Origin of the sequence: Kitasatospora sp. NPDC091276 (assembly GCF_040684355.1) — a bacterium.
GTDB lineage: Bacteria > Actinomycetota > Actinomycetes > Streptomycetales > Streptomycetaceae > Kitasatospora.
The window spans coordinates 1-115343 of the sequence record NZ_JBFBFU010000012.1; the positions used below are offsets into that span (position 1 = coordinate 1).

The window sequence follows — 115343 nt, forward strand, 5'->3', positions numbered from 1 at the left end:
GATGGTACTGCAGGGGGGACCCTGTGGGAGAGTAGGACGCCGCCGAACAATTATTCCGAAAAGACCCCCTCCCGTCCGGGAGGGGGTCTTTTTGCATTTCCCGGAGACAGGGCAGAAGGCTTTCGCGCCGGCCCGGCCGAGGGGGGCGGGCGCCGTCAATATGTCGCTAAAACCGCATGATCAGTCCACTGATCAGCGGAAAAACGCCGCTCACGCCGTAGTCTCGAAGGGAAGGGGAACAGGTGTCCGGGGGTGGCCCCGGGGCAGAGCCGGATCAAGAATGGTGCTCATGGGACGAGGCAGGCTGCGCATCTACCTTGGGGCGGCCCCCGGGGTCGGCAAGACGTACGCCATGCTCGCCGAGGCGCACCGGCGACAGCAGCGTGGCACGGACGTCGTGGTGGCGTTCGTGGAGGATCACGGCCGGCGGCTCACCGCGGAGCTCGTCGACGGGCTGGAGGTCGTGCCGCGCCGGCAGCTGGTGCACCGGGAGGCCGCGTTCACCGAGATGGACGTGGACGCCGTCCTCGCCCGCCGCCCGCAGGTGGCGCTGGTGGACGAGCTGCCGCACACCAACATCCCCGGCTGCCGCAACGCCAAGCGCTGGCAGGACGTCGAGGAGCTGCTTGCGGCCGGGATCGACGTGATCTCTACCGTCAACATCCAGCACCTGGAGTCGCTCGGCGACGCCGTCGAGGGCATCACGGGGGTGCGCCAGCGCGAGACCGTGCCGGACGCGGTGGTGCGCCGGGCCGACCAGATCGAGCTGGTCGACATGTCGCCGCAGGCGCTGCGGCGGCGGCTGGCGCACGGCAACGTGTACGCGCCGGAGAAGATAGACGCGGCCCTGGCCAACTACTTCCGCCCGGGCAACCTGACCGCGCTGCGCGAGCTGGCGCTGTTGTGGACCGCCGACCGGGTCGACGAGTACCTGCAGAAGTACCGGGCCGAGCAGGGCATCGAGGGCACCTGGCAGGCCCGGGAGCGGATCGTGGTGGGCCTGACCGGCGGCCCCGAGGGGGCGACGCTGATCCGGCGGGCGGCCCGGATCGCGGCCCGTGTCTCGGGCGGCGAGCTCCTCGCCGTCCACATCTCCCGTTCGGACGGGCTCTCGGGCACCGGCTCCCCGCAGACGCTGATCGAGCAGCGGGCCCTGGTGGAGAGCCTCGGCGGCTCCTTCCACGCCGTCCTCGGCGACGACCCGGCCGCCGGGCTGCTGGACTTCGCCCGGGGCGTGAACGCGACCCAGATCGTGCTGGGCACCAGCCGCCGGCCGGCCTGGCAGTACCTCTACGGGCCGGGCGTCGGCACCACGGTGACCCGGGAGGCCGGCGACATCGACATCCACATGGTCACCCACGAGCACGCCGGGCACGGGCGCGGGCGGGTGCCGGTGCGCCGGATCACCGACCTGGGCCGCCCCCGCACCATCGCGGGCTGGCTGATCGGGATGGCGGGTCCGCCGGTGCTGGCGCTGGTGCTGACCGCGATCGGCGGGCTGGGCCTGTCCACCGACATGCTGCTGTTCCTGTCGCTGACGGTGTGCGCGGCGCTGGTCGGCGGGCTGCTGCCGGCGATCGGGTCGGCGCTGGTCGCCTCGTCGGTGCTGAACTACTACTTCACGCCGCCGATCCACACCTTCACGATCAACGAGCCGCAGAACATCATGGCGGTGGCGATATTCACCGTGGTCGGCATCTCGGTCGCCTCCGTGGTCGACCTGGCGGCCCGGCGCACCCACCAGGCGGCCCGCAGCCAGACGGAGGCGCAGACGCTCAGCGCGCTGGCCGGCACCGTGCTGCGCGGCGCGCCGAACGGGGACGGGGTGCTGACCGCGCTGATGGAGCAGGTCCGGGAGACCTTCGGGCAGGAGAGCGCCGCGCTGCTGGAGCGTCCGGAGCCGCTCGGTGCCTGGGTGCCGGTCGCCACCGCCGGGCCGCGCCCGCCGGAGCGGCCGGAGGAGGCCGACGTGGACGTCCCGGTCGGCGACAGCCTGGCGCTGGTGCTGCGCGGCCGGGTGCTGCCGGGGGCGGACCGGCGCCTGCTCGGGGCGTTCGCCGCGCAGGCGGCCGTGGTGCTGGAGCGCCGCCGGCTGGCCCGGGAGGCCGCGGCGGCCCGCCGGGAGGCGGAGGGCAACCGGATCCGCACCGCGCTGCTGGCGGCGGTCTCGCACGACCTGCGCACCCCGCTGGCGGGGATCAAGGCGTCCGTCACCTCGTTGCGGGCGGCCGACGTCGAGTGGGCGCCGGAGGACGAGGCGGAGCTGCTGGCCGGCATCGAGGCCGGGGCCGACCGGCTCGACCACCTGATCAACAACCTGCTGGACATGAGCCGGTTGCAGACCGGTACCGTCACCCCGCTGATCCAGGAGACCGACCTGGACGAGGTGGTGCCGTTCGCCCTCGGCGGGGTGCCGCCGGAGTCGGTGCGCCTCGACGTCCCGGAGACGCTGCCGATGATCCGGGCCGACGGCGGTCTGCTGGAGCGTTCGCTGGCCAACCTGGTCGAGAACGCCGTCAAGTACAGCCCGGACGGCGTCAAGGTGCTGGTCAAGGCCGACGCGCTGCGTCAGCCGGGCGGTTCCGGGCGGGTCGAGCTGCGGATCGTGGACCGCGGCCCGGGCGTGCCCGAGGACGCCAAGGAGCGGATCTTCGCGCCGTTCCAGCGCTACGGGGACGCGCCGCGCGGCGCCGGGGTGGGGCTCGGGCTCGCGGTGGCGCGCGGCTTCGTCGAGGCGATGGACGGTACCGTCACGGCCGAGGACACCCCCGGTGGCGGCCTCACCATGGTCGTCAGCCTGCCCGCCGCCGAGCGGCCGCCGGAACCGGGGGAGGCGGCCGGCGACGGGCACGATCCGCTGTCGAGGCTGATCACGTGACGGCCGGTGGCCTGCCGCTCCGGCCTGTCGTTCCCCGCTTCCGCACGTCGTATGTTCAGCAAGTCCCACAGTCCGTAAGTCCGACAGCCCTGAAAGGCGGAGCCCGTAAATGACCCGGGTCCTCGTCGTGGACGACGAACCGCAGATCGTCCGCGCGCTGGTGATCAACCTCAAGGCCCGCAAGTACGAGGTCGACGCGGCCCATGACGGCGCGAGCGCCCTGGAACTGGCCGCCGCCCGCCATCCCGACGTCGTCGTCCTCGACCTGGGCCTGCCCGACATGGACGGCGTCGAGGTGATCCGCGGCCTGCGCGGCTGGACCAGGGTGCCGATCATCGTGCTGTCGGCCCGGCACGCCTCCGACGAGAAGGTCGAGGCCCTGGACGCCGGTGCCGACGACTACGTCACCAAGCCGTTCGGCATGGACGAGCTGCTCGCCCGGATGCGCGCCGCCGTACGCCGCGCCGAGCCGGTCGCGGGCGAGGACGACTCGCTGGTCGTCACCGAGAGCTTCACCGTCGACCTCGCCGCCAAGAAGGTCAACCGGGACGGCACCGACGTCCGCCTCACCCCGACCGAGTGGCACCTGCTGGAAGTGCTGGTCCGCAACGCCGGCCGACTGGTCAGCCAGACCCAGCTGCTCCAGGAGGTGTGGGGCCCCGCCTACCGCACCGAGACCAACTACCTGCGGGTCTACCTCGCCCAACTGCGCCGCAAGCTGGAGCGCGACCCCTCGCACCCGCGCCACTTCATCACCGAACCGGGCATGGGCTACCGCTTCGAGAGCTGACCCCCGGGGCGCCCCCGGTGGCCGTACGGCCTGCCGCCGGGGGTGCGGAAACCGGTACCCTTCCGGCATGAGTGGTGACAACAGCAGCGACCAGCCGCAGGGGCGATTCCGCCGCATGCTCAGCCGGCTGACCTCCTCGGCCGAGGAGCTGCAGGCCGAGGAGCTGCGCCAGGAGAGCGCGGCGGAGTCGGGCTGCACGCCGATCGCCGGCTGCGCGGACCGCGAGCTGGTCACCGTCGCGGGCACGCTGCGCACGGTGACGCTCCGCCCGCGGGCCGGGGTGCCGGCCCTGGAGGCCGAACTCTTCGACGGCACCGAGGCGCTGGACGTGGTCTGGCTCGGCCGCCGCTCGATCGCGGGCATAGAGCCGGGCCGCCGGCTCGTCGCCAGCGGCCGGATCAGCCACGCACGCGGGCGCCGCGTGCTGTTCAACCCCCGCTATGAGCTGCGTCCGGTCGGACACGGGAGCGAATGAGCGTGAGCAACCAGCCCGGCGGCGAGTCCGCCGCCCAGCTTGACCTGGCCGCGAACCACCACGCGCCGCCCGGCCCGCACGGACCCGGGGCCGCGGCCGACGCGGCCGTCCGCGAGGCCGTCGTCGCCAAGGAGGCCGCCGACAGCGCGGCCGAGGAGGCAGCCCGCAAGGCCGCCGCCTCCAAGGAAGCGGCCGACACCATTCTGCAGGCCTTCGGCGGCGTGCGCGGCATGATCGACATGACGCTGCCCGGCCTGGTCTTCATCGTCACCTTCAACATCACCCACCAGGTCAGCTCCGCCGCCTGGGCCGCGCTGGGCCTGTGCGCGGTGTTCGTGGTGACCAGGCTGGCCCGGCGGGAGACCGTCCAGCACGCCTTCAGCGGGGTGTTCGGCGTCGCCCTCGGCGCCTGGATCTCGATGAAGAGCGGCCGCGCCGAGGACTTCTACCTGCCCGGCCTGCTGTGGAACGTCGGCTACTGCATCGCCCTGGCGGTCTCCGCCCTGGTGCGCTGGCCGATGATCGGCGTGATGCTCGGCCCGGTCACCGGCGAGATGTTCACCTGGCGCAAGGAGAACCCGGGACGGTTCGCCGCCTACACCAAGGCGACCTGGGCCTGGGTGGTGATCATGGGCCTCAAGCCGGTGATCCTCTTCCCGCTGTACTTCACCCACAACGTCAACCTGCTCGGCTGGCTCAAGGTCGCCCTCGGCATCCCGCCGATGCTGCTGGCGATGTACGTCACCTGGCAGATCCTGCTCAAGGCGCCGCCACCGATCAAGGCGCAGTTCGACGACGACGAGGAGCCGGCCCGCTAGCCGGAGCCCCGGCAGGCCGGTCCGAACGCGACGGGCGAGGGCCCGCACCCACCAGGGGTGCGGGCCCTCGCCCGTGTCCGGTCCGCGCCTTCGGCCCTACTGGGCGCCGGAGGACGCCGACAGCAGGTCCTCCAGCTCCTCCTCGCGCTCCTGCGCGGCCACGAAGAGCAGCTCGTCGCCGCCCTCCAGGGTGTCGTCCTTGCCCGGCACCAGCACCCGGCCCTCGCGGATGATCGTCACCAGCGCGGTGTCCTGCGGCCAGGCCACGTCGCCCACCCGGGTGCCGACCAGCTCGGTGTCGGCGGCCAGGGTCAGCTCGACCAGGTTGGCGTTGCCCTGGCTGAAGCGCATCAGCCGGACCAGGTCGCCGACGCTGACCGCCTCCTCGACCAGGGCGGACATCAGACGCGGGGTGGACACGGCCACGTCCACGCCCCAGGACTCGTTGAAGAGCCACTCGTTCTTCGGGTTGTTCACCCGGGCGACCACCCGCGGCACCGCGTACTCGGTCTTGGCGAGCAGCGAGACGACCAGGTTCACCTTGTCGTCGCCGGTCGCGGCGATCACCACGTGGCAGCGCTGCAGGGCCGCCTCGTCCAGCGAGGTGATCTCGCAGGCGTCGGCCAGCAGCCACTCCGCCATGGGCACCCGCTCCACCGAGATGGAGTTGGGGTTCTTGTCTATCAGCAGGACCTCGTGCCCGTTCTCCAGCAGCTCGCCCGCGATCGAGCGACCCACGGCACCGGCCCCGGCAATGGCGACCCGCATCAGTGACCCTCCTCCTTCGGCCCCTGCGCGAACGCGGCCTCGACCGCCGTCAGGTCGCCCCGGCGCAGCATCACGTGCACCAGGTCGCCCTCCTGCACCACCATCTGGGGCGAGGGCAGCACGCCCTCGCCGAGCCGGGTGACGAACGCCACCCGGGCGCCGGAGGACTCCTCCAGCACGCTGATGCGGTGGCCGACCCAGCCCGGGGCGTAGGCGACCTCGGCCAGCTGGACGCCGCCGCTCGGGTCCTGCCACAGCGGCTCGGCGCCGCTCGGCAGCAGCCGGCGCAGCATCTGGTCGGCGGTCCACCGGACCGTCGCCACGGTCGGGATGCCCAGGCGCTGGTAGACCTCGGCGCGGCGGGGGTCGTAGATCCGGGCCGCGACGTTCTCCACGCCGAAGTTCTCCCGGGCCACCCGCGCGGCGATGATGTTGGAGTTGTCGCCGCTGGAGACCGCGGCGAACGCGCCGGCCTCCTCGATGCCCGCCTCGCGCAGGGTGTCCTGGTCGAAGCCGACGCCGGTCACCCGGCGCCCGTTGAACCCGGCGCCCAGCCGACGGAACGCGGTCGGGTCCTGGTCGACCACGGCCACCGAGTGGCCCTGTTTCTCCAGGGCTCTGGCGAGGGCCGAGCCCACGCGGCCGCAGCCCATGATGACGATGTGCACCGGCGCTACCTCACCCGTCCCGTAGGGTTCTTGACCTGCGCAAACACCGTTCATCTCCCTTTCCCGCCCGGCTTCCCTGGGCGAGCGTTCTCGTGGGGCGCCGACTCACAACGTGAGTGTTGCCCGCCGACTCGTATCCGACACGCTAGCCGGTCCATAGAACGCAGTCGCGACGAAGGGGGGGACAAACGGCGGAGCCCGGCCCGGGAAGCCCCTACGATTCCTTAACGTGCCTATGCCGACTGACCTACCGAAACGCATCCTGATCGGGCGCGCCCTGCGCAGCGACAAATTGGGCGAAACACTTCTGCCCAAGCGGATCGCGCTGCCCGTCTTCGCCTCGGACGCGCTCTCCTCGGTCGCGTACGCCCCCGAGGAAATCCTGCTGACGCTCTCCGTGGCGGGTGCCTCGGCGATCCACTTCTCCTGGCAGATCGGCGTCGTCGTCGCGATCGTGATGCTCGCGGTGGTCGCCTCCTACCGGCAGAACGTGCACGCCTACCCGAGCGGCGGCGGCGACTACGAGGTCGCGACCGTCAACCACGGGCCCAAGTCGGGGCTCGTCGTCGCCAGCGCCCTGATGGTCGACTACGTGCTCACCGTGGCCGTCTCGACGACCTCGGGCGTCGCCAACGTCGTCTCCGCCGTCCCCGCGCTGCGCGGCCACGAACTGACCCTGTCGGTCATCGTCGTGGTGGTGCTGATGGGCATGAACCTGCGCGGCGTCCGCGAATCCGGCACCGCTTTCGCCGTCCCGACGTACGCCTTCATGATCGGCGTCATCGGCATGGTCGGCTACGGCTTCGTCCGGCACTTCCTGCTCGGCCAGGACATGCCCGCCGAGAGCTCCGGATTCCACCTCGCCGCCACCCCCGGCAACGAATCGCTGGCCGGGTTCGCCATGGTGTTCCTGCTGCTCAAGTCGTTCTCCTCCGGCTGCGCCGCGCTCACCGGCGTGGAGGCCATCTCCAACGGCGTGCCGGCCTTCCGCAAGCCCAAGAGCAAGAACGCCGCCACCACCCTGCTGATGATGGCCAGCATCGCCGTGGTGATGTTCATGGGCATCATCTGGCTGGCCCGCCTCACCGGCGTTCAGATGGCCGAGAACCCGGCCGAGCAGCTCGTCGGCTCCTCGCCCGGCTACCACCAGAAGACCGCGCTCGCCCAGATCAGCGAAGCCGTCTTCAACAACTTCACGCCCGGCTTCTACTTCGTCGCCGCCGTCACCGGCCTGATCCTGGTGCTCGCCGCGAACACCGCCTTCAACGGCTTCCCGGTGCTCGGCTCGATCCTCGCCCAGGACCGCTACCTGCCGCGCCAGCTGCACACCCGCGGCGACCGGCTGGCCTTCTCCAACGGCATCATCCTGCTGGCGATCGCCGCGATCCTGTTCGTCATCGCCTTCGACGCGGACCCCAACCGGCTGATCCAGCTCTACATCGTCGGCGTCTTCGTCTCCTTCAACATGAGCCAGTCCGGCATGATCCGGCACTGGACCCGGCTGCTGCGCACCGAGACCGACCCGGCCAAGCGCCGCCACATGCAGCGCAGCCGGGCGATCAACACCTTCGGCCTGGTGATGACCATGGCCGTGCTGATCGTCGTCCTGGTCACCAAGATCAGCCACGCCTGGATCGCGATCGCCGCGATGGTCGTGCTCTTCGTGATGATGAAGGGCATCCGCCGCCACTACGACCGGGTCTCCGAGGAGCTCACCGCCGCCGAGGAGCCGGACGACGTGGTGCTGCCCACCCGGGTGCACGCCATCGTGCTGGTCTCCAAGCTGCACAAGCCCGCGCTGCGCGCCCTCGCCTACGCCAGGCTCGCCCGCGCCCACACCCTGGAGGCCGTGACCGTCAACGTCGACCCGGCCGACACGGCGGCGCTGCGCCGGGAATGGGACGAGCGCGGCATCGAGGTGCCGCTCAAGGTGCTGGACTCGCCGTTCCGCGAGATCACCGGGCCCGTCCTCGACTACGTGAAGAACCTGCGCCGCAGCAGCCCGCGCGAGGTGGTGTCGGTCTACATCCCCGAGTACGTGGTCGGCCACTGGTACGAGCACCTGCTGCACAACCAGAGCGCGCTGCGGCTCAAGGGGCGGCTGCTGTTCAAGCCCGGGGTGATGGTCACCTCGGTGCCGTGGCAGCTGGAGTCCTCCGAGCGGCGCAAGCCGCAGAAGGCCTGGTCGGCGCCGGGTGCCGTCCGGCGTGGCGAGCCTCGGGCGCCGAAGGCCGTAAAGTCGAAGGTCCCCGTTATGCCAGACGCCACCGCTGACAGCAGCAAGGACTCCGCCCAGTGACCCGCAACACCCCGTCCCGCTCCTCCGGATCCTCGGGCAAGGGCGCCCGCAAGGGCGCCGCCAAGCCCGGCAAGGTCGCCCGGCCGCGCTGGGGCAAGCCCGTGCGCCCGGCCGCCACCGACCGCGACGGCTTCACCGCGCAGACCGCGCCGCTCGCGCCGGGCGAGCCTGCTCCCGCGCGTCCGGCGGAAGCCGACACGGGGAAGCCGAAGGCCGCCCGTACGCAGAAGACCGACGGTGCGCAGAAGGCCGAGCGCACGCAGAAGGCCGAGCGCTCCAAGGACGGTGCGCCGAAGGGCGACCGTGCGCAGGGATCCCGCGCGCAGGCGTCCCGCACGCCGGGGGAGCGGCCGCGCAAGCAGGCGGTGCGGCCGCCGAAGGCGCTGCGCACCGCGCCGCGGGCCGCGCGGCCCGAGACGCCGTCCGGCGATCCGCTGGCCGGCCAGCGCTACGAGGTCGAGGTCGGCCCGGTCGCGCACGGCGGCGGGCACTGCGTGGCCCGGCACGAGGGCCGGGTGCTGTTCGTCCGGCACGCGCTGCCCGGCGAGAAGGTGGTCGCACTGGTCACCGAGGGCACCTCCACCTCCCGGTTCCTGCGGGCCGACGCGGTCGAGATCCTGGAGCCCGCCAAGGAGCGGATCGCGCCGCCGTGCCCGTTCTCCGGGCCCGGCAAGTGCGGCGGCTGCGACTGGCAGCACGTCACTCCGGGCGGGCAGCGCAAGCTCAAGGGGCAGGTGCTGACCGAGCAGCTGGCCAAGCTGGCCGGTCTCACCCCGGCCGAGGCGGGTTGGGACGGCAGCGTCGAGCCGGTCGGCGGCAAGCTGCCGGCCGGGCAGGTGCCGACCTGGCGCACCCGCGTGCAGTACGCCGTGGACCAGGAGACCGGGAAGGTCGGTCTGCGCAAGCACCGCTCGCACGAGGTGCAGCCGGTGGACCGCTGCTTGATCGCCGCCGAGGGCGTCACCGAACTCGGCATCGAGGCCCGCGACTGGCCGGGCATCGCCTCGGTCGAGGTGATCGCCGCGAGCGGATCCTCGGACCGCCAGGTGGTGCTCACCCCGCGCCCCGGCGCCCAGCTGCCGCTGGTCGAGCTGGACAAGCCGGTGTCGATCGCCCGGGTGGACGACCAGGGCGACATCCACCGCGTGCACGGCCGCAGCTTCGTGCGCGAGCGGGCGACCGGGCGGACCTGGCGGGTCAGCAACGGCGGCTTCTGGCAGATCCACCCCGAGGCGCCGGACACCCTGGTGGACGCCGTCCTGGACGGCCTGGACCCGCAGTGGGGTGAGAACGCGCTCGACCTGTACTGCGGCGTCGGCCTGTTCGCGGGCGCGCTGGCCGACCGGGTCGGCGAGGAGGGCGCGGTGCTCGGCATCGAGTCCTCCAAGCAGGCCGTGGCCGACGCCCGGCACAACCTGGCCGCGCTGGACAACGTGCGGATCGAGTGCGACCGCGTCGAGACGCTGCTGCCGCGCACCGGCATCACCGCCACCGACCTGATCGTCCTGGACCCGCCGCGCTCGGGCGCCGGGCGCGAGACCGTCGCGCACCTGGTCGGCCTGGAGGCGCGCCGGATCGCGTACGTCGCCTGCGACCCGGCGGCGCTCGCCCGGGACCTGGCGTTCTTCCGGGAGGGCGGCTACCGGCCGGTCTCGCTGCGGGCCTTCGACCTGTTCCCGATGACGCACCACTTCGAGTGCGTGGCGGTCCTGGAGCCGATCGGGAAGTGACCCGGCGGCCCTCTGGGGTGCCGGCCGGCTTCGACGGGCGCTGATCGCGTTCGAGGCGGTCCGGGGACTCCGGGGACTCCGAGGGCTCCGGGTAGTTCGGCGGAGGAGACGGCAGAGGAGGCGGCACCCGTTCACGCGGGTGCCGCCTCCTCGCCGTTCCGGTGCGGGACGGTCAGGGCCGGTTGTGCTCCTCTTCGTCGGCGCTGTGCGGAAGGTCGATCCCGTGCTGGGCGGCGAGCCGGAGCAGTCCGGCGATCCGGCCCTCGTACGCCTGGACGCCGTCGGCGTCCCCTTCGGCCCGGGCCGCTGCGAGGTCCCGGCGGGCCTGGGTGAGCTGCTCGCGCAGCTCCTGGTCGAACATGGCTGTCATTGCCGGCCTCCAGACCGGTCGGTGCCGCTCCGCGGAACGCTCAGGAGAGTTCAGAGTCCCGGAAGGTGAAGAACTCTTCAAGTCTCGCTCGCCCCGGCGGGGCGGCGTCGGGCGGGGTGGCCGCGGAGGGGCCACGGAGGATCCTCGGAGGATCCTCGGAGGATCTTCGGAGGGGCTTCGGAGGGGCTTCGGAGGGGCTTCGGAGGGGCTTCGCGGGGGCCGGCGTCGGGCGGGGTGGCGGGTGCCGGGCCGGACGGTCGCCGGGGTGCGGGTCAGGGAGCGGTCAGGGGGACGCAATGCGCCGGTAAAGGCCGCTGCCGGCGCCGCCGTTCGGCTCCCGGAGGGGGCTTGACGAGGTGATTCGCGCGGGGCGAAGGTGAGCGGCCGACATGTCATGTGTGCTGTTGCACAGCCACCGCCGGGGCCGCACCCTCCCGCCCGGAGCGGTCGGCCGGGAGGGTGCGGCCCTTGCGTGAGGGGGAGGGTCATGGAGCTGGAACTGCGGCACCTTCGCGTGCTGTGCGCCATCGCCGACACCGGGAGCGTCGGCAGGGCCGCCGTCCTGCTCGGCGCCTCGCAGCCCGCGACCAGTACGCAACTGCGCCGGATCGAACGCCACCTGGGCGCGCCGCTGTTCGAGCGCACGGCCGTGGGCGTCGCGCCGACCTGCTTCGGCGTCGAGGTGGTGGCCGCCGCGCGCGACCTCCTCACCCGCGCCGACTGCCTCGGCCGCCGCCCGGCGGCCCCCGGCGAGCCGGTCCGCCAGGAGCTGCGCCTGGCCGCGACCATCTCGCCGATCCTGCCCGGACTGGTCACCAGGGCCCGGCACCAGCGGCCCGACCAGCGCTTCACGGTGACCTCCGTCTACCGCTCGTCGGACATCGTCGACCTGCTGGAGCAGGGTGACGCGGAGGCCGCCGTGGCCGTCGACTACCCGGGCCGGGAACTGCGCCACTCGCCGGCCGTCGCGCACCGCGGCATCGTCACCGAGCCCGCCTTCGTCGCACTCCCGGCGGGCCACCGGCTCCGGCACCGCACCGAGATCGCCCTGGTGGACCTGGCCGAGGAGGACTGGTTCCTCACCCCCGACGACGGGGCCGGCTGGCACGGCGTGTTCTACGGGGCCTGCGCCGCGGCGGGCTTCACCCCGGCGACCGTCCACGAGTTCCTCGGCGGGCGGCTGGAGTTGCAGGAGATGATCTCCGCCGGGCTCGGGATCTCCGTCGTCCAGGCGACCACCAGGCCGCTGGCCGAAGTGGTGGTCAAGCCGCTCGCCGGGACGCCGATCTGGGTCCGCCACCTGCTGGCCTGGCAGGCCGCCGGGGTGAGCGGCGAGGTGGTGGAGACGCTGTTCGGCGCGGCGGCCGCGGCCTACCGGGACCTGATCGCCAGTTCGCCGACCTTCCAGGCGTGGGCGGCGCGGACGTACCGGCCGGTCCGGCCGTAGGGAGGCCGGGTCCGGAGGTGGGGGGCCGGGTCCGGCCGCGGGGCCGGGGCGGGCGGCCGGTCCCGGTGGGGCGGTGTTATGCCCGCCGCAGTCGATGTCATATGACCTGTGACATTGTTCTGATGGGTCGCCCGATGGCAGGATCACGTCGACTTCCCCCAAGCCTCGGCAGTCGTCCAGTCACCTCCCCCACAGGAGAAGGACCCCGTAGTGCGCCTTCGCATACCCCTCCCCACGCTCATGGCCGGCGTCGTCGCCGGCTGTGCCACCGCCGCCACCCTGCTGCCCGTCCCCGCGCTCGCCGCGTCCGGGCCGGCCGCCCAGCCGCCGGCCGGCGCCCGGTCGTCCGCCGCCGCCCCGGCGACGGCCGACGCCGCGTCGGCCGTCCCGAAGCCGCTGGGGGCCTTCCTCGCGGCCGATCCCTCCGAGGCCGCCGCCCCCGCCGCCAAGCCGCTGCCGCCGGCGCTGCTGGGCCAGGTCGTGATGGGCCAGCCGGCCGGCACCGCCGTGCAGACCGCGCCCCGCCCGGCCCAGCCGCACGCGCCCGCGGCCAAGCCGGGCAACTCCGCGGCCAAGCCGGGCAGTTCGGCCCGTGCCGCCGCTGGTACGGCCGGTGCCGCCGCGCCGAGCTGCACCCCCGCCGACTTCGGCGGGCGCAGCGGCGCCGACCTGGTCTCCTTCCTCGAAGGCTCGACCACGGACTGCGTGACCACGCTGTTCAACGTCACCGGCACCGACGCGGGCAGGATCTTCAAGGAATCCCAGATGCTCACCGTCGCCAACGCCTACCAGGGCCTGGCGGCGAACTACACCGGGGACAACTCCACCGGCATCCTGCAGCTCGTGCTCTTCCTGCGGGCCGGGTACTACGTCCAGTCCAACAACGCGGACGCGGTCGGCCCCTACGACGCGGCGCTCACCACTGCCTCCAAGGCCGGGCTCGACGCCTTCTTCGCCGGCCGGCACTGGACCGACGTCACCGACAACAACGGCACCGTGCTCAACGAGGTGCTGGTCCTGACCGACAGCGCCAACGTGCAGGGCAGCTACCTGGGCGTCTACAAGCAGGTGCTGACCAGCTACAACAACTCGTACAACGCCTTCCCGAAGATGCTCAAGGCGGTCAACGCCGTGCTGTCCGCGCCGCTGTGGCGGGGCAACTGGAACAGCGACTTCGTCAGCGCGGTCGGCGCCGACCCGAGCATCGGCACCGTCCTGGGCGACTTCGCGCTCAACCACAAGGACCTGCTCGGCACCGCCAACGCCTACCTCGACGTCAACGCGGGCAACGACCTCGGCCGGATGGCCGGCGACGGCCCCGTCGTCGAGGCCGCGGTCAAGGGGAAGGTCAAGGCGGTGCTCGACGGCGCCCAGATCACCGGCGTCACCGGCCCGTTGTACGTCCACACCGCCTACCAGGCCAACGCCTTCGACCCCGGCCAGTGCTCGTACTACGGCACCTGCGACCTGTCGGCGAAGCTGACCGCGGCGGTGCTGCCGAACCAGCTGGTCTGCGACAACCGCACCATCCAGACCGAGTCGCTGTCGCCCGCCGACCTGGCGGCCGTCTGCACCAGCCTGCGCGGCGAGGACACCTTCTTCCACAACCTGGTGAAGGACAACGGCCCGGTCAACCCGTACGACAAGAACATGACCCTCGCGGTCTTCGCCAACCAGGCCGACTACCTGAACTACTCCTGGGCGATCTTCGGGAACTCCACCGACAACGGCGGCCAGACCGTCATGGACCCGACCGACCCGAACAACCGTGCCGTGTGCGTGATGTACCAGAAGTCGTGGAACGACGGCTTCACCGCCAACGTGTGGAACCTCAACCACGAGTACACGCACTACCTCGACGGCATCTACGACATGAAGGGCAACTTCTCCACCGAGATCTCCGTGCCCGACATCTGGTGGATCGAGGGCGTCGCCGAGTACGAGTCCTACGCCTACCGCGGGACCACCGACACCCAGGCGATGGCCGAGGCCGCCAAGCACACCTACAAGCTCAGCACCGTCTTCCAGAACACGTACGGAAACTCGGACTCGGTGCGCACCTACCCGTGGGGCTATCTCGCCGTCCGGTACATGTTCGAGAAGCACCCGGCCGACGTCTACGCCATGCTCGGCCACTTCCGCACCGGTGACTACCAGGGCGGCTACGCGGTCTACAACGGCATCGGCACCGGCTACGACGCCGACTTCGACGCCTGGCTCGACGGCTGCGCCGGCGGCGCCTGCTACGCGGACGGCCCGACCGCGCTGTTCGCCCAGGCCGTCAACGGCGCCACCGTCACGCTGACCGACAAGTCCGTCCAGACCGGCCCCGGCCAGATCACCGCCTGGCACTGGACCTTCGGCGACGGGACCTCCTCCGACCAGCGGAACCCGAGCCACGGCTACGCCGCCGCGGGCACGTACACCGTCGCCCTGACCGTCACCGACGCCACCGGCAGGACCGCCAGCACCCCGGCCTCGGTCACCGTCACCACCGGCACCGGCGGCGGCACCACCCTGCCGACCTGCACCGACCCGCGCACCGACGCGCTCGGCCAGAACTGCTCCCGGTCCAACCTCACCGCCACCGCCGGCAACCTCGACTACCTGTACGTCTACCTGCCGGCCGGCGTCAGCACCCTGAAGATCAGCACCTCCGGCGGCACCGGCACCGCGTACCTGTACTACAACGCGGACACCTGGGCCTCGCCGAACGCCTTCACCGCCTCCTCCACCAACGCCGGCAGCACGCAGAGCATCACCGTCACCAACCCGACGGCCGGCTACCGCTACATCAGCCTCTACGCCAACACCGACTTCAGCGGGGTGACGGTCAGCACCCAGTTCTGATCCGGTCCCACGTTCGCTCCTGGGCGGCCAGGCCTGCGGCACCCTGCCGCGGGCCTGGCCGCCCGGCGTCCGTGGGGGCGTCCGCCCGGTGTGCGCGCGCCCGGCGTGCGCGCGCCCGGCGTGCGTGCGCCCTTGTTGTGCTAGCACTTCAGCGCTAGCTTGAGATTCATGGGTAAGAAACAGCTGAACGTCCGGGTGGACGCCACGACCGCGGAGATGGCCCGGGAACGGGCGGAGCAGCAGGGGATCAGCATGAACCAGTACATCGAGCGCCTGGTCCAGCAGGACATGGGTGAGGCGGGGCGGGCCTTCGTCGACGCCGCCGCCCAGTTCATGAAGGAGTACGAGACGGCCTTCCTGGCCGAGTTCGCGGAGCCGGGCGACCTGAAGGACGTGCGCCGTTGAAGCTGGAGGTCGACCTCTCGTGGCTGCTCATGACCGCCGAGCAGTACACGCCCGGTGACCCGCAGGTCACCGACTACGGGTCGTTGCTCGCGGCCGTCTCCCGGCACCAGGCCGAGATCTTCGACATCGACGTCTACCCCGAACCGCAGGACCGCGCAGCCGCCCTGATGCACCAGCTGATCCGGGTGCCGGCCCTGGAGAAGACCAACGAGCTCTACGCCACCGCCGTCGCCTACGCCTACCTCGTCGCCAGCGGCTGCACCGTCGCCACCACCGCCCGCGAGGTGCGCAGCCTCGCCCGGGCCATCCGGGAGGGGCGGCTCGGCGTGTCCGGGGTCGCCGAACGGCTGGCGGGGTGGGTCGTCGACGAGGCCGAGGGGGAGGGCGTCAGCGGGGCGGAGGACGAGGACGACGACTGACCGGGTGGGCCCCTGCCCGGTCGCGTCGTCCTCGTCGTCCGTTCCGCAGAGCTCTGGTCGGTGCGCCCGGCGGGTCAGTCGCCGGGCCGGTCCGGGGCCGGCTCGGCGATCAGGGCCGTCGCGAACGGGCGGAAGCCCGCCCGGCGGTAGATCCGGGCGACCTCCTCGTCGGCGGCGGACAGGAACACCGTCCGCGCGCCGTTCGCCCGCGCGTGCGCGACCAGGGCCGCGGTGACCGCCAGGCCCAGCCCGCGCCGCCGCGCGGCCGGCAGCGTCCCGACCCCGGCCACCTCGGTGACCGCGCCCACCGGATTGTGCTGGCCCGCGCACAGCGCGGAACCGTCCTCCAGCGCGGCGGCCAGCACGGTGGCGCCGTCGGTGATCCGCCGTGCGATCCGCTCCACCGCGCCCTCCGCCACCAACCGCCCTGCGGCCTCGGCCAGTTCGGCCGCACCCACGGCGCCCACGCCGGTGCCGGGCTCGGCGAACGCCAGGTGCGGAACGGCGACCGCCGACGCCAGCTCCGGCGCGTCCGCGCCCAGCACCTCCACCCGCACCTCCTCCGGCAGCTCGGGCGCCGGGGCCGGCTCGTCCTGCGGGCCCAGCACCAGCAGCGGGTGCTCGTGCACCGCGAGCCCGGCCGCCTCCACCGCGGCCCGCAGCTCCGGACTCCGCTCGGCCACCCACTCGAAGGCCTCCGGCTCGCCCAGCTCCCGCTGGCGGGCCAGCACCCGCAGGACGTCCTCGGCGGTGGTGGCGGGGCCGTCGTGGTCGAGCGTGGGGCGGGCGTAGTAGGGCCAGCCCGCGCTCTCGCGGACGAACAGGGTCAGCGGGCCGAAGTCCTCGGCCCGTGCGGCGTTGCGCGGCACCGAGTCGTAGTAGCGCTCGATCGCGTCGAGGAGGGAAGGGTCGGGAGCATGATCAACAGAAGTCACGGCGTGCATCCAAGCAGGGGCGTCGGCGGCCCGCCACCGCTTTGTTCCCGGGCTTCGCGCCGGGGGTGCCGGGGGCGGTGACGGGCGGCGCGGCGCGGGCGCGGGCGCCTGATTGTTGCTGAACGCTTACCGGCTCGCAGTGATCTTGTGCGTATACCGCGTGGCATGCTGATGCCTTGACAGCTCTGCCGAAGGGGGACGGCGGACGTCCGCACTCGGCTCGGCAAGGGGGGAAGACAGGCCCATGAGGCTCTGCTTTCTGGTGGAGGAGCACTACCGGCACGACGGCATGCCGCTCGACGTGGCACGCCGGCTCACCGCGTGGGGGCACCGGGTGGACGTGCTGCGCCCCGGGGACTCGCTGATGGCGATCTCCGAGGCGATCCGGGCCGGCAGCCACGACGCCTGGGTGCTCAAGACCGTCTCCGGCGGGCCCGGACTCACCCTGCTGGACGCTGCCGCCGCCGTCGGCCTCACCACCGTCAACGACGTCCGCTCCATCCGCGGCGTCCGCGACAAGGCGCTCGCCTCCGTCATCGCCAGCACCCGCGGCCTGCCCGTCCCCGTCACCTACGCCACCGCCCGCTGGGAACGGCTCGCCGAGATCCCGGCCGCCGAGTACCCGCTCGTCGTCAAGCCCGCCGACGGCAGCTCCGGACGCGCCGTCCGGCTCGTGCCCAGCCCCGACCACCTCCTCGACCTCGGCGCCGAACTCGCCGACGAGGGGCTGTTGATCGCCCAGCCCTACGTGCCCAACTCCGGCACCGACCTCAAGGTGTACTGCGTCGACGGCGAGCTCTTCGCGACGGAACGTTCCTCCCCGCTCCACCCCGGGCAGGGCGTGCGCGAACGGCAGGTCCCGTTGCCCGGGGAGGTCGCGCGGATCGCGGCGCAGGTCGGTGAGGTGTTCGGGCTCGACCTGTACGGCGTCGACGTGCTGTTCGGGCCGGACGGGCCGGTGGTCGTCGACATCAACGACTTCCCGAGCTTCCGCCAGGTGCCGGACGCGGTCGCCAGGGTCGCCCGGGCGGTGCTGCGGCTCGCGCGCAGCGGGACGGCCGTGTCGGCGCCCGCGCCCGCACTGGTGCCGGCGGGTGGTGGCGCGGGGTACGGGCAACTGGGCTTCGGTCGTGGAGAGTTCGACGGATCCGGCCTTGACGGGGGCGGCTTGGGTGGGGCCGGCTTTGGCGGAGCCGGCTTGGGTGGGGCGATATGAGGATCGGCCTGATCACCGCCGACCCCGGACACCCGGTGCTCGCGGCGACCGCCGCCCTGCTGGCGGACCGGCACGAGGTGACGATCGTCGACCCTGCCGGCCCGGCGGGGCCGGCGCTCGCCGACGTCTATCTGCTCAAGGCCCACACCCGTCGATCCCTTTCACTCGCACGAGAGTTGGAGCGGGGCGGGGCGCCTGTCATCAACTCGGCCGCGGCCACCGAACTCTGTCAGGACCGGGTGCGGATGGCCGAACTCGCGCGCGCGGCCGACCTGCCCTTCGCGGCCACCCGCGACGCCGGGCGGATCGCCGAACTCGCCGTTCCCGACTACCCGTTCGTCGTCAAGAGCCGGCACAGTCGGCGCCACGACCTGGTCGCCCGGGTCGACGGCCCGGCCCGGTTGCGCGAACTCGTCGCGCGCTGGCCCGACGAGCCCGTCGTCACCCAGCCGTTCGTCCCGGGGACCGGCTGGGACCAGAAGCTGTGGGTGATCGACCGGCAGGTGTTCGCCGCCCGGCGGCGGTCCGAACTCGCCGGCGGCCAGGGGGAATCGGGGCAGGGGCAGAACTGGGAGCCGCCTGCCGAGCGGGCTGCGCTGGCTCTGCGCGTCGGCGAGGTGTTCGGGCTCGACGTCTACGGCGTCGACCTGCTCGACGGGCCCGCCGAACCCGTCATCGTCGACGTCAACGCCTTCCCCGGCATCCGTGGCCGGCTGGGCGCGCCCGAGGCGCTCGCCGCCCTCGCCCTGCGCGTCGCGGCGGAGCGCGGGCGCGGGCACGTCGCGCAGGGGCGGGGCCGGTAGGCCGGGCAGCGGGGCCGTCGGACCGGGGCGGATTCGGCGGGCCGTCGGGGGCGAGCGGGGTCGTTAGGCTGGTCACTCAGGGCCACCGGGCACCCGGGCCGAACGGCGAGAGAAGACGGAACGTTGCTGCAGGACATCGAGCGCTACCTGGCCTGCCCCCACTGCGCGCAGGCCCTCACCCGGCACGAGCGCGCCCTGCGCTGCCCCGCCGACCACAGCTTCGACCTCGCCAAGCAGGGCTACGTCAGCCTCCTCGCCGGCGACGCCCACACCGGCACCGGCGACACCGCCGAGATGGTCGCCGCCCGTGCCGGCTTCCTCGCCGCCGGCCACTACCGGCCCATCGCCGACGCCCTCGCCGAGGCCGCCGCGGACGCCGACCCCGAAGGCCTCGTCGCCGACCTCGGCGCCGGCACCGGCCACTACCTGGCCCATGTCCTCGACGCCCTGCCCGGCCGCGCCGGGGCCGCCCTCGACATCTCCAAGTTCGCGCTGCGCCGCGCCGCCAAGGCCCACCCCCGGATCGGCGCCGTGGTCTGCGACGCCTGGCGGCCGCTGCCGCTGCGCGACGCCTCCGCCGGGCTGATGCTCAACGTCTTCGCCCCGCGCAACGGGCCCGAGATCCGCCGCGTGCTGCGCCCCGGCGCCACCCTGCTGCTGGTCTCGCCCACCGCCCGCCACCTGCGTGAACTCGTCGGCGCACTAGGCCTGTTGTCGGTCGACGAGGAGAAGCAGCGGCGGATCGACGAGAAGCTCGGACCCTACCTGACCTCCGCCGGCCGGCGGCAGGTCGAGTTCACCCTGCGGCTCGGCCCGGACGACGTGCGCACCGTCGTCGGCATGGGCCCCAGTGCCTGGCACACCGACCCGGACCGCCTGGCCGCCGCGCTCGCGGACCTGCCGGACCCGGTCGAGGTGACCGCCTCCGTGACGGTGGCCGCCTACCGGCGCTGAACGTCGGGCGCGCGCGGGGTGCGGCCGCCACGTTGGGATGAATCTGCTGAGCAGGCACGTTTCTGCCGACCGGCCTGCGGCTAACGTCCGATGGGTGAACCGCGACGCCACCCGGCCCGCCGCGCCGGCCCACCCCCGACCGAGCGCCCCGGGGCCCGATCGGCCATCCGTAACACGTCCCACCGTCGAGGAGCTCCGGCTCACCTCGTTCAAGTCCTACCGGCGCGCGGTCCTGCCGCTCGCGCCCCTCACCGTCCTGCACGGGCCCGCCGGCGTCGGCAAGTCCAACGCCCTCGACGCACTGGCCGTGCTCTCCCGGCTGGCCCTCGGGGAGGAGATCGCCGACTCCTTCGACGGGCTGCCCGACCGCACCGGCCCCCTGGCCAAACCCGTCCGCGGCGGCCTGACCGGGTGCGTCCCGCACGGGCGCGACGCCGTCATCCTCGGCTGCACCGTCCGCTCCCCGCACGGCCGCATCCGGCTCGACGTCGTCGTCCGCACCGACGGCCCGGTGCGGATCGCCCGCGAATCGCTCACCCTGGACGGCCGCACCCTCGTCGACACCGGCGAACAGGACGTCCGCAAGCGGCGCGTCAACGTCTGCTGGCACAACGACACCCGCCAGGGAGACATCCGGGCGCCCTTCCCCAGCGGCACCATGATCACCGCGCAACTGCCGCTCCGGGTGGCCGGCTCCTCCCGGGGCGAACGGCAGGTCCTCGCCGCCACCGAGGACCTGCTCACCGCCCTGCGCGAGGTCTTCCCCGTCCACCCCGTCCCCGCCCTCATGCGCGGCTGGGCCCGACCCGACCCGCAGGCCCGGCTGCGCAGCAACGCCGCCAACATCTCCGCCGTCCTCGCCCGGCTCGGCAACGAGTGCCCGCGCCGCTACGGACAGCTCCTGCGTGCCGTCCAGTCCGCCGCCCCGCACCCGCTGCTCGGACTCTCCCTCGCCCACCGCGGCAGCGGGCCCGACCAGCGCGTCCTCGCGGTCTTCGACGAAGGCGTCCTCGGACGAACCGGGGCCGACCAGGCCTCCGACGGCATGCTGCGCCACCTCGCGTTCGCCGCGGTGCTGCTCACCGGGGCCGGGGTGCTCGACCTCGACGTGGCCGCCGAGGTGCCGTGGGCGCACCGGCAGCTCACCGTGCTCGCCGAGGACCTCGGCGCCGGGCTCGCCACCGAACAGACCGCCTCACTGCTACGGCTGGCCCGGGACATGTCCGGGCGCAACCAGCTGCGCGTCCTCGCCGCGCTTCAGGAGCCCGCCGCGGCGCGGGAGGCGCTCGGCGTGGCCGAACCGCGGTCGGGCGCGGCCGTGCTGGTCGAGTGCCGGCGCGACCCGGACTCGGGGCACACCGTGCTGCGGCCCGAGACGACCCGGGTGCCGGCCCAGTGCGGGCGCGGGGACGGCGCCGACCCGGGGGCGGACGACGTGGACGGGTGAGGTAGACCTGGACGGGTGAACGAACGAGAGACGACGCCGGGGGAACCGGCCGGGCCCACCGGGCCGACCTTGGAGGCCCTGCGGCAGCGGCTGGCGGACTTCGCGGCGGCCCGGCGCTGGGAGCCCTTCCACACGCCGAAGAACCTGGCGGCCGCGCTGAGCGTGGAGGCCGGCGAACTGCTGGAGATCTTCCAGTGGTCGACGCCCGAGCAGGCGGCCGCGGTGATGTCCGATCCGGAGCGGGCCCACCGGGTGCGGGACGAGGTCGCGGACGTCCTCGCGTACCTGGTGCAGTTCTGCACGGTGGTCGGGGTGGATCCGCTGGAGGCCCTCGCGGCCAAGATCGAGCGGAACGAGCTCCGCTTCCCGGTGCCGGACGGACCGGCGGACGTCGACCAGGGCGGGGCGGGTGTCAACCCGGACGTGGACGAATAATCCTTGTGAGGGACGGGAGTTATCCACAGCCCCGGACTTGTCCACAGCTTTCCCGATGACGGATGCGGCCTCGCCGACTTCGCCGCACGCTTTCGCCGTGACCACCTGACCGCCCCACCGGCGGTGGTGGTCCCACGGCGACAGCGAGCGAAAGGAGTGGCGGCCATGGAGGCGCTGCGACTGATCAAGAGGGCCCGGCACGCCCTGGCCGAGGCCAGACACGTACCGGATGTGCTGGCCGAGGCGCGGCAGGCCGCGCTGCTCACCGAGGCGGTGGGGGCCAGGCTGGCGGAGCTGGACGACGACCAGCTCGCCGGGCTGGGGCAGCAACTGGCCGAGGCCGCGGCGCACGCGGCGGTCTGCCTGGAACGCTCGGTCGTCAGGGCCGCCGTGCTGAGCGGCGGCCGGGCCGGGCGGCTCACCGAACTCGGAGAGCTGGCACCGACCTTGGGTGCGCTGGACGGGCTGCTGCGGGACGTCGGGGAGACGCTGGTGGTGCTGGCCTGCGGGGCCGACACCGAGAGCCTCTACTGGACGTGCATCGACGGTGTGGACGCGGTGTCGGAGTGCAAGGACCTGGCCGGGCGGCTGCGGAAGGCGGCGGGCAGGCTGGAGGGAGAGGAAGGCGCGGTGCTCGGCGGGGCGCCGGCCGAGCGGGGCTCGCCCTTACTCGTGGTCCGGCTCGACCCGCCGGACGAGGGCGGGCCGACGGGGGAGGAGCAGGCGCCGGACTATCGGGTGCCTGGCGTGGCCGGAGCGTCGGAGGAGGAGGTGTCCGTACCGGTGGGATAGGTGGCAGGGCCGTCCTCCCGGATGCCGGGGGACTGCAACTCGGCGAGATCCGCGGACACCGAGGCGAGCAGTTCGTGCAGTTGTTCCAGCAGGCTCTTCTGCGCGGCGGGCCCGGACGAGGTACCGGCGGCCGAGCCCGCCGGGCTGCTCGGGAGCTGCGGCGTGGCAGTTGGTTCGGTCATGACGGGACCTCTTCGGATCGGTAGTGCGGCGTGAAGCGGCCGGCGGTGGCTCGGCCCGCGCAGCGGGGGTGCCTGATGCCTGGCCACCGAGGTACACGCCCCCGCCGCAGCAACCAACGAACCGCTCCGGCGGCCGGTCACCGCGCGCCACCCGATGTGGTCCAACTCCGTTACGCCGTAAGCCTCCCGGGTGATCCCGGCTTGCCGCCGCGAAGCGGCCTGGGCTAGGCGCGCGACGAGACACTCCCGGCTTGCTCGGCGCCGAGCAAGCCGGGTGCCCGAGCAAGCCGGGTGCCCGACCAAGCCGGGACCGGGCCAAGGCTTCGGGCGAGGGGAAGGAGGAGAGGGCGGAGGGGAGGGAGGGGGAGGGGGAGGGGGAGGGGGCCCGCACGCCCGCCGAAAGCCGCAGAACGCACTCGGGGTTCGGAGCCCGAGTCGGCTCCGAACCCCGATGGTGTGGTCCCGCAGGTCAGTTGTGGGCGTGCAGGTCGGCGTTGAGGCCGCCCCAGGAGCCGGAGCGGGCGATGACCTCGACGGCGCCGGTCTGCGAGTTGCGGCGGAACAGCAGGTTGTCCTGGCCGGACAGCTCGACGGCCTTGGCCACGGTGCCGTCCGGGGTGGTGACCCGGGTGCCGGCGGTGACGTAGAGGCCGGCCTCGATGACGCAGTCGCTGCCGAGCGAGATGCCGATGCCTGCGTTGGCACCGAGCAGGCAGCGCTCGCCGACCGAGACGACCTGCTTGCCGCCGCCGGAGAGGGTGCCCATGATCGAGGCGCCGCCGCCGATGTCGCTGTGGTCGCCGACGACGACGCCCGCGCTGATCCGGCCCTCGACCATGGAGGTGCCGAGGGTGCCGGCGTTGAAGTTGACGAAGCCCTCGTGCATCACGGTGGTGCCGGCGGCCAGGTGGGCGCCGAGGCGGACGCGGTCGGCGTGGGCGATGCGCACACCGGACGGGGCGACGTAGTCGGTCATCCGCGGGAACTTGTCGATGCCGTACACGGCGAGCTGGCCGCCCTGGGCGCGGACCGCGAGGCGGGCCTGCTCGACCGCGTCCACCGGGACGGGGCCGATGCTGGTCCACGCGACATTGGCGAGCAGCCCGAAGACGCCGTCCAGGTTCTGGCCGTGCGGCTTGACCAGGCGGTGGCTGAGCAGGTGCAGGCGCAGGTACACGTCGTGGGTGTCGAGCGGCTTCTCGTCGAGCGAGGCGATGGTGGTGCGCACGGCGACCACCTCGACGCCGCGGCGCGGGTCGGCGCGCAGCGCCTCGGCCGCGCCTGCGCCGAGTTCGGCCTCGGCCTGCTCGGCGGTCAGGCGGACGGTGCCGGCCGGGCCGGGCTCGGCGGCCAGGGCGGGGGCGGGGAACCAGGTGTCGAGGACGGTGCCGTCGGCGGCGATGGTGGCCAGGCCGGCGGCCACGGCCCCGTTCGGGAGGGAGGTCGATTCAGCAGTCACACCGTGCACGTTAACCAATGCGGGGCCCTGCTGCCGAACACGCCCGTCGTACGGACGCGGCCGCCGCTCGGCACGCCCCCGCCGTGCGTACACGGTCACCGGCGGGCTGCGGCGGACGGCCGCCGAGCCGGAAAACCCGGTGTTCAGCGAAGGTTTGCTCGGCGATACTCGGGCGGGTGTTCATGTCGATCTCCACCACCGGCAGCGTCGAGGGCCCGGCCACCGATCTCGGCTTCCTGCTGCACAAGCACCCGGGCAAGGTCCAGCGGTTCGCGACGTCGCACGGCGAGGCGCACGTCTTCTACCCCGAGGCGGGCGACGACGTCTGCACGGCGGCGCTGCTGCTGGACGTCGACCCGATCGCGCTGGTCCGCAAGGGCCGGGGCAAGGGGCGCGGCGGTTCGCCGGACTTCGCGCTCGCCCAGTACGTCAACGACCGCCCGTACGCGGCGTCCTCGCTGCTCGCGGTGGCGCTGCGGACGGTGTTCCGGTCCGCGATGAAGGGCGCCTGCCCGGCCCGGCCCGGGCTGGCGGACCGGCCGCGCCCGCTGCGGATCACGTTGCCCGCGGTGCCCGCGAACGGCGCGGGCGAGGGCGGTGGCCCGGCGATGGCGGTCCGGCTGTTCGAGCCGCTGGGCTGGCGGGTCGAGGCGGTGGCGCTCCCGTTGGACGAGGCGTTCCCGGAGTGGGGCGAGTCCCGGTACGTGCGGCTCACACTGGTCTCGGACGCCGTGCGGCTCGCCGACGCGCTCCAGCAGCTGTACGTGCTGCTGCCGGTGCTGGACGGTGCCAAGCACTACTGGGTCGCCCCGGACGAGGTGGACAAGCTGCTCGCCGCCGGCGAGGGCTGGCTGGCCGCCCACCCGGAGCGCGCCCTGATCACCCGCCGCTACCTGTCCCGGAGCCGGGCGCTGACCCGGGTGGCGATGGAGCGTCTGGAGCTGGCCCGGCTGGCGGAGGCGGACGACCGGGAGCCCGAGGAGGTCGACAACGCGGTCGACGAGCGGCCGGACGAGCCGGAGGAGGCCGCCGGGGCGGCATCGGAGCCCAGGCCGCCGTCCCTCGCCGGGCAGCGCCGCGCCGCGATCCTCGCCGCCCTGCGGGAGGTGGGCGCGGCCCGCGTCGCCGATCTCGGCTGCGGCCGGGGCGAGTTGATCGGCGAACTGCTGAAGGACGCCCGGTTCACCGAGGTGCTCGGCGTGGACGTGTCGGCGCGGGCCTTGCAGGCGGCGGCCCGCGGACTGCGCCTGGACCGGATGCCGGAGCGGCAGGCGGCCCGGGTGACGCTGGCGCAGGGCGCGCTGACGTACACGGACGCCCGGTTGAAGGGCTTCGACGCGGCGGTGCTGTGCGAGGTGGTCGAGCACCTGGACCTGCCCAGGCTGCCCGCCCTGGAGTACGCGGTGTTCGGCGCGGCCCGGCCGGGGGCGGTGGTCGTCACCACGCCGAACGCCGAGTACAACGTCCGCTGGGAGAGCCTGCCGGCGGGCGCTGTCCGGCACGCCGACCACCGCTTCGAGTGGTCGCGCGCCGAGTTCCGCGCGTGGGCCGAGCGGGTCGCGGCGGTGTTCGGTTACACGGTGGTGCTGCGCCCGGTGGGGCCGGAGGACGGGGAGGTCGGCGCGCCGACCCAGCTGGCCCTGTTCCGCCTCGGCACCAGCCCTGCCGAGCAGACCCCGACCGAGCAGACCCCGACCGAGCAGACCCCTGCCGAGCGGACCCCGACCGGCACCACCCGGACCGACCCGGCCGCGACCGAGCAGGCCCCGACCGAGCACACCCCGGCCGACCCGGCGCCCGAAGGAGGCGAATCCCGATGACCGACGAAGCGACCCCGACGTCCGAGCAGCACCAGCACCAGCACCAGGAGCACGACCAGGGTCAGCCCCAGGACCACCCCGCCCCCCGCCGTCTCCCCGTCACCGACGTCTCCCTCGTCGTCCTGATCGGCACCAGCGGCGCCGGCAAGTCGACCTTCGCCCGCCGCCACTTCCTGCCCACCCAGGTTGTCTCCTCCGACTTCTGCCGCGGCCTGGTCGCCGACGACGAGAACGACCAGTCGGCCTCCGCCGAGGCCTTCGACGTCCTGCACTACATCGTCGGCAAGCGCCTCGCGGCCGGCCGGCTGACCGTCGTGGACGCCACCAACGTCCAGCCCGAGGCACGCCGCCAGCTGGTGCGGATCGCCCGCGAGCACGACGTGCTGCCGATCGCGATCGTGCTGGACGTCCCGCCGGGCGTGTGCGCCGAGCGCAACCGCTCCCGCCCGGACCGCCAGCTGCCGGCCCACGTCGTCCCGCGCCAGCACCGCGAGCTGCGCCGTTCCCTGCGCGGCCTGGAGCGCGAGGGCTTCCGCAAGGTGCACGTGCTGCGCGGCGCGGCCGAGGTGGCGGCGGCCGAGGTGGAGCTGGAGAAGCGCTACAACGACCTGCGTCACCTGACCGGCCCGTTCGACATCGTCGGCGACATCCACGGCTGCCGCTCCGAGCTGGAGACCCTGCTGACCCGCCTCGGCTACACGCTGACCCGGGACGCCGGGGGCCGGCCGGTGGACGCGGTGCCGCCGGCGGGCCGTACCGCCGTGTTCGTCGGGGACCTGGTCGACCGCGGCCCGGACACACCGGGCGTGCTGCGCCTGGTGATGGGCATGGTCGCGGCCGGGCACGCGCTGTGCGTGCCGGGCAACCACGAGAACAAGCTGGGCCGGGCGCTGGACGGCAAGAAGGTCAACGTCGCCTACGGTCTGCAGGAGTCGCTGGATCAGCTGGCCGGCGAGTCCGAGGAGTTCCGGGCCGAGGCGCGGGAGTTCATGCGCGGCCTGGTGAGCCACTACCTGCTGGACGGCGGCGCGCTGGTGGTCTGCCACGCCGGTCTGCCGGAGCGGTACCACGGCCGCAACTCGGGCCGGGTGCGCTCGCACGCGCTGTACGGGGAGACCACCGGCGAGACCGACGAGTACGGCCTGCCGGTGCGCTACCCGTGGGCGGAGGAGTACCGGGGCAAGGCGCTGGTGGTGTACGGCCACACGCCGGTGCCGTCGGCGAGCTTCGTCAACAACACCGTCTGCCTGGACACCGGTTGCGTGTTCGGCGGCACCCTGACGGCGCTGCGCTACCCGGAGCGGGAGCTGGTGAGCGTGCCGGCCGAGCGGGAGTGGTACGCGCCGGTTCGCCCGCTGTCCACGGACGCGCCGGGCGCCCGCGAGGGCCGTCCGCTGGATCTCGCCGACGTGGCGGGCCGCCGGGTCGTCGAGACCGGGCTGCACGGGCGGGTCGCCGTCCGGGAGGAGAACGCGGCGGCGGCGCTGGAGGTGATGAGCCGCTTCGCGCTGGACCCGCGGCTGCTGGCGTACCTGCCGCCGACGATGGCGCCGAGCGCCGCCTCCCGCCGGGACGGCTTCCTGGAGCACCCGCAGGAGGCGTTCGCCGCCTACCGCGCGGACGGCGTGCGGCACCTGGTGTGCGAGGAGAAGCACATGGGGTCCCGCGCGGTGGTGCTGGTCGCCCGGGACGACGCGGCGCTGGAGCGGCGCTTCGGCGTGGCCGGTCCGGGCGCGATCTGGACCAGGACGGGCCGGGCGTTCCTCGCCGACGACGGCCTGACCGCGGCCGTGCTGGGCCGGGTGCGGGCGGCCGCCGAGCGCTCGGGGCTGTTCGACGAGCTGGGCACCGGCTGGCTGCTGCTGGACGCCGAGCTGATGCCCTGGTCGCTGAAGGCCGTGGAACTGCTGCGCCGCCAGTACGCGGCGGTCGGCGCGGCGGCGGGCGCCGCCCTGCCGGAGGCGCTGGCGGCCCTGGAGCGGGCGGCCGGTCGCGGGTTGGACCTGGCGGAGCTGACCGCCAAGCAGCGGCGGCGCGCGGCCGACGCGCAGGCGTTCACCGAGGCGTACCGGCGGTACTGCTGGCCGACCGAGGGGCTGTCGGGCGTGCGGCTGGCGCCGTTCCAGGTGCTGGCCGCCGAGGGTGTGAACCTCGCCGTACGCCCGCACGACGAGCACCTGGCCTGGATCGACCGCCTGGTCGCGGCCGACGAAGCGGCGGCCGAAGCGGCGGCCGAAGCGCGGGCCGAAGCCGCGCTCGCAACGGCGTCCGTGACGGCGTCCGAGGCGGCGTCCGAAACGGACGGTGACCGGGCACCGGTCCTGCACCGCACCGGCCGTCTCCTGGTGGACACCGAGGACGAGGCCTCGGTGGCGGCCGCCACGGCCTGGTGGGAGGAGCTGACGGCGGCGGGCGGCGAGGGCATGGTGGTCAAACCGCTGGCCTCGGTGGTGCGCACGAAGCGGGGCGGGGGCCGTCCGGGCGGGCTGGTGCAGCCGGGGGTGAAGGTGCGCGGCCGGGAGTACCTGCGGATCGTCTACGGCCCGGACTACACCGAGTACCTGGACCGGCTGCGCGAGCGGTCGCTGGGCCACAAGCGCTCGCTGGCGCTGCGCGAGTACGCGTTGGGCCTGGAGGCGCTGGACCGGCTGGCGGCCGGCGAGCCGCTGTGGCGGGTGCACGAGCCGGTGTTCGCGGTGCTCGCGCTGGAGTCCGAGCCGGTCGATCCGCGCCTGTAGGCCGACCGGGCGCCGAGGAGGCCCGCGCCTGTAGGCCGACCGGGCGTCGAGGGGGTCCGCGCCTGTAGGCCGACCGGGCGTTGAGGGGGAGTCCGCGGCGGGGCTCCCCCTCTCCCATCCCCGGCGTGTATAGAAATTCCGAGCATCGTATAGACTTGCTACTTTCCCGTACGTCCCGTCATCCCAGGAGCCCGGTATGGCCTTCAACCTCCGGAACAGGCACTTCCTCAAGGAGCTCGACTTCACGCCCCAGGAGTTCCGCTTCCTGGTGGACCTCGCCGCCGGGCTCAAGGCGGCCAAGTATGCGGGCACCGAGCAGCCCCGGCTGCGCGGGAAGAACATCGCGCTGATCTTCGAGAAGACCTCCACCCGTACCCGCTGCGCCTTCGAGGTCGCCGCCCACGACCAGGGCGCCACCACCACCTACCTGGACTCGTCCGGTTCGCAGATCGGCCACAAGGAGTCCATCCGGGACACCGCCCGGGTGCTCGGCCGGATGTTCGACGGCATCGAGTACCGCGGCCACGGCCAGGAGATCGTCGAGGAACTGGCCGCGAATGCCGGCGTCCCGGTCTGGAACGGTCTCACCGACGAGTGGCACCCCACCCAGATGCTGGCCGACGTGCTCACCATGACCGAGCACGGCACCAAGCCGCTGACCGGGACCGCCCTCGCCTACCTCGGCGACGCCCGCTCCAACATGGGCAACTCGCTGCTGGTCACCGGCGCCCTGCTCGGCATGGACGTCCGGATCGTCGCCCCGCGCTCCCTCTGGCCGGCCGAGGAGGTCCGGAAGGCGGCCGAGACGCTGGCCGAGGCGACCGGCGCCCGGATCACCCTCACCGAGGACGTGGCCGAGGGCGTGGCCGACGTGGACTTCCTCTACACCGACGTCTGGGTCTCGATGGGCGAGCCCAAGGAGGTCTGGGCCGAGCGGATCGAGTTGCTCAAGCCCTACCAGGTGTCGATGGACACCGTCCGGGCCACCGGCAACCCGGCCGTGAAGTTCCTGCACTGCCTGCCCGCGTTCCACGACCTCGGCACGGTGGTCGGGCGGCAGATGTACGAGGCGACCGGCATGACCGAGCTGGAGTGCACCGACGAGCTGTTCGAGTCGGCGCACTCCGTCGTGTTCGACCAGGCCGAGAACCGCCTGCACACCATCAAGGCGGTCCTGGTCGCCACCCTCGGCTCCTGAAGCAGGAGCTCACTTCTCCAGCTTGACGCAGGCCGCCCGGTCGCCCGCCGCGTGCGGGCCGGCCGGGGTGCCCGCGTGCATCACCAGCGAGCGGGCCTCGCCCGGCCGGGGCTGCCAGGGCACCGAGGCCGTCGCGGTGCCCTCGCCGTGCTCGTCGGTGCGCAGCGCCAGCCGCAGTTCGTTGCGCCCGTTGGCGTACGCGGGGTCGGTGGACGGCTGCACCGGGTCCACGGCGTCCTGGTAGTGCGGTCCGGACGAGGCCGGGTCGGCCCCGCAGGAGCCGGTGTGCAGGTGCACCGGGAACTCGTGGTCGGGGGCGAGCCCGGTGACGGTCATGGTGAGCACCGTCCGCCCCGCGGTGGAGCGGTCGGTGACGATCCGGGTGCGCGCGCCGTACGGCACGAGGTCGTCCGCGTAGCTGACGGCGGTCGGCGGGACGAAGGCCGTCGCGGGGTCGAAGGCGGCCTCGACGACGGAGACGGGCGAGGCGATGGGGGCCCGCGGGGTGACGGGGGCCGGGGAGGCGGCGGCGGGGGCGAGCAGGGCCAGCGGCAGCAGCGCGGCGGCGAGCGGAGTGGACATCAACGGGCCTTCCACGGGCGGGGTGACGGACACCGTGCTCAACGGCGCCGGGCGCCGGCGGACACCCTCGAACGGGCTCGGAGGCGAGCGGGCCGCGCGGGCGCGCCCCCGCTCGTCCCGTCGCCGACCGGCGGTTCCGGTGGTGAGCTGGTGTGAGCCGGTGCCGAGTCGACACCGAGCCGGTGGTGGGCCGGTGGTGGGCCGGCAGCGGTGCGGTTGTCGGCCTCCGTCGCCGGAATGGCCGCTGACCTGCGCTTTTATCGACCCAGGCATGCCTGCGGTGGTGAAGGCGACGGCATGCACTATGGTTTATCTCGACATCGAGATAACTGCCCCATAGGATATATCTCGACATCAAGATACTTGCCGAGCGGAGCTCGCCGGCGATGCGGGCAAGGTAAGCCTAAGTAAGGCTGACCTTACCACCGTGGCGGCCGGATACCGCACGAAGCACCCAGAAGGAGTCAGTCGTGTCCGCGAACAGCTTCGACGCCCGCAGCTCGCTGCAGGTGGGCGACGAGTCGTACGAGATCTTCAAGCTCTCCGCCGTCGAGGGTTCCGAGCGGCTGCCGTACAGCCTCAAGGTGCTGCTGGAGAACCTGCTCCGCACGGAGGACGGCGCGAACATCACCGCCGACCACATCCGCGCGCTCGGCAACTGGGACGCCAGCGCCCAGCCGAGCCAGGAGATCCAGTTCACGCCGGCCCGCGTGATCATGCAGGACTTCACCGGCGTGCCGTGCGTGGTCGACCTCGCCACCATGCGTGAGGCCGTCAAGGAGCTGGGCGGCGACCCGGCCAAGATCAACCCGCTGGCCCCGGCCGAGCTGGTCATCGACCACTCCGTCATCGCCGACAAGTTCGGCACCCCGGACGCCTTCGTCCAGAACGTCGAGATCGAGTACGGCCGCAACAAGGAGCGCTACCAGTTCCTGCGCTGGGGCCAGACCGCCTTCGACGAGTTCAAGGTCGTCCCGCCCGGCACCGGCATCGTCCACCAGGTGAACATCGAGCACCTGGCCCGCACCATCATGGTCCGCGGCGGCCAGGCCTACCCGGACACCTGCGTCGGCACCGACTCGCACACCACCATGGTCAACGGCCTGGGCGTGCTGGGTTGGGGCGTCGGCGGCATCGAGGCCGAGGCCGCCATGCTGGGCCAGCCGGTCTCCATGCTGATCCCGCGCGTGGTCGGCTTCAAGCTCAACGGCCAACTGCCGGCCGGCACCACCGCCACCGACCTGGTGCTCACCATCACCGAGATGCTGCGCAAGCACGGTGTGGTCGGCAAGTTCGTCGAGTTCTACGGCGAGGGCGTCTCCGCGATCCCGCTGGCCAACCGCGCCACCATCGGCAACATGTCGCCGGAGTTCGGCTCGACCTGCGCGATCTTCCCGATCGACGCCGAGACCATCAACTACCTCAAGCTCACCGGCCGCGACGAGCAGCAGCTCGCCCTGGTCGAGGCGTACGCCAAGGAGCAGGGCCTCTGGCACGACCCGTCGGTCGAGCCGGTCTTCTCCGAGTACCTGGAGCTGGACGTCTCCACCGTCGTCCCGTCGATCTCCGGCCCGAAGCGTCCGCAGGACCGCGTCGTCCTGGCCGAGGCCGCCACCCGGTTCGCCGAGGCGCTGCCGACCTACTCCGCCGAGGCCTCGAAGCCGACCGTCGTCACCGCCCCCGACGGGTCGAAGTACGAGATCGACAACGGCGCGGTCGTGATCGCCTCGATCACCTCCTGCACCAACACCTCCAACCCCTCCGTCATGCTGGGCGCCGCCCTGCTGGCGAAGAAGGCCGTGGAGAAGGGCCTCACGGTCAAGCCGTGGGTCAAGACCACCCTGGCCCCCGGGTCCAAGGTCGTCATGGACTACTACGAGAAGGCCGGCCTGCTCCCGTACATGGAGAAGCTGGGCTTCAACCTGGTCGGCTACGGCTGCGTCACCTGCATCGGCAACTCGGGCCCGCTGCCCGAGGAGGTCTCGGCCGCCGTCAACGAGGCCGACCTGGCGGTCGTCTCGGTGCTCTCCGGCAACCGCAACTTCGAGGGCCGGATCAACCCGGACGTGAAGATGAACTACCTGGCCTCCCCGCCGCTGGTGGTCGCCTACGCCCTGGCCGGCAACATGAACATCGACATCACCCGCGACGCCCTGGGCCAGGACGCCGACGGCAACGACGTCTTCCTCGCCGACATCTGGCCGTCGGAGCAGGAGGTGGCGGACACCGTCGCCGGCTCCATCGACGAGGCGATGTTCGACAAGGGCTACCAGGACGTCTTCGCCGGTGACCACCGCTGGCAGTCGCTCCCGGTCCCGACCGGCAACACCTTCGAGTGGGACGCCGAGTCCACCTACGTGCGCAAGCCCCCGTACTTCGAGGGCATGGCCAAGACCCCGAGCCCGGTGACCGACATCGCCGGCGCCCGCGTCCTGGCCAAGCTGGGCGACTCGGTCACCACCGACCACATCTCCCCGGCCGGCAACATCAAGCCGGGCACCCCGGCGGCGCAGTACCTGACCGCCAACGGTGTCGAGAAGCGCGACTTCAACTCCTACGGCTCGCGCCGCGGCAACCACGAGGTGATGATCCGCGGCACCTTCGCCAACATCCGTCTGCGCAACCAGATCGCGCCGGGCACCGAGGGCGGCTACACCCGCGACTTCACCCAGGCCGACGGCCCGGTGTCGTTCATCTACGACGCCTCGCAGAACTACCAGGCCGCCGGCACCCCGCTGGTCGTCCTGGCCGGCAAGGAGTACGGCTCCGGCTCGTCCCGCGACTGGGCCGCCAAGGGCACCGCGCTGCTGGGCGTCAAGGCCGTCATCGCCGAGTCGTACGAGCGCATCCACCGCTCGAACCTGATCGGCATGGGCGTCCTGCCGCTGCAGTTCCCGGAGGGCCAGACCGCCGAGTCCCTCGGCCTGACCGGCGAGGAGACCTTCTCCTTCACCGGCGTGACCGAGCTCAACGAGGGCCGCACCCCGAAGACCGTCAAGGTCAAGGCCGGTGACAAGGAGTTCGACGCGGTCGTCCGCATCGACACCCCCGGTGAGGCGGACTACTACCGCAACGGCGGCATCCTGCAGTACGTGCTGCGCTCGCTCATCGGCTGAACCGAGTTCTAGTTCCGGGGGCTGAGCGCCCCGGTGGCTGAGAGGCCGGACCGCATCGCGCGGTCCGGCCTCTTTTGCATGCTGCCTCTCCTGAGCCCTGCCCCTTGTGCGGTGTGCCGCGATGGACTAAACCTCTATCCCATCTGGTCCAGACCAATTGACGCTCATTCAGAGAACAGGTCCGGTATGCCCACTCGCGCCTCAGCCCTGCTCGCCGCCGCCACCGTCGCCGCGCTGCTCGCCGCCCCCGCCACCGCCAACGCCGCCGACGGCGGGCACGGCCCGAAGCTGAAGGGCCAGCGGGTCGGCTACTTCACCCAGTGGGGCGCCGACAGCTCCGCCAAGCGCGTCCAGGACTCCGGCCAGGCCGGGAAGCTCACCGTCGTCAACTACGCCTTCGGCAACGTCTCCGCCGACGGCACCTGCTTCGAGAGCAACGACGCCGGCCAGGGCGACGCCCACAACGACTACCAGCGCGCCTTCTCCGCCGCCGACTCGGTCGACGGCGTGGCCGACGCCCCGGGCCAGAAGCTGAAGGGCCACTTCAACCAGCTGCGCAAGCTCAAGGCGAAGAACCCGCAGCTGCGCACGGTCATCTCGCTCGGCGGCTGGAGCTGGTCCAAGTACTTCTCCGACGCGGCCGCCACCGACGCCGCGCGCAAGAAGTTCGTCTCCTCCTGCATCGACCTCTACCTCAAGGGCGACGTTCCGGTCCTGCCCGGCTCCCCGGAGGGCGGCGCCGGCGCGGCCGCGGGCGTCTTCGACGGCATCGACATCGACTGGGAGTACCCGGGCGGCGGCGGGGACCCGGGCAACGTGGTCCGCCCCGAGGACGGGCGCAACTTCACCCTGCTGATGCAGGAGTTCCGCCGCCAGCTCGACGACTTCGGCAAGAAGGGCGGCAAGGATGGCGGCAAGAAGGGCGACAAGGGCAGGCACTACCTGCTGACCGCCGCCGTCGCCGCCAACGAGACCGTCGCCGACCGGCTCGAACTGCCCGAGCTGAGCGAGTCGGTGGACTGGCTCAACCTGATGACCTACGACCTGCACGGCCCCTGGGAGGGCAAGGGCCCGGCCAACCACCAGGCCAACCTCTACTCCGACCCGGCCGACCCCGACGCCCGCCGGCGCAGCGCCGACACGGCCGTCGACCACTACCAGGAGCGCGGCCTGCCCGCCGGGCAGATCGTGCTCGGCGCCCCGCTGTACGGCCACGGCTGGACGGGCGTCGCGCCCGGCAAGCGCGGCGGCCTCTACCAGAGCGCCACCGCCGCCGCCCCCGACCTCTCCTACCGGGAGGTCAACGCGCTGCCCGGCAAGGTGTACGTGGACCGCGACCACGGCGCGTCCTGGAAGTACGACGGCACCACCTTCTACAGCTACGACACCGCCGAGGTGCTCACCCAGAAGGCGCGGTACGCGCGCTGGAACGACCTGGGCGGCGTGATGGTCTGGTCGCTGGACGGCGACGACGCCCAGGGCAGCGCGATCGCCGCCCTGGACCGCGGCCTGCGCCGCGACTGACGCCCCGACGCGAAGGGGCCCGCCGTGTCCGCACGGCGGGCCCCTTCACGCCTGGGTCAGGCCCGGTCGCAGGCCTGCGCCCGCAGCGCGCGGGCCAGGTCGTCGCGGCACTCCAGGACCAGGCGGCGCAGCGCCGGCGCGGCCTGCGGGTGGCCGTCCAGCCAGGCGTCGGCCTCGGCCAGGGTCTGCTCGCTGGTCTGCGCGCGAGGGAAGAACCCGCTGACGATCCGCATCGCGATCTCGATGGTCCGCTCGGCCCAGACCCGCTCCAGCAGCTTGAAGTAGGGCGCCGCGTAGAGCGCGGTCAGGTCGCGGTGGGCGGGCAGCGCGAAGCCCGCGATCTCGGCCTCGACCAGGGCGTTCGGCAGTTCGTCGGAGTCGACCACGGCCGACCAGGCGGCGGCCTTGGCCTCCGCGGTGGGCCGGGCGGCCAGGCACTGGGTGTACTGGCGCTTGCCGCTGGCGGTGTTGTCGGCGGCCAGCTCTCCGGCCAGTTCCTCGTCGCCGGCCTGGCCGGCGGCGGCCAGTGCCAGCCACAGCGACCAGCGCAGCTCCTGGTCGACCTCCAGGCCGTCGATCCGGGCGCTGCCGGCCAGCAGGCCGCGGACCAGGCCGAGGTGCTCGGCGCCGCCCGCGGTCTGGGCGAGGAAGCGGGCCCAGGCCAGCTGGTGGTCGCTGCCGGGTACGGCCTCGCGCAGTTCGCGCAGGGCGCCGTCGGCCAGCTGCCGGCCGCCCTCGCCGCGCCAGGCCGGGTCGGCGTACAGGTCGACGGCGGTCTTGGCCTGGGCGTGCAGCGACTGCAGCACGCCGATGTTGCCCTCCTGGCCGGCGAAGCGCAGCACCAGGGCGACGTAGTCGCGGGCCGGCATCAGGCCGTCCCGGGTGAGGTTCCAGACGGCGGACCAGGCGAGTGCCCGGGCCAGCTCGTCGTGGATGTCGCCGAGGCCGGTGCGCAGGGTCTCCAGGGACTCGGAGTCGAAGCGGATCTTGCAGTAGGTGAGGTCGTCGTCGTTGAGCAGCACCAGCGCGGGGCGGGGGCGGCCGGCGGCCTCGGCGACGACGGTGCGGTTGCCGGTGACGTCGAGCTCGATCCGCTCGGTGCGCACCAGGGAGCCGTCGGCGTCCCGGTCGTAGAGGCCGATCGCGATCCGGTGCGGGCGTAGCACCGCCCCGTCCTGGAGGACGGCGAGTTCGGTGATCCGGCCCTCGGCGTCGGTGGTCACCTGCGGGGTGAGCGAGTCGACCCCTGCGGTCTGCAGCCAGGCGGCGGCCCAGGCCTTGAGGTCGCGGCCGCTGGTCTCCTCCAGGACGCCCAGCAGGTCGCCGAGTTCGGTGTTGCCGAAGGCGTGGCGCCTGAAGTAGCGGCGGGCGCCCTCGAAGAAGGCCTCGGGGCCGACGTACGCGACCAGCTGCTTGAGGACGGCGGCGCCCTTGGCGTAGGTGATGCCGTCGAAGTTGAGCTTGGCGTCCTCGAGGTCGCGGATGTCGGCGGTGATCGGGTGGGTGGTGGGGAGCTGGTCCTGCCGGTAGGCCCAGGCCTTGCGCTGGTTGGCGAAGGTGACCCAGGCGGAGGAGTACCGGGTGCGGGCGCCGATCAGGCCGTAGGAGCCCATGAAGTCGGCGAAGGACTCCTTCAGCCACAGGTCGTCCCACCAGCGCATGGTGACCAGGTCGCCGAACCACATGTGCGCCATCTCGTGCAGGATGACGTTGGCGCGGCCCTCGTAGGCGGCGTCGGTGACCTTCGAGCGGAAGACGAACTCCTCGCGGAAGGTGACGCAGCCGGGGTTCTCCATGGCGCCGATGTTGTACTCGGGGACGAACGCCTGGTCGTACTTGCCGAAGGGGTACGGGTAGTCGAACTCCTCGTGGAAGAAGTCGAGTCCGAGCTTGGTGACGCCGAGGATCTCGTCCGCGTCGAAGTACTGGGCGAGGGACTTGCGGCACATCGCGGAGAGCGGGATCTCCAGGGTGGTGCCGTCGGCGAGTTCGCGGCTGTAGTGGTCGCGGGCGACGTGGTAGGGGCCGGCCACGACGGCGGTGAGGTAGCTGGAGATCGGCTGGGTCGGCGCGAACTCCCAGGTGCGGGCGGCGCCTTCCTCGGTGACCTTGTCGTGGACGGCGTTGGACCAGACGTCCCAGGCGGCGGGGGCGGTGACGGTGAAGCCGAACGTGGCCTTCAGGTCGGGCTGTTCGAAGGTCGCGAAGACCCGGCGGGCGTCGGCCGGCTCGTAGTGGGTGTAGAGGTACGTCTCGCCGTCCACCGGGTCGGTGAAGCGGTGCAGGCCCTCGCCGGTGCGGCTGTAGGCGCAGTCCGCCTCGACGGTGAGGACGTTCTCGGCGGCGAGGCCGTCGACGTGCACCCGGGCGCCGTCGTAGGCGGTGGCCGGGTCGATCGCGCGGCCGTTGAGGGTGACGGCGTGGACGGCGGGGGCGAGCAGGTCGAGGAAGGTGTCGGCGCCGGGCCGGGAGCAGCGGAACGTGACGGTGGTGGTGGAGCGGAAGGTGGCGGCCTTCGGATCGGGGGCGGAGGTCACGTCCAGCCGGACCTGGTAGCCCTCCACGGCCAGGATGCTGGCCCGCTGCTGCGCTTCGTCGCGGCTCAGGTTCTTGCCCGGCACGGCGGTACTCCTTTGTCCGGCTCGCACGGTGGTGCGTCTGTGGGTGGTGCGGTCTCGGCGCGCGGTGTGCCGCGCCCCGCAGGGGCATCCTTTCACGCCCTCCCTCGCCGGTACCATTGCACAGGCCGTCCCGGCGGGGCCGGAATCAGCGGCGGCGGGCGGGTGTTGACGAGTCGGGGTGGCACGCCTGCCTGCCTCGTCATCACCTCACGAAGGACGACAGCCGTGACGACTGCCGCTGAGCGCAAGACCGCCGACTTCTGGTTCGACCCGGCCTGCCCGTGGGCGTGGATGACGTCCCGCTGGCTGATCGAGGTGCAGCAGTTGCGTCCGGTGGACGTGAACTGGCACGTGATGAGCCTGTCGGTGCTGAACGAGGACCGCGACCTCCCGGAGAACTACCGCGAGCTGCTGGACAACGCCTGGGGCGCGGTGCGGGTGTGCATCGCGGCCGCCCGGGAGCACGGCGACGAGGTGCTGGGCCGGCTCTACACCGAGCTGGGCCTGCGCTTCCACAACCAGGGCCTGCCGCAGAACCGGGAGACGGTCGAGGCGGCGCTGGTGGCCGCCGGGCTTCCCGTGGGGCTGGCGGACGCGGCCGGCACGGACGCGTACGACGAGGCCCTGCGCGCCTCGCACAAGGAGGGCATCACCCTGGTCGGCGAGGACGTCGGCACCCCGGTGATCGCGGTGGAGGGCGTGGACGGCGAGCGGGTCGCCTTCTTCGGCCCGGTGGTCACCCCGGCCCCGAAGGGCGAGGCCGCGGCCCGGCTCTGGGACGGCACCCTGCTGGTGGCCTCCACCCCGGGCTTCTACGAGATCAAGCGGACCCGTACGGCGGGCCCGTCCTTCGAGTAGCGCGGGGCGCGCGAAGGGCCCGGTACCGCAGCAGGCGGTACCGGGCCCTCGTGCGTGCCGGGGTCAGCGGGCGGCGGCCGCGTCCCGCCGCTGCTTGACCAGGCCGGCGGCGCTCAGCAGCGCGACCAGTATCCCGGCCGCGTACAGCTGCTGCCGGTTGCCCTCGGTGGTGGTCATCAGGGCGAGGATGCCGGTCACGGCGGCCATCGCGATCCAGGTCAGGTACGGGTAGCCCCACATCTTCACGGTGAGCAGTTCGGGCGCCTCGCGCTCCAGCCGGCGGCGCATCCGCAGCTGGACCAGGCAGATGAACAGCCAGACGACCAGGATGGCCACGCCGGTGGTGTTCATCAGCCAGGTGAAGACGGTCTCCGGCCAGAACTTGGCGGCCAGCACGGCGCCGAAGCCGAACAGGCAGGAGGCCAGCACGGCCCGGCGCGGCACCCCGCCGGAGACCTTGGCCAGCGCCCGGGGGCCCTGGCCGCGGCCGACCAGCGAGTACGCCATCCGGGAGGCGCCGTAGATGTTGGCGTTCATCGCGGAGAGCAGCGCGATCAGCACCACCACCTCCATGATCGTCCCGGCGCCGGTCACCCCGAGGTGCCGCAGCACGGTGACGTACGGGCCGTCGGTGACCACCGCCGGGTCCTTCCAGGAGACCAGGGTGACGACCAGGGCCATCGAGCCGATGTAGAAGATCGCGATCCGCCACACCGCCGTGCGCACCGCGTTGGCGACGTTCTTGCGGGGGTCGTCGGACTCGGCGGCGGCGATGGTGACGGTCTCCAGCCCGCCGTAGGCGAAGACCGAGGCGAGCAGGCCGACGATCAGCCCGCTGACCCCGGTGGGCAGGAAGCCGCCCTGGCCGGTCAGGTTGGTCGCGCCGGGGGCGCCGGGGCCGATCACCCCGGCGATGCCGAGCCCGCCGAGGACCAGGAAGGCGACGATCGCGGCGACCTTGATGGCGGCGAACCAGAACTCGAACTCGCCGAAGTTCTTCACCGCGGTCAGGTTGCTGGCGCAGAAGAAGACCATGAACAGGCCGACCCAGACCCAGGAGGAGACGCCCGGCACCCAGCCGTTGACGATCTTCCCGGCGGCGGTGGCCTCGGCGGCGACGCCGCAGCACAGCATCACCCAGTACATCCAGCCGGCCGTGATCCCGGCCCAGGGGCCGATCTCCTTCTCGGCGTGCACCGAGAACGACCCGGAGGCGGGGCGGGCGGCCGACATCTCGCCGAGCATCCGCATGATCAGCATGACCAGCAGGCCGGAGAGGGTGAACGCCAGGATGATCGCCGGACCGGCGGCGGCGATGCCGGCGCCGGAGCCGACGAACAGGCCCGCGCCGATCACCCCGCCCAGCGCGATCATCGACAGGTGGCGCTGCTTGAGGCCGTGCGCGAGCTGCTGGCCGGTGGCCGGGGCACCGTCGGCGTCGGTGGTCCCGGACGCCTTGGGCGCGGAGGTGGGGGCCATAGGGCTGGATCCAGACTGTGCGGAATGCGGCATGAGCTGTCCAATATCCGGTGATACCTCTGTTCATGCCAAGAGCGGGGACCCCGGGCCCACCATGCGGACCGCGCGGTGACGGAACGGGTCCGACCGGTGACACGGCGTCGGCGCGGGCCGGAATGGGCCGGTTCCGACAACGGTCGAGGGCGGGGCTTTGTCCGAAACCGTGGCGGTGGCGTAGTGGATCACCACGTAGGTTCACAGGTGTTCACTCACCTGAGCACCCCACAGGAGACCCCCGATGGCCACTGCCACCACCCCGATACCGCGCCGCGCCGTCCTCGCCGACCTGCTGCCCGCCGCCACCACCCGCCTCGGCGCCCAGGCCCGCGACCTGGCCCTGGTGGCCGGCGGCGCCGCCCTGACCGGCGTGGCCGCCCAGCTGTCGGTGAACATCCCCGGCTCGCCGGTGCCCGTCACCGGCCAGACCTTCGCCGCCCTGCTGGTCGGCACCGCGCTCGGCGCCCGCCGCGGCGTCGCCTCGCTCGCCCTCTACCTGCTGGCCGGCCTGGCCGGGATGCCCTGGTTCGCCGAGGGCACCTCCGGCTGGACGATGCCCTCGCTCGGCTACGTGCTCGGCTTCGTCCTGGCGGCCGGCCTGACCGGCGAGCTGGCCCGCCGCGGCGCCGACCGGACCCCGGTGAACACCGCCGTCACCATGGTCCTCGGCAGCCTCGCCATCTACGCGGTCGGCGTCCCGTACCTGGCCCTGTCGCTGCACGTCCCGCTCGCCCGGGCTGCCGAGCTCGGCCTCTACCCGTACCTGGTCGGCGACGCGCTGAAGGCCGTCCTCGCCGCCGGGGCCCTGCCGCTGGTCTGGAAGCTCGCCGCGAAGCGGTGAGCCCCCTGCCGGGCCCGGGCGCACGCGCATGCCACACTCATGGCATGCGCGTGTACCTGGGCTCAGACCATGCCGGATACGAACTGAAGAACCACCTCGTGGAGTGGCTCAAGGAGGCCGGCCACGAGCCGGTCGACTGCGGGCCGCACATCTACGACGCCGAGGACGACTACCCGCCGTTCTGCCTGCGCGCCGCCGAGCGCACCGCCGCCGACCCGGAGGCGCTGGGCGTCGTCATCGGCGGCTCGGGCAACGGTGAGGCGATCGCCGCCAACAAGGTCAAGGGCGTGCGGGCGGCGCTGGCCTGGAGCGAGCAGACCGCCGGGCTCGGCCGCGAGCACAACAACGCCAACGTGGTCTCCGTCGGCGGCCGCATGCACACGCTGGAGGAGGCCACCAAGTTCGTCGAGGTCTTCCTCAACACCCCCTACAGCGGCGAGCCGCGGCACACCCGCCGGATCGAGATGCTGAGCGAGTACGAGACCACCGGCGAGCTCCCGCCGATCCCGGCCCACCACCCGCAGGGCTGATCCCTCCCCCCGTCCACCCTCCGTCGGCCGGCCGCGCGCTCCACGCGGCCGGCCGCCGCCGTTCCCGGGCCCGTACGGCTGTGTCATCGGCCACAGGGCCGGGCGCGCCGGCGCTGGTACGCGCGGGGCGCGTGCGCCGCCCGCGTGGTTCGTACGCCCAACCGGCGCACGCCTCCTGACGCCGCGCCCGCCGTCGCGGCGATCGGCCGAAACCGGCTGACGGACCCGCGCCACGGCACACCCGCTCGCGTCCGGCCCGTCGACGCCGGGCGGTGCCCGTGGATAGGGTCGGGCCCCATGGCTGGCAGACCGCCGGGCGCACCGCCCCAGACGACTGCGACGAGGCCCGGCGCCGCCACGGCGTCCGGACCCGTGACGGCCCGGTTGCGCAGGAGGCTCCGCCGGGTCCGCCGAAGGCTGCGCACGGCCGGTGTGGACTACTTCCGCGGCGGCGCCGCCGACTGGCCGGTGCTCTGCGCGCTCGCCCTGCTCGTCCCGCTGCTGATCCTGCTCAACATCTGGATCCCCGCCTGGGCCCCGCCCACCGCGCTGGTCCTGCCGATCCTGGCCGGCGCGCTGCTGCTGCGCCCCGGCAGCCTGGTGGTGCTGTACGCGCTGGCGGCGCTCGGCCTGTCCGCCGAGTCGGTGATCCACACCGGCCAGCGGGTGGCCAGCGAGAACCCCGAGGCCTACATCTACGGCGTCACCCCGGGCGCGGCCCTGGTGGTCGGCGCCGCCGGGGTGGGCGGCCTGCTGCTGGCCCAGTTCCGGGCCCGGGTCGGCGTGCCCTGGTGGGGCGGCTCGACCATGCTGTTCGACCTGCGCGAGCGGCTGCGGGTGCAGAGCCGGGTGCCGGAGCTGCCGGACGGCTGGCACGCCGACATGGCGCTGCGCCCGGCCGGCGGGCAGTCCTTCTCCGGGGACTTCGTGGTCGCCGCCCGCACCGGCCCGGGCCAGCGGCTGCTGGAGGTGGTCCTCGCGGACGTCTCCGGCAAGGGCATGGACGCCGGCTCCCGCGCGCTGCTGCTCTCCGGCGCCTTCGGCGGCCTGGTGGGCTCGCTGCCCGCGCACGACTTCCTGCCCGCCGCCAACGGCTACCTGCTGCGCCAGTCCTGGGAGGAGGGCTTCGCGACCGCCGTCCACCTGGTGCTGGACCTGGACACCGGCGAGTACGAGCTGCTGTCGGCCGGGCACCTGCCGGGGATGCAGCGGCTGGCGGGCGCCGGGCGCTGGGAGGTCAAGGAGGCCGAGGGCCCGCTGCTCGGGATCTACGACGGCGCGAAGTTCGACGGCGTGCGCGGTCGGCTGAACCGCGGCGACGTGCTGATGCTGTGCACCGACGGCATGGTCGAGGAGCCGGGCCGGGACCTCTCCGAGGGGATGGACCGGCTGATGGGGGAGGCGGACCGGCTGGTGCCCGGCAGCGGTCCGGGCGCGGGGGCCGGCGCGGCGGCCGCGCTGATCGAGACGGTGGCCCGGGACATCAACGACGACCGCGCGGTCCTGCTGCTCTGGCGCGACTGACGCCCCCTCGGCCCGGCCGTCCGTCACCGGACGGACCGGCACATGCCGCGGGCACGTGCTGTCAAGCCGGGCAGCCGATCTTCGGCCAAATCGGCCGCCCCTTCGGCTGACCGGACCTGCGGCTTCCGTTACCCGCCCCCGGCCGCCTTCCGGCCGCTCAGCGCCGCCCCGGCGACGATTCGTCAGAACGGCTCCGCTATCGTCCCGGTCGGCGGAAACTCGTCTCGCATCGCAGGATATCGGCGTTGGGCTGACTGTCAGACCTTTACGCAATCGGCACGGTCGACCACACTGAGTCCGGGCGGGACTGTTCAGGATTCGGGGGATGGGGGGCGTCACGTGCGGCACGGCAGACAACGTTCGACCGCGCCGGGCTCCCTCGCCGGTGGTGTGCCGGTCGATCCGCGATTCCGCCTCGGGACCGTCGGACAGGCCGGGGTCCGGCTTCGCAGGTGCCGCCGGGCGGCGGCACCACGCTATGAAACGAGGAAGTGAGTCCGGGTGGCACTCTCCGTCTCCGCGCTGGTCCTGTTCGCAATCCTGTGCATCATCTTCATCCGCAACAAGCAGCTGAAGATCGCGCACGGCATCATCGCCGCCCTGTTCGGCTTCATGCTGCACGAGACCACGGTCGCGGGCTCGATCAACTCCCTGCTGGCGAACCTCGCCCACAGCATCTCGGGCATCACCGGCGGCTGACCCGGCCGGGCCGTCCGCGACCCCCGCGAGGGGATCACCGGCCGGCCCGTCTGGCCTCCCGCCAGCGGGCGAACAGTCCCCGGGGGCGGGCCGCCGCCTGGGCGGGGGCGCGCATCGGCGCGGGTGCCGCGGCACCCGCCGCGGCGGCCTGCCCCGGCACCGCCGAATCGGCCGTCAACAGCACGAACAGCCGCGCCCAGCACAGCCGTTCGCCCCGCGGCCAGTCCATCGCGCGCAGCGCCGCCGACGCGGCCTCCGACACCTCGCCGTCGACCCGGACCTCGGCGACGTCGTCGCCCGCCTTCCCGCCCAGGAAGAGCTTCACCCCGACCGGCCCCGGCCCGGCCAGCTGCGGCCGCAGCGCGGGCGCGAGCGCCGGCAGCACCCGGTGCTCGGCGAGCCAGCCCGCCAGGTGCTCGTTGCCGAAGCCGAACACCGCCGCCGGCCCCTGGACGGCGTGCCAGCCCTGGAGTTCGGCGTGGTCCGCGTGGTCGGCGTGCACGCCGCGCCCGTCCGTCAGCTCGACCAGTACCGAGGCGGTGGTGGTCGCCCACATCTTCACCGCGTTGGCGAGCTTCTCCTCCTCGGTCTTGCCGAGGCCGGCCGCGCAGTCCCACACCACCGGGGCGTCCGCCCGGCCCAGGTGCAGCACGTAGCCGAGGTCGACGTGGCCGGCGCCGTCGTCCCCGGGGTGCTCGCGCACCGCCACCGCCGTCGTCCCCGGGCCGCGCACCACCTCGCCGTCGGCGGTGAACTCCTGCCCGAGGCGTGCCATCTCCCGGACGACACAGCGCTGTATGACGGCCAGCCGCTCCTGGGGACGCACCGGGACTCCTCCACCTCGGAGCGCGGCGGGTGAGCTCCCGCTCGAACTGCGCTCGAACGCCGCCGAGGCTATCGGCCCGGCAGCCAGGCGGGAAACCGTCCGGCCTCCCCGGTTCTCCGGTCGCGGAAATGTCTGGAATGCACCACTTTGGGAAGCGGAACCGCCCTGTGGCCGCCGGCCGGGGCCCTGCCGCCCGCCTGGAGAGCCCGCATGACCCGCACCGCCCCGACGAGGCCGTCGTCGCTCCCGACGGCCCCTCCGGCACCCCTTCCGCCCCTTCTGGCGGGCCCGGACGGCTCCGGCCTGGCCGCCGAGATCGAGGCCTACCTCGCCTCGCTGCCCGCCCCCGCGCGCCACCCGGTGCCGTACGTCTGCCCCCACGGCACCACCGTGCGGCCGTGGTGCGCCGGCCACCCGGCGCCCCGGGCCACCCTGCTCGACCGGGCGCTGCGCCGCCCGGCCCGCCCGGTGCCGGTCAGCGCCGCCGACCACCTGCGGCTCGCCTCCCGCTACATCGGCGCCCACGGCTGGCTGCAGGGCGCGATGTGGGACGCGCGCGGACGGGTCTGCCTGCTCGGCGCCCAGGCCGCCGTCCTCGCGCACGGCTACGGCACCCCGGCCACCGTGCGCACCGCCCGGGTCCAGCTGATGGAGGTGCTGCACGCGACCGGCCGCCCGGCGCGCTCCCCGGACGAGTACAACGACCGCCCCGCCACCCGGGAGGCCGACGTCCACCGGCTGCTCGACCGGGCCGCCGCCCGGGCCGCCCGGCTCGGACTCTGAACCGGCCCTCCCGGCCTCCGCCCCCGGACGCCGGGCTCGCGGGGCCGCCCGGAAACGCCAACGGCCCCGGTGCGTGGAGACGCACCGGGGCCGGGCCGATGAGCGGGCGACGAGAATCGAACTCGCGTGACTAGTTTGGAAGACTAGGGCTCTACCATTGAGCTACGCCCGCGTGATCCCCCGGTCGTTGCCGGCCGGAAGTTCGGGGGACAGCGTACCCGGTCCGGGCGCTTCCGCGCACACCGGATTCTGCGCGCGCTCCCTCGGACCGCCCCCGAATATGTCGGCGAGCCGCCAGGGCCCGACGTGTACGCTTCCTCTCGGCACCACGGGGTGTGGCGCAGTTTGGTAGCGCGTCCGCTTTGGGAGCGGAAGGCCGTCGGTTCGAATCCGGTCACCCCGACAGTGCGGCAGGGTCTCGTCCACCGTGGCGGGGCCCTGTTCTGTTCGGGCCCGATGGTGGCGCCTGGCGTCCGCCTTTCGTGGTACCGGTAGGATGGGGCGCTGGCGGTAGTCCCTGCGGTCTCAACCCAGGTCAACCGCACGAGGGCGAGGAGTCACTCTCACCGTCCACCCCCCACGGGAGATGCAGCTCCAACCCTTCATCGCCCGTCTCGCCCGACCCACTCGTACGGCCTCGGCCGGCGGCCGGGAACGGCGGAGGCAACCTGACCGCAAGCCCATAGGAGACCTAACCGTGAAGAGCGCCGTCGAGACTCTGAACCCGACCCGGGTTCGACTCACCGTCGAGGTGCCCTTCGAGGAGCTCAAGCCCAGCCTCGACGCGGCGTACAAGAAGATCAACCAGCAGGTCACGGTTCCGGGCTTCCGCAAGGGCAAGATCCCGGCTCGCGTCATCGACCAGCGTTTCGGCCGCGGTGCCGTGCTGGAGGAGGCCGTCAACGACGCCCTGCCGCGCTTCTACACGCAGGCCGTCGACGAGGGCAAGATCGAGGTCCTCGGCCAGCCCGACATCACCAACATCGAGGGTGTCGAGAAGATCGCCGATGGCGGTGACCTGAAGTTCACCGCAGAGGTGGACATCCGTCCGGAGATCACCCTTCCGGACTTCGCCTCCATCGAGGTGACCGTCGACCCGATCGTCGTCTCCGACGAGGACATCGAGAAGTCCCTGGAGCAGCTGCGCGAGCGCTTCTCCTCGGTCAAGGACGTCGAGCGCGCCGCGGCCGCCGGCGACATCGTGGTCGTGGACCTGATCGCCAAGGTCGACGGCGAGGTGCCGGAGGACGGCACCGCCAACGGCGTCAGCTACGAGATCGGCTCGGGCCGCCTGATCGACGGCATCGACGACGCCGTGACCGGCCTGGAGGCCGGTGGCACCGCCACCTTCTCCACCGAGCTCAAGGGCGGCACCCAGGCGGGCCAGACCTCCGAGGTCACCGTCACCGTCACCGCCGTCCAGGAGAAGGAGCTGCCCGAGCTGGACGACGAGTTCGCCCAGCTGGCCAGCGAGTTCGACACCCTGGAGGCCCTGCGCGACGACTCCCGCAAGCGCCTGGAGCGCATGAAGGAGTACGACCAGGCCACCCAGGCCCAGGAGAAGGTGCTGGACGCCCTGCTCGGCCTGGTCGAGATCGAGTTCCCGGAGAAGCTCCTCAAGGACGAGGTCGAGACCCGCAAGCACAACCTGGAGCACCACCAGCTCCAGCCGATGGGCCTCGACATCGACAGCTACCTGGAGACCCAGGGCAAGACCCGCGAGGAGTGGGACGCCGAGATCGAGGAGCAGGCGAAGAAGGGCATCAAGACCCAGTTCGTCCTGGACCAGATCGTCGCCGACGAAGAGCTGGGTGTTAACCAGGAGGAGCTGACCGAGCACCTCATCCGCCGCGCCGCCGGCTCGGGTCTCACCCCGGACCAGTTCGCGCAGCAGGTCGTCCAGGGTGGCCAGGTGCCGCTGCTGGTCGGCGAGGTCGCCCGCGGCAAGGCGCTGGCCACCGTGGTCGAGGCCGCCAAGGTCGTCGACACCGAGGGCAACGAGGTCAACTTCGACGACGAGGACGAGACGGCCGAGACCGTCGAGGCCCCGGCCGCCGAGGAGACCGCCGCCGAGGAGAAGACCGAGGCCTGAGTGCCCCGGTAGCCCCTGAGGTCTGCGACGGGCCCGGACGCCGTACGGTGTCCGGGCCCGTCGTCGTCCCCCGGGGCGGACCCGACCCTGCGCTCACAGCGAACAGTTCTGCGTGAGGGATTCTGCGGCCCGGCCTGCGCGTTAGGGTCCTTGGACAGCACCAATCACACCGTGATACCCGGAAGCTGTGCGACACCGTGACGGCCGTGGAGCGACCGTCCAAATCGACTGAGCAGGTGGCTAAGTGACGTTCCCGCAGATGCAGATGCCTGGCCCGATGGCGCCGCACGCCGCCTCTGGTGACGTGCTCGGCGGCCTGGGAGACCAGGTGTACAACCGGCTGCTCAACGAGCGGATCATCTTCCTCGGCCAGCAGGTCGACGACGACATCGCCAACAAGATCACCGCCCAGCTGCTGCTGCTGGCCGCGGACCCGGAAAAGGACATCTTCCTTTACATCAACTCCCCGGGCGGTTCGATCTCGGCGGGCATGGCGATCTACGACACCATGCAGTACATCAAGAACGACGTCGTCACCATCGCGATGGGCATGGCGGCCTCGATGGGCCAGTTCCTGCTGACCGCCGGCGCCAAGGGCAAGCGCTTCTCGCTGCCGAACGCCAACATCCTGATGCACCAGCCCTCCGCCGGCCTCGGCGGCTCCGCCACCGACATCCGCATCCAGGCCGAGCAGCTGCTGCGCACCAAGAAGCGGATGTCCGAGCTGATCGCCTTCCACAGCGGCCAGTCCTTCGAGCAGATCACCAGGGACTCCGACCGCGACCGTTGGTTCACGCCGGAGGAGGCCCTGGAGTACGGCCTGATCGACGCGATCATGCACAGCGCCGCGGACGTCCCCGGCGGCGGCGGCACGGGCGCCTGAGCCTCGGCCCGGCCCACGAGACCACAGCCACAACGCCCCGGAGGACAAGAACCCCCATGAACATCCCCAGCCTGTCGGCCGCCCAGGCCCGCGTCGAGGACATGCGCGCCGAGGGTCGCTACATCGTCCCGCGCTTCGTCGAGCGCACCACGCAGGGCATCCGCGAGTACGACCCGTATGCCAAGCTGTTCGAGGAGCGCATCATCTTCCTCGGCTCGCAGGTCGACGACGTCTCGGCGAACGACATCATGGCGCAGCTGCTGTGCCTGGAGTCGATGGACCCGGACCGCGAGATCCAGATGTACATCAACTCGCCCGGCGGCTCGTTCACGGCCCTGACGGCCATCTACGACACCATGCAGTACGTGAAGCCGGACATCACCACGGTCTGCATGGGCCAGGCGGCCTCCGCCGCGGCCGTGCTGCTCGCGGCCGGCACCCCCGGCAAGCGGATGGCGCTGCCGAACGCCCGCATCCTGATCCACCAGCCGTACACCGAGACGGGCCGCGGCCAGGTGTCCGACCTGGAGATCCAGGCCAAGGAGATCTTCCGGATGCGCGAGCAGCTGGAGCAGATGCTCTCCAAGCACTCCAACAAGCCGGTGGAGCAGGTGCGCGAGGACATCGAGCGCGACAAGATCCTCACCGCCGAGGAGGCCCTGGAGTACGGCCTCGTCGACCAGATCATCTCCACCCGCAAGACCTCGCTGACCTCCTGAGGCCGGCACCCTCCGAGGCGGGGCGCGCATCCTGCGTGCGCGCCCCGCTCCGGTTCGTCGGCGGCCTCCGCAACGGCATCTGTTCGGTATCAATTCGCCCAGGGCGTAGGGCAGACCCGGCGAAGAGGACGGAATCAGGGGCCCGGCAGAGTACCGTCGGATAGCGAGACCGATCGCCGTCGGCGTTGACGGTCCACAGCACCAGGCCCCGGAACCCCTGCGGGGCCCCTGGCGAAGGGGAAGCACCTCGTGGCACGCATCGGAGACGGTGGCGACCTGCTCAAGTGCTCGTTCTGCGGCAAGTCGCAGAAGCAGGTGAAGAAGCTGATCGCCGGCCCAGGCGTGTACATCTGCGACGAGTGCATCGACCTGTGCAACGAGATCATCGAGGAGGAACTCGCCGAGACCTCCGAGGTGCGCTTCGAGGAGCTGCCGAAGCCGCGGGAGATCTACGAGTTCCTGGACCAGTACGTGGTCGGCCAGGACCTCGCCAAGAAGGCGCTGTCGGTGGCGGTCTACAACCACTACAAGCGCGTCCAGGCCGGCGAGGCGGGCCGCAGCGGCGGCAACGGCCGCGAGGACGCCATCGAGCTGGCCAAGTCCAACATCCTGCTGCTGGGCCCCACCGGCTCCGGCAAGACGCTGCTGGCGCAGACCCTGGCCCGGATGCTCAACGTGCCGTTCGCGATTGCGGACGCCACCGCGCTGACCGAGGCCGGGTACGTCGGCGAGGACGTCGAGAACATCCTGCTCAAGCTGATCCAGGCGGCCGACTACGACGTCAAGAAGGCCGAGACCGGGATCATCTACATCGACGAGATCGACAAGGTCGCGCGCAAGAGCGAGAACCCGTCGATCACCCGGGACGTCTCCGGCGAGGGCGTGCAGCAGGCGCTGCTGAAGATCCTGGAGGGCACCACCGCCTCGGTGCCGCCGCAGGGCGGGCGCAAGCACCCGCACCAGGAGTTCATCCAGATCGACACCACCAACGTGCTGTTCATCGTCGGCGGCGCGTTCGCCGGCCTGGAGCGGATCATCGAGGGCCGGGCCGGCGCCAAGGGCATCGGCTTCGGCGCCAACATCCGCTCCAAGCGGGAGTCGGACGCCAGCGACCACTTCCGCCAGGTGATGCCCGAGGACCTGGTGAAGTTCGGCATGATCCCCGAGTTCATCGGCCGGCTGCCGGTGATCACCAGCGTGCACAACCTGGACCGCGAGGCGCTCCTGCAGATCCTCACCGAGCCGAAGAACGCGCTGGTCAAGCAGTACCGCAAGCTCTTCGAACTGGACGGCGTGGAGCTGGAGTTCTCCCGGGACGCGCTGGAGGCGATCGCCGACCAGGCGATCCTGCGCGGCACCGGCGCGCGCGGCCTGCGGGCCATCATGGAGGAGGTGCTGATGTCCGTGATGTACGAGGTGCCCTCGCGTCAGGACGTCGCCCGTGTGGTGGTCACCGGGGACGTGGTCTCCAAGCACGCCATCCCCACCCTCGTCCCGCGCGACATGATCAAGCGCGAGCGGCGCGAGAAGAGCGCCTGACCCGCGCCCGCCGTGTCCGAAAGGGCCCCGCACCGACCGGTGCGGGGCCCTTCGGCGTTTCCCGGTGCCCGGAGGGTCACCGGCGGTTCCCGGTGGACTACTTGGGGACCTCGGCGACCGCGCGCAGGTCGCGGGTGTCGGCGGCGAGCTTGTCCAGGTCCGGCTTGGCGCTCGGGTCGGCCACCGTCATGACCATCACCAGGCCGCTGCTGTCGGCCCAGGAGCAGATGCCCATCGTGGTCCCGGCCTCGCTCTCGCCGCCGACGACCGCGGCGCACTCCATCGCGCCGCCCTTGGGGCCGGCGTCCACCACGTGCCGGTCGCTGAGCTTGCGACCGGTGGAGGCCATGCCCTGGAACGCCTGGTCCAGTTCCTGCTTCGGCGCCAGGACCTTGCCGTAGCCCCCGAACACGACCAGCTGAGGCTCCGACTGCGCGTTCTGGTAGAGGGCGCCCACCCCGGTGGGGTTCCAGTTGCCGTCGCCCTTGCCGAAGCTGGAGGTGAGCCCCTTCTCCAGGGTGTCGGCGACCTGGGGGTCGTCGCTCTGGCGCAGGTCCTTGAACGTGGCCGGCAGGACGATCTTCTGGGTGCCCGCGTTGCTGGCGACGTCGTAGACGAAGTAGGCGAGCGTGCCGCCGCCCAGCAGGACGAAGGCGCCGACGACGCCGAGCACGGTCCAGAGCGTCTTGCGGGACTTGCGCGGCGGCGGCACCGGCGGGTAGGCGCCGTACCCCGGGTAGGCACCCGGCTCGCCGACCGGCGGGTAGCCGGGCGGCGGGCTCTGCGGCGGGATGCCGCCGTAGCCCGGCGGGGCCGGCGGGGGCGGCGGTGCGTCGTGTCCCGGCTGCGGCGGGGGGCCGTAGGGGTTCTGCTCGGTCACGCGAGGCCTCTCTGATGGCGATGCCCGGGTGCCGCCCGGCGCGGCCGGTGGCGGCGGGGACGTGGTGCTGACGTGGTGGTGACGTGTGGTGGCGCGGCGGGGCGGTGCCCGGGTTACTTGGCGACGACCATGGCGTCGCGGATCGCCCGGGTCCTGTCCGCGGCCTGGGCCGGGGTGAGGCCCTGGACGCCGCCGGTCAGGCTGATCTTGCTGAAGGTGATCCGGCCGGTGGTGGACTTGTCCGCCCACACGCAGACCGTGGGCCCGGCCTTGCCCGCGATGACGCCGGCCACGCCGCAGGCGAGCTTCGCCGAGGAACTGTGACCGTCCTGCGCCGGGAAGTCCGTCAGCGGCGTGGTCCAGGTCAGCCCGCCGGTGTCCTTCTTCGAGTCGTCGATGATCTGGCCGGGGTCGTTGAGCTCCCCGTAGACGCCGACCACGGAGAGCGTGTCGAGCGCGTCGGAGCCCTTGCTGTAGCTGGCCGCCAGCACGGTGAGGTTCTTGCCGAACTTCGCCGCCTCGGGCTTGGCCGGGTCGACGGCCTCCTCCTTGGCCGACTTCTGGGTGTAGCCGTCGGGCAGCGACTGCGGCGCGGAGATCTTGTACTGGCCGCCCTGGTCGTCGCCGAGGAACTTCCACGCGGCGAAGCCGCCGCCGCCCAGCACCAGCGCGCCCACGACCAGGCCGACCACCAGGCCGGTCCGGCCCTTCTTCGGCGGCGGCGGGTAGCCCGGCTGGCCGTACGGGGCCTGCGGCGGGTAGCCGTACGGGGGCTGCGGGGCGCCGTACGGCTGCTGCGGGGCACCGTGGGGCGGTTGGGGAGCGCCGTAGGGCTGGCCGTCCTGCGGCGGGTAGCCGTACTGGGGCGGCTGCTGCGGGGCGCCGTAGGGCGGCGGTGGCTGCGGCGGGCCGTACGGGGGCTGGCCCCCGTACGGCTGAGGCTGTCCCTGCGGTTGTCCCTGCGGATACTGCTGGCCCTGGCCGTACATCTGCGTCCGTGCTCCCCCGCCGCACCCGCGGCCTGTCGTCGTGTCGTCCCGGGGTCCGTGCGGACGCCGGACGAGTGCCCGGGAACGGTACCGTACGGTGTCCGCCACCGAGCCGATCGGGCGGGTCGCGTCCGCGCGGAGAAAGCGGTTCGTAACACGTGCCCGCGGTTACGTAAACTGTGCGTCGTGACCGACACGACGAACCAGCACCCCGTGAGCACCTTTGCCGGGGACGAAGCAGCAACTCTCCCGACGACCTACACCCCCGCGGACGTAGAGGGCGAGCTGTACGAGCGCTGGGTAGAGCGTGGCTACTTCACCGCGGACGCCAAGAGCGACAAGCCCCCGTTCACCATCGTCATCCCCCCGCCGAACGTGACCGGCAGCCTGCACCTGGGCCACGCCTTCGAGCACACGCTGATCGACGCGCTGGTCCGCCGCAAGCGGATGCAGGGCTACGAGGCGCTGTGGCAGCCCGGAATGGACCACGCCGGCATCGCCACCCAGAACGTGGTCGAGCGCGAGCTCGCCAAGGAGGGCAAGTCCCGCCACGACCTGGGCCGGGAGGCCTTCGTCGAGCGCGTCTGGAAGTGGAAGGCGGAGTCCGGCGGCCAGATCTCCGGCCAGATGCGCCGCCTGGGCGACGGTGTGGACTGGTCCCGCGAGCGATTCACCATGGACGAGGGCCTGTCCCAGGCCGTCCAGACCATCTTCAAGAAGCTCTTCGACGACGAGCTGATCTACCGGGCCGAGCGCATCATCAACTGGTGCCCGCGCTGCCTGACCGCCATCTCGGACATCGAGGTGGAGTACCAGGACGACGACGGCGAGCTGGTCTCGATCCGCTACGGCGAGGGCGACGCCTCGATCGTCGTCGCCACCACCCGCGCCGAGACGATGCTGGGCGATACCGCGGTCGCCGTCCACCCGGACGACGAGCGCTACCGCCACCTGGTCGGCACCGAGATCGAGCTGCCGTTGACCGGCCGTCGGATCCCCGTGGTCGCCGACGCCCACGTCGACCCGGAGTTCGGCACCGGCGCCGTCAAGGTGACGCCCGCGCACGACCCGAACGACTTCGAGATCGGCCAGCGGCACGGCCTGCCCTCGGTCGCCGTCATGGACGAGCACGCGGTCATCACCGTGCACGGTCCGTTCCTCGGCCTGGACCGGCTGGAGGCCCGCTCGGCGATCGTCGCCGCGCTGCGCGCCGACGGCCGGATCGTCGCCGAGAAGCGCCCGTACGTCCACTCGGTCGGCCACTGCTCGCGCTGCAAGACCACCATCGAGCCGCGGCTGTCCATGCAGTGGTGGGTCAAGGTCGGCCCGCTCGCGAAGGCCGCCGGCGACGCGGTCCGCGACGGCAAGGTCAAGATCCACCCGCAGGAGATGGAGAAGCGCTACTTCGACTGGGTCGACAACCTGCACGACTGGTGCATCTCGCGCCAGCTGTGGTGGGGCCACCGCATCCCGGTCTGGTACGGCCCGAACGGCGAGGTCGTGTGCGTCGGCCCGGACGAGCAGCCGCCCACCGGCGAGGGCTGGCACCAGGACAACGACGTCCTGGACACCTGGTTCTCCTCCGGACTGTGGCCGTTCTCCACGCTCGGCTGGCCGGAGCAGACCGAGAGCCTGGCGAAGTTCTACCCGAACTCCGTCCTGGTCACCGGCTACGACATCCTGTTCTTCTGGGTCGCCCGGATGATGATGTTCGGCCTCTACGCGATGGACGGCACCCCGCCGTTCCACACCATCGCGCTGCACGGCATGGTCCGTGACCAGAACGGCAAGAAGATGTCGAAGTCCTTCGGCAACGTGGTCAACCCGCTGGACTGGATGGACAAGTACGGTTCGGACGCGCTGCGCTTCACGCTGGCGCGCGGTGCCAACCCGGGCGTCGACGTGCCGATCGGCGAGGACTGGGTCCAGGCGGCCCGCAACTTCGCCAACAAGATCTGGAACGCCACCCGCTTCGCGCTGATGAACGGCGCCACCGTCGAGGGCCCGCTGCCCGCGCCGGAGGAGCTGACCGCGACCGACCGCTGGATCCTGTCGCGTCTGAACAGCACCGTCGCCGAGGTGGACGCGCTGTACGAGGACTACCAGTTCTCCAAGCTGTCCGAGGCGCTGTACCACTTCGCCTGGGACGAGGTCTTCGACTGGTACGTCGAGCTGTCCAAGACCACCCTGGCCAAGGGCGGCCCGCAGGCCGACGCCGCGCGCCGGGTGCTCGGCGAGGTCCTGGACGTCACGCTGCGGCTGCTGCACCCGATCGTGCCCTTCGTCACCGACACCCTGTGGACCACGCTCACCGGCGCCGAGTCGCTGGTCATCGCCGACTGGCCGACGGACAGCGGTTACCGCGACGCCGAGGCCGAGGCCGAGATCGCCACGCTGCAGCAGGTGGTCACCGAGGTCCGCCGGTTCCGCTCGGACCAGGGCCTCAAGCCGGGCCAGCGCGTCCCGGCGGAGCTGGAGCTGGACGGCACCGTGCTGGCCGTCCACGAGGACGCGATCCGCTCGCTGCTGCGGCTGACCGTCCCCGAGGAGGGCTTCGCGGCCACCGCCTCGCTCCCGGTCGCCGGCGCCACCGTCGCGCTCGACCTCTCCGGCACCATCGACGTCGCGGCGGAGCGCAAGCGCCTCGCCAAGGACCTCGCGGCCGCCGAGAAGGAGAAGGCGCAGACCACGGCCAAGCTCGGCAACGAGGCGTTCCTCGCCAAGGCGCCGGACGAGGTGGTCGCCAAGATCCGGGGCCGCCAGGAGGCCGCCGAGGCCGACATCGCCCGGATCACCGCCCAGCTCGCGGCGCTGCCGCAGGGCTGAGCCCGTACCGGTCCGTGAGGGGCCGCACTCCGCGACGCGCGGGGTGCGGCCCCTCCGGCGTTTCCGGGCGGCTCGGCCGGGCACGGCGGCGGTGTTCTTTTTGCTACGCCTAATAGCCCAGCAACATTGCTCCCTTCCGGCGAATATTCATCCTGGACCGGGTGAGGTCCTATTCCTTCCGAATTCATTCCGGTCTTGCCCGCGCGGGTTCGCGGAAGTTTGCAGGTCGGATGTGTACGGTGTGCACGGAGTTTCTGACGGGTGTTTCTGCTGAGCGTTCCTGCTGAGCCGACGGACGGGAGGGCATGGCGTGGTGGTGACCGAGGAATTGGCCGACGAACTTCCTGCCGAGGCGGTGGAGGAGGCCAAGGCCAGGGCGGCGACCCTGCTGCTGGCGTTCCGCCACGGCAACCAGCTCGCCTTCGACCACGAGCTGGACCTGCTCCTCGCCGAGCGCGCCGAGCGCGAGGTGACCACGCTGCTCGCCTGGATCGCCGCCGAGGCCGTCCGCAAGGCGTACGCGCCCGAGGTCGGCGACCGGGTGCTGCGGGCGATGGCCCGGCGCGCCCCGGCCGACAACGGCGCGGTCGCGGTGGACGAGGAGAGCGCGGACGCCGCCCGGCTGATCGAGGCGGTGGCCGCCGGTGAGGTGGCCGAGGTGCGCGGCCTGGTCGCCTCGACGGCCGACACCACCTTCCTGCTCGGCGGTCTGCTCCAGGGCGTCGCGATGATGCTGCCGCTGCTGCCCGAGGGCGAACTGGCCGAGATCACGGCCGAGTTGCGCCGCCGGCACGGTGGGCCCGCGGCACACGTCCCGGAGGCCCGGGCCGGGGTCTGAACCCCGGTCCGGGCAGGGGGCGTCACGGCATGGCGTGCAGGTGCGCGCCGATGGTGCCCGCGACCGGGTTGCCCGCCTTGGCGTCCCAGTTGGTCGACCAGGTCATCGCCCCGCCGATGCCCGGCCAGGTGGTGTCGGGCTTGTAGCTGCCGCAGTTGGTGCCGGTGGCCAGGCAGTCCAGCGCGTTGTCGACCACGCTCGGGCTGACGTACCCGCCGCCCGCCGCGCTGGTGGAGGCCGGCACGCCGAGCCCCACCTGGTCGGGCCGCAGCCCGCCCTTGAGCTGGATGCAGGCCAGCCCGGTGAGGAAGTCCTCGGTGCCCTGCGAGTAGACGTTGCCGTCGCAGCCGTTCATCGCACCGGAGTTGTAGTACTGCATGTTGACGATGGTGAGGATGTCCTTCACGTTCAGCGCCAGCTTGAAGTACTCCATGCCGGTCGACTGCATGTCGATGGTCTGCGGCGCCATGGTGAGGACGAACCCGCTGCCGCTCTTCGCCGCCAGCGAGTGCAGCGCCTGGCCCAGGTAGGCGGCGTTGACGCCGTTCTCCAGGTCGATGTCGATCCCGTCGAAGCCGTAGCCCTGCATCAGCGCCCACGCGGTGCTCGCGAAGTTGGCCGCCGAGGTCGGGTCGCTCACCGACACCGTGCCGTTCTGCCCGCCGACCGAGAGCACCACCTTCTTGCCGGCCGCCCGCTTGGCCGCGATGTCGGCCTTGAACTGGGCGTCGGTGTAGCCGCCGAGGCGGGAGGAGAGGGCGGGGTCCAGGGTGAAGCCCAGCCCGCCCGGTGTGGTGGTGGCGTCGGCGAAGGAGACCGCGATGATGTCGTAGGCGGCCGGGACGTCGCTGATCCGCTGGACGGTGGCGCCGTTGTCGAAGTTCTGCCAGTAGCCGGTCAGGATGTGTTTGGGCAGGCCGGGAGGCTTGCCGGTCGAGGTGGCGGTCGGGCTTGCGGTGCCGGTGTCCGTGGGGGAGGGGCTGCCGGTGGGGCTCGGGGACGTGGTGGAGGTCGGGCTCTGGGAGGGCTGCGGGCCGCCCGGGCCGATCAGCGAGACGTCGTCGGCGAGGAAGGCGGGCTGCCCGTACCAGCCGTGCAGGTAGACGGTGACGCTGGTGGTGCCCGGGCCGGTGGTGAAGCCGGTGCTCAGCTGGGCCCAGCCGGTGGAGTTCGTCCAGGTGCCGGGGTCGGTGCCGCCGGTGCCGCGGGCGCCCAGGTAGACGTACGAGCCCTGGACCCAGGAGCTCAGCGTGTACGTCGAGGAGGGCTGTACGGCGACGGTCTGGGTGCACTCGCCGGTGTCGCCCGAGCCCGGGGTGGACTGCAGGGCGTAGCGGCCGGAGTGCGCGGTCGCGCTCTGGACGGCGCCGTTGCCGCAGGACCAGCCGGACAGGGTGCCGGTCTCGAAGCCGCCGTTGGTGATCAGGTCGGGGTCGGCGGCCTGGGCGCCGGTGCCGGTGGCGAGGGCGAGTCCGCTCAGGCCGAGGGCGACGGCGCAGGCCCCGGCGAGCAGGGTGTGGACGGCGCGCGGGCGCCGGTGTCTGGCAGGTGGCATGACTCCATCTCCTGTGGGGGAGGCCCGGCGGCGCGCCTGGGTGGTGGGGGTGGAGCGCCGTCCGGGGTGTCGATGGTGCGCGTGCGGGAGCTACCGACAACTCAAGTCCCTGTCGGGGGAGGAGACTTGACTCACAAGGTGGAGTAGACCAATCCGGCTGTCAAGAGGGCGCTAGGCGGCCGACGGCCGTGCCTTGGAGTCGGTTGCTCCGGGCTCGGCCGGCTCGGCGACCGCGGCGGTGAGCGCGGCGATCCGCGCCGAGGCCAGGCCGTCGCCGTACGGGCTCGGGGTGGCCGCGAGCAGGGCGAGCCGCTCGGGGGTGTCGGCCAGCCAGGCCCGGGCCAGCGCGCCCAGGTCCTCGTCGGGGCCCACCAGCGCGGCGAAGCCCGCCGCCACTGCCTCCGGACGCTCGGTGGAGCGGCGCACCACCAGGAGCGGGCGGCCGAGCACGGTGCACTCCTCCTGCACGCCGCCGGAGTCGGAGACCAGCAGCGCGGCGTGGCTCGCCAGGCCCAGGAAGTCGGCGTACCCGACCGGCCCGGTGACGGCCAGGCGCTCCAGCAGGGCGTCCAGCGCGAAGCGCTCGACGGCGGCCCGGGTACGCGGATGCATCGGGAACAGCACCGGGGTGCCCGCCCGGGCGATCCGGTCCAGTTCGGCCAGCACGGCGCCCAGTGCCTCGGCGGTGTCGGTGTTCTCCGGGCGGTGCACGGTGGCCAGCACGTAGCCGTCCGGGCGCAGCCCGTGCGCGGCGAGCAGTGCGGCGCGGTCGGCCGCGGCCGGCAGCTGGCGGCGGACCACCTCGACGACGGTGTTGCCGGTGAGCGCGATCCGCTCCTCGGCGAGGGCCTCGGCGCGCAGGTTGGCGACGTTGTCCCCGGTGGCGGCGCAGAGCAGGTCGGAGACGTGGTCGACCATCACTCGGTTGTGCTCCTCGGGCATCGCCCGGTCGAAGCTGCGCAGCCCGGCCTCGACGTGCACCAGCGGGATCTCCCGGGCGTTGGCGGCCAGCGCCCCGGCGAGGGTGGCGTTGGTGTCGCCCTGGACGACCACGGCGGCGGGGCGGTCCTCGGCGAAGGCGGCGTCCAGCTGGCCGAGGGACTGGGCGATCTGGCCGGCCCGGGGGCGCCCGCCGACGCCGGTGAGCAGCTCGGGGCGGGGCAGGTCGAGGTCGCGCAGGAAGCGGCCGGACATCGCCTCGTCCCAGTGCTGGCCGGTGTGCACCAGGCGGGTGGCGCCGCCGAGTTCGTGGATCAGCGGGGCGAGCTTGACCAGTTCGGGGCGGGTGCCGAGGACGACGGCGACGCTGGCGGGGGGAAGGCACATGCTCATGGGGAGGCTCCGAGGGGGTGGGGCTGCTCAGGACTCAGGCGCGGGGCTCGGGCGCGGGGCGCAGGACCGGGGCTCAGGACTCGAGGGCGGTGGGGGCGCCGAGGGCGACCTTCTCGGCGTTGCGCCGGGTCTTGGCCCAGCCGTTGCGGCCGAGCAGCATCCGGGCGGCGGCCCGGGTGGCGACCACGAAGAGGTGGTAGGCGTAGAGCCAGATCAGGACGCCCCAGAGCAGCCCGGTGAGCCGGCCGCGGTCGGGGTGGACGAGCCGGCGGTAGGCGAAGCCCCAGAGCATCATCGGCAGGGCGGCGACCGCGAAGGCGAGCAGCATCCACGGGCCGAACCTGACGTGGAAGTCGGCGGTTTCGGCGGGGAAGAGCACCAGCCCGGCCGCGGTGATCCCGAGCGAGAGCGGGAACAGCAGGACCAGCAGGACGCAGACGACGGGCTGGAGGAAGGTGTACAGCACCTCGGCCTTGCCGGACCAGGTGTAGAAGGGGGAGCGCAGCACCCGGCCGGTGTAGCGCAGGCACTGCATGTTGCCCTGGGCCCAGCGGGTGCGCTGGGTGAGGAAGCGGCGCAGCGAGATCAGGCCCTCCTGGGAGACCTGGGTCTCGGTGACGTGGGTGAGGCGCCAGCCGGCCAGGCGCAGGTCGAGGCCGGACTCGTAGTCCTCCAGCAGGGCGCGCTCGGGCCAGGGGCGGCCGGCCCGGCCCTCCTCGGCGGTGAGCGAGTCGAGGGCGGTGAGGCGGACGAACTGGCCGTTCCCGCCGAGGCCGACGCTGCCGGTGCGGCGGCGCAGCAGCTGCATGCCGGCGTTGTTGGCCTGGAACTCGACGTCCTGCATCCGGACCAGGGCGCGGGCGAACGCGTTGGCGGCGCGGCCGCGGCCGGGCAGCGGGAGTTCGTCGTCGGCGTTGCGCATCCGCACGCCGATCTGGACGGCGCCGGTGTCGGGGCGGCCGAGTGCCTTGTCGTTGCAGACCTGGGGGAGGGTGTCGGGGTCGAGCCGTCCGTCGGCGTCGACGACGCCGATCACCACGCGGGAGCGGTCGGTGCCCTCGGGCAGCCAGGCGGTGATCTCGCGGTAGGCGGCGTTGAGGGCGGCGCCCTTGCCGATCCGGGCGTGCGGGCGGCGGCGCTGGACGAGGTGGACGCGGTCGTCGTGGGCCGCGGCGGCGAGGACGAGGTCGCGGGTGGCGTCCTCGCTGTCGTCGTCGATCACCCACAGGTGGGCCTCGGGTGCGTTCTCGCGCAGGCCGGCCAGGGTCTGGGTGACCACGGCCTCCTCGTCGCGGCAGGGGATCACCAGGTGCCACTGGAAGGCGGCCGGGTCGCCGGGCTCGGCGGGCCGGTTGTGCCGGAAGGCGTGCCGGGAGCCGGCCCAGTACAGGAGGAAGCGTCCGAAGACGAAGGCCATGTAGCCGACGAGCGCCAGTGAGACCAGTCCGGCGAACCAGACGACGGCGTCCTGGCGGAGCACGATCCAGTCGTGCAGAGCGTCGGGCATGGCGTGGTACTCCTCATGATCAAAGGCGGTGCGGCTCCAGGGGGTGCGAATCGATGCTTCATTGCGGTTCAAACTCGCCAAAGAGATAGTAAAGGGGGCAAATTGGAAACCCCGACCAAAGTGGTCGTTCTCACCCCGTGAGGACGGCCCGCCAACCCTCCGTAGACTGTGGTCGTGAGTGACAAGGCCGACCCGAACCCGTACACCCTCCGTCCCGCCGACGGCGACACCGACGACACCCTGCGCGATGTCGAGGTGGAGCTCTCCAAGCGCTGGCCGGAGAACAAGCTGGAGCCCTCGCTCGACCGGATCGAGGCGCTGATGGACATCCTGGGCCAGCCCCAGCGGTCCTTCCCCTCCATCCACATCACCGGGACCAACGGCAAGACCTCCACCGCCCGGATGATCGAGCAGCTGCTCAACACCTTCGAACTGCGCACGGGCCGCTACACCAGCCCGCACGTGGAGAGCGTCACCGAGCGGATCAGCCTGGACGGCGCCCCGATCACCCCCGAGCGCTTCGTCGAGGTCTACCGCGACATCGAGCCGTACGTGCAGATGGTCGACGCGGCGCAGCCGGTGCCGATGTCCTTCTTCGAGGTGCTGACCGGCATGGCCTACGCCGCCTTCGCCGACGCTCCCGTGGACGTCGCCGTGGTCGAGGTCGGCATGGGCGGCTCCTGGGACGCCACCAACGTCATCGACGCCGCCGTCGCCGTGATCACCCCGATCGGGCTGGACCACACCGACAAGCTCGGCGAGACCACCGGCGAGATCGCGGTCGAGAAGTCCGGGATCGTCAAGTCCGGAGCCGTCGCCGTCGTCGCCCAGCAGCAGCTGGACGCCGCCCAGAACATCCTGCGGCGCGCCGTCGAGGTCGACGCCACGGTGGCCCGCGAGGGCATGGAGTTCGGCGTGATCCGCCGTGAGCTCGGCGTCGGCGGCCAGCTGGTGACGCTGCGCGGGCTCGGCGGCGAGGAGTACGAGGACGTCTTCATCCCGCTGCACGGCGAGCACCAGGCGCACAACGCGGTGCTGGCGCTGGCCGCGGTCGAGGCCTTCTTCGGCGTCGGCGGCGCCCGAGGCGGGCAGCTCGACGTGGACAAGGTCCGCCAGGCCTTCTCCGGCGTCTCCTCGCCCGGCCGCCTGGAGGTCGTCCGCCGCAGCCCCACGATCATCCTGGACGCCGCGCACAACCCGCACGGCGCCCGCGCCACCGTCGCCGCCCTGGGCGAGTCCTTCGGCTTCACCCGGCTCGTCGGCGTGATCGGCACTTCCGGGGACAAGGACGTGGCCGGCGTGCTGGAGGCCTTCGAGCCGATCCTCGCCGAGGTCGTCATCACCCAGAACTCCACCCACCGCGCGATGGACGTCGACGAGTTGGCGGCGCTGGCCGTCGACATCTTCGGCGAGGACCGCGTCCAGGTCGAGCCCCGGCTCGACGACGCCATCGCGGCGGCCGTCACCCTCGCCGAGGAGGAGGGCGACCTCGGCGGCGCCGGGGTGCTGGTCACCGGTTCGGTCATCACGGTGGGCGAGGCCCGCCTGCTGCTCGGGAGGAAGTGACATGAGGACCCTCTGCTCCTCGACCCTGATCGGCGAGGCGCTCCTGGCCATGTTCGCCGCGCTGGTCGCGATGCAGCTGTCCAGCGTCTCCACGGCCACGATCTGGATCGTCACCGGGATCGTCATGGCGCTCTGCATCGCGCTCTGCGGCATGATCAACCGCCCGGGTGCGGTGGCCGTCGGCTGGGCGCTGCAGATCGGACTGATCGCCAGCGGCTTCATCCTGCCGACCATGTTCGGCCTCGGCGCGGTCTTCGCCGGCCTGTGGTGGTGCTCGGTGCACTACGGCCGCAAGGTGGACGAGTTCAAGGCCGCCCGGGCCGCCGCCGAGGCGGCCGCCGTACCGGTCTAGGGCCCGGACCGGCGGGCCGACACGCCGCACACGCAAGGTAATCTCTGCCGTGTCGGCTCCCGCCCGTCGGCCCGACTGCCTTGCCGTACCGAATCCCCAGGAGACGCACCGTGTCCCAGCGCACTCTCGTCCTGCTCAAGCCCGACGCCGTCCAGCGTGGCCTGGCCGGCGAGATCATCAGCCGCATCGAGCGCAAGGCCGGCTGGCGGCTCACCGCCGTCGAGCTGCGCACCTTCGACCGGGCGACGCTGGAGCAGCACTACGCGGAGCACGTCGGCCGCCCGTTCTACGAGCCGCTGCTGGAGTTCATGACCTCCGGCCCGTCGATCGCGCTGATCGTCGAGGGCGAGGAGGTCGTCCGCGGCATCCGGATGCTGGCCGGTGCGACCAACCCGCTGGAGGCCGGGGCCGGCACCATCCGCGGCGACTACGCGACGATCACCCGCGAGAACCTGATCCACGCCTCGGACTCCCCGGAGTCGGCCGAGCGCGAGATCAAGATCTTCTTCCCGGCGCACGCCTGAGTCCAGCCGGGCGACACGCCCGAGGGACCTTGGCACTGCCCCGGTCGGGACCATTGGCCCGGCCGGGGCACTTTTATCGTGAAATAAGCAACCAGTGGCGCCGACACGGCGTCCCAATGCCCGGAGAAGCGAACACGCTCCGGACAATGGACGGTATGCCCCGCATCGACGTCCGTACCGCGCCGCGTGACTACGATGGACGCGACTCAAGGGCCCGGTAAGGCAGCTCAGCTGGCTCCGCCCGAGCGTGGGCGCGCTCTCGTCCCACCCCCATGAACTCCGAGCCCGGGAAGGCAACCACACCCCATGGCGAGCAACCTGTCGTTCATCGGCCGCGACTTGGCGATCGACCTTGGAACTGCCAACACGCTGGTGTACGTCAGGGGCAAGGGGATCGTCCTCAACGAGCCGTCCGTCGTCGCGGTGAACACCAACACCGGCGGCATCCTGGCGGTCGGTGCCGAGGCGAAGAAGATGATCGGCCGGACGCCGGGCAACATCGTCGCCATCCGCCCGCTCAAGGACGGCGTGATCGCCGACTTCGAGATCACCGAGCGGATGCTCCGCTACTTCATCCTCAAGATCCACCGCCGCCGCTACCTCGCCCGTCCCCGGGTCGTGGTCTGCGTGCCCTCCGGCATCACCGGGGTCGAGCGCCGCGCCGTGATCGAGGCCTCCTCGCAGGCCGGCGCCCGCCAGGTGCACATCATCGAGGAGCCGATGGCCGCCGCCATCGGCGCCGGGCTGCCCGTCCACGAGGCCACCGGCAACATGGTCGTCGACATCGGCGGCGGCACCACCGAGGTCGCGGTCATCTCCCTCGGCGGCATCGTCACCGCCCAGTCCATCCGGGTCGCCGGCGACGAACTGGACAACGCGATCGTCCAGCACATCAAGAAGGAGTACTCGCTGCTCCTCGGCGAGCGCAGCGCCGAGCAGATCAAGATGAGCATCGGCAGCGCCTTCGGCCTGGAGGGCGAGAAGGACGAGCACGCCGAGATCCGCGGCCGCGACCTGGTCAGCGGCCTGCCCAAGACCGTGGTCATCTCCGCCGCCGAGGTCCGCGAGGCCATCGACGAGCCGGTCAACTCGATCATCGACGCCGTGAAGACCACCCTCGACCAGTGCCCGCCCGAGCTGGCCGGCGACGTGATGGACCGCGGCATCGTGCTCACCGGCGGCGGCGCCCTGCTGCGCGGCCTCGACGAGCGGCTGCGCCGCGAGACCGGCATGCCGATCCACATCGCCGAGAACCCGCTCGACTCGGTCGCGCTCGGCTCCGGAAAGTGCGTCGAGGAGTTCGAGGCGCTCCAGCAGGTACTGGACGCCTCCCCGCGCCGTTAGCACCACCGAGACATCCGACACTCAACTGAACGGGCTGCCGCCCGGGCCCCACAGCCCGGGCGGCCGACCAGGTACGAAGGGGCAGTACCAGCACCGTGAGGGACACACGAGAGAGCCGGCTGCTGCTCATCCTGCTGGTGGCCGTCGCCTTCGCACTCGTCACCGTGGACATCAAGGGCGGTGAGAGCTCCCCCCTCGGCGGTGCCCGACACGCCGCCGCCAGCGTCCTCGGTCCGGTCGAGCGCGGCGCCGCCACCGTCGTCGACCCGGTCGCCGACACCGTCCGGGCCTTCCGCGACGCCGCGTCCAACAACGGCCGCACCGACCAGCTCGCCCGCGAGAACACCGAACTGCGGCAGAAGCTCGCCTCCTCCGACATGGCCACCGGGCGCACCAAGCAGCTCGACGACCTGCTGCGCACCGCCGGCGCCGGCGGCTACACCGTCAAGGCCGCCCAGGTCATCGCGATCGGCCCGGCCCAGGGCTTCTCCTGGACCATCACCATCGACGCCGGCAGCGACGACGGCCTCACCCGCGACATGACGGTGATCAACGGTCAGGGCCTGGTCGGCCGGATCACCACCGTCGCCCCGACCACCGCCACCGTGCTGCTCGCCTCCGACCCCGGCTTCTCGGCCGGCACCCGGCTGGAGGCCAGCGGCGAGATCGGCTTCGCCTCCGGCGGCGGCACCAGCCCGATGAAGGTCTCGCTGCTCAACGGCAAGGCCCAGGTCAAGGCCGGCGACCGGCTGGTCACCTTCGGCTCGCAGAGCGGCCGCCCGTTCGTGCCCGGCGTGCCGGTCGGCAAGGTCGTCGAGGTCGAGGCCACCCCGGGCCAGCTGACCAAGACCATCCTGGTCGAGCCCTTCGTCCAGTTCACCCGGCTGGACCTGGTCGGCGTGGTGGTCGTGCCGCCGCGCGCCGACCCGCGCGACGCCGTCCTGCCGCCGGCCCCCGCCCAGGGACAGGCCGCCCCGGCCCCGGCCGCGCCCGCCGCCCCGCCCGCCAAGCCCACTGGGGGGAACTGAGCCATGCGCCTCGCCCGCATCCCCGTCTCCGCCGGCCTGATCCTGCTCGGCCTGATCCTCCAGGTCAGCGTCTTCGGCCGGCTCCAGCTCCCGGGGGCCACCCCGGACATACTGCTGCTCGTCGTGGTCGGCCTGGCCCTGGTCTACGGGCCGTCCGGCGGCTGCGTGGTCGGCTTCTCGGCCGGCCTGCTCGCCGACCTCGCGCCGCCCTCCGACCACGCGATCGGCCGCTACGCGCTGGTGCTGTGCCTGATGGGCTACGCCGCCGGGCTGCTGCGCCCGGACCACGGCCGCCAGCGGTCGGTGTCCAGCGCGCTGATGGTGGTGGCCGCCGCGGCGGTCGCCTCCACCCTGCTGTACGCGATGGTCGGAGCCCTGGTCGGCGACACCGCGGCCCGGCACGTCGGCCTCGGCGGCCTGGTGGTCAGCGCCCTGCTGTACGACGTGCTGCTGGCGCCGTTCGTGGTGCCGCTGGTGATGCTGGTCGGCCGCCGCTTCGGGCGCGACCCGGTGACCGCGGCCACCGATGACGACGAGGGCGGCTCCGGTCTGGGCACGCTGGCCCGCTACCGCACCACGCGCGAGGCCTCGGCCGGCCCGTCCTACAAGAAGCGGCGCATGCCCGGCTTCGCCCGGCGCCCGTAACCGGCCCGGCCCCCGACCTCCCGACTTCCCGCATCCTGGAGCGCACGAGACGTGAGCAACATCCCCGAGACCGGCCGTACCCGGCGGGTGACGATCCGTCTGGTGGTGCTGCAGATCCTGGTCCTGTCGCTGCTCGCCACCCTCGGCGGGCGGCTGTGGTACCTGCAGATCCGCAACGCCAGCGTCTACACCGCCAAAGCGACCGGCAACCACATCCGCGAGGTGGTCGAACCGGCCGTCCGCGGCGAGATCCTGGACGCCTCCGGGCGGATCCTGGCCGGCAACGAGGCCCGGCTGGTGGTCTCGGTCAGCCGCACCTCGCTGTTGCAGCAGAAGGACGGCGGCAAGGCGGTGCTCGGCCGGCTGGCCGAGGTGCTGGGGATGCCCGCCAAGGACGTGCAGGAGAAGACCCGGCTCTGCGACGCCAAGACCCCGCAGCCCTGCTGGAACGGCTCGCCCTACCAGCCGATCCCGGTCACCAAGGAGGCGACCACCCAGCAGGCGATGCAGATAATGGAACGCCGCGAGGACTTCCCCGGGGTCACCGCGCAGCCCACCGCCGTGCGCCGCTACACCGGCGCCGAGGGCGCCAACATGGCCCAGGTGCTCGGCTACCTCTCGCCGGTCACCGACGAGGAGGTCAGCAAGACCGCCTCCAAGTCCGGCCTGGACCGCTACCTGCCGGCCGACCAGATCGGCCGGGCCGGTCTGGAGTCGGTGTACGACCGCGACCTGCGCGGCACCGCCGGCATCACCCAGCTGGAGGTGGACAACCTCGGCCGGGTGATCGGCACCGCCGGCACCGCCGCCCCGCAGACCGGCAACAACCTGGTCACCAGCATCGACGCCCGGGTGCAGAAGGTGGTCGAGGACAACCTGGCGCAGGCCATGGCCGACGCCCGGAAGACCTTCGACAAGGTCACCAACCGCAACTACGAGGCCGACTCCGGCGCCGCCGTGGTGATGGACGTCCACACCGGTCGGATCGTCGCGATGGCCAGCGCGCCGACCTACGACCCCAACCTCTGGGTGGGCGGCATCACCGGCAAGGACTACCAGTCGCTGACCAGCAAGGACTCCAACTTCCCGCTGCTGAACCGGGCCATACAGGGTCAGTCCGCCCCCGGCTCGACCTTCAAGGTCGTCTCCACCACCGCCGCCGTGGAGGCCGGCTACTCGCTGGACGGGACGTACGCGTGCCCGAAGAGCATGACCATCGGCGGCCGCGAGTTCAAGAACTTCGAGAGCGAGAACTTCGGCTCCATCTCCCTGGAGAAGGCGCTGGAGGTCTCCTGCGACACCGTCTTCTACGGCCTGGCGTACGACCAGTGGATGAAGGACGGCGGCATCAAGCCGAAGAAGGAGCCGGGCGACTGGTTCTTCAAGACCGCCCACCAGTTCGGCCTCGGCGCCAAGACCGGCATCGACCTGCCCAGCGAGGTCACCGGCCGGGTGCCGGACCGGCAGTGGAAGCAGTCCTTCTACGACAACAACAAGGACGCCTGGTGCGCGCAGGCGCAGAAGGGCGGCACCAGCTTCTCCGACCAGATCGCCAAGGAGAACTGCGTCGACGGCTACCAGATGCGCGCCGGTGACGCCGTCAACTTCGCGATCGGCCAGGGCGACACGCTCGTCACCCCGGTCCAGATGGCCCGGATCTACTCGGCGCTGGCCAACGGCGGCACCTTCTACCGGCCGACCGTCGCCAAGGCGGTGATAAGCCCGAGCGGGGACCTCGTCCGCGAGATCGCCCCGCACGAGGACGGCAAGTTCCCCGGCTCGCAGAAGCTGCTGAGCTACATCGACCAGGCCACCGCGGGCGTCATCACCGGCGGTACCGCCGCCTGGAAGTTCTCCGGCGCCGGCTGGCCGCAGAACAAGATCGAGCTGCACGCCAAGACCGGCACCGCCGAGGTCGAGGGCAAGCAGACCACCTCCTGGCTGACCACGTACAGCAAGGACTACGCGGTCGTCATGACGATAAGCCAGGGCGGCACCGGCTCCGGCGGCTCCGGCGACGCCGTCCGCCGGATCTACCAGGCGCTGTACGGCGTCGACGACAAGGGCAACATCGACAACGGCAAGGCGCTGCTGCCCGCGCCGCAGGCCGAACTGCCGAAGTTCAACCCGGACGGCACCGCGATCGTCAAGCCGGCGGCCTACACCGGCAACACCGGCAACACCGGCAACACCGGCAACACCGCCAACACCGGCAACACCGCCAACACCGGCAACACCGGCAACACCGTCGACCCGGCGCAGGCCGTCGCGGGCCCGGGCCTCCTGGCGTCGCCGGACCAGGCGCAGGGTGTGCCCGGACCGGCGCCGGCCTTCCTGGAACAGGTGCCGGGCGAGCCCGCCCCGGCCTCGGCCTTCCTGGACCCGGCGCAGCCGAACGACCTGCCCGCCCCGGGCACCGCGGCCGAGGCCGCACTCGAACCGAACCGCGGCCCGGGAAGGGGGCGGGCATGACCTCCTACGGCTCCTACCGGCAGCTGCGGCTGAGCCCGCAGCGCAGCGGGGTCTCCAAGGCCCTGGCCAAGGACTCGCCGCTGTGGCGGCTGGACTGGATACTGCTGCTCGCCGCGCTGGCCCTGTCGCTCGGCAGCTCCCTGCTGGTCTGGTCGGCCACCCGCGGCCGGGACTCGCTCACCCACGGCGACCCGCAGTACTTCCTGTACCGGCACCTGACCAACCTGGTCGTCGGGCTGGTGCTGTGCTCGGTGGTGATAGGGATAGGGAGCCGGCGCTTCCGCACCCTCGTGCCGTTCCTGTACATCGGCGTGATCCTGATGCTGCTCGCCACGCTCAGCCCGCTGGGCTCGACCATCAACGGCGCGCACTCCTGGATCCAGCTGGGCGGCGGCTTCTCCATCCAGCCCGCCGAGTTCGCGAAGCTGGCGATCGTGCTGGCGATGGCGGTCGTGCTGTCCGACCAGGTGGACGCGGGGGAGCGGGAGTACCCCTCGCACCGGGCGGTGTTCCGCGGCCTGGTCTGGGCCTTCCTGCCGATGTGCGTCGTGCTGCTGATGCCGGACGCCGGCTCGGTGATGGTGATGGCCGCGATCGTGCTGGGCATCCTGCTCGGCTCGGGGGCGGCCAACCGCTGGGTGCTCGGGCTGCTGGTGGCGGGCACCGGCGGGTGCGTGGCGATCTGGAAGCTCGGGGTGCTGAGCAAGTACCAGATCGACCGCTTCGCGGCCTTCGCCAACCCGCAGCTGGACCCCTCCGGCGTCGGCTACAACACCGCGCAGGCCCGGATCGCGATCGGCTCGGGCGGGCTGACCGGCAAGGGGCTGTTCCACGGGACGCAGACCACCGGGCAGTTCGTGCCGGAGCAGCAGACCGACTTCGTGTTCACGGTGGCCGGTGAGGAGCTGGGCTTCGTCGGGGCGCTGGCGATCATCCTGCTGGTCGGCGTGGTGCTGTGGCGGGCCTGCCGGATCGCCCGGCAGGCGACCGACCTGTACGGGACGATCGTGGCCGCGGGGATCATCGCCTGGTTCTCCTTCCAGGCCTTCGAGAACATCGGGATGTGCCTGGGCATTATGCCGGTGGCGGGCATCCCGCTGCCGTTCGTCTCCTACGGGGGGTCGTCGATGTTCGCGGTCTGGATCGCGATCGGGCTGCTCCAGGCGGTCCGCAGCCAGCGGCCGATAGCGGCCTGAGCCGACTGTCCGTCCGCGCGTCCGTCTGCGCGTCCGTCCGTCGAGGGTCGGCCCGGGAATCTCTCGGGTCGGCCCTCGGTGGTTTCCAACCGGACTCTGTGGGTGGGTAGTTGCTGCCCGGTTGTGGCGGACCTCGGCCCCGGTCAGAGCAGGCGGTCGGCGGCGGTGAGTGCCGCGCGGACCTGGTGGGCCAGCTGCTCCTGGACCGGCACCCAGCGGGCGCCGAAGCGGTGGTGAAGCAGGCCCAGGCCCTCGGTGACGATGTCGCGGGCCCGGCCCCGGGCCGCCTCCACGGTCGGACCGCCGGTGTCCGCCAGCAGCCGCAGCACCGTCGACGCCACCCGCAGCGGGATCCGGGCCGCGACGATCTCGGCGGTGGTCACCCGGGACACCGTGAGCGGCTCGGCGCACCAGCGGGCCAGCCACTCCTCCGCCACCGACGGGCAGAACTCCAGGGTGAACCCGGCCGCGCGCACCAGCGCGCCGTGCGCCGCCCGGGTGTGCGCGGGCACGTGGGCCAGCAGCCCGGAGAGCTCCTCGGCGCGCTCGCGCAGCGTCCGGGCCGCGGCGCCGACCGCCCGGTCCGCCGCCGGGTGCGGACGGCCGTCGCCGACCGCGTCCACGGCCCACATCGGCACCTCCAGCACGGCCGTCACCCCGCCGTGACGGCCGGCGTACGACCAGGTGGACAGCTCCGGCTCGTCCGGCAGCGCCCGTGACCGGCCCGCGCCGTCCGCCGAGGGCATCAGATAGGTGCCGGGGAAGGGGCTGGCCCAGCCGACCGCGTCGAAGGGGTCGACGTCCAGCGGGATGCCGGCCCGGCGCACCGAGGCGGCGAAGAGCTCGGGCAGCCCGGGCACCGGAGCGGTCAGCTGGATGAAGGCGCCGCCGAAGTCCACCCCGTGCATCGAGCACTGCAGGAACGGGCGCAGCTCGTCGATCAGGCCGGTCAGCGCCAGGCTCTCCGGCATCGGGGGCCGGCCCGCGTCGGCGGCCGGCAGCAGTTCGGGCTGCTCCTCGAACGAGGGGCGGAAGAAGTGCTCGTAGTGCCGGCGCACGGTGAGCGGCCCGTCCAGCCAGCCCGCGTTGAGCGCGGCGCCGTCCGGGTCCAGGCAGAGCAGCAGGTGCCAGGACAGGCCGGGCCGGGTGGGGCGCGCCAGCAGCACCTCGGCCAGCCGCAGGGCGCCGGCCGTGCCGATCGGCTCGTTGGGGTGCGGGCCGCCGACGACCAGCACCGCGCGCGGGCCCCGGTCGACGGACAGCAGCAGCAGCGGGCGCCCGGCCCGCGAGCGGCCCACCTCGCGCAGCCGGCACCGCTCCGGGTGGCGCAGCGCGAGCCGCCGGGCCGCGGCCTCGGCCTGGGCCGGCGCGGGGTAGCGGGCGGCCCGGCTGCCGAGGGGCCGGGGCGGGCGGACCCGCCGGTCGGTGTCGGTCATGGCTCTCCTAGGGCGTGGCCGCGTGGCCGCGCGGCCGCCTGGCTTGTCGGGCCGCCGGGGCGCCGGGCCGCCGGGGCGCGCGGGGGCGCCGACGGACGCGGCCTGCGGGGCCGGGGCCCTGCGCGCCGGGGACGGGTCGCCGGGGGAGTCGGCGAGGGTTGAGCGTACGGCCCAACTCCCCTGTCCGGAAGGGGTGCAGAGGTCTCTGGCGAGGCCCTGTCAGTACCGCATGGGTGGTCCGAGCATGTCAACGGCGGACGGCGCCGGGCGGCGGGCGCGCACTGCGCGTGCCGGGGCGGGCCGGGGAGGGGCGGCCGCGCCGGAGCGCGGGCGGGTGCCCGGGCCGGGCGTCGGTGAGCCCGGGGGTGAGCCAGCGGGCCTTTCCCCGGATTGGGCTACCCTTGAGGGTCACCCCTCCCCGCCGTCGCCTGCCGATGCGCGCGGCACCGAATCACGTCGTAAGGGTTCCTAGTACATGACTGTCGAATCGGTCTTCCCACGCCTGGAGGCCCTCCTCCCGCACGTCCAGAAGCCGATCCAGTACGTCGGCGGCGAGCTCAACTCGACCGTCAAGGACTGGGACGCCTGCGACGTCCGCTGGGCGCTGATGTACCCCGACGCCTACGAGGTCGGCCTGCCCAACCAGGGCGTCATGATCCTCTACGAGGTGCTCAACGAGCGCGAGGGCGTGCTCGCCGAGCGCACCTACAGCGTCTGGCCGGACCTCGAAGCGCTGATGCGCGAGCACGACGTCCCGCAGTTCACCGTGGACGCGCACCGCCCGGTGAAGGCCTTCGACGTGTTCGGCCTGTCGTTCTCCACCGAGCTCGGCTACACCAACATGCTGACCGCGCTCGACCTGGCCGGCATCCCGCTGGAGGCCAAGGACCGCACCGACGAGGACCCGATCGTCCTGGCCGGCGGCCACGCCGCGTTCAACCCCGAGCCGATCGCGGACTTCATCGACTGCGCGGTGGTCGGCGACGGCGAGCAGGCCGTGCTCGACATCACCGAGCTCGTCCGCGGCTGGAAGGCCGAGGGCCGCCCGGGCGGCCGCGACGAGCTGCTGCTGCGCCTCGCCCGTACCGGCGGGGTGTACGTGCCGAAGTTCTACGACGTGGAGTACCTGGCCGACGGCCGGATCGGGCGCGTCGTGCCGAACGCCCCGGGCGTGCCGTGGCGGGTGTCCAAGCACACCGTGATGGACCTCGACGAGTGGCCCTACCCGAAGCAGCCGCTCGTCCCGCTCGCGGAGACCGTGCACGAGCGGATGTCCGTGGAGATCTTCCGCGGCTGCACCCGCGGCTGCCGCTTCTGCCAGGCCGGCATGATCACGCGCCCCGTGCGGGAGCGAAGCATCACCGGCATCGGCGAGATGGTGGAGCGCGGGCTGAAGGCGACCGGTTTCGAGGAGGTGGGCCTGCTGTCGCTGTCCAGCGCCGACCACACCGAGATCGGGGACATCGCCAAGGGCCTGGCCGACCGCTACAGCGACGACAAGATCGGCCTGTCGCTGCCGTCCACCCGCGTCGACGCCTTCAACATCGACCTCGCCAACGAGCTGTCCCGCAACGGCCGCCGCTCGGGCCTCACCTTCGCCCCCGAGGGCGGCAGCGAGCGCATGCGCAAGGTGATCAACAAGATGGTGTCGGAGGAGGACCTGATCCGCACCGTCGCCACCGCCTACGGCAACGGCTGGCGCCAGGTGAAGCTGTACTTCATGTGCGGCCTGCCCACCGAGACCGACGAGGACGTGCTCCAGATCGGCGCGATGGCGAAGAACGTCATCCAGAAGGGCCGCGAGGTCACCGGCCAGAACGACATCCGCTGCACCGTCTCCATCGGCGGGTTCGTGCCCAAGCCGCACACCCCGTTCCAGTGGGCCCCGCAGCTGTCCGCCGAGGCCACCGACGCCCGGCTGGCCAAGCTGCGCGACTCGATCCGCGGCGACCGCAAGTACGGCAAGAACATCGGCTACCGCTACCACGACGGCAAGCCCGGCATCGTCGAGGGCCTGCTGTCCCGCGGTGACCGCCGCATCGGCGCCGTCATCCGCGCCGTCTACGAGGACGGCGGCCGCTTCGACGGCTGGCGCGAGCACTTCTCCTACGACCGCTGGATGGCCTCCGCCGAGAAGGGCCTGGCCGGCACCGGCGTCGACGTCGACTGGTACACCACCCGCGAGCGCACCTACGAGGAGGTGCTGCCCTGGGACCACCTGGACAGCGGCCTCGACAAGGACTGGCTCTGGGAGGACTGGCAGGACGCCCTGGAGGAGGTCGAGGTCGACGACTGCCGTTGGACCCCGTGCTTCGATTGCGGCGTGTGCCCGCAGATGGACCTCAAGATCCAGATCGGTCCCACCGGGAAGAAGCTGCTGCCGCTGGCCGTGGTCAACGGGGCTGACCCGCAGGGCTAGTTGATGGCGCGGGTGGCGCGGATCGGGTGGGTCCGGGCCGCGTGACGTGCTCGAAGTGACGGATGGAGCCCTCCCCGGGAATCGGGGAGGGCTCCATGCGTTCGCCGAGCGGACGACGGCCGGTGCGGGATCAGCAGGCCCAGTTGGTCGAGGTGCTGATGGAGTCCAGCTTGGCCCAGGTCTGCGCGCCGACCTGACCGTCCTGGGAGAGGCCGGTACAGGCCTGGAACCGCAGCACCCTGCTCAGGGTGTCCTGTCCGAACGCGCCGTCGACGTTCAGGGGGGTGGTGTTCAGTGAGGAGTTGAGCTCGCACTGCAGGGCCTTGACGGCGTCGTTGTGCTCGCCGCCGCGCAGCAGCGGCTCCCAGGTCGTGTAGGTGGTCCCGCAGTAGCTGCCGGCCTGCGCCGCGGACGCGCTGCCCGCCGTGGCGACGCCGCCCGCGAACAGGAGGCCGGTCACTGCGAGGCCGGCGAGGATCTTGCGCATGGAGGTTCCCTTCCTCATGCCGCACACCCCAGGTGTGCGGTCGGTGGGTCCGGGTGAGCCGCACTCGGACGGCTCGAATCCTGCCTAGCGGGCGGGCGTCCCAACACGGAGGAACGGCATCAGGGATGTTCCGGGAATTTCCCCGCCGCCGGACGAGGGCCTCAGAACGGCCCGCCACCTGCGGGGACGTGCTCGCCGTGGGTGGCCGGGGGGTTGCGGGCGCCGCCCCCTCGGCCGGAGCGTCCCGGCCGGGGGCGTCGGGGTGCGGCTGACCAGGGGCGGGACGAGGGGGGTGGCGGGGCGCGTACCCTTTGAGGTGACAGAGTCCGGACAGCGGCGGCAGCCGTCGCGCCGGACGGGGACAACTGACTAAGGACTGAGCGACCCTGGCACGCCGTACGCCCGACGGTCCTCCGCCCGCGCCGACGGTGCAGCGGATCCGTCTCCGCTACACCAAGCGCGGCCGGCTCCGCTTCACCAGCCACCGCGACTTCCAGCGCGCTTTCGAGCGCGCCCTGCGCCGGTCCGCCGTGCCGATGGCCTATTCGGCCGGCTTCACCCCGCACCCGAAGGTGTCCTACGCCAACGCGGCCCCGACCGGGGTGGCGAGCGAGGCGGAGTACCTGGAGATCGGCCTGGCCGCCCTCCGTGACCCGGAGGAACTGCGGGCACAACTGGACGAGTCGCTGCCGACCGGACTGGACGTGATCGACGCGGTCGAGGTCCGGACGCCGAACTTCGTGGAGCGCCTGGAGGCCTCCGAGTGGCTGCTCCGGCTGGACGGCGTCGAGCCGCAGGAGGCCGCCCGCGCGGTCGCGGTGTTCCTCGCCGCGGAGCGGGTCGAGGTCGAACGCGTGACCAAGAACGGCGTGCGGGTCTTCGACGCGCGCGGTCCGGTGGCGGCGCTCGAGATCGCCGCGCCGCAGGTCGTCGACGGTGCGGACACGGCGGCCGAAGCGGACCGCAATGTTCGGACCGGCCGTCCCTGTGCGATACTGCGGCTGGTAGTACGACACGCCACACCCGCCGTACGACCCGACGACGTATTGTCCGGTCTCCGTGTGACGGCCGACCTGGCGCCGCCGGTCCCCGCAGAGGTGACCAGGCTGGCGCAGGGGCCGCTCGACGAGGAGTCCGGCACGGTGACCGACCCGCTGGCGCTCGACCGCGCCGCGGCTCCGGCCGGCTGACAGCCGCCGGGGTTCGCGGGGCCGCGTCCGCCTGACGGGCGGAGGCCGGGCCCAGTGCCTCACTGGGCCCGACGGTCCTCCAGGTTCCCGCGGCTCCCCAGGGGAGCGAGCGTCGTCGCAGCACAGGCCGGCCACCTGAGGCCCGCCGACCAGGAAGGTCGGTGGGCCCGGGAACCCCGTCCGGGAGCCACCCGGGGTTGGGGAACGGCGCAGCTTGGGAAAACCTCAGAAGACTGGTCAGACCAGAAGACTTTCGACACCCCGCCGAGCGGCGGGGCGCCGAGCGAGACTACGAGCCCCTGTGCGGCCTCGCGTCCGCGCGGCGGCACCGTGAAAGGGTCCGGCCCGAGCATCGTCACGATGCCGGCCGGCCGCGGGTGCCGTGCCGTGCCCGGATGTGGAGCCCGGGGGCCTGACGGGAGATCCACCCGCATGCTCGATAACACCGATCCGCAGCAGAACGCGGCGACGGAACAGAACGAGACCGCCGCGCCCGGCGGCGAGGGCACCTCCGCGGCGCCGCCGCGCCGCCGTCGCCGTGCGGTGTCCCGCCCGGCGGGCACCCCGCAGGGTGCGGCCACCGAGACGGCCGAGACGGTCATCCCGGCCGAGGCGCCCGTCGCCGAGGCGCAGGCCGCACCGGCCGCCGAGCCGGTGGCCGAGAAGCCGGTCCGGGCCCGCCGGACCCGCAAGCGCGCCGAGGCTCCGGCCGGGACGCCGGAGACGACCCCGGTCGTGGCCACCGAGCCGGCCGCCGCCGAGAAGACGACCGCGAAGGCGAGCGCGAAGGCGACCGCGAAGCCGGTCGAGAACGCCGCTGAGCCGGCCGCCGAGCCGGTGGCCGAGAAGCCGGTCCGGGCCCGCCGCACCCGCAAGCGCGCCGAGGCGCCCGCCGGGACGCCGGCCGCCGCCGAGACCCCGGCCGAGGAGCCCGCTGCCGCCGCCCCGGTGGCCGAGGCCCCCGCCGCCGAGCCGGCCGCCGAGGAGGCCCCCGCCGCTCCGGCCCGCCGGGCCCGTCGCCGCCGCGTGGTCGAGGCCGCGCCGGTCGTCGAGACCCCCGTCGAGGAGCCCGCCGCCGCGGAGGAGCCCGTCGAGGAGGAGCCGGTCGAGGAGCCCGTGGCCGTCCAGCCCGCGCCGGTCGCCGAGCCGACCCACCGGGTGCGCCGCCGTGCGGTCCGCCCGTCCACCGCGATCTTCCAGGCTCCGGTGTTCCAGGAGCCCGCCGCCGGCCCGGCCCCCGCCGCGCAGCCGCAGGCGCCGCAGCAGCCCGCCGCCGCTCCGGCGCCGGTGGAGGCTCCGGTCGCCGCGCAGCGCGAGGAGGACGAGTTCGAGTACAGCGGCGTCGGCCGCCGCCGCCGGGTGCGCACTTCGGTGCGGGTGCAGCCGCCGAGCCGTTCGAAGGCCGCCGAGAGGAAGGCCGCCGAGAAGGCTGAGAAGGCCGAGAAGGCCAAGGTCATCGAGCGGGCGAAGGCCGCCGAGAAGGCGAAGCCGGTCGAGCGGGCCGTCGAGGTGCCGGTCGAGGCGCCCGTCGTCGAGGCCCCCGTCGCCGGTCCGGAGACCGAGGGCGAGTGGGAGGACGACCGTCCGTCGCGCCGTCGCCGTCGGGGCGGCCGCCGCCGTCGCCGTGGCGAGGCCGAGGAGTTCGAGGTCGAGGCCGTCGAGACCGGGCAGTCCGCCGTCGAGGAGCCGGCCGCGGACGTCGAGGAGGACGTCGAGGACGACGACGACCTGGCCGCCGGCCTGTCCTCGTCCCGCCGTCGTCGCCGTCGTCGCCGCCGCAGCGGTGAGGCCGGTGCCGTCGAGACCGCGGAGACCACCGAGGACGGGGTCCGCACGGTGGTGAAGGTGCGCGAGCCGCGCCGCCGTTCCACCGAGCCGTCCTTCGACCCGGACGAGGTGCAGTCCATCAAGGGCTCGACCCGGCTGGAGGCGAAGAAGCAGCGCCGCCGCGAGGGCCGCGAGCTGGGCCGCCGCCGGGTGCCGATCATCACCGAGGCCGAGTTCCTGGCCCGCCGCGAGTCGGTCGAGCGCGTCATGGTCGTGCGCCAGAACGGCCAGCGGACCCAGATCGGCGTCCTCGAGGACGGCGTGCTGGTCGAGCACTACGTCAACAAGGAGCAGGCCACCTCGTACGTCGGCAACGTCTACCTGGGCAAGGTCCAGAACGTGCTGCCGTCGATGGAGGCCGCCTTCGTCGACATCGGCAAGGGCCGCAACGCCGTGCTGTACGCCGGCGAGGTCAACTTCGGTGCGCTGGGCCACGGTGGCCCGCGCCGGATCGAGTCGGTGCTGAAGTCCGGCCAGTCCGTGCTGGTGCAGGTCTCCAAGGACCCGATCGGCCACAAGGGCGCCCGCCTGACCAGCCAGATCTCGCTGCCCGGCCGTTACCTGGTCTACGTGCCCGAGGGCTCGATGACCGGCATCTCGCGCAAGCTCCCCGAGAACGAGCGCGCCCGGCTGAAGCAGATCCTCAAGAAGATCGTCCCGGACGACGCGGGCGTCATCGTGCGCACCGCCGCCGAGGGCGCCTCCGAGGACGAGCTGACCCGCGACGTCCAGCGGCTGCAGCAGCAGTGGGAGGACATCCAGAAGAAGGCCGCGACCGGCAACGCCCCCGCGCTGCTGTACGGCGAGCCGGACATGACCGTCCGGGTCGTCCGCGACATCTTCAACGAGGACTTCACCAAGGTCATCGTCTCCGGCGACGAGGCGTGGAGCACCATCCACGACTACGTCTCCAACGTGGCCCCGGACCTCGCCGAGCGGCTCCAGCGGTGGACCTCCGAGGTGGACGTGTTCGCCACCTACCGGATCGACGAGCAGCTGATGAAGGCGCTGGACCGCAAGGTCTGGCTGCCCAGCGGCGGTTCGCTGGTGATCGACCGCACCGAGGCCATGGTCGTCATCGACGTCAACACCGGGAAGTTCGTCGGCCAGGGCGGCAACCTGGAGGAGACGGTCACCCGCAACAACATCGAGGCGGCCGAGGAGATCGTGCGCCAGCTGCGGCTGCGCGACCTCGGCGGCATCATCGTGATCGACTTCATCGACATGGTGCTGGAGTCCAACCGGGACCTGGTGCTGCGCCGCCTGCTGGAGTGCCTGGGCCGGGACCGGACCAAGCACCAGGTGGCCGAGGTCACCTCGCTGGGCCTGGTCCAGATGACCCGCAAGCGGGTCGGCCAGGGCCTGCTGGAGTCCTTCTCCGAGCCGTGCGTGCACTGCAACGGCCGCGGCGTGATCGTTCACATGGAGCAGCCGAGCGCCCACGTCCACACCCCGGCCGTGTCGGCCGAGGCGGCCGCGGGCAGCAGCAAGCGCCGTCGCCGGGGCAAGGGCGGGGCGGCCGCCGAGGAGCCGCAGGCCGTCGAGGCCGCGGTGGCCGAGGTGGTCGTCGAGGGCGAGCCGGTGCGCGAGGAGATCGAGGGCCAGCTGGCCCTGGAGGTCCCGGGCGTCGAGGCGGAGGCCGTCGAGGAGGCCCCGGCCGCGCAGCCGGACCTGGTCGAGATCCCCGCGGCCCCGGCGGCTCCGGCCGGCCGTACCCGCCGCCGCGCGGTCCGCAAGGCGACGGCTCCGGCCGGGGCGCCGGGCGAGGCCGAGATCGTGGTGCTCCAGGCGCGGGCCGACGCGGCGCTGGAGGCGGCCCTGGAGGCCGCCACCCCGGTCGCCCCGGCCGTGGTGACGCCCGAGGCCGTCGAGGCCGTGGAGGCCGTCGTCGAGGCTCCCGCGGAGGAGGCCCAGGCCGTCGAGACCGTGGAGGCCGTCGTCGAGGCTCCGGCGGCGGAGGCCCCGGCCACCGGGGCCGAGGCCGAGGAGCCGCCCGCGGAGGAGGCCCCGGCGCCCAAGAAGCGGGCCGCCCGCAAGACCGCCGCGAAGAAGACCGCCGCCAAGAAGACGACCACGGCGGCCAAGAAGACCACCGCCCGCAAGACCGCGACCAAGCGGACGAGCGCGGCGGCCAAGAAGGCGGCGGCCGCCGAAGGTGATACGGCGGCCGAGTAGTGCCCACGCGCCCGGGGCGGGACCCTTCCCGCCCCGGGCCGTACGGGCCGGTTTGCCCCCCGGGCGGCCGGTCCGTATTCTTGACCCTCGGCGTGTCTACGCCACACGCTCCCGAGCACATCACCTTCCCGAAGCGCCGCGTTCGCGCGGCAGCGGGCGGGGAGAGGCCCCTGTGTCCGTACCCAGGCGGCTGGCGTCGGGAGTTCCGACCGAGTAAGGAAAGCAGGTACCGCATGTACGCGATCGTTCGCGCAGGCGGCCGCCAGCACAAGGTCGCCGTCGGCGACGTGCTGGAGATCGACCGTATCGAGGCCAAGCCGGGTGACTCGGTCGAGCTCTCGACCATCCTGATCGTCGACGGCGAAGCCGTCACGTCCGACCCGTGGGTCCTGGCCGGTGTGAAGGCCCACGCCGAGGTCGTCGACCAGACCAAGGGCGACAAGATCGTCATCCTGCGCTACAAGAACAAGACCGGCTACCGCCGTCGCCAGGGTCACCGTCAGAAGCACACCGCGGTGCGCATCACCAGCATCGACTCGGTCAGCAAGTAAGGGGATAGCGAGATATGGCACACAAGAAGGGCGCAAGCTCTACCCGCAACGGCCGTGACTCGAACGCCCAGCGCCTCGGCGTGAAGCGCTTCGGCGGCCAGGTCGTCTCCGCCGGCGAGATCCTCGTGCGCCAGCGCGGCACCCACTTCCACCCGGGTGCGGGCGTCGGTCGCGGTGGCGACGACACCCTGTTCGCGCTGACCGCCGGTGCCGTGCAGTTCGGCACCCGCCGCGGCCGCAAGGTCGTCAACATCGTGGCCTCCGAGGCCTGAGTCACACCAGACTCACAGTGAAGGGTGGGCCGGAATGTTCCGGTCCACCCTTCATGCTTTACGCAGGTAGCAGCAGACTTTCGCACACTGGAGGCACACCATGACCACCTTCGTGGACCGCGTCGAACTTCACGTCGCCGCGGGTAACGGGGGCCACGGCTGCGCCTCCGTGCACCGGGAGAAGTTCAAGCCGCTCGGCGGCCCCGACGGCGGCAACGGCGGCGAGGGCGGCAGCGTCATCCTCACCGTCGACGCGCAGATCACCACCCTGCTGGAGTACCACCACTCGCCCAAGCGCAAGGCCACCAACGGCAAGCCCGGCGCGGGCGGCCACCGCACCGGCGCGGACGGCGGCGACCTCGTCCTGCTGGTGCCGGACGGCACCGTGGTGCTGGACCGCAACGGCGAGGTGCTGGCCGACCTGGTCGGGCACGGCACCAGCTTCGTCGCCGCCCAGGGCGGCCGTGGCGGCCTCGGCAACGCCGCGCTGTCCTCGGCCCGCCGCAAGGCGCCCGGCTTCGCGCTGCTCGGCGAGCCCGGCGAGGCCCGCGACATCGTGATGGAGCTCAAGTCCGTCGCCGACGTGGCCCTGGTCGGCTACCCGAGCGCGGGCAAGTCCTCGCTGATCTCGGTGCTCTCGGCGGCCAAGCCGAAGATCGCGGACTACCCGTTCACCACCCTGATCCCCAACCTCGGCGTGGTCACCGCCGGCGACACCGTCTACACCATCGCCGACGTGCCCGGCCTGATCCCCGGCGCCAGCCAGGGCCGCGGCCTGGGCCTGGAGTTCCTGCGGCACGTCGAGCGCTGCTCGGTGCTGGTGCACGTGCTGGACTGCGCCACCCTGGAGCCCGGCCGCGACCCGCTGACCGACCTGGAGACCATCGAGGCCGAGCTGGCCGAGTACGGCGGCCTGGAGGAGCGCCCGCGCCTGGTCGCGCTCAACAAGGTGGACGTGCCGGACGGCCAGGACATCGCCGACCTCACCCGGGAGTCCCTGGAGGAGCGCGGCTACCGGGTGTTCGAGGTCTCCGCCGCCTCCCGCAAGGGCCTGCGCGAGCTGAACTTCGCGCTGGCGCAGATCGTCGCCGAGGCGCGCGCCGCCAAGCCGGTCGAGGAGTCGACCCGGATCGTGCTGCGGCCCAAGGCCGTTGACGACGAGGGCTTCACCATCACCGAGGAGGACGGCGCCTACCGCATCCGCGGCACCAAGCCGGAGCGCTGGGTCCGCCAGACCGACTTCTCCAACGACGAGGCCGTCGGCTACCTCGCCGACCGGCTGGCCCGCCTCGGCGTCGAGGACAAGCTGTGGAAGGTCGGGGCGCACGAGGGCGACACCGTCATCATCGGCCCGGACGAGAACGCCGTCGTCTTCGACTGGGAGCCGACCATGGCCGCCGGCGCCGAGATGCTCGGCCGCCGCGGTGAGGACCACCGCCTGGAGAGCCCGCGCCCGGCGGTCGACCGCCGCCGCGAGAAGCAGAAGGGCCGGGACGCGGCCGAGGCCGAGTTCCTCGCCTTCGAAGCGCTCTCCAGCACCCGCCCGGCCGCCATCGACGAGGGCGACGACGAGGAGTGACCCGGCCGGCGGGACGCGTCCCGAGCCGGCCTGGGCGAACGGCCCCCACCACCCTCCGGGGCGGTGGGGGCCGTTCGCGTGTCCGGCCCCCGTTCGGAACCGACGGGGCGTCACTTTCGTCGGGCCCGCGGTCGGGGACCGTACCGGCCCCGGCCCGCCGGCCGTCCGGACCGGCGGTCCGGCCGTCGCGGCGCCGTGTCCGGGGCGGGTCCGGACGGTGAAACACCCTGCGGGCGACCTGCGCGGATCGCGTAGATTTCGGGGGTGACGGCCGGGCCCGGCCCGCCGCACCCGCACCACACCGGAAGGGCGTACAGCGAGATGAGCGAGGACTCACTGCGCGAGGAGGTGCTGACCGCCCGGCGGATCGTCGTCAAGGTCGGCTCCTCCTCCCTCACCACGGCGGCCGGCGGCCTGGACGCCGACCGGGTCGACGCCCTGGTCGACGCGCTCGCCAAGGTGCGCAGCCGCCCGGACGCGCCCGAGGTCGTCCTCGTCTCCTCCGGCGCCATCGCGGCCGGCCTGGCCCCGCTCGGCCTGGACAAGCGGCCCAAGGACCTGGCCCGCCAGCAGGCCGCCGCCAGCGTCGGCCAGGGCCTGCTGGTCGCCCGCTACACCGCCTCCTTCGCCCGGTACGGCATCCGGGTCGGCCAGGTGCTGCTCACCGCCGAGGACGCCAGCCGGCGCGCCCACTACCGCAACGCCTACCGCACCCTCGACCAGCTGCTGGCGATGGGCGCGATGCCGATCGTCAACGAGAACGACACCGTCGCCACCGCCGAAATCAAGTTCGGGGACAACGACCGGTTGGCCGCGCTGGTCGCCCACCTGGTCCGGGCCGACCTGCTCGTGCTGCTCTCCGACGTGGACGGCCTCTACGACGGCGACCCGGCCCGGCCCGGCACCAGCCGGATCGACCAGGTGAGCGGCCCGCACGACCTCGACGGCGTCGAGATCGGCAGCGCGGGCAAGGCCGGCGTCGGCACCGGCGGCATGGTCACCAAGGTCGAGGCGGCCCGGATCGCCACCGGCGCGGGCATCCCGGTGGTGCTCACCGCCGCCAGCCAGGCCGCCGACGCGCTGGCCGGACGGCGCACCGGCACCCTGTTCCTGCGCACCGGCAGCCGCACCTCCGACCGGATGCTCTGGCTGGCCCACGCGAGCAGCCCGCGCGGCGCCCTGCACCTCGACGCGGGCGCCGTCACGGCCGTCGTCTCCGGCGGCGCCTCGCTGCTGCCCGCCGGGGTCACCAAGGTGGACGGGGAGTTCACGGCGGGTGATCCGGTGGACCTTCTTGCCGAAAACGGCCACATCGTGGCTCGCGGACTGGTCAACTTTGATGCGAGGGAGTTGCCCCGCCTGCTCGGCCGGTCCACCCGCGACCTGGCCCAGGAGTTCGGCGCCGCGTACGAGCGTGAGGTCGTCCACCGCGACGACCTGGTCGTTCTGCGCGGCTGACCGGCCGGTGCGCCGGTACCGGCCGATCGGCAGAGCGCGGTGGGCGGGCCGCTCCGCACGGGGAGTGGCCCGGCCGCGGGCGAGGAGCGGTGCAGCCGTACCGGTCGGCCGCGGGCCGGCGGGTCCGGTGCGGGGGACGACACGACATCGCCGAACAGGAGGCCGCCGGTGGAACGCAGAAGCGAGGCAACGCTGACCGCAGGGACGGCGGGCCGGCGGCTGACCAGCATCGACGGCGGACGCGGGGACGGACCCGCCGAGCCGGCCGGTCCGCCGCCGCAGGGGCCCGGCGGGATGCGCAGGCCGCGGTCGCAGCACGCGGACCCGGGGGAGCCGCCCACCGTGCCCGAGCAGGCCCGGCTCTGGCACGTGGTGCTGAGCGTGTCCGGGCAGGTCACCCCGCTGTCCTCGCTGCGGGCCTCGCTGGAGCGGCTGGCGCACGACCACTCGTTCTTCCTCACCGCCCGCTACGCCGCCGACCACGCCGAGATCCGGTACTGGGAGCAGGCCCGGGACCTGCACGACGCGGCGGCGATAGCGCTGCGGCTGTGGGGCGAGCACAAGGTCACCGCGAACCTGCCGCCGTGGGAGATCGTCGGCCTGGAGGTGGTCGACCGGGCGACGTACCACAAGCGGGTGGCGGAGGGCTTCGGCGATCCGCCGCCGCACCTGGGCGGGGTGCACCCGTACTGAGGGGGACGCCCCCCCGGCGCGGCCCCCGGGATGAGGCCCGGAGAGGGGTGAGCCACAGGGGAGAACCGTCCCGCCAGGCCGTCTCACCGGGCGAAATGGCCGCTCGGCGGGCCCTGCGCAGTCGCTACCCTTGGCGCATGAGCAGCGACCTCGCCACCGCCGACAGCCCCGTCCTCGCCGTAGCGCGCCGAGCCCGGGAGGCCGCCGCCGCGCTCGCCCCGCTGCCGCGCAGGGCGAAGGACGCCGCGCTGCTGGCGATCGCGGACGCCCTGGTGGCCCGCAGCGCCGAGATCACCGCCGCCAACGCCGAGGACGTGGCCCGCGCCCGCGCGGCCGGCACCGCCGAGTCGGTGATCGACCGGCTGAGTCTCGACCACGAGCGGATCGCCGCGATCGCCTCCGACGTGCGCGACGTCGTCGGCCTGCCCGACCCGGTCGGCGAGGTGCTGCGCGGCTACACCCTGCCCAACGGCCTGGACGTGCGCCAGGTGCGGGTGCCGCTCGGCGTGGTCGGCATCATCTACGAGGCCCGGCCGAACGTCACGGTGGACGCCGCCGCGCTCTGCCTCAAGTCCGGCAACGCCGTGCTGCTGCGCGGCTCGGCCTCCGCCTACCGCTCCAACACCGCGCTGGTCGCCGTCCTGCGGGACGCGGTCGCCGCGGCCGGGCTGCCCGCCGACGCCGTCCAGCTCGTCCCGGGCGAGAGCCGGGACTCCGTCCAGGAGCTGATGCGGGCCCGCGGCCTGGTCGACGTGCTGATCCCGCGCGGCGGGGCCTCGCTGATCCGCACGGTGGTCGAGGGCTCGACCGTGCCCGTGATCGAGACCGGCACCGGCAACTGCCACGTCTACGTGGACGCGCAGACCGACCTGGCGATGGCCGTCGGCATCCTGCTGAACTCCAAGGCGCAGCGGGTCAGCGTCTGCAACGCGGCCGAGACGCTGCTCGTCCACCAGGACGTCGCGGACGCCTTCCTGCCGCTCGCGCTGGCCGCCCTCGCCGAGGCCGGGGTGACCGTGCACGGCGACGACGCGGTGCTCAAGGCCGCCGAGGGCGGCGCCGCCACCGTGGTGCCCGCCACCGACGAGGACTGGGGCGCCGAGTACCTGTCCTACGACCTGGCCGCGGCCGTGGTGCCCTCGCTGGACGCCGCCGTCGAGCACATCCGCCGCTGGTCCTCCGGCCACACCGAGGCGATCGTCACCACCTCGCAGGCCGCCGCCCGGCGCTTCACCCGGCTGGTCGACTCGACCACGGTGGCCGTCAACGCCTCCACCCGCTTCACCGACGGCGCCGAGTTCGGCTTCGGCGCGGAGATCGGCATCTCCACCCAGAAGCTGCACGCCCGCGGCCCGATGGGCCTGCCCGAGCTGACCAGCACCAAGTACATCGTCACTGGTGACGGGCACGTGCGCGGCGAGGCGACGCAGACCGTGGGCGGGGACGCGGACGTGCGCTGAGCGCGGCCCGTCCCGGCCCGCGCGGCGGGCCGGCCGGGCCCCGGGGCGGTCCGCGGCGGCCCGCGTCACACGTGTGACGGACCAACTGCGATGAGCCACAGACAAATCGGCCGCCCGGTAATACGCTGAAGCCGTGGCTGACGATGTGGGGGGCTCGCCGTACCCCGACGGCGCCGACCACGGTGGTGCGGACGACGAGTTCGCCACCGTGGTCTTCGATGAGGCCTTCGTCCGGTCCGCCGCCGTGCACGAGCCGACGGCCAAGGAGCGGCAGCTCGCCGCCGCCGAGGCCCGGTTCGAGCCGGACACCGCGGGCCCGGTCTGGGGCTATGACGTCACCGCCGGGGACGGGCTGCCGCTGGAGCTGCGCCCGCACCCGAGCGGACTCGACGACGACCACCTGTACCCCGATCCCTGGTCGGGCCCCGGCCGGGCGACCGGCCGCCCGGGCCGCCGCCGGCGCGGCTACGACCCGGCGCGCGGGCGCGGGCGGTACGTGGCCCAGCAGCGCTGGCACCGGCCGGTGGCCTGGGTGCTCGCCGTGATCATGGGCGTGAGCCTGGTGGCCGTCGCGGTCGCGGCGATCTACCAGGGCGTGGGCGGCTCCTCCGGCGCGCCCCGGCGCCCGGAGTCCGGCAGCAGCAGCCCCGGGACCGACCCGAGGCCCGCGCCCGCCGAGCCGTCGCTCGTGGTCACGGCACCTGCGGGGTGACGTCGTAGGGCGTGGCGCAGGGGTGGTGCGCGCCGGGGCGGGCGGTTGCGGGGCGTTCCCGGGAATCTGCGGTCGCACCCTCGTGGAGGGGCGACGGCGCGCCTTACCCTGGTGTCATGGGTGACCCGCGAGAGCCTCCTGAGGGTGCGCCCGACGGTGGTTCCGGCAATGAGGACGAGTACCGGTCCGTCGTCTTCGACGAGTCCTTCGTCCGGGCTGCCCGGATCCAGGAGCTGTCCGCCCGGGAGAGGCTGGCCGGGTCCTTCGGCCGGGCCACCCGCCCGCGGGTGCGGTTCGGCCCGCTGGGCAGCGTGCCGCGGCAGGCGCTCGCGCTGCTGCTGCTCGTGCTGCTGGCCTTCGGGGCCGCGGTGTACTTCGGGGTCAGCTCGCCGAACCGGATCTCGGCCCGGCCCGAGGGCAGCCAACTGACGGTCAGCCTGGTCGCGTTGAGCCCGGCCTCGGTGGTCCGGCCGGTCGCCGACCCGGCGAACCCGTTCGCCGCGCTGCCGGTCGGGTACAGCGACGGGGCGATCGGACTGGGCACCCCGACCGGGGCCGCCACCGAGCACTTCAGCCGGGTCGAGGTGACCAAGGCGCTCGACACCGTCCAGCGCTACCTGGTGGCCTCCTCGCTGGCCCCGGCCACCCTCGTCCAGGGCGCGACCGCCGAGGTGCGGGCCTTCGTCACCCCCGGGGAGCAGGCCCAGTTCGACACCAGTGTGACCCAGCCGGTCGACGACCGGCACCACGCGCTGACCGGCTGGCTGGTGCGCTTCGACCCGGCGCAGGTCGCGCTGGCCGCCGACACCGTGAAGGTGACCGGCGCGATGCGGATCGACGAGGCCGACGGCGGCACGCTGCAGATCACCACCGACCACACCTTCGTCTACGCGCTGAAGCCGGCCGGAGCCGCGGCCGGTGCGCCGGTGACCCTGGAGACCGTCCGGCGGCAGCTGACCTTCCAGTTCGACCGGGTCGACCTGGCCTCGGCCCAGCTGCGGCTGGTGGACTCGGTGGTCCAGGCCGGGCCGGAGCCCTGCACCACCTCGATGGCCGGCTTCCTCCAGCCGGTACTGGCCACCCCGCAGGGCACTCAGGTCCCGCTGCCGGCGCCGATCGACCCGGGCAACCACGCGCAGCCGGCCTGGCAGGTGTGCGGGGTGCTCGCGCCTTAGTCAGGTCCTGTCCGGGGCGCCGGCGGCGAGCGGGAGGCGGACCACCGCGCGGGCGCCCGGGCCGGGCGACGGCGGGTCGGTGAAGGCGGCGGTGCCGTGGACGCCGCGGGCGATCGAGCGGACCAGGGCGAGGCCCAGGCCGGCGCCGCCGGCGTCGCGGGAGCGGGCGTCGTCCAGCCGGACGAACCGGTCGAAGACCCGCTCCCGGTCCTCCGGCGGGATGCCCGGGCCGTCGTCCGTGACGGTCAGCACGGCGTGCCCGTCCTCGACGGTCACCGAGACGGCGACGGCGGTGCGGGCGTGCCGGGCGGCGTTGTCGAGCAGGTTGCGCACCAGCCGGCCCAGCCGCAGTTCGCTGCCCGGGACGGGTGCGGGCTCCAGGGAGACGGCCAGGAAGGCGGGCCCGCCGGAGGGCAGGTGGGTGCGTTCGCCGAGCTGCTCGCCGACCAGGTCGGCGAGGTCCACCGGCTCGCCGCCGAGCGGCCCGGTGGGCTCCTCGACGGCGGCGAGCAGCAGCAGGTCGTCGGTGAGCAGTTGCAGCCGCTCGGTGTCGGTGAGCGCGTCGCGCACCACCTGCGGCCACTCCACGCCTGCCGGGTGGGCCAGCGGCACCTCCAGCGAGTTGCGCAGTGCGGCCAGTGGGCTGCGCAGCTCGTGCGAGGCGTCCGAGACCAGCCGGCGCTGCTCGTCGATCGCGTGTTCCAGGCGGCCGAGCGTGGTGTTGGTGGTCTCGGCCAGCCGCGCGATGGCGTCCCGCGAGGGCGGCACCGGGACGCGCTCGTGGAAGGCGCCGGCGCCGATCCGGGCCATGCCCCGGCGGATCGACTCCACCGGGCGTAGCGCCAGGCCGGTGACCAGCCAGGCGATCAGGGCGGTGAACAGGGTCGCGGCGGGCAGCACGTAGCGCAGCAGGATGCCGGTGGTCCGGTCCTCGGCCTGGTCGGCGGCGGTGGGGTTGACCAGCAGGTAGACGGTGACGCGCTGGGCCGGCAGGCCCGCGATGCCGGTGTACTTCTCCAGCGCCTCCGAGGACGCCTGGTCGGTGATCCGCTTGAGCAGGGTGACGTCCCGGTCGGTGAGGTCGGGGCCGCTCCGCGGCGGGTGCCACAGCCGGGTGTGGACGGGCAGGTGGATCCGGATCCGGTCGGTGCGGCCCGGGGTGGCGTCCTGGGGGTAGGACGGCATCTTGGCGAAGGGTTCGACCGGCAGACCGGCGTACTCCTCCAGCAGGGTGCTGGCCTGGACCCAGGAGGCGTTCGTGCGGGTGTCGTTCCAGACGCGGCCGGCGTCCCAGGGGCGGACCGGGAACGCCAGCCGTCCGTCCGCCAGGACCAGGACGAAGGACTCCTGCAGGGATTCGACCCAGGTCTGTGAACCGCCGGGTATGTCGTGGGTGACGAGTTGGATGCTGCGCTCGGCCTGCTTCTCGGTGACGGCCGTCCACTGGTCGTGGACCGCGCCGCCGACCCAGAGGCTGGCCACCGAGAAGGCCAGCACCGAGGCGAGGGCCGCGCCGAGGGCGGCGCGGATGCGGAGCGAGGAGCGGTGCCAGGGGCGCAGCAGCGGGCGGAGGCGGTCAGCGCGCATCGGGCACCAGCCGGTATCCGGCGCCGCGCACCGTCTCGATCCGGCAGCCGATGCCGGGCACGTCCAGTTTCCGCCGCAGGGCGGCGATGTAGACCTCGACGATGTTCACGTCGCCCCGGAAGGCGGCGTCCCAGACGGTGTCCAGGATGCCGCCCTTGGGGATCACCTCGCCGGGTCGGTGGGCCAGGCACTCCAGCACGGCGAACTCCTTGGCGGTGAGCCGGACCTGTCGGTCGGCGGCGGTGCAGCGGCGGGCCGCCGGGTCGATCCGCAGCGCGCCGACCGCGAGCACCGGTGGGCGGGCGACGGCGCCGCGGCGCAGCAGGGCGCGCAGCCGGGCGGTGAGCACGACGTAGGAGAACGGTTTGCTGAGGAAGTCGTCGGCGCCGCAGTCCAGCGCCTCGGCCTCGTCGTACTCGCCGTTCTTCGCGGTGAGCATCAGAATCGGTACGGAATTCCCGGCGCCGCGCAGTTCGCGGCAGACCTTGAAGCCGTTGAGGCCGGGCAGCATCAGATCGAGCACGATCACCGAATAGGGCTCGACGAGGGCGAGTTCGAGCCCCTGGACGCCGTCGGCCGCCAGGTCGACCGCGTATCCCTCGGCCGCCAGTCCCTGTCTCAGGGACTGCGCGAGCCGCTCCTCGTCCTCGACGATCAGTAGCCGCATGACGCCCATCCTTGGTGGAATTCCGTTTTCCCGCAACGGCCTTGACCGGCTTGCCCGGGATATCCGAACTGAAGTTTTCCTCAGCTTTCCTCAGTTTCCCTTCAGTGCGGAATTCCTAGCGTCCGGACCATGGATTTCCGACGTGTGCTGCCGTGGTCGGTGGCCGCCCTGTTCGCCCCGCTGTACGCGGCGGTCTCGCTCACCCGGCACGCCCGGTTGGAGAGTTCGGGTTTCGACTTGGGCATCTTCGAGGAGGCGGTGCGCGCCTACTCCCGGCTCGAAGCACCGGTGGTCGCGCTGAAGGGTACGGGCTTCAACCTCCTGGGCGACCACTTCAGCCCGGTGCTGGCGGTGCTGGCGCCGTTCTACCGGCTCTGGCCGGGCCCCGGCACGCTGCTGGTGGCGCAGGCGGTGCTGGTGGCGCTGTCCGCGGTGCCGGTGACGGCGTACGCGGTGCGGGTGCTGGGGCCGGCGGGCGGGGCGGTCGCCGGGGTCGCGTACGGGCTGTCGGCGGGGTTGCAGAGCGCGGTGGCGTTCGACTTCCACGAGGTGGCCTTCGCGGTGCCGCTCGCGGCGGCCGCGGTGGTGGCGCTGGCCCGGGAGCGGTACGGCCCGGCGGTGGCGTGGGCGCTGCCGCTGCTGCTGGTCAAGGAGGACCAGGCGCTGCTGGTCGCGGCGGTCGGCGGCTACGTGTGGTGGCGCGGGCGGCGCCGGCTGGGGGCGGTCACCGTGCTGGTGGCGGTGGCGGCCGGGCTGCTGGTCACCCTGGTGGTGATCCCGGCGGTGAACCCGGGCGGCGAGTACACGTACGCGCACATGGGGGAGCCCGACGGCGGGAACCCGGTGGTCCGGCTGCTGTTCCCGGCGGTCAAGGCGCTGACCGTCCTGCTGCTGCTGGCACCGACGCTGCTGCTGGCGCTGCGCTCGCCGCTGGTGCTGCTGGCGGGCGTGCTGCTGGCGGCCCGGTTCTGGGTGGTCAATCCGGCGTTCTGGCGCACCGGGCAGCACTACGACGCGGTGCTGGTGCCGCTGCTGTGCACGGCGGGGCTGCACGGGGTGGGCCTGCTGTTGCCCCGGCTGGGCCGGTTGCCCCGGCTGGGCCGGGGGCTGCCGGTGGCGGCGGGGATGCTCGCCGTCACGGTGGCGCTGACCGCGACCGGCCCGGTGGCGGGCGTGCTGTCGGGGGACGCCCGGCGGGGCGACGGGCGGGCGGCGCAGGTGCGCCGGGTGCTGGCGGTCGTCCCGGACGGCGCCCGGGTGGCCGCCGCCAACCGCCTGGCGCCGCAGCTGACCGGGCGCTGCACGGTGTCGCTGTTCCCGTACCTGACGCCGCCGGGCGGGGCGGGCGGGCCGGGCGGCTGGGGGCGGCCGGTGGCGGAGTGGGTGGCGGTCCTGGAGGAGCCGGACGCTTTCCCGGTGCCGGTGGCGGAGCAGCGGCGGTTCCTGGCCGGCCTGGTCGACGGCGGCGGGTACCGGCGGGTGGCGGACGGGGCCGGGGTGGCGGTGTACCACTGGCAGCCGGGGTAGGCCCCGGCAGACCGACGGCCGGTGACCCCGGGCGGGGCGCACCGGCCGTCGGTTTCGGGTGCGGCGGGTCAGCCGTCGGTGCGCTCGCCCCGGTCGGTGCGGCCGTCCTCGCGGGTGGCGGAGCCGCTGCGGGAGCCGCCGGTGAACGTGTCGGCGAAGGTGTCGCGGAGCTTGCCGCCGACGGTCGCGGCGCCGCCGGCCACGTCGCGGATCAGGCCCATCAGCGGGTCCTTGCTCTCCTTCACCGAGGTCGTGTAGTGGTCGGCGGCGGCCTTCCACTGCTCGCCGACCGAGGTGTCCGGGTCGTCGGTGCGACGCGGGTAGGCGCCGGCCAGGATCGAGCGGTACTCGTCGCTCTCCGCCCACTTCTTCAGCTGGGCGACCCGTACCACCGCGAACGGGTGGCTCTGCGGCAGCAGTTGGAGCAGCTTGAGCACGCCGTCGCGCAGGTCGCCGGCCTTGTCGTATTCCTCGGCCTGCTCCAGGAAGGCGTCGACGTTCAGTTCGGCCAGGTTGTGCCCGCCGGCCAGTTTCATCAGGGCGCGCATGGACGCCTGGACGTCCTGCCCGGCGAGCAGGCCGGCCCGGTCGCTGGACAGCTCCGCCTTGCGGAACCACTCCTTGAGCGCGGTGACGATCGCCATGATCGCCAGGTTGCCGAGCGGCACCCAGGCGACCCGGGTGGCGATGTTGGTGAGGATCATCAGCATCGTCCGGTAGACCGCGTGGCCGGACATCGCGTGGCCGACCTCGTGGCCGATGACCGAGCGCAGCTCCTCCTCGTCGAGCAGCTCGATCAGGCCGCTGGTGATCACGATGATCGGGGTGTCGATGCCGATGCAGTACGCGTTGACCGTCGGGTCCTGGGTGACGTACAGGTCCGGGACCTGCTCCAGGTCGAGCACGTAGGCGGCGTCGCGCACCATGTCGTACAGCTCGGGGAACTGGCGCTCGGAGGTCTTCACGGCGGTGGCCAGGAACATCAGCCGGATCGAGCGCTCGGACACCAGCCCGGCGAGCTTCCTCAGGACGTCGTCGAAGCCGGTGAGCTTGCGCAGGGCGACCAGGGCGGAACGGTCCGCGGGGTGCTCCCAGGCGCGGGTGGAGATGTCGGGGAAGCGCTGGCGGCGCCGGCTCGGGGTCTTCGCGGTCGGGTCGGTCATGGTCTGAGTACCTCCTGGTCGACGGCGGCCCCGGCCCGGCGGCCGGCCCCCGCTGGTCTACGCCTGCAACGACTGTCCTTGCAACGTCCGCGGTTGCGTACTCGTCCCCGCGGCCAGCGTACGCGCGGGCCGGGCCACGCCGCAGGGGCCGGTGGGCGCCGCCGGTGTGAGGCCGGTCTACCCTGAATGCCCTGGAGAACCGAGACCGGACCCGGCCCCGGTACCGAGCAGTTCGAGGAGCCCCGCAGATGTCCACCGACGCGCTTGTCAGCCTGGCCGCGCCCATCTCCAACGAGGCCGGCCCGGGCCTGTTCCTGCGGATCATCGTGGTGGCGTCGTTCGTCGGCGTCGGCCTGCTGGTCTGGATCATGGCGCGGGCCTTCCGCGGCAACTGAGCACCGCCGCCCCGGTTCAGGCTCACGCCCGGTCAGCGGCGGTGGGCCGCCGAGCGGTTGCCGGGTAAGCCCCCGTACGATGACAGGTGGGCCTTCACCGGCCCGGAAGAACCCCTGGTCCGTTCACCCGAGCCGAGAAGGTCCCGCCGACCATGAACACTGCCGCCGCACTCCCCGTCCTGAACCTGCTCGCCGAGAGCGAGGGGGGCAACCACGAGAGCCTGAACCCGTACCTGACGGGTGGCGCCGCACTGTTCATCCTGGCGCTCCTGCTCTTCGTGACCACCCGCTTCAACCGGGACCGCTGAGCCGCCTCCCGGGGCCGCTCGGGGAGCGTCCGGCGTACCGGCCGGCCGCTCCCTCACGCGTCTTCGGACAACCCCCACCCGGGCGTTCCCGCACCGTAACGGGCGTCGCGTAAGGTGTGGCGGCATGGGAGAGCAGGCCGGGAATCCCGGCGGACCGGAACCGGTGAAGAAGCGCCTCGGGGTGATGGGCGGCACCTTCGACCCGATCCACCACGGCCACCTGGTCGCCGCCAGCGAGGTGGCGAGCGCGTTCCACCTGGACGAGGTGATCTTCGTGCCGACCGGGCAGCCGTGGCAGAAGAGCGACCGCCACGTCACCCCGGCCGAGGACCGCTACCTGATGACGGTCATCGCCACCGCCGAGAACCCGCAGTTCTCGGTCAGCCGGATCGACATCGACCGCGAGGGCCCGACGTACACCGTCGACACCCTGCGCGACCTGCGCTCGCAGCACCCGGACGCCGACCTCTTCTTCATCACCGGCGCCGACGCGCTCGCCCAGATCCTCTCCTGGCGCGACTCCGACGAGCTCTTCTCGCTCGCGCACTTCATCGGGTGCACCCGCCCGGGACACACCCTGTCGGACGCCGGTCTCCCGGTGGGCGGGGTCTCCCTGGTCGAGGTCCCCGCGCTGGCCATCTCCTCCACGGACTGCCGCAACCGGGTCGCTAAGGGCGAACCGGTCTGGTACCTCGTCCCGGACGGCGTGGTCCGCTACATCGACAAGCGGGCGCTCTACGCGCCGCACCGGACCTGACCAGGAGCGGGCGTGACCGAGCGAAGCGGCGGAGGCCAGCGGCACCAGCAGCAGCCGGAGGACTGGTCGACCGGGCAGTACCAGCAGTACCAGGGCTACCAGCAGCAGCCTGAACAACCTCCGCAGCAGCAGTACGACCAGCAGCAGTACGACCAGTACGGGCAGCCGGTGTATACGGCGGACCCGTACGGCGGCTACCAGGAGCAGCAGCCCTACCAGGCGCACCAGCAGCCCCCGCAGCAGTACGACCAGCAGTACGACCAGTACGGGCAGCCCGTGCAGGCGTACCAGCAGCAGGGGGGCTACGGCTACCAGGACCCGGCGTACGGCGGATGGGGGTCGCCCGGGCCGGAGGCCGGGGGCGGCTACCAGCAGCAGGCCTACCCGGCCGCGCCGGCGGCGGGTGCACAGGCGGCGGTCGAGCCCGAGGCCGTCGTCGCGCCCGCGCCCGTCGCCCCCGCGCCGCCGCGCCCGCGCGTGCCCCGGCCCGCCGCCGAGGCGGCGGGCGCCAAGCCCGAGCCGCCGTCCGAACTGGTCGGCGGGGCCCGGGCCGGGAAGTCCGGCGGCAAGGCCGCCAAGGACGACTACCCCACGGACGAGTTCACCTTCGTCGACGAGGAGGAGGAGTCCGAGGACGTCATCGACTGGCTGAAGTTCGCCGAGTCCCGCAGCGAGGTGCGCGCCGAGCGCCGCCGCCGGCTGCGCAACCGGCTGATCGGCCTCGGCGTGGTGGTGGCGCTCGCGGCGGCCGGCACCGGCGGCTACCTCTGGTTCACCGGCGACAAGCAGACCGCGGCGAGCGCGGCCGGTCCGCGCCAGGTCAACGTGGTCCACCTGCGCGACCTCCAGGGCAAGGTCTCCAGCGCGCTGCTGGTCAACGACTCCACCGGGAAGAAGGGCACCGTGCTCCTGCTGCCCGACACCCTGCGGCTGCCCGGCCCCGGTGACCCGCCGGTCACCACCGTCGGCCAGGCCATGGACAGCATCGGCGCCTCCGCGACCCGCGACGGCCTGTCCACCGTGCTCGGCGCCCCGGTCGCGGGCACCTGGCGGCTGGACACCCCCTACCTGGAGATGCTGGTCTCCCAGCTCGGCGGCGTCCGGGTGGACACCAACGCGGAGACCCACGAGGGCGGAAAGCCGGACGGCAAGCTGCTGTCCGCGGCCGGCAAGAACACCTTGCTGAACGGGAAGGCCGCGGTCGCCTACGCCACCCTCCAGGCGTCCGGCGAGAACCGGGACGCCCAACTGGCCCGGTTCGGACAGGTGATGGACGCCGTGGTGCGCACCATGCCCACCGAGTTCAAGGACGCCAAGGACGACGTGCACCGGATGAACGCGGTGCTCGACCCCTCGCTGCCCGAGGACGCCCTCGCCGGGGTGCTCGCCCAGCTCGCCCAGCAGGCGAAGGACGGCCACCTCGGCACCACCGCGCTGACCGTCAAACCGGACGGCGGCCTGGACGACGCCACCGCCGGCAAGCAGGTCAAGGACGTGCTCGGCGGCACCGTGAAGTCCGCGGCCTCCGCCGACTCCCCCGCCCGGGTCTCGCTCCAGGACGCCACCGGCAACGACCAGGCGGCGGCCGCCGCACAGGTCCAGATCGTGAACTCCGGCCTGACCTTCCTGCCCGGCGGCTCCAAGGCCGCCGCGCAGGCCGCCAGTGAGATCCGCTACACCGACGACGCCCGGCAGGCCGCGGCGAAGTCGCTGGCGATCAGCCTCGGACTGCCGGACACGGCGGTGAAGAAGGTCGGCGACGCCCAGAACGCGGACCTGGTGGTCGTGCTCGGCAAGGACTACCAGCCGCCGAAGAGCCAGTAGGCCGCGGCCTCCGGCCCGGGCGGCCCCGGAAAAGCGTTCCGGGGCCGCCCGGGCGGCGTGAGATCCTGGAAGGCGACCCCCGGCCAGGAGCCGGGGGTCGCCCCCAAGCCGCCGAGCCGGAAGAACACCGTGACCGTCACCGACCACAGCCAGCAGCTCATCACCGTCGCCGCGCAGGCGGCGGCCGACAAGCTCGCGCACAACATCATCGCCTTCGACGTCAGCGAGGTGCTGTCGATCACCGACGCCTTCCTGATCGCCTCCGCCAACAACGACCGCCAGGTCCGGTCGATCGCCGAGGAGATCGAGGACCAGCTGCGCGAGCAGCTGGACATCAAGCCGGTGCGCCGCGAGGGCGAGCGCGACGGCCGCTGGATCCTGCTCGACTACCTGGACATCGTCGTGCACGTCCAGCACTCCGAGGAGCGCTCCTTCTACTCGCTGGACCGCCTCTGGAAGGACTGCCCCGAGCTGCCGCTGCCCGAGGACGCCCTGGCCACGCGCAACCGGCCCGACGCCCACACCGACGAGGCCGGCAACGTCGTCGCCCCGGCCGACGACTTCGGCAAGCCCGAGGACCTGCACTGAGCCGGGACGGGCGGGGGCCGCGCGTCGTCTTCTGGCGCCACGGCCAGACCTCGTGGAACCTGGAGTCCCGCTTCCAGGGCACCACGGACATCGAACTGACCGGTCAGGGCGTCCTCCAGGCCCAGCGGGCGGCCCGGCTGCTCTCCGGCCTGCGCCCCGACCTGCTGATCTCCTCCGACCTCACCCGGGCCAAGCGCACGGCCGAGGAACTGGCCAAGGTCACCGGCCTCGACGTGCAGCACCACGAGGGCCTGCGGGAGACCTATGCGGGCTCCTGGCAGGGCCTGACCAACGCCGAGATCCGCGACCGCTTCCCGCAGGAGTACGCGGCCTGGGCGGCCGGCGAGCCGGTGCGGCGCGGCGGCGGCGAACTGGCCACCGAGGTCGCCGACCGCTCGGTGCCGGTCGTGCTGGAGGCCGTCGACAAGCTGCCGGAGGACGGGACGCTGGTGGTGGTCAGCCACGGCGGCACCATCCGCACCATGCTCGGGCGGCTGCTGGACCTGGACCCGGTCCAGTGGGAGTGCTTCGGCGGCCTGTCCAACTGCTGCTGGTCGGTGCTCGGGCAGGGCGCGCGCGGCTGGCGCCTGCTGGAGCACAACGCGGGCACGCTCCCGCAGCCGGTCATCGGCGACGACACCTGAGCGACGGGCGCGTCGCGGGGTGGGGCTGGGCTGGGCTGGCTGGGCTGGGTTGCGGGCACGCAGGGGCTCGCCAGGGGCGTGCAGGGGCTTCGCAGGGGGCTTGCAGGGGCTCCGCGGGGGCGGATTTCGCAGTTCCGGGCCTGACCAGCTAGAGTTTTCCTCGTTCGCAGGGAAGGAACGCGGCCCGGAAGGGAAGCGGGAGATCCGACGACTGCGGGGCTATAGCTCAGTTGGTAGAGCGCTTGCATGGCATGCAAGAGGTCTGGGGTTCAATTCCCCATAGCTCCACTCCGCACCAGCGCTCCTGTTCGGTCAGGAGCGCCCGTGTCGCGGGGCTGTAGCTCAGTTGGTAGAGCGCTTGCATGGCATGCAAGAGGTCCGGGGTTCAATTCCCCGTAGCTCCACAGCAGTTGAGAGGCCGTCACCCACCGGGTGGCGGCCTCTCGCGTTGCCGGGCCGCCTCCGGGGTGGGGCGCGGGCCCCGGGGGCGGCAGCACGGGCTCCGGGGAGGGCGAGCGCGGGCCTGGGGGAGTGGGAACGCGGGCCCCCGGGAACGGATTCGTGGAGCACCCCCGGGACCGTGTAAAGTAGGCGATGTCGCCGAGGGAAACCGGACGGAAACGGTCGAAAGCCCCCGGTGACATCGCAGGTCAAGGGGCTGTAGCTCAGTTGGTAGAGCGCTTGCATGGCATGCAAGAGGTCCGGGGTTCAATTCCCCGTAGCTCCACAGCAGTCGAGGGCCGCCTCCCGAAATGGGAGGCGGCCCTTCGGCGTTCTGCGCATGCCACCGGCGGAACGGCGGGAAAGACCGCTACCGTCGTTCCATGGCCGATCTGGAGAGAAGGCGGAACGAGGAACTGGCCCGGATACTGCACCAGCTCGGCTGGAGTCCGGAACGGCTCGCCCGCGAGGTGAGCCTCGCCCTGCCTCCAGGCCTGGCCATCAGCTCCACCGCCCCCTACAAGTGGCGCGACCGCGGCATGGTGCCGCGCAGCCCGCACGACCAGACCGTCTGCGAAGTGCTCAGCCGCACCCTCGGCATCGCCGTCACCTACGAACAGCTCTGGGGCCGGATGGGCGGCCACCGCGGCGCCAAGATCCTCTCGCCCCGGCTGCTCACCGACCCGTGGACCGCCGACACCGCCCAGACCGCGCTGCGCGAGGCCGCCACCGACGCCGGGCCCGTCCGCCTCACCGACCTCTTCCGCGGCGCCGACCTCGACCAGGCCGCCGAACGGCTCGCCTCCCCGCCCCCGCCCGTCGGGGGCGGCGAAGGGGCGCTGCGCATCGACCCCGGCCTCGTCGGCGACCTCGGCCTGTCCTACCGCAGCAAGCAGCGGCTCGAACGCTCCTGCGGCGGCGGACTCGTCCTCGGCCCCACCCGGGCCGAACTCGCCATGTTGGCCAAGCTGTTGGAACTCGGCGCCTACGACGAACGGGTCGGCCGCGAGCTGTACGGCACGGCCAGCCGGCTCGCCCGGCTGGCCGGCTGGGCCGCGTACGACCTCGGCCACGACGCGGCCGCCCAGCGCGCCTTCGTCGCCGCCCTGCGGGCCGCCCACGTCAGCGGCGACGCCCGGCTCGGCGTCGCCGTGCTCGGCGGCCTGGTGGTGCTCGCCACCCAGGGCGCCGGCGGGCGCGGCCTGGACGCCGTCGCCGCGCTCAACACGGCCCTGGCCCGGCACGGCTCCGTACTGAGCCCCGCCGGCCGGGCCCGGCAACTCGGCCGGATCGCCCGCGCGCACGGCCGCCGGGGCGAGGCCGAGCAGGCCGAGGCCGCCGCCGCCCGGGCCTTCGCCGAACTCGACGGCGTGCCCGGCACGGAGGCGGCCCGCGCCGAACTCGCCGGGATGGTGGGGGAGGGGCGGCTGGCACTCGGCCAGCACCGGATGGCCAAGGCGCTGCTCGCCGAGGCCGTCGCCGGGCTGGGGGCCGGCCGCGGGCGGTCCAAGGCGCTGCTGATGGTCCGCCTCGCCGAGACCCACCGGCGCCTCGGCGACCAGCGGGAGGCCGCCCGCACCGCGTCGCTCGCCCGGGCGCTCGCGGCGGGCATGCAGTCCGAGCGGCTGGCACGGGCGCTGCGCGACTTCGACGCGGCGACGCGGGCGGCGGCGTCGGCGGGGCGGTGAGGCCCGTGCGGGGGCGGGCCCGGGGCCGTCGGGCCCCGGTGGATACCCGGGAGCGCGCTGATCTGCTTGCGGTACCCTGAGCCCATGCGAACCGTGCGCCTGCTCCTTAGCCGGCCGCGCTGACCAGGACCGGTTACGCCCTCGGGCGGTGCCGGAGTCGGCGTGGCGTCCCCTCCTGCGAGGGGATTTTTTGTTTTCCGCCCCCGTTCACGGGCCGGCCGTGTGCGCGGTTCGCCAACTGACATCGATGGAGCTTGAAGGACCATGAGCGAGACGACCCCTGCGTCCGGCACGGCCGAGACCGCGACCGAGCCGTTCCGGTACAGCGCCGCGCTGGCGGCGGAGATCGAGTCCCGCTGGCAGGACCTCTGGGAGAAGGAGGGCACCTTCAACGCCCCCAACCCCGCCGGTGCGCTGGCCGACCCGGAGGCCGGTGACGTCGCCGCGAAGCCGCACAGCTTCATCATGGACATGTTCCCGTACCCCTCGGGCGCGGGCCTGCACGTCGGCCACCCGCTGGGCTACATCGCCACCGACGTCTACGCCCGCTACCAGCGGATGACCGGCCACAACGTGCTGCACACGCTGGGCTACGACGCGTTCGGCCTGCCCGCCGAGCAGTACGCGGTGCAGACCGGCACCCACCCGCGGGTCTCCACCGAGGCCAACATCGCCAACATGCGCCAGCAGCTGCGCCGGCTGGGCCTGGGCCACGACCCGCGCCGCTCGATCTCCACGATCGACCCGGAGTACTACCGCTGGACCCAGTGGATCTTCCTGCAGATCTTCAACTCCTGGTACGACGAGCAGGCCGGCGGGGCCCGGCCGATCGCCGAGCTGATCGCCCGGTTCGAGTCCGGCGCGAAGCCGACCCCGGACGGGCGCCCGTGGGCCGACCTGTCCGCCGCCGAGCGCGACGAACTGCTGGGCGAGTACCGGCTGGCGTACTCCAAGGAGGTGCCGGTCAACTGGTGCCCCGGCCTGGGCACCGTCCTGGCCAACGAGGAGGTCACCGCGGACGGTCGCTCCGAGCGCGGCAACTTCCCGGTGTTCAAGTCCAACCTGCGCCAGTGGATGATGCGCATCACCGCGTACTCCGACCGCCTGATCTCCGACCTGGACCTGCTGGACTGGCCCGAGGCCATCAAGCTGCAGCAGCGCAACTGGATCGGGCGCTCCGAGGGCGCCCGGGTCGACTTCGCCGTCGGCTCCGATGAGAAGATCACCGTCTTCACCACCCGGCCCGACACCCTGTTCGGCGCCACCTACATGGTGCTGGCCCCCGAGCACGGCCTGGTCGACTCGATCGTCCCGGCCGCCTGGCCCGCGGACGTGCCCGCCGAGTGGACCGGCGGCGCCGCCACCCCCGCCGAGGCCGTCGCCGCCTACCGGGCCACCGCCGCCGCCAAGTCGGACGTCGAGCGGCAGGTCGAGGCCAAGGTCAAGACCGGCGTCTTCACCGGCGCCTACGCCGTGAACCCGGTCAGCGGCGCGTCCGTCCCGGTGTTCATCGCCGACTACGTGCTGATGGGCTACGGCACCGGCGCCATCATGGCCGTCCCCGCCCACGACCACCGCGACTTCGCCTTCGCCCGCGCCTTCGCGCTGCCGATGCGCTGCGTCGTCCAGCCCACCGACGGGCGCGGCGAGGACCCGGCCGCCTGGGACGACGCCTTCGACACCTACGACTCCGTCATCGTCAACTCCTCCCGGGACGGGCTGACGCTGGACGGGCTGAGCGTCGTCGACGCCAAGGCCGCCGTCACCGCCTGGCTGGCCGAGCGCGGCATCGGCGAGGGCACCGTCAACTACCGCCTGCGGGACTGGCTGTTCAGCCGCCAGCGGTACTGGGGCGAGCCCTTCCCGATCGTCTACGACGAGGACGGCGTGATGCACGCCCTGCCCGAGTCGATGCTGCCGGTCGAGGTCCCCGAGGTCGAGGACTACTCGCCGCACACCTACGACCCGTACGACGCCACCTCCTCGCCGAAGACCCCGCTGTCGCGCAACGAGGCCTGGGTCAACGTCGAACTGGACCTGGGCGACGGCGTCCGCACGTACCGACGCGAGACCAACACCATGCCCAACTGGGCGGGTTCGTGCTGGTACGAGCTGCGCTACGTCGACCCGTCGAACTCCTCGGCGGTCGTCGACCCGGCCAACGAGAAGTACTGGCTGGGCCCCACGGCCACCAAGCCGGCCGGCGGCGCCGACCTGTACGTCGGCGGTGCCGAGCACGCCGTGCTGCACCTGCTGTACGCGCGCTTCTGGCACAAGGTGCTGCACGACCTGGGCCACGTCTCGTCCGTCGAGCCGTTCCACAAGCTGTTCAACCAGGGCATGATCACCGCCGATGTCTACCGCGACGAGCGAGGCTTCCCGGTGCCCGCCGCCGAGGTCGAGGATCGCGACGGCCAGTACTTCTGGCAGGGCGAGGCCGTCAAGCGCGAGGCCGGCAAGATGGGCAAGTCCCTGAAGAACGCCGTCGCGCCCGACGAGATCGCCGACGAGTACGGCGCCGACACGCTGCGCCTGTACGAGATGTCCATGGGCCCGCTGGACGTCTCGCGCCCCTGGGACACCCGCGCCGTCGTCGGCTCGTACCGCTTCCTGCAGCGGCTTTGGCGCAACGTCGTCTCGGAGGCCACCGGCGACCTGGTCGTCACCGAGGAGGAGCCGGACGAGGCGACGCTGCGTGCTCTGCACAAGGCGATCGACGGCATCCGCGGCGACATGGCCGGGCTGCGGTTCAACACGGCCGTCGCCAAGGCGATCGAGCTGAACAACTACCTGGTCAAGCGCGGTTCCACGCCGCGCGCCGTGGCCGAGCAGCTGGTCCTGATCGTCGCACCGCTGGCCCCGCACATCGCCGAGGAGCTGTGGCGCCGGCTGGGCCACGGCGAGTCGCTGGCGCACGCCGACTACCCGGTCGCCGACCCGGCGTACGTGGTGGACGAGACGGTGACCTGCGTGGTGCAGCTCAAGGGCAAGGTGAAGGCCCGGCTGGAGGTCGCGCCGACGATCTCGGACGCCGAGCTGGAGGCGCTGGCGCTGGCCGACCCGGCCGTCGTCGCGGCGATCGGCGAGGCGCCGGTGCGCAAGGTGATCGCGCGGGCGCCGAAGCTGGTGAACATCGTTACCGGCTGAGGCTGAGGCTGAGAGGCCGAGGCTCAGGTCGGTCGGCTGGTAGTCGGTCGGCTGAGGCTGCTGGGGCGGGTGTCCTTCGGGACGCCCGCCCTTGCTCGTGCCCGGAGCCCCGGGAGGACCCGCGAACCCTCGGGGAGATCCCCGATCTGTCCCTGATCTCCGCCGCCCGGGCCCGTTCCGTCCGCTCCGGGCCCGATCCGGCGGCTACCGTGGAACCCTCGGCAGTACGGCCCGCGTTGGGTCCGGTGGGGGCCGAAACGGTGGCGGAAGGTGGCTCGCGATGGACGCGTTCGGCGTGATGATCGGCCTGGTCCTGCTCTTCGGGATCGCGGCGTTCGTCCTGGCCGTGGTCGGCACGGTCAAGGCGGCGAAGGCCGTAGCCACGAAGATCGGGCGGCACGAGGCCAACGCCCGGCGTGCCGTGGAGAACGCGACCCTCAAGGCGAAGACCTTCACCAAGGTCGGACCGCCCGGCCAGATCGCCGCCGTCCGGCTCGGCCTGCGCACCTCGCTCGACGGCACCCGGCAGGTGCTGGAGAGCGGCCTCCCCCAGGACGGCCAGCTCGGCGAGTCCCTCGCCCTGCTCGGCAGGCTCGACACGCACGCCGCCGAACTCGACGGCGAACTGCGGATGCTGGAGCGGGAGCCGGACACCGCGCGGATCGCGGCCAAGCTGCCGGAGCTGCGCGAGCGCGCCGAACGGATCACCCACTCTGCGGAGACCATGCGCTGGGCCGCGCAGGACCGGATGCACCGGTTCGCGGACGACGAGCTGAGCCGGCTCAGCCAGGAGTGCGAGAGCGAGGCGGGGGCGCTGCGGCACTGGGACACCTCGGGGGAGTCGTCGTCCGCGTCCTCCTCCGGTGGCTCCGCTGCCGGCGCCGGTTCCGCAGGCTCTGCTGCTGGCGCTGGTTCCGCTGCTGCCACTGGTTCCGCTGGCTCCGTGTCCGCGTCTGCGGGTACGCGTTCAGGGGCGGCCTCCGGCGGTGCTGCGCGGGCCGGGCTGACGGACGGGAAGGGGCGCCCGAGCGCGGAGGAACTGCTCGGGCTCGCCGACCCGCTGGCCAAACTGGCCCAGCGGCTGCGGAAGCCGTCGGCGGGGCCCACGGCGGGCTGAGCACCCCGCGTCGGGTGCTGCGGCCGTGTTTCGGCGGGTGCCGCGTGCTTGTCCCGGCGGCGCCCTCGGGGCCCTTCGGGGTTCGCACCCGGGCGCTGTCCTCCCGGACGAACGGGGAGTAATCTCCGCCTCATGCCCTCTGACCTCGCACTTGTCACCGACTCCACGGCCTACCTGCCGCAGGAGACCCTCGACCGGTACGGGATCACGGTGGTCCCGCTGAGCGTCGCGGTCGGTGACGCGGTCCTGTGCGAAGGCGTTGAGATCTCCCCCAAGGACGTCGCCGAGGCGCTGCGCGACAAGCAGCGGGTGACGACCTCCCGACCGAACCCCGAGGCCTTCGCCGCCGCCTATCGGGCCGCCGCCGAGGCCGGGGCGAAGGGCATCGTCTCGGTGCACATCTCCGGCGAGCTGTCCGGCACGGTGGAGGCCGCCCGGCTGGCGGCCGCCGAGGCTCCGGTACCCGTGCGGGTGGTGGACAGCCGACTGGTCGGCATGGCCCTCGGATACGCGGTGCTGGCGGCGGCCGAGGCGATCGCGGACGGGCGGGACCTGGCGGCGGCGGCCGAGGCCGCCACCCGGCGGGCGGCCGTGACCAGCGGGTTCTTCTACGTCGACACCCTGGAGCACCTGCGCAGGGGCGGCCGGATCGGCGCGGCGCGGGCGCTGCTCGGGTCGGCGCTGGCGGTCAAGCCGCTGCTGCACCTGGACGGGGGGCGGATCGAACCGTTGGAGAAGGTGCGCACCGCGTCGCGGGCGATCGCGCGCTTGGAGGAGATCGCGGTCGAGCGGTCGGGGGGCGGGGAGGTCGACATCACCGTGCACCACCTGGCGGCCGAGGAACGGGCCGAGCCGCTCGCGGAGCGGCTGCGGGCCCGGGTGCCGGGGCTGCGGGAGCTGTACGTGGGCGAGGTGGGGGCGGTGATCGGCGCGCACGTCGGGCCGGGGCTGCTCGCGGTGGTCGTCGCGCCGCGCTGAGCGGGCCGGTCGCGCCGCGTCGCGGGCTCTGGTCAACTTTTCGCGGCACCGACCACTCGTGTGAGTGATCTGTTTTGTCCACAACCCCCGAGTTATCCACAGGGGTTCGGTAATTTCTGCGCACTCTGCCGAGGACTCCTACCGTCCTCGGCATGACGACCATGGGCCTGGGCGCGGCGAAGCGCCACGAGATCAACGAGACCGTCCGGCTGCGGATGGCAGCGCTGCTGCCGACCGGCGGCAGCAGCGCCGTGGGCGATGGGGCAGGGGCAGGGGCAGGGGCAGGGGGCGGGGTCGGGGCTGGGGGGCCGGTGGGCTTCGGTGCCGCGGTGGGCGCGCTCGCGTCGACCGGGCCGCCTTCGGTCGCGGTTCCGTCCGGGGCGGGGGAACGGCCTCCGCCGGCGGGGCCTGCGCCGCCCGTGCCACCTGTGCCGTTGGATCCGGTCAGGGCGGGCGGTGACGCGGATCCGCCGGAGCCGGGGGCCGGGTCGGGTCTTCGATTCGGCTCGGCGATGGCACTCGACCGGCGGGCGGTGGCCGGGTTGGCCGTCCTGCTGCTGTTCGCGGTCGGCTACGCCGTGCAGCACTTCTGGCTGGCCAGACCGCAGGCGGTGGCCGTGCCGGCGTTGGCCTCCGCCCCGGTCTCACCGGTCTCACCGGTCTCACCGGATTCACCGGGGGCGACATCCGCGTCCGTGCCGGCTACGGCCTCGGGCCCGGGCCCGGGCCCGGCGGCCGATCCCGTCGGCGCCGGGGGCGGGGCGGTCGTCGTGGTCGACATCGGCGGGCGGGTGCACCTCGCAGGCCTGCACACCCTGCCCGGCGGCTCGCGGGTGGCCGACGCCCTGCGGGCGGCGGGCGGTCCGCTGCCGGAGACGGACACCCGGAGCCTCAACCTGGCCCGGGTACTGACGGACGGTGAACAGATCCTGGTCGGCGAGCCGGCTCAGGCCTCCGCCCCGGGCGCCGGAGCCGGCAACGGACCGCCGGCGGCCGGCACGCCCAGACCGCCCGTCAGCCTCAACCGCGCCGGCCTCGAACAGCTCGACGCCCTCCCCGGCGTCGGCCCGACCCTCGCCCAGCGCATCCTCGCCTACCGCACATCGCATGGCTCGTTCCGCACGCTCGACCAGCTCCGGCAGGTCAGCGGCATCGGGGCGCGCACGTTCGCGGAACTCCGTCCGCTGCTGACCCTCTGACCTCCCCGTCCGTCCCCTTGCCCGCCTGTTCTCCCGTCCGTCCGTCGTCGTCCGTCCGTCGTCGTCCGTCGTCCTTCGTCCGTCGCCGCCACCCGCCGAAGGGAGGTACCGCCGTGCCCGCCACCACCGGACCGAACCTGCCGAACCGCTCCACCGGTGCCGACTTCCGGCTGCTGCTTCCCGCCGTCTCGGCCTGGGTGGTGACGGCCGCGCTCCTCGGCCTGGAGCCGGGGTACGACGTCCTCGCCTTCGGCCTGGCGGGTGCCGCCGCGGCGGCGGCCGTCCTGCTGCTCGTCAGGCCCGCGCTCCTGCGCCGACGCGCAGCGGCGGTGACCTTGGCCGCCGTCCTGCTCACCGGAGCCGCCGCGGCGGTGGCCACCCCGCTGCACACCGCCGATCTGTACCGGGGGCCGCTGCCGGAGCTCGTCCGAGCGGCCGAGCACGCCCCGCCGCGGTCCCCGGGCGAGCCCGCTCGGGTGGTGGAGGCGGAGCTGACCGTCGCCGGGGACCCGAAGGCCCACACGGCCCGGGGCGGGACCACCGGCGGGCAGACCCTCCTCACCATCGACGCGGTGGCCGACCGGGTCACGCTCCTGCCGGACGGGCGGAGCACCCGGACGCGGACCCCGGTGACCGTCATGGTCCGGGGCGCGGAATCCGGGCCCTGGCAGGGGCTGCTCCCGTCGGAGCGGCTGGCGGTGGAGGCCGAGGTGCGGCCCGCGGGAGACGGCTACGACACCTCGTGCGCGGCGCTGCTGGTCGTCCACGGCTCGCCCCGGCACCTCGCGCCGCCGAGCCTGCCGCAGCGGATCGCCGGGCGGCTGCGTGCCGGTCTGCGCACGGCCAGCGACGGGCTCCCGCCGGACGCGCGCGGACTGCTCCCGGGCCTGGTCGTGGGGGACACCTCGCGACTGCCCGACGACCTTGAGGACGCCTTCCGGGCCACCGACCTGGTGCACCTGGTGGCGGTGAGCGGGGCCAACCTGGCGATCGTCCTCGGCGCGCTGCTGGGCGCCCCGGGGCAGGCCGGCACCCCGGAACGGCGCGGGCTGGCCGCGCTGCTGGGGCTCTCGCTGCGCACCAGCGCGCTGCTCGGGACGGCGCTGACGCTGGCCTTCGTCGCCGTCTGCCGGCCGGAGCCCAGCGTGCTGCGCGCGGCCGGGACGGGGCTGATCGGCATGCTCGCGCTGGCCACCGGCCGGCCCCGGCAGGCGGTGCCCGCGCTCGCCGGGGCGGTCCTGGTGCTCGTCCTGCTCGACCCGTTCCTGGCGCGTTCCTTCGGATTCCTGCTCTCGGTGCTCGCCACGGCCGGGCTGCTCGTCCTCGGGCCGCACTGGGCCGAGGCGCTGCGGTCCCGGCGCTGGCCGCACCACCTGGCGGGTGCCCTGGCGGCGACGGCCGCCGCCCAGGCCCTGTGCGCGCCGGTGACGGTGGTGCTGTCCGGGCACGTCAGCCTGGTCGCGATCCCGTGCAACCTGCTGGCCGAACTGGCGGTGGCCCCGGCGACCCTGCTCGGCTTCGGGGTGCTCGTGCTGCAGCCGCTCCTCCCGGACCTGGCCCGGCTGCTCGCGGAGCCGGCCGGCGTGCCGGTCGGCTGGCTCGCCCTGGTGGCACGGCGCGGTGCCGAACTTCCGGGCAGCCAACTTTCCTGGCCGGGCGGGTGGTTCGGGACGGCGACGGTCGCGCTGGCCACCCTGGCGGTCTGCTGGGTGATGCCGCTCCTGCTGCCACGGCGGGCGCCGTCCGGCAAGCCCGTCCGCGCCCGGCGGCGGTGGGTGCGGGCGCTGGTGACGGGGGTCCTGCTCGTGGTCCTGCTGGCCGTGCTGCTGCGGCCACCGCAGCTCACCCGGATCGCGACCGGCTGGCCGCCGCCGGGGTGGCGGATGGTGATGTGCGACGTGGGCCAAGGGGACATGCTGGTGCTCGCGGCCGGTGCACAGGACAGTGCGGTGGTGGTCGATGCGGGGCCGGATCCGAACGCCGCCGACAGGTGCCTGCGGGATCTGGGTGTCACGGAAGTGCCGTTGTTGGTGGTGACGCACTTCCACGCCGATCACGTCGAGGGTGTGCCGGGGGTGTTCCGGGGCCGCCGGGTCGGAGCGATCGAGGGCACGACCCTGGACGATCCGCCGGGTGAGGCGGCCCGGGTGGCGGGCTGGGCGGCTGGTGCCGGAGTCCCGCTGCTGCGCGCGGGGCGCGGTGAACGGCGTTCGGTGGGGCCGGGGCTGTCCTGGGAGGTGGTCTGGCCCGACGCCGGGGCGGCTGCCGAGGCATCGGGGGCGAACAATGCGAGCGTCGCGCTGGTGGTGTCGGTGGCGGGCGGACTGAGGATGGCGTTGCTCGGGGACCTCGAACCGCCTGCCCAGTCGGTGCTGCTGGGCCGGTTGGGGCAGGTGGACGTCCTGAAGGTGGCGCACCACGGATCCGCGCATCAGGACTGGGCCTTGACCGGTGCGTTGCGTCCCCGGCTGGCGTTGATCTCGTGCGGCGAGGGAAACGCGTACGGGCATCCGTCCGTGCGGACGGTGGACCGGCTGCGCGCGCTGGGTGCGAGCGTGCTGCGCACCGATCGGGTGGGCGACATCGCGGTGACGGGCGGCTCGCCGGCCGTCCTCGGGGTGTCCGTGCACCCGCAGACGGCGCACGAGGCGCGCAAGCCCCGCTCGCACGCTGCGGATGGAGCGCCCGACTCCCGTACCGGGCGGGGCTCGCACACTCCGCGAGCCCCGCCCGGCTGACCCCGCCCTCCTCTCCTCCCAGCCATCAGGTGGGGGAAGGGAAAGGGGTGGGGGTGGGGAGGAGGGAGGGGGCGGGGCGGGGCCCGGAGAACGATTGCGGCGCGCTCCGGGCCCTGCCCGGAGCGCGCCGAAGTACGGGCACCTACGGTGGTGCGTCGCGCTCGCCCGTCGAGCGCGAGCTGTTGGCAGGCAGGCCGGGTCAGCAGGAGATGTTGCCGCCGCCGACGTCGGTGCCGAGGATGCCGACGAAGTTCTGGAAGAGGTTGATGCGGTCGTTGCGCTCGTCCGGGTTCTGGCCGTTGCATTCCAGGGCGCCGTTGATGCTGCGGATGGTCTCGCCGAAGCCCCTGCCGTTGACGATGGCGTCGTGCGGGGTCATCGTCCCGGCGCCGTTCTGGGTGTCCCAGAACCAGAGGCCGGTCTTCCAGGAGACGGCGGGGTCCTGCTCCGCCTGGTAGGGGTTGTCCAGCAGGTCGATGTGCAGGGCGTCGCCCGCCGCCTTGTAGTTGAAGTTCCAGCTGATCTGGAGCGGGCCGCGCCCGTAGTAGGCGCTCTGGCCGGCCGGACAGCCGTAGGGCTGCGAGGCGTCGCAGTAGTGGCTGTAGTTGGCGGTGTTCTGCTCGACGACGTACCGCAGGCCGCCGGTCTCGTGGCTGACGTTGGCGAGGAAGGCGGCCGCCTCCCGCCTGCGCGTCGCGTCGTCCCCGGTGGTGGCGAACCCGGGGTAGGCGCTCAGCGCATTGACCAGGCCGTCGTACGTGTAGAAGGAGTTCCGGTTCGGGAACATCTGGTTGAACTGGGCCTCGCTGACCACGAACCCGTCGGCGGAGGCGGGCGTCGCCGGAACGGCGACCGCCAGCCCGCTCGCGACTGCGGCGGCGCTCAGCACGGCCAGAACGCGCGACCGGGTCCGGGACAGGGCACGGGATACGGACATCTGCACTCCTTCGGTGGCGTGGACCGAGCCGCTGAGCCCCTGCGGGCAGCCGGCTCGGGCGCTCAAGGATTCGTGGCCGAAGCAACGTTCGCAGAATGACACGCACTTGGTGTGAGGAGGCATGGAATTGACGGTGAATCACTCGACGGGGGGTGTGGCTCGTCGAGGGTTGACGCCGAGGTGGTCGGACCCGGCGGCGCGGGGTGGAGGCGGCCTCGCGCTCCTCGGCCCGGAACGGGCGCAGCGCCGCGCCCGGGCCCGTTCCCCTCGAAGGTTCCGGGCCGGGCCGGGGTCCGGCCGTCGGTGTCAGCCTTCCTCGCGCCAGCCCTCGTGCTCGACGGCGATGGCGTCCAGGGCGTGCAGCAGGGCCGGGGTCCAGCCGTCCTCCGGGGGCTCGACGACGACCAGCCACTGGGCGTCCTCGGCGTCGTCCTCGCCGGCCAGGGCGTCCCGGACGAGGTCGAGCTCGCCGAGGTCGGGGTGGGCGGCGCTGAGCTCCTCGGAGGCGTCCTCGGCGGCGTCGCGGTCGGGCAGGACGAGCAGTTGCCGGGCGTGCGGGTCGTTGACGTCCGGCAGGTCGGTGGTGTGGTTCTCGGTCACCGGACCATTCTCCAGGTCGGGTGGTCGACACGGTCGGGCAGGTCGGGTCAGGCGGGCCGGGTCGGGTAGGTCGGGCCGGAGGGGCGGGACCGGGCGGGGCCAGGGGCCGGGGTCGCCCCGGGCGGGAGTGTCCGCGCCCCGTGGGATGCTGGTAGGCGATGGCCAGGAAGAGTGCACCCGACGACCTGCTCGCCCCGCTGACCCTCGCGGTCGGCCAGGAGGAGCTGCTGCTGGACCGCGCGGTCGCCCAGGTGGTGGCGGCGGCGAAGGCGGCGGACCCGGACACCGACGTGCGGGATCTGCCGCCCGGCGGCCTGCAGCCGGGCAGCCTGGCCGAGCTGACCACGCCGTCGCTGTTCGCCGAGCGCAAGGTGATCGTGGTGCGGGCCGCGCAGGACCTCTCCGCCGACTCGGTGAAGGAGGTCAAGGCGTACATCGAGGCGCCGGCCGAAGAAGTGATCATGGTGTTGGCGCACGCGGGCGGGGCCAAGGGCAAGGGCCTGCTGGACGCCGGGCGCAAGGCGGGCGGTCGCGAGGTGGCGTGCGCGAAGCTGACCAAGGCGAGCGAGCGGCTGGCCTTCGTCCGGGGTGAGTTCCGTACGCTGGGCCGCTCGGCGACGCCGGAGGCCTGCCAGGCCCTGCTGGACTCGCTCGGCAGCGACCTGCGCGAGCTGGCGGCCGCGTGCAGCCAGTTGACCTCGGACGTCGAGGGCGCGATCGACGAGACGGTGGTGGCCCGCTACTACAGCGGCCGGGCCGAGGCGACGGGCTTCGAGGTGGCCGATCTGGCGGTCACCGGCCGGGCCGCGGAGGCGCTGGAGCGGCTGCGCTGGGCCCTGGCGGTGGGCCAGCCGCCGACCGGCATCACCTACGCGCTGGCCTCCGGCGTGCGCAGCATCGGGCGGTTGGCGACCACCGGGCGGAACATGCGTCCGGCGGACCTGGCCCGCGAGTTGGGCATGCCGCCGTGGAAGGTCGATCGGGTGCGCCAGCAGATGCGCGGCTGGACGGGCGACGGGGTGGCCACCGCGCTGACCGCGATCGCCCAGGCCGACGCCGCCGTCAAGGGCGGCTCGGACGATCCGGCCTTCGCGCTGGAGCGCGCGGTGGTGGCCGTCGCCCGGGCGGCCCGGGCCGGGTCCCGCCCGGCGTACTGACGGCGCGGCCACCGGATCGGACCCGGCCCCCGCCTGCCCGGCCACCCGCCGACCCGCCTGCCACCACCTGCTCACCCGCCGACCCGCCTACGCGCCTACGCGCCCATCGAGTGGACGGTTTCCCAGGCGTCGGCCCGCAGCGCCGTCCGGAGCCCCGGACGCGCGTGACCGGCCAGACGACAGCGACCGGGGCCACGGAACGCGACAGGCGCCGTAGCGGGCCTCTGGGGAGAGGCCGACTATGGCGCCTGTCGTACTGCTTCGTACACCGCACCCGCGTGGCGAACGCAGGCCGCGTGCGGTGCGAGTCTCTCGCGCCTCAGGGGTCCGGGTAGAGGGCCGGGTCCGTCCCGAGGCGGTGGGGGCCGAGGCCCCCGGGGCGTCAGGCCTGGGCGGCCGCGTTGACGCGCTTGGTGATGGCCGACTTCTTGTTGGCGGCCTGGTTGGCGTGGATGACGCCCTTGCTCACGGCCTTGTCCAGCGCCTTGGAGGCGGCGCGGGCCAGCACGGTGGCCTTCTCGGTCTCGCCGGCGGCAGCGGCCTCGCGGGCCTTGCGCAGGGCGGTCTTCAGCGAGGACTTGACGGCCTTGTTGCGCAGGCGCGCCTTCTCGTTGGTCTTGTTGCGCTTGATCTGGGACTTGATGTTCGCCACGAAGGAGCCTCAGTCTTGTCTAAAAGGATTGAACGGGCTGCACCGCGCGGCCGCCGGGCAGCTGAGAGGGCATGCCGGGGCCAGGTGCAGCAGCCCACGCTACCAGGGGCCCGCCACCCGCCCCAAACCGGGCGCCCGGCCCCGTAGCCGGGTCGCCTGCGCGGTAGTGGGCCGTCTACGCACTGAGCACCGGCTCCCCGTAGTGCTCGACCTCCGGGAACGGCCGGTAGAAGCGGTGCAGGAGCTCCCGCCACCGCCGGTACTCGGCTGAGCCGCGGAAGCCCTCGGTGTGGTCCGCGAGCGTCTCCCATTCCACCTGGAGGAGGAATCGCGAGCCGCGTCCTTCGTCGAGGCAGCGGCGCAGTTGCAGGGAGCGGAAGCCCTGCTGGACGGTGATCAGGGGCCGGGCCTCGGCGAAGGCGGCGAGGAACTCGTCCTCCTGGCCGGGCAGGACGTCGAGCAGGGCGCTTTCGAGGATCACGGGGTGCCATCCTGCCGTCTGGCACGGGCCCGGAGAAGGTCCGGGCGGACCGAACGGCGGCCCGCGCCGTGGTCGTGGGAGGATGGGAGGAACTATTTCGATCGGACGAGACTGTCCGGTCCCCGGGAAAACCGGTCAGCGATGACCAGGACACCCCCGGCCCCGGACCAACGGAGAATCGGACCAAGGTGCCCGCGACCCCCAGCAATGTGCCAGAGCCCAGCCGTACCGACCCGGCGCTGATCCGCAACTTCTGCATCATCGCCCACATCGACCACGGCAAGTCGACGCTCGCAGACCGGATGCTGCAGATCACGGGCGTCGTCGACCCGCGGCAGATGCGCGCCCAGTACCTCGACCGCATGGACATCGAGCGCGAGCGCGGCATCACCATCAAGTCGCAGGCGGTCCGCCTCCCGTGGGCGCCGAGGACCGGTCCGAATGCCGGGACGACGCACATCCTCAACATGATCGACACCCCCGGCCACGTGGACTTCACGTACGAGGTGTCCCGCTCCCTCGCGGCCTGCGAGGGCACCATCCTGGTGGTCGACGCGGCCCAGGGCATCGAGGCGCAGACCCTCGCCAACCTGTACCTGGCGCTGGAGAACGACCTCACGATCGTCCCGGTGCTGAACAAGATCGACCTGCCGGCCGCCCAGCCGGAGAAGTACGCGGCGGAGATCGCGCACATCATCGGCTGCGACCCCTCGGACGTGCTGCAGGTCAGCGCCAAGACCGGCCTCGGCGTCGAGGACCTGCTGGACCACATCGTCAACACCGTCCCGGCCCCGGTCGGCGTCAAGGACGCCCCGGCCCGCGCGATGATCTTCGACTCGGTGTACGACTCCTACCGCGGCGTGGTCACCTACGTGCGTGTCGTGGACGGACAGCTCACCAAGCGCGAGCGGATCGCGATGATGTCCACCGGCGCCACCCACGAGCTGCTGGAGATCGGCGTCATCTCGCCCGAGCCGAAGGTCGCCGACGGCCTGGGCGTCGGCGAGGTGGGTTACATCATCACCGGCGTGAAGGACGTCCGGCAGTCCAAGGTCGGTGACACCATCACCTCGATGCACAAGGGTGCGACCGAGGCGCTGGGCGGCTACAAGGACCCGCGCCCGATGGTGTTCTCCGGCCTGTACCCGCTGGACGGCTCGGACTACCCGCTGCTGCGCGACGCCCTGGACAAGCTGCGGCTGAACGACGCCGCGCTGGTGTACGAGCCGGAGACCTCGGTCGCGCTCGGCTTCGGCTACCGCTGCGGCTTCCTCGGCCTGCTGCACCTGGAGATCATCCGGGAGCGCCTGGAGCGCGAGTTCAACCTCGACCTGATCTCCACCGCCCCGAACGTGGTCTACCGGGTGATCATGGAGGACGGTACCGAGCACATCGTCACCAACCCGAGCGAGTTCCCGACCGGCAAGATCGCCGAGGTGTACGAGCCGGTCGTGCGCGGCACCATCCTGGCGCCCAACGAGTTCGTCGGCGCGATCATGGAGCTCTGCCAGTCCCGCCGCGGCAACCTCCAGGGCATGGACTACCTGTCCGAGGACCGGGTCGAGCTGCGCTACACCCTGCCGCTCGCCGAGATCGTCTTCGACTTCTTCGACCAGCTGAAGTCCAAGACCCGCGGCTACGCCTCGCTCGACTACGAGCCCATCGGCGAGCAGTCCGCCCAGCTGGTGAAGGTCGACATCCTGCTGCACGGCGACGCGGTGGACGCCTTCTCCGCGATCGTGCACAAGGACAAGGCCTACGGCTACGGCGTGATGATGGCGGGCAAGCTGCAGAAGCTGATCCCGCGCCAGCAGTTCGAGGTGCCGATCCAGGCGGCCATCGGCTCCCGGGTGATCGCCCGTGAGACGGTCCGCGCGATCCGCAAGGACGTCCTCGCCAAGTGCTACGGCGGTGACATCTCGCGCAAGCGCAAGCTGCTGGAGAAGCAGAAGGAAGGCAAGAAGCGGATGAAGATGGTCGGCCGCGTGGAGGTCCCGCAGGAGGCCTTCATCGCCGCGCTGTCCACCGACGCCGAGGCGCCGAAGGAAAAGAAGTAACCACAGGCGCGTGAGAGGGGCCCGGGCGGACAACCGCCCGGGCCCCTCCTCGTTCTCCCCACCCTCGTTCTCTCCGCCGGAGCGGCCACCGCAGCGCACCACGGACGAGGAGCCGGGGCGGTTCGGGCCCGCCCCGGCTCGGCACCGGCGGTGTGTGACGGTCAGTCCATCTCGGCCACGGCCTCCGCGAACTGCGCCTGGTACAGCCGCGCGTAGGCGCCGTGCGCGGCGATCAGCTCGTCGTGCGAGCCCTGTTCGACGATCGAGCCGTTCTCCATCACCAGGATCACGTCGGCGTCCCGGATGGTGGAGAGCCGGTGCGCGATCACGAAGCTGGTGCGGCCGGTGCGCAGCCGGGCCATGGCCCGCTGGATCAGCACCTCGGTGCGGGTGTCGACGGAGCTGGTCGCCTCGTCCAGGACGAGGATCGACGGCTGGGCGAGGAACGCCCGGGCGATGGTGATCAGCTGCTTCTCGCCCGCGCTGACCCCGGCGCCGTCGTCGTCGATGACGGTGTCGTAGCCGTCCGGCAGGGTGCGCACGAAGCGGTCGACGTGGGCGGCCTTGGCGGCCTCGACGACCTGCTCGCGGGTGGCTCCCTGGGCGCCGTAGGCGATGTTGTCGGCGATGGTGCCGCCGAACAGCCAGGTGTCCTGGAGCACCATGCCGATGCCGGAGCGCAGTTCCTCGCGGGACATCGCGGAGACGTCGACCCCGTCGAGGGTGATCCGCCCGGAGCTGACCTCGTAGAACCGCATCAGGAGGTTGACCAGGGTGGTCTTGCCGGCGCCGGTGGGGCCGACGATGGCGACGGTCTGGCCGGGTTCGACCTTGAGCGAGAGGTCCTCGATGAGCGGCTTCTCGGGGTCGTAGCGGAAGGACACGTCCTGGAAGGCGACCCGGCCGTGGATGGTGTCGGGCCGCTCGGACACGGCCGGTTCGGGGGTCTGCTCGGGGGCGTCCAGCAGTTCGAAGACGCGCTCGGCGGAGGCGACCCCGGACTGCACCAGGTTGGCCATGCTGGCGACCTGGGTGAGCGGCTGGCTGAACTGCCGCGAGTACTGGATGAACGCCTGCACGTCGCCGATGGACAGCGCGCCGCTGGCCACCCGCAGGCCGCCGACGACCGCGACCAGCACGTACTGCAGGTTGCCGATCAGCATCATCGCGGGCTGGATGATCCCGGAGATGAACTGCGCCCGGAAGCTGGAGGTGTACAGCGCCTCGTTGTGCTCGCGGAAGGTCTCGGCGGACTCGCGCTGGCGGCCGAACACCTTGACCAGGGTGTGGCCGGTGTACATCTCCTCGATGTGCGCGTTGAGTTGGCCGGTGGACTTCCACTGCTGGACGAACTGGGGCTGCGCCCGCTTGCCGACCTTGGCGGCGACGGCCACCGACAGCGGCACCGAGATCAGGGCGATCGTCGCCAGCAGCGGGGAGATCCAGAACATCATCGCCAGCACGCCGATCACGGTGAGCAGCGAGTTGACGACCTGTCCCATGGTCTGCTGCATGGACTGGCTGATGTTGTCGATGTCGTTGGTGACCCGGCTGAGCACCTCGCCGCGCGGCTGCTTGTCGAAGTAACTGAGCGGCAGCCGGGCGAGTTTGGCCTCGACGTCCTGGCGAAGCCGGTAGCCGGCCCGCTGGATCGC

General features: G+C 72.9%; 92 protein-coding genes and 5 tRNA genes (1 of these 97 running past the window's edge). 71 read left to right on the forward strand and 26 right to left on the reverse strand.

Annotated features, from left to right (window positions below):
- Positions 1-289 precede the first annotated feature (289 nt).
- The 4 genes from AB0O19_RS16690 to AB0O19_RS16705 all read left to right on the forward strand — a co-directional run bounded on the left by AB0O19_RS16690 (position 290) and on the right by AB0O19_RS16705 (position 4961).
- On the forward strand, positions 290-2878 hold the full coding sequence (locus AB0O19_RS16690) for a sensor histidine kinase KdpD (RefSeq protein ID WP_363620186.1): 2589 nt from the start codon (positions 290-292) through the stop codon (positions 2876-2878).
- Between the two features lie 109 nt (positions 2879-2987).
- The gene (locus tag AB0O19_RS16695) at positions 2988-3668 is read left to right on the forward strand and encodes a response regulator (protein ID WP_033351413.1); all 681 of its coding nucleotides are present in this window, start codon (positions 2988-2990) and stop codon (positions 3666-3668) included.
- A gap of 67 nt (positions 3669-3735) precedes the next feature.
- Positions 3736-4143: an OB-fold nucleic acid binding domain-containing protein gene (locus AB0O19_RS16700; RefSeq protein WP_063347599.1), complete on the forward strand. Its 408-nt coding sequence runs from the start codon at positions 3736-3738 to the stop codon at positions 4141-4143.
- A 2-nt stretch (positions 4144-4145) separates the two neighbouring features.
- On the forward strand, positions 4146-4961 hold the full coding sequence (locus AB0O19_RS16705; protein ID WP_363588361.1) for a DUF3159 domain-containing protein: 816 nt from the start codon (positions 4146-4148) through the stop codon (positions 4959-4961).
- 96 nt (positions 4962-5057) lie between these two features.
- Here AB0O19_RS16705 and AB0O19_RS16710 read toward each other — a convergent pair whose 3' ends face one another.
- The gene (locus AB0O19_RS16710) at positions 5058-5729 is read right to left on the reverse strand and encodes a TrkA family potassium uptake protein (protein WP_063347598.1); all 672 of its coding nucleotides are present in this window, start codon (positions 5727-5729) and stop codon (positions 5058-5060) included.
- A complete protein-coding gene (locus tag AB0O19_RS16715) occupies positions 5729-6397 on the reverse strand; it encodes a TrkA family potassium uptake protein (protein WP_363369779.1) in 669 nt (222 codons plus the stop codon). The genes AB0O19_RS16710 and AB0O19_RS16715 overlap by 1 nt, the downstream gene beginning before the upstream one ends.
- Before the next feature lie 229 nt (positions 6398-6626).
- On the opposite strand from AB0O19_RS16715, the gene AB0O19_RS16720 reads away from it, so the two are divergent.
- Positions 6627-8696 (forward strand): APC family permease, encoded by a 2070-nt coding sequence (locus AB0O19_RS16720; RefSeq protein WP_363620188.1) that lies wholly within the window; start codon positions 6627-6629, stop codon positions 8694-8696.
- Positions 8697-9079: 383 nt separating this feature from the next.
- The gene (locus tag AB0O19_RS16725; RefSeq protein WP_363588367.1) at positions 9080-10426 is read left to right on the forward strand and encodes a class I SAM-dependent RNA methyltransferase; all 1347 of its coding nucleotides are present in this window, start codon (positions 9080-9082) and stop codon (positions 10424-10426) included.
- A 172-nt stretch (positions 10427-10598) separates the two neighbouring features.
- Here AB0O19_RS16725 and AB0O19_RS16730 read toward each other — a convergent pair whose 3' ends face one another.
- A complete protein-coding gene (locus AB0O19_RS16730) occupies positions 10599-10796 on the reverse strand; it encodes a hypothetical protein (protein WP_363588357.1) in 198 nt (65 codons plus the stop codon).
- 487 nt (positions 10797-11283) lie between these two features.
- Between AB0O19_RS16730 and AB0O19_RS16735 the strand changes: the two genes are divergently transcribed.
- The 4 genes from AB0O19_RS16735 to AB0O19_RS16750 all read left to right on the forward strand — a co-directional run bounded on the left by AB0O19_RS16735 (position 11284) and on the right by AB0O19_RS16750 (position 15917).
- Positions 11284-12243 (forward strand): LysR family transcriptional regulator, encoded by a 960-nt coding sequence (locus tag AB0O19_RS16735; protein ID WP_363620190.1) that lies wholly within the window; start codon positions 11284-11286, stop codon positions 12241-12243.
- Between the two features lie 210 nt (positions 12244-12453).
- The gene (locus AB0O19_RS16740) at positions 12454-15093 is read left to right on the forward strand and encodes a collagenase (protein WP_363620192.1); all 2640 of its coding nucleotides are present in this window, start codon (positions 12454-12456) and stop codon (positions 15091-15093) included.
- A gap of 168 nt (positions 15094-15261) precedes the next feature.
- Positions 15262-15498, forward strand: a complete 237-nt coding sequence (locus tag AB0O19_RS16745) for a toxin-antitoxin system HicB family antitoxin (RefSeq protein WP_063347592.1) — start codon at positions 15262-15264, stop codon at positions 15496-15498.
- Positions 15495-15917: a fic family toxin-antitoxin system, toxin component gene (locus tag AB0O19_RS16750; protein ID WP_363620193.1), complete on the forward strand. Its 423-nt coding sequence runs from the start codon at positions 15495-15497 to the stop codon at positions 15915-15917. Before AB0O19_RS16745 ends, AB0O19_RS16750 begins: the two co-directional genes overlap by 4 nt.
- A gap of 74 nt (positions 15918-15991) precedes the next feature.
- Here AB0O19_RS16750 and AB0O19_RS16755 read toward each other — a convergent pair whose 3' ends face one another.
- Positions 15992-16852, reverse strand: coding sequence for a GNAT family N-acetyltransferase (locus AB0O19_RS16755; protein ID WP_363620195.1), 861 nt, complete (start codon positions 16850-16852; stop codon positions 15992-15994).
- A 244-nt stretch (positions 16853-17096) separates the two neighbouring features.
- Here AB0O19_RS16755 and AB0O19_RS16760 point away from each other — a divergent pair, with 244 nt between their 5' ends.
- The 6 genes from AB0O19_RS16760 to AB0O19_RS16785 all read left to right on the forward strand — a co-directional run bounded on the left by AB0O19_RS16760 (position 17097) and on the right by AB0O19_RS16785 (position 22499).
- Positions 17097-18068: an ATP-grasp domain-containing protein gene (locus tag AB0O19_RS16760; RefSeq protein ID WP_363620197.1), complete on the forward strand. Its 972-nt coding sequence runs from the start codon at positions 17097-17099 to the stop codon at positions 18066-18068.
- On the forward strand, positions 18065-18871 hold the full coding sequence (locus AB0O19_RS16765) for an alpha-L-glutamate ligase (protein ID WP_363620199.1): 807 nt from the start codon (positions 18065-18067) through the stop codon (positions 18869-18871). The genes AB0O19_RS16760 and AB0O19_RS16765 overlap by 4 nt, the downstream gene beginning before the upstream one ends.
- A 123-nt stretch (positions 18872-18994) precedes the next feature.
- Entirely contained in the window at positions 18995-19825 is an 831-nt protein-coding gene (locus AB0O19_RS16770; RefSeq protein ID WP_363620200.1) for a putative RNA methyltransferase, read from the forward strand.
- A gap of 94 nt (positions 19826-19919) precedes the next feature.
- On the forward strand, positions 19920-21272 hold the full coding sequence (locus tag AB0O19_RS16775) for an ATP-binding protein (RefSeq protein ID WP_363620202.1): 1353 nt from the start codon (positions 19920-19922) through the stop codon (positions 21270-21272).
- A 15-nt stretch (positions 21273-21287) separates the two neighbouring features.
- Positions 21288-21707 carry a nucleotide pyrophosphohydrolase gene (locus AB0O19_RS16780; protein ID WP_363620204.1) on the forward strand — a complete coding sequence of 140 codons (420 nt, stop codon included), beginning with the start codon at positions 21288-21290 and terminating at the stop codon, positions 21705-21707.
- A 165-nt stretch (positions 21708-21872) separates the two neighbouring features.
- Entirely contained in the window at positions 21873-22499 is a 627-nt protein-coding gene (locus AB0O19_RS16785) for a DUF6099 family protein (protein WP_363620205.1), read from the forward strand.
- Here AB0O19_RS16785 and AB0O19_RS16790 read toward each other — a convergent pair.
- Together AB0O19_RS16790 and dapD are read right to left on the reverse strand one after the other, a co-directional pair.
- The gene (locus tag AB0O19_RS16790) at positions 22439-22681 is read right to left on the reverse strand and encodes a hypothetical protein (protein WP_363620207.1); all 243 of its coding nucleotides are present in this window, start codon (positions 22679-22681) and stop codon (positions 22439-22441) included. The genes AB0O19_RS16785 and AB0O19_RS16790 overlap by 61 nt on opposite strands.
- A 469-nt stretch (positions 22682-23150) precedes the next feature.
- Positions 23151-24140 (reverse strand): 2,3,4,5-tetrahydropyridine-2,6-dicarboxylate N-succinyltransferase, encoded by a 990-nt coding sequence (gene dapD / locus AB0O19_RS16795; RefSeq protein ID WP_363588339.1) that lies wholly within the window; start codon positions 24138-24140, stop codon positions 23151-23153.
- A gap of 176 nt (positions 24141-24316) precedes the next feature.
- Here dapD and AB0O19_RS16800 point away from each other — a divergent pair, with 176 nt between their 5' ends.
- From AB0O19_RS16800 to argF, 3 genes are all read left to right on the forward strand, one after another.
- Positions 24317-25960, forward strand: coding sequence for a 3' terminal RNA ribose 2'-O-methyltransferase Hen1 (locus AB0O19_RS16800; protein WP_363620209.1), 1644 nt, complete (start codon positions 24317-24319; stop codon positions 25958-25960).
- Positions 25957-28698 carry a polynucleotide kinase-phosphatase gene (locus tag AB0O19_RS16805; protein WP_363620211.1) on the forward strand — a complete coding sequence of 914 codons (2742 nt, stop codon included), beginning with the start codon at positions 25957-25959 and terminating at the stop codon, positions 28696-28698. Before AB0O19_RS16800 ends, AB0O19_RS16805 begins: the two co-directional genes overlap by 4 nt.
- Positions 28699-28894: 196 nt before the next feature.
- Positions 28895-29896: an ornithine carbamoyltransferase gene (argF, locus tag AB0O19_RS16810; RefSeq protein WP_363620213.1), complete on the forward strand. Its 1002-nt coding sequence runs from the start codon at positions 28895-28897 to the stop codon at positions 29894-29896.
- Positions 29897-29905: 9 nt separating this feature from the next.
- On the opposite strand, the gene AB0O19_RS16815 is transcribed toward argF, so the two are convergent.
- Positions 29906-30478, reverse strand: a complete 573-nt coding sequence (locus AB0O19_RS16815) for a superoxide dismutase family protein (protein ID WP_363620215.1) — start codon at positions 30476-30478, stop codon at positions 29906-29908.
- Positions 30479-30948: 470 nt separating this feature from the next.
- On the opposite strand from AB0O19_RS16815, the gene acnA reads away from it, so the two are divergent.
- Positions 30949-33594 carry an aconitate hydratase AcnA gene (acnA, locus tag AB0O19_RS16820; RefSeq protein ID WP_363620217.1) on the forward strand — a complete coding sequence of 882 codons (2646 nt, stop codon included), beginning with the start codon at positions 30949-30951 and terminating at the stop codon, positions 33592-33594.
- Between the two features lie 186 nt (positions 33595-33780).
- Positions 33781-35118: a glycoside hydrolase family 18 protein gene (locus AB0O19_RS16825; protein ID WP_363620219.1), complete on the forward strand. Its 1338-nt coding sequence runs from the start codon at positions 33781-33783 to the stop codon at positions 35116-35118.
- A 56-nt stretch (positions 35119-35174) separates the two neighbouring features.
- On the opposite strand, the gene pepN is transcribed toward AB0O19_RS16825, so the two are convergent.
- Positions 35175-37739 (reverse strand): aminopeptidase N, encoded by a 2565-nt coding sequence (pepN, locus tag AB0O19_RS16830; protein ID WP_363620221.1) that lies wholly within the window; start codon positions 37737-37739, stop codon positions 35175-35177.
- A gap of 291 nt (positions 37740-38030) precedes the next feature.
- On the opposite strand from pepN, the gene AB0O19_RS16835 reads away from it, so the two are divergent.
- Positions 38031-38597 (forward strand): disulfide bond formation protein DsbA, encoded by a 567-nt coding sequence (locus AB0O19_RS16835; RefSeq protein ID WP_363620413.1) that lies wholly within the window; start codon positions 38031-38033, stop codon positions 38595-38597.
- A gap of 63 nt (positions 38598-38660) precedes the next feature.
- Here the strand turns inward: AB0O19_RS16835 and AB0O19_RS16840 are convergent, their stop codons facing one another.
- On the reverse strand, positions 38661-39971 hold the full coding sequence (locus AB0O19_RS16840; protein WP_363620414.1) for an amino acid permease: 1311 nt from the start codon (positions 39969-39971) through the stop codon (positions 38661-38663).
- Positions 39972-40353: 382 nt separating this feature from the next.
- Here AB0O19_RS16840 and AB0O19_RS16845 point away from each other — a divergent pair, with 382 nt between their 5' ends.
- The 4 genes from AB0O19_RS16845 (at position 40354) to AB0O19_RS16860 (ending at position 43706) form a co-directional block, all read left to right on the forward strand.
- Positions 40354-40953: a biotin transporter BioY gene (locus AB0O19_RS16845; RefSeq protein WP_363586434.1), complete on the forward strand. Its 600-nt coding sequence runs from the start codon at positions 40354-40356 to the stop codon at positions 40951-40953.
- A 44-nt stretch (positions 40954-40997) separates the two neighbouring features.
- Positions 40998-41483: a ribose-5-phosphate isomerase gene (locus AB0O19_RS16850; protein WP_063347575.1), complete on the forward strand. Its 486-nt coding sequence runs from the start codon at positions 40998-41000 to the stop codon at positions 41481-41483.
- 384 nt (positions 41484-41867) lie between these two features.
- Positions 41868-43007: a PP2C family protein-serine/threonine phosphatase gene (locus AB0O19_RS16855; protein ID WP_350886172.1), complete on the forward strand. Its 1140-nt coding sequence runs from the start codon at positions 41868-41870 to the stop codon at positions 43005-43007.
- Positions 43008-43508: 501 nt separating this feature from the next.
- Complete coding sequence (locus AB0O19_RS16860; protein ID WP_063347574.1) at positions 43509-43706, forward strand: hypothetical protein; 198 nt, start codon at positions 43509-43511, stop codon at positions 43704-43706.
- 34 nt (positions 43707-43740) lie between these two features.
- Here AB0O19_RS16860 and AB0O19_RS16865 read toward each other — a convergent pair whose 3' ends face one another.
- Positions 43741-44532 carry a DUF6348 family protein gene (locus AB0O19_RS16865; RefSeq protein ID WP_363620223.1) on the reverse strand — a complete coding sequence of 264 codons (792 nt, stop codon included), beginning with the start codon at positions 44530-44532 and terminating at the stop codon, positions 43741-43743.
- Between the two features lie 210 nt (positions 44533-44742).
- Between AB0O19_RS16865 and AB0O19_RS16870 the strand changes: the two genes are divergently transcribed.
- A complete protein-coding gene (locus tag AB0O19_RS16870; RefSeq protein WP_363620225.1) occupies positions 44743-45315 on the forward strand; it encodes a hypothetical protein in 573 nt (190 codons plus the stop codon).
- 101 nt (positions 45316-45416) lie between these two features.
- On the opposite strand, the gene AB0O19_RS16875 is transcribed toward AB0O19_RS16870, so the two are convergent.
- A tRNA-Gly gene (locus AB0O19_RS16875) sits at positions 45417-45487 on the reverse strand.
- Positions 45488-45644: 157 nt separating this feature from the next.
- Between AB0O19_RS16875 and AB0O19_RS16880 the strand changes: the two genes are divergently transcribed.
- The 5 genes from AB0O19_RS16880 to clpX all read left to right on the forward strand — a co-directional run bounded on the left by AB0O19_RS16880 (position 45645) and on the right by clpX (position 50548).
- A tRNA-Pro gene (locus tag AB0O19_RS16880) sits at positions 45645-45718 on the forward strand.
- A gap of 294 nt (positions 45719-46012) precedes the next feature.
- The gene (gene tig, locus AB0O19_RS16885) at positions 46013-47407 is read left to right on the forward strand and encodes a trigger factor (RefSeq protein ID WP_350886166.1); all 1395 of its coding nucleotides are present in this window, start codon (positions 46013-46015) and stop codon (positions 47405-47407) included.
- Positions 47408-47672: 265 nt separating this feature from the next.
- Entirely contained in the window at positions 47673-48290 is a 618-nt protein-coding gene (locus AB0O19_RS16890; RefSeq protein ID WP_360211667.1) for an ATP-dependent Clp protease proteolytic subunit, read from the forward strand.
- A 56-nt stretch (positions 48291-48346) separates the two neighbouring features.
- Positions 48347-49009 carry an ATP-dependent Clp protease proteolytic subunit gene (locus AB0O19_RS16895; RefSeq protein WP_350886164.1) on the forward strand — a complete coding sequence of 221 codons (663 nt, stop codon included), beginning with the start codon at positions 48347-48349 and terminating at the stop codon, positions 49007-49009.
- A gap of 249 nt (positions 49010-49258) precedes the next feature.
- Positions 49259-50548, forward strand: a complete 1290-nt coding sequence (gene clpX / locus AB0O19_RS16900; protein WP_063347569.1) for an ATP-dependent Clp protease ATP-binding subunit ClpX — start codon at positions 49259-49261, stop codon at positions 50546-50548.
- 97 nt (positions 50549-50645) lie between these two features.
- Here clpX and AB0O19_RS16905 read toward each other — a convergent pair whose 3' ends face one another.
- Together AB0O19_RS16905 and AB0O19_RS16910 are read right to left on the reverse strand one after the other, a co-directional pair.
- The gene (locus tag AB0O19_RS16905) at positions 50646-51428 is read right to left on the reverse strand and encodes a hypothetical protein (protein WP_363586431.1); all 783 of its coding nucleotides are present in this window, start codon (positions 51426-51428) and stop codon (positions 50646-50648) included.
- A gap of 113 nt (positions 51429-51541) precedes the next feature.
- On the reverse strand, positions 51542-52417 hold the full coding sequence (locus tag AB0O19_RS16910) for a hypothetical protein (protein WP_363620227.1): 876 nt from the start codon (positions 52415-52417) through the stop codon (positions 51542-51544).
- A gap of 213 nt (positions 52418-52630) precedes the next feature.
- Here AB0O19_RS16910 and AB0O19_RS16915 point away from each other — a divergent pair, with 213 nt between their 5' ends.
- Both AB0O19_RS16915 and AB0O19_RS16920 read left to right on the forward strand, forming a co-directional pair.
- The gene (locus tag AB0O19_RS16915) at positions 52631-55243 is read left to right on the forward strand and encodes a valine--tRNA ligase (protein ID WP_363620416.1); all 2613 of its coding nucleotides are present in this window, start codon (positions 52631-52633) and stop codon (positions 55241-55243) included.
- A gap of 316 nt (positions 55244-55559) precedes the next feature.
- The gene (locus AB0O19_RS16920) at positions 55560-56081 is read left to right on the forward strand and encodes a hypothetical protein (protein ID WP_350878266.1); all 522 of its coding nucleotides are present in this window, start codon (positions 55560-55562) and stop codon (positions 56079-56081) included.
- A gap of 22 nt (positions 56082-56103) precedes the next feature.
- On the opposite strand, the gene AB0O19_RS16925 is transcribed toward AB0O19_RS16920, so the two are convergent.
- The 3 genes from AB0O19_RS16925 to AB0O19_RS16935 form a co-directional block, all read right to left on the reverse strand.
- On the reverse strand, positions 56104-57636 hold the full coding sequence (locus tag AB0O19_RS16925; protein WP_363620229.1) for a glycosyl hydrolase family 18 protein: 1533 nt from the start codon (positions 57634-57636) through the stop codon (positions 56104-56106).
- A 171-nt stretch (positions 57637-57807) separates the two neighbouring features.
- Complete coding sequence (gene wecB / locus AB0O19_RS16930) at positions 57808-58962, reverse strand: UDP-N-acetylglucosamine 2-epimerase (non-hydrolyzing) (protein ID WP_363620418.1); 1155 nt, start codon at positions 58960-58962, stop codon at positions 57808-57810.
- A 79-nt stretch (positions 58963-59041) separates the two neighbouring features.
- Positions 59042-60475: a glycosyltransferase family 2 protein gene (locus AB0O19_RS16935; protein ID WP_363620231.1), complete on the reverse strand. Its 1434-nt coding sequence runs from the start codon at positions 60473-60475 to the stop codon at positions 59042-59044.
- A gap of 174 nt (positions 60476-60649) precedes the next feature.
- On the opposite strand from AB0O19_RS16935, the gene AB0O19_RS16940 reads away from it, so the two are divergent.
- From AB0O19_RS16940 to rodA, 8 genes are all read left to right on the forward strand, one after another.
- The gene (locus AB0O19_RS16940) at positions 60650-62041 is read left to right on the forward strand and encodes a folylpolyglutamate synthase/dihydrofolate synthase family protein (protein ID WP_363620233.1); all 1392 of its coding nucleotides are present in this window, start codon (positions 60650-60652) and stop codon (positions 62039-62041) included.
- Between the two features lies 1 nt (position 62042).
- The gene (locus tag AB0O19_RS16945; RefSeq protein ID WP_363620235.1) at positions 62043-62393 is read left to right on the forward strand and encodes a DUF4233 domain-containing protein; all 351 of its coding nucleotides are present in this window, start codon (positions 62043-62045) and stop codon (positions 62391-62393) included.
- A gap of 110 nt (positions 62394-62503) precedes the next feature.
- Positions 62504-62917 carry a nucleoside-diphosphate kinase gene (ndk, locus tag AB0O19_RS16950; protein WP_063347562.1) on the forward strand — a complete coding sequence of 138 codons (414 nt, stop codon included), beginning with the start codon at positions 62504-62506 and terminating at the stop codon, positions 62915-62917.
- Between the two features lie 318 nt (positions 62918-63235).
- Positions 63236-64261, forward strand: a complete 1026-nt coding sequence (locus AB0O19_RS16955; RefSeq protein ID WP_031076009.1) for a rod shape-determining protein — start codon at positions 63236-63238, stop codon at positions 64259-64261.
- Positions 64262-64356: 95 nt separating this feature from the next.
- The gene (gene mreC / locus AB0O19_RS16960; RefSeq protein ID WP_363620237.1) at positions 64357-65289 is read left to right on the forward strand and encodes a rod shape-determining protein MreC; all 933 of its coding nucleotides are present in this window, start codon (positions 64357-64359) and stop codon (positions 65287-65289) included.
- 3 nt (positions 65290-65292) lie between these two features.
- A complete protein-coding gene (mreD, locus tag AB0O19_RS16965; RefSeq protein WP_363586423.1) occupies positions 65293-65934 on the forward strand; it encodes a rod shape-determining protein MreD in 642 nt (213 codons plus the stop codon).
- A gap of 51 nt (positions 65935-65985) precedes the next feature.
- Positions 65986-68406, forward strand: coding sequence for a penicillin-binding protein 2 (gene mrdA, locus AB0O19_RS16970; protein ID WP_363620238.1), 2421 nt, complete (start codon positions 65986-65988; stop codon positions 68404-68406).
- Complete coding sequence (gene rodA, locus AB0O19_RS16975) at positions 68403-69602, forward strand: rod shape-determining protein RodA (RefSeq protein ID WP_363586421.1); 1200 nt, start codon at positions 68403-68405, stop codon at positions 69600-69602. Before mrdA ends, rodA begins: the two co-directional genes overlap by 4 nt.
- A 143-nt stretch (positions 69603-69745) precedes the next feature.
- Here the strand turns inward: rodA and AB0O19_RS16980 are convergent, their stop codons facing one another.
- Complete coding sequence (locus AB0O19_RS16980; protein ID WP_363586420.1) at positions 69746-71038, reverse strand: M14 family zinc carboxypeptidase; 1293 nt, start codon at positions 71036-71038, stop codon at positions 69746-69748.
- Positions 71039-71513: 475 nt separating this feature from the next.
- Here AB0O19_RS16980 and AB0O19_RS16985 point away from each other — a divergent pair, with 475 nt between their 5' ends.
- Entirely contained in the window at positions 71514-73457 is a 1944-nt protein-coding gene (locus AB0O19_RS16985; protein WP_363586419.1) for a TIGR03960 family B12-binding radical SAM protein, read from the forward strand.
- 130 nt (positions 73458-73587) lie between these two features.
- On the opposite strand, the gene AB0O19_RS16990 is transcribed toward AB0O19_RS16985, so the two are convergent.
- Positions 73588-73962: a peptidoglycan-binding domain-containing protein gene (locus AB0O19_RS16990; protein WP_363586418.1), complete on the reverse strand. Its 375-nt coding sequence runs from the start codon at positions 73960-73962 to the stop codon at positions 73588-73590.
- 410 nt (positions 73963-74372) lie between these two features.
- Here AB0O19_RS16990 and AB0O19_RS16995 point away from each other — a divergent pair, with 410 nt between their 5' ends.
- The 10 genes from AB0O19_RS16995 to AB0O19_RS17040 all read left to right on the forward strand — a co-directional run bounded on the left by AB0O19_RS16995 (position 74373) and on the right by AB0O19_RS17040 (position 87036).
- Positions 74373-75134, forward strand: a complete 762-nt coding sequence (locus AB0O19_RS16995; protein ID WP_363620240.1) for a TIGR03936 family radical SAM-associated protein — start codon at positions 74373-74375, stop codon at positions 75132-75134.
- Positions 75135-75566: 432 nt separating this feature from the next.
- Positions 75567-79136 (forward strand): Rne/Rng family ribonuclease, encoded by a 3570-nt coding sequence (locus AB0O19_RS17000; RefSeq protein WP_363620242.1) that lies wholly within the window; start codon positions 75567-75569, stop codon positions 79134-79136.
- A gap of 233 nt (positions 79137-79369) precedes the next feature.
- Positions 79370-79687 carry a 50S ribosomal protein L21 gene (rplU, locus tag AB0O19_RS17005; protein WP_280677087.1) on the forward strand — a complete coding sequence of 106 codons (318 nt, stop codon included), beginning with the start codon at positions 79370-79372 and terminating at the stop codon, positions 79685-79687.
- Between the two features lie 14 nt (positions 79688-79701).
- Entirely contained in the window at positions 79702-79959 is a 258-nt protein-coding gene (rpmA, locus tag AB0O19_RS17010; RefSeq protein ID WP_360211510.1) for a 50S ribosomal protein L27, read from the forward strand.
- A gap of 100 nt (positions 79960-80059) precedes the next feature.
- Complete coding sequence (gene obgE / locus AB0O19_RS17015) at positions 80060-81538, forward strand: GTPase ObgE (RefSeq protein WP_363586415.1); 1479 nt, start codon at positions 80060-80062, stop codon at positions 81536-81538.
- Between the two features lie 321 nt (positions 81539-81859).
- Positions 81860-82996 (forward strand): glutamate 5-kinase, encoded by a 1137-nt coding sequence (proB, locus tag AB0O19_RS17020; protein WP_363586414.1) that lies wholly within the window; start codon positions 81860-81862, stop codon positions 82994-82996.
- A 294-nt stretch (positions 82997-83290) separates the two neighbouring features.
- Positions 83291-83689, forward strand: coding sequence for a hypothetical protein (locus tag AB0O19_RS17025; RefSeq protein ID WP_363586437.1), 399 nt, complete (start codon positions 83291-83293; stop codon positions 83687-83689).
- A 137-nt stretch (positions 83690-83826) separates the two neighbouring features.
- Positions 83827-85149, forward strand: coding sequence for a glutamate-5-semialdehyde dehydrogenase (locus AB0O19_RS17030; protein WP_363586413.1), 1323 nt, complete (start codon positions 83827-83829; stop codon positions 85147-85149).
- 133 nt (positions 85150-85282) lie between these two features.
- Positions 85283-85861 carry a hypothetical protein gene (locus AB0O19_RS17035; RefSeq protein WP_350878246.1) on the forward strand — a complete coding sequence of 193 codons (579 nt, stop codon included), beginning with the start codon at positions 85283-85285 and terminating at the stop codon, positions 85859-85861.
- A 116-nt stretch (positions 85862-85977) separates the two neighbouring features.
- Positions 85978-87036 (forward strand): hypothetical protein, encoded by a 1059-nt coding sequence (locus AB0O19_RS17040; RefSeq protein ID WP_363620245.1) that lies wholly within the window; start codon positions 85978-85980, stop codon positions 87034-87036.
- Here the strand turns inward: AB0O19_RS17040 and AB0O19_RS17045 are convergent, their stop codons facing one another.
- Both AB0O19_RS17045 and AB0O19_RS17050 read right to left on the reverse strand, forming a co-directional pair.
- Positions 87037-88623 (reverse strand): HAMP domain-containing sensor histidine kinase, encoded by a 1587-nt coding sequence (locus tag AB0O19_RS17045; protein WP_363620247.1) that lies wholly within the window; start codon positions 88621-88623, stop codon positions 87037-87039. It lies immediately after the preceding gene.
- A complete protein-coding gene (locus AB0O19_RS17050) occupies positions 88613-89290 on the reverse strand; it encodes a response regulator transcription factor (RefSeq protein ID WP_363620249.1) in 678 nt (225 codons plus the stop codon). The genes AB0O19_RS17045 and AB0O19_RS17050 overlap by 11 nt, the downstream gene beginning before the upstream one ends.
- A 129-nt stretch (positions 89291-89419) precedes the next feature.
- Here AB0O19_RS17050 and AB0O19_RS17055 point away from each other — a divergent pair, with 129 nt between their 5' ends.
- Complete coding sequence (locus tag AB0O19_RS17055; RefSeq protein WP_363620251.1) at positions 89420-90817, forward strand: DUF2079 domain-containing protein; 1398 nt, start codon at positions 89420-89422, stop codon at positions 90815-90817.
- Between the two features lie 68 nt (positions 90818-90885).
- On the opposite strand, the gene AB0O19_RS17060 is transcribed toward AB0O19_RS17055, so the two are convergent.
- Positions 90886-91980 (reverse strand): M48 family metallopeptidase, encoded by a 1095-nt coding sequence (locus AB0O19_RS17060; protein ID WP_363620253.1) that lies wholly within the window; start codon positions 91978-91980, stop codon positions 90886-90888.
- A gap of 248 nt (positions 91981-92228) precedes the next feature.
- On the opposite strand from AB0O19_RS17060, the gene AB0O19_RS17065 reads away from it, so the two are divergent.
- The 15 genes from AB0O19_RS17065 (at position 92229) to AB0O19_RS17135 (ending at position 107804) form a co-directional block, all read left to right on the forward strand.
- Positions 92229-92375, forward strand: a complete 147-nt coding sequence (locus AB0O19_RS17065) for a hypothetical protein (protein WP_159398425.1) — start codon at positions 92229-92231, stop codon at positions 92373-92375.
- 152 nt (positions 92376-92527) lie between these two features.
- Positions 92528-92683, forward strand: coding sequence for a hypothetical protein (locus AB0O19_RS17070; RefSeq protein ID WP_167745857.1), 156 nt, complete (start codon positions 92528-92530; stop codon positions 92681-92683).
- Positions 92684-92807: 124 nt separating this feature from the next.
- Complete coding sequence (nadD, locus tag AB0O19_RS17075; RefSeq protein ID WP_363586407.1) at positions 92808-93440, forward strand: nicotinate-nucleotide adenylyltransferase; 633 nt, start codon at positions 92808-92810, stop codon at positions 93438-93440.
- A gap of 12 nt (positions 93441-93452) precedes the next feature.
- Positions 93453-95264, forward strand: coding sequence for an LCP family protein (locus tag AB0O19_RS17080; RefSeq protein ID WP_363620255.1), 1812 nt, complete (start codon positions 93453-93455; stop codon positions 95262-95264).
- A 129-nt stretch (positions 95265-95393) separates the two neighbouring features.
- Positions 95394-95852, forward strand: a complete 459-nt coding sequence (gene rsfS, locus AB0O19_RS17085) for a ribosome silencing factor (RefSeq protein ID WP_063347541.1) — start codon at positions 95394-95396, stop codon at positions 95850-95852.
- Positions 95849-96496, forward strand: coding sequence for a histidine phosphatase family protein (locus tag AB0O19_RS17090; RefSeq protein WP_363620420.1), 648 nt, complete (start codon positions 95849-95851; stop codon positions 96494-96496). The genes rsfS and AB0O19_RS17090 overlap by 4 nt, the downstream gene beginning before the upstream one ends.
- Before the next feature lie 215 nt (positions 96497-96711).
- A tRNA-Ala gene (locus tag AB0O19_RS17095) sits at positions 96712-96784 on the forward strand.
- A 43-nt stretch (positions 96785-96827) separates the two neighbouring features.
- Positions 96828-96900, forward strand: a tRNA-Ala gene (locus AB0O19_RS17100).
- Between the two features lie 250 nt (positions 96901-97150).
- A tRNA-Ala gene (locus AB0O19_RS17105) sits at positions 97151-97223 on the forward strand.
- 97 nt (positions 97224-97320) lie between these two features.
- Positions 97321-98625: a hypothetical protein gene (locus AB0O19_RS17110; RefSeq protein ID WP_350878238.1), complete on the forward strand. Its 1305-nt coding sequence runs from the start codon at positions 97321-97323 to the stop codon at positions 98623-98625.
- A gap of 264 nt (positions 98626-98889) precedes the next feature.
- Positions 98890-101772 (forward strand): leucine--tRNA ligase, encoded by a 2883-nt coding sequence (gene leuS, locus AB0O19_RS17115; protein ID WP_363620257.1) that lies wholly within the window; start codon positions 98890-98892, stop codon positions 101770-101772.
- Between the two features lie 280 nt (positions 101773-102052).
- Positions 102053-102889 carry a hypothetical protein gene (locus tag AB0O19_RS17120; protein WP_363620259.1) on the forward strand — a complete coding sequence of 279 codons (837 nt, stop codon included), beginning with the start codon at positions 102053-102055 and terminating at the stop codon, positions 102887-102889.
- Positions 102890-103021: 132 nt separating this feature from the next.
- Entirely contained in the window at positions 103022-103867 is an 846-nt protein-coding gene (locus AB0O19_RS17125; protein WP_363620261.1) for a DegV family protein, read from the forward strand.
- Positions 103868-104379: 512 nt separating this feature from the next.
- Positions 104380-105066 carry a helix-hairpin-helix domain-containing protein gene (locus tag AB0O19_RS17130; RefSeq protein ID WP_363620263.1) on the forward strand — a complete coding sequence of 229 codons (687 nt, stop codon included), beginning with the start codon at positions 104380-104382 and terminating at the stop codon, positions 105064-105066.
- Between the two features lie 113 nt (positions 105067-105179).
- A complete protein-coding gene (locus AB0O19_RS17135) occupies positions 105180-107804 on the forward strand; it encodes a ComEC/Rec2 family competence protein (RefSeq protein WP_363620265.1) in 2625 nt (874 codons plus the stop codon).
- A 199-nt stretch (positions 107805-108003) separates the two neighbouring features.
- Here AB0O19_RS17135 and AB0O19_RS17140 read toward each other — a convergent pair whose 3' ends face one another.
- Positions 108004-108741, reverse strand: coding sequence for a chitinase (locus AB0O19_RS17140; protein ID WP_363620267.1), 738 nt, complete (start codon positions 108739-108741; stop codon positions 108004-108006).
- A 306-nt stretch (positions 108742-109047) separates the two neighbouring features.
- Positions 109048-109341, reverse strand: a complete 294-nt coding sequence (locus AB0O19_RS17145) for a hypothetical protein (RefSeq protein ID WP_363620269.1) — start codon at positions 109339-109341, stop codon at positions 109048-109050.
- 158 nt (positions 109342-109499) lie between these two features.
- Here AB0O19_RS17145 and holA point away from each other — a divergent pair, with 158 nt between their 5' ends.
- Entirely contained in the window at positions 109500-110498 is a 999-nt protein-coding gene (holA, locus tag AB0O19_RS17150) for a DNA polymerase III subunit delta (RefSeq protein WP_363588272.1), read from the forward strand.
- 382 nt (positions 110499-110880) lie between these two features.
- Here the strand turns inward: holA and rpsT are convergent, their stop codons facing one another.
- Both rpsT and AB0O19_RS17160 read right to left on the reverse strand, forming a co-directional pair.
- Positions 110881-111150 carry a 30S ribosomal protein S20 gene (rpsT, locus tag AB0O19_RS17155; RefSeq protein ID WP_270147017.1) on the reverse strand — a complete coding sequence of 90 codons (270 nt, stop codon included), beginning with the start codon at positions 111148-111150 and terminating at the stop codon, positions 110881-110883.
- A gap of 175 nt (positions 111151-111325) precedes the next feature.
- Entirely contained in the window at positions 111326-111631 is a 306-nt protein-coding gene (locus AB0O19_RS17160; RefSeq protein ID WP_363620271.1) for an antibiotic biosynthesis monooxygenase, read from the reverse strand.
- Between the two features lie 188 nt (positions 111632-111819).
- Here AB0O19_RS17160 and lepA point away from each other — a divergent pair, with 188 nt between their 5' ends.
- The gene (lepA, locus tag AB0O19_RS17165) at positions 111820-113688 is read left to right on the forward strand and encodes a translation elongation factor 4 (protein ID WP_363588268.1); all 1869 of its coding nucleotides are present in this window, start codon (positions 111820-111822) and stop codon (positions 113686-113688) included.
- A 161-nt stretch (positions 113689-113849) separates the two neighbouring features.
- On the opposite strand, the gene AB0O19_RS17170 is transcribed toward lepA, so the two are convergent.
- On the reverse strand, positions 113850-115343 hold the 3' portion of the coding sequence (locus tag AB0O19_RS17170) for an ABC transporter ATP-binding protein (protein WP_363620422.1). 405 nt of this gene lie beyond the right edge of the window; the window shows 1494 of its 1899 coding nt (coding positions 406-1899); its start codon lies beyond the right edge, outside the window — the gene reads right to left on this strand; its stop codon occupies positions 113850-113852.

What these genes read in the sequence shown, in the direction of transcription:
- nadD (WP_363586407.1), top strand. Translation starts at nt 92,808, where the DNA reads ATGGGAGAGCAGGCCGGGAATCCCGGCGGACCGGAACCGGTGAAGAAG.
- AB0O19_RS16805 (WP_363620211.1), top strand. Translation starts at nt 25,957, where the DNA reads ATGACCGACGAAGCGACCCCGACGTCCGAGCAGCACCAGCACCAGCAC.
- AB0O19_RS16870 (WP_363620225.1), top strand. Translation starts at nt 44,743, where the DNA reads ATGACCCGCACCGCCCCGACGAGGCCGTCGTCGCTCCCGACGGCCCCT.
- AB0O19_RS17125 (WP_363620261.1), top strand. Translation starts at nt 103,022, where the DNA reads ATGCCCTCTGACCTCGCACTTGTCACCGACTCCACGGCCTACCTGCCG.
- AB0O19_RS16980 (WP_363586420.1), bottom strand. Translation starts at nt 71,038, where the DNA reads ATGACCGACACCGACCGGCGGGTCCGCCCGCCCCGGCCCCTCGGCAGC.
- AB0O19_RS16785 (WP_363620205.1), top strand. Translation starts at nt 21,873, where the DNA reads ATGGAGGCGCTGCGACTGATCAAGAGGGCCCGGCACGCCCTGGCCGAG.
- AB0O19_RS16815 (WP_363620215.1), bottom strand. Translation starts at nt 30,478, where the DNA reads ATGTCCACTCCGCTCGCCGCCGCGCTGCTGCCGCTGGCCCTGCTCGCC.
- AB0O19_RS16985 (WP_363586419.1), top strand. Translation starts at nt 71,514, where the DNA reads ATGACTGTCGAATCGGTCTTCCCACGCCTGGAGGCCCTCCTCCCGCAC.
- AB0O19_RS17030 (WP_363586413.1), top strand. Translation starts at nt 83,827, where the DNA reads ATGAGCAGCGACCTCGCCACCGCCGACAGCCCCGTCCTCGCCGTAGCG.
- AB0O19_RS17060 (WP_363620253.1), bottom strand. Translation starts at nt 91,980, where the DNA reads ATGACCGACCCGACCGCGAAGACCCCGAGCCGGCGCCGCCAGCGCTTC.
- AB0O19_RS17000 (WP_363620242.1), top strand. Translation starts at nt 75,567, where the DNA reads ATGCTCGATAACACCGATCCGCAGCAGAACGCGGCGACGGAACAGAAC.
- AB0O19_RS16710 (WP_063347598.1), bottom strand. Translation starts at nt 5,729, where the DNA reads ATGCGGGTCGCCATTGCCGGGGCCGGTGCCGTGGGTCGCTCGATCGCG.
- AB0O19_RS16890 (WP_360211667.1), top strand. Translation starts at nt 47,673, where the DNA reads ATGCCTGGCCCGATGGCGCCGCACGCCGCCTCTGGTGACGTGCTCGGC.
- leuS (WP_363620257.1), top strand. Translation starts at nt 98,890, where the DNA reads ATGAGCGAGACGACCCCTGCGTCCGGCACGGCCGAGACCGCGACCGAG.
- AB0O19_RS16760 (WP_363620197.1), top strand. Translation starts at nt 17,097, where the DNA reads ATGAGGCTCTGCTTTCTGGTGGAGGAGCACTACCGGCACGACGGCATG.
- AB0O19_RS16745 (WP_063347592.1), top strand. Translation starts at nt 15,262, where the DNA reads ATGGGTAAGAAACAGCTGAACGTCCGGGTGGACGCCACGACCGCGGAG.
- AB0O19_RS17110 (WP_350878238.1), top strand. Translation starts at nt 97,321, where the DNA reads ATGGCCGATCTGGAGAGAAGGCGGAACGAGGAACTGGCCCGGATACTG.
- AB0O19_RS16690 (WP_363620186.1), top strand. Translation starts at nt 290, where the DNA reads ATGGGACGAGGCAGGCTGCGCATCTACCTTGGGGCGGCCCCCGGGGTC.
- AB0O19_RS16840 (WP_363620414.1), bottom strand. Translation starts at nt 39,971, where the DNA reads ATGATCGCGCTGGGCGGGGTGATCGGCGCGGGCCTGTTCGTCGGCTCC.
- AB0O19_RS16695 (WP_033351413.1), top strand. Translation starts at nt 2,988, where the DNA reads ATGACCCGGGTCCTCGTCGTGGACGACGAACCGCAGATCGTCCGCGCG.
- AB0O19_RS16735 (WP_363620190.1), top strand. Translation starts at nt 11,284, where the DNA reads ATGGAGCTGGAACTGCGGCACCTTCGCGTGCTGTGCGCCATCGCCGAC.
- AB0O19_RS16790 (WP_363620207.1), bottom strand. Translation starts at nt 22,681, where the DNA reads ATGACCGAACCAACTGCCACGCCGCAGCTCCCGAGCAGCCCGGCGGGC.
- AB0O19_RS17055 (WP_363620251.1), top strand. Translation starts at nt 89,420, where the DNA reads ATGGATTTCCGACGTGTGCTGCCGTGGTCGGTGGCCGCCCTGTTCGCC.
- AB0O19_RS16935 (WP_363620231.1), bottom strand. Translation starts at nt 60,475, where the DNA reads ATGCCCGACGCTCTGCACGACTGGATCGTGCTCCGCCAGGACGCCGTC.
- AB0O19_RS17040 (WP_363620245.1), top strand. Translation starts at nt 85,978, where the DNA reads ATGGGTGACCCGCGAGAGCCTCCTGAGGGTGCGCCCGACGGTGGTTCC.
- AB0O19_RS17050 (WP_363620249.1), bottom strand. Translation starts at nt 89,290, where the DNA reads ATGCGGCTACTGATCGTCGAGGACGAGGAGCGGCTCGCGCAGTCCCTG.
- proB (WP_363586414.1), top strand. Translation starts at nt 81,860, where the DNA reads ATGAGCGAGGACTCACTGCGCGAGGAGGTGCTGACCGCCCGGCGGATC.
- AB0O19_RS16730 (WP_363588357.1), bottom strand. Translation starts at nt 10,796, where the DNA reads ATGACAGCCATGTTCGACCAGGAGCTGCGCGAGCAGCTCACCCAGGCC.
- AB0O19_RS16765 (WP_363620199.1), top strand. Translation starts at nt 18,065, where the DNA reads ATGAGGATCGGCCTGATCACCGCCGACCCCGGACACCCGGTGCTCGCG.
- mreD (WP_363586423.1), top strand. Translation starts at nt 65,293, where the DNA reads ATGCGCCTCGCCCGCATCCCCGTCTCCGCCGGCCTGATCCTGCTCGGC.
- AB0O19_RS17120 (WP_363620259.1), top strand. Translation starts at nt 102,053, where the DNA reads ATGGACGCGTTCGGCGTGATGATCGGCCTGGTCCTGCTCTTCGGGATC.
- AB0O19_RS16910 (WP_363620227.1), bottom strand. Translation starts at nt 52,417, where the DNA reads ATGTACGGCCAGGGCCAGCAGTATCCGCAGGGACAACCGCAGGGACAG.
- rplU (WP_280677087.1), top strand. Translation starts at nt 79,370, where the DNA reads ATGTACGCGATCGTTCGCGCAGGCGGCCGCCAGCACAAGGTCGCCGTC.
- argF (WP_363620213.1), top strand. Translation starts at nt 28,895, where the DNA reads ATGGCCTTCAACCTCCGGAACAGGCACTTCCTCAAGGAGCTCGACTTC.
- obgE (WP_363586415.1), top strand. Translation starts at nt 80,060, where the DNA reads ATGACCACCTTCGTGGACCGCGTCGAACTTCACGTCGCCGCGGGTAAC.
- AB0O19_RS17070 (WP_167745857.1), top strand. Translation starts at nt 92,528, where the DNA reads ATGAACACTGCCGCCGCACTCCCCGTCCTGAACCTGCTCGCCGAGAGC.
- AB0O19_RS16835 (WP_363620413.1), top strand. Translation starts at nt 38,031, where the DNA reads ATGACGTCCCGCTGGCTGATCGAGGTGCAGCAGTTGCGTCCGGTGGAC.
- AB0O19_RS17045 (WP_363620247.1), bottom strand. Translation starts at nt 88,623, where the DNA reads ATGCGCGCTGACCGCCTCCGCCCGCTGCTGCGCCCCTGGCACCGCTCC.
- AB0O19_RS17065 (WP_159398425.1), top strand. Translation starts at nt 92,229, where the DNA reads ATGTCCACCGACGCGCTTGTCAGCCTGGCCGCGCCCATCTCCAACGAG.
- AB0O19_RS16925 (WP_363620229.1), bottom strand. Translation starts at nt 57,636, where the DNA reads ATGCCACCTGCCAGACACCGGCGCCCGCGCGCCGTCCACACCCTGCTC.
- AB0O19_RS17130 (WP_363620263.1), top strand. Translation starts at nt 104,380, where the DNA reads ATGGCACTCGACCGGCGGGCGGTGGCCGGGTTGGCCGTCCTGCTGCTG.
- AB0O19_RS16895 (WP_350886164.1), top strand. Translation starts at nt 48,347, where the DNA reads ATGAACATCCCCAGCCTGTCGGCCGCCCAGGCCCGCGTCGAGGACATG.
- AB0O19_RS16700 (WP_063347599.1), top strand. Translation starts at nt 3,736, where the DNA reads ATGAGTGGTGACAACAGCAGCGACCAGCCGCAGGGGCGATTCCGCCGC.
- AB0O19_RS16845 (WP_363586434.1), top strand. Translation starts at nt 40,354, where the DNA reads ATGGCCACTGCCACCACCCCGATACCGCGCCGCGCCGTCCTCGCCGAC.
- rodA (WP_363586421.1), top strand. Translation starts at nt 68,403, where the DNA reads ATGACCTCCTACGGCTCCTACCGGCAGCTGCGGCTGAGCCCGCAGCGC.
- AB0O19_RS16990 (WP_363586418.1), bottom strand. Translation starts at nt 73,962, where the DNA reads ATGAGGAAGGGAACCTCCATGCGCAAGATCCTCGCCGGCCTCGCAGTG.
- wecB (WP_363620418.1), bottom strand. Translation starts at nt 58,962, where the DNA reads ATGTGCCTTCCCCCCGCCAGCGTCGCCGTCGTCCTCGGCACCCGCCCC.
- AB0O19_RS16825 (WP_363620219.1), top strand. Translation starts at nt 33,781, where the DNA reads ATGCCCACTCGCGCCTCAGCCCTGCTCGCCGCCGCCACCGTCGCCGCG.
- rpmA (WP_360211510.1), top strand. Translation starts at nt 79,702, where the DNA reads ATGGCACACAAGAAGGGCGCAAGCTCTACCCGCAACGGCCGTGACTCG.
- AB0O19_RS17140 (WP_363620267.1), bottom strand. Translation starts at nt 108,741, where the DNA reads ATGTCCGTATCCCGTGCCCTGTCCCGGACCCGGTCGCGCGTTCTGGCC.
- AB0O19_RS16945 (WP_363620235.1), top strand. Translation starts at nt 62,043, where the DNA reads ATGAGGACCCTCTGCTCCTCGACCCTGATCGGCGAGGCGCTCCTGGCC.
- holA (WP_363588272.1), top strand. Translation starts at nt 109,500, where the DNA reads ATGGCCAGGAAGAGTGCACCCGACGACCTGCTCGCCCCGCTGACCCTC.
- AB0O19_RS16850 (WP_063347575.1), top strand. Translation starts at nt 40,998, where the DNA reads ATGCGCGTGTACCTGGGCTCAGACCATGCCGGATACGAACTGAAGAAC.
- AB0O19_RS17025 (WP_363586437.1), top strand. Translation starts at nt 83,291, where the DNA reads ATGCGCAGGCCGCGGTCGCAGCACGCGGACCCGGGGGAGCCGCCCACC.